Raw genomic sequence first — 84,951 nt, forward strand, 5'->3', positions numbered from 1 at the left:
GCGGGGTGGAGCAGCCCGGTAGCTCGTCAGGCTCATAACCTGAAGGTCACAGGTTCAAATCCTGTCCCCGCAACCAATATTCAAACCCGCAACTCGAACGAGTTAGCGGGTTTTTCGTGTTCGCGGCTTAACCCCGGTTTAGGTATGCGCGTCCGGCGTAGGACGTTGATCGTCAGCGACTAGATGGAGCGGGCATCAAGTGTCCGTATGTCAGCTGCGCAGCATTGTCGGCCAGTGCCACAGCCTGTGCTTCTAAATCGGCGAGTTTTTCTGGCCGGAACCCGAGGTTGAGAGAGATTGGTAGGCCAGCGCCTTCCCATTGCATGTCGCCGAACAGGAAGGCTCCATCTTCGTGATCAACCACGTTTCGCGCGAAAGCCACGGCGCTCAAGAGTGCGCCTAGCGGATCTTCTCCCGGCATTGCGGAGATATGTGGCAGAGTCACGTCGGTGATGTGAACGGCGGATACCCAACCACCGTTGTCCAACTGTACAGGCAGCCAGATCTGGAGTTCGCATTCCTGATCACCGTCCGGGCGGCGCCTGATGAGCTTACGGGTGAAATAGGGTTTCGCGCGATCGATCTTTTCAAGGACGGGGTGCGGCAACTGCGTTGCTCCAATTCCAAGGCAAGAGTTCTGAGCTGCCGCCGGTTTCGTGGACACGAGGTTAAGCTACCTGCGCCTGCCGTTCGAAGTCCATGGGGCTGAGATAGCCCAGGGTCGAGTGTCGTCGCGTTGGATCGTAGAAGCGCTCGATGTAATCGAACAGGTCTGCCTTCGCGTGATTGCGCGTGCGGTAGGTTTTGCGCCCGATCCGCTCGGTGTTTAGCGAGGAGAAAAAGCTCTCCATCGCCGCATTGTCCCAGACGTTGCCCGACCGGCTCATCGAGCAGGTCACACCATTGTCCGTCATCAGCCGCTGGAACTTCTCGCTCGTGTATTGGCTGCCCTGATCCGAGTGGTGCAGCAGGGCATCCGGACAGATAAGCGCGGCCTGAGCCGTTACGGTCCGGTCAGCCCCATCGGCGATCGTGAGACGAGCCGAGCGTCTCGACGAGGGAGGCCACCGTGCGGCCTTGCGACAGCGCGTGGCCGTCCACGTGCGGGGCGTAGACGAGGCCGATGGTGCGGGTGAAGTCGAAGCCTTCCAACCGGACCCGGGCGATACCCGTATCCTGGAAGCCGTCCGGCATTACCGTGACGCCAAGTCCCGCGCGTACGTAACTGAGCGCCTTGTCGTCGCTCGTCGTACGGGCCGGAAAAAAAGGCCGGATGCCGTGCGCCGTGAAGAAACGGCTCGTCTCGGGCAGCAATTCGCAGTGCCGACGCACGATCATGGGATCGTTCGCGAGTTCTTCGATGCGTACGATGTCCCGCGCCGCGAGCGGGTGAGATACGTCGAGCGCCAGCGAATATCCCTCGGTCAGGAGATGCTGTCCCCCATCGACGGCGTCCCCGTCACGAAGACTGGTCAGCGCGACATCGATGCGGCCCCTCGCGAGCCTGCTGCGCAGATCCCGGTCCTTTCCTTCGACGATCTCGATGCGATCGCCATCGGGAAAGGATCGGTGGACCGCGAGGAACGCTTCGATCCAGCGACGCGGGATCGTTGCCAATACCCCCAGGCGAAACGTCGTGAGCGACACGGAACCGACAACCTCGCGCTCGGCCGTGGCAAACCCCGTTTCGATCATCCTGGCATGCGACACGAGCCGGCTGCCGGCGTCGGTCAACGCGACCCGGCGGTTCGTCCGGTTGAACAGGATCTTGCCGAGCGACTTTTCCAGCTTCGCGATGCCCACGGACAGGGTGGGCTGCGATACGTTGCAGGCGGTCGCGGCCCTCGAAAAATTGCCGGTATCCACCACGGCCAGAAAATAGCGGAGATGATAGCGATCGATCATAGACGATCTCTATGCCGTTCATCCGCTTCTTTCAATTTTGACACGATCGGGTGACGATCTAAGGTCGTCGGCAACGATAATCGGAGAGAGTTATGGCGGACCTGAACTTTGGTCTCGGCGAGATGGCAGATACGATCCGCGATTCCACGCGGCGTTTCGCGCTGGACCGGATCGAGCCGATCGCCGGGCGCGTCGATGCAGAAGACAGCTTCCCGCGCGAGTTGTGGCCGGAGATGGGAGCGCTCGGCCTCCACGGGATCACCGTGGATGAGGCCGACGGTGGCCTCGGCCTCGGCTATCTGGAGCATCTGATCGCCGTCGAGGAGATCAGCCGCTCCTCCGCGTCCGTCGGCCTGAGCTACGGCGCGCATTCTAACCTGTGCGTGAACCAGATCCGGCGTTGGGCCAATCCCGAGCAAAAGGCCAGGTATCTTCCCGGGCTGATCTCGGGCGAGCACGTCGGCAGCCTGGCGATGTCGGAGGCAGGGGCGGGATCGGACGTCGTCTCCATGAAGCTGCGCGCGGACAAGGTCGATGGCGGCTATCGTCTGAACGGCACCAAGTTCTGGATCACCAACGCCACCTACGCTGACACGCTGGTGGTTTATGCCAAGACGATCCCCGATGGCGGGTCGAAGGGCATCACGGCCTTCCTGATCGAAAAGGGCATGTCCGGCTTTTCGATCGGGCAGAAGATCGACAAGGTCGGCATGCGCGGGTCGCCCACCGCGGAGCTGGTTTTCGATGACTGCTTCGTCGCCGACGAACAGGTCATGGGGCCGCTGAACGGTGGTGTGAAGGTGCTGATGTCGGGCCTCGATTACGAGCGGGTCGTGCTGTCGGGCCTGCAACTCGGCATCATGCAGGCGTGCCTTGATGTCGTCCTGCCCTATGTTCGCGAACGCAAGCAGTTCGGCCGCCCGATCGGCGACTTCCAGCTGATGCAGGCGAAGGTCGCGGACATGTACGTCGCACTCAATTCTTCGCGTGCCTATGTCTACGCCGTGGCGAAGGCCTGCGATGCCGGGCAGACGACGCGCTTCGATGCGGCGGCCTGTATCCTGCTCGCTTCCGAGAACGCGGTAAAGGTCGCCGGCGAGGCGATCCAGGCGCTGGGCGGCGCGGGCTATACGAAGGACTGGCCGGTCGAGCGCTACTGGCGCGACGCCAAGCTGCTCGACATCGGCGCGGGCACCAACGAGGTGCGCCGTATGTTGATCGGCCGCGAGTTGATCGCCCATGACGCACCCCGGGCGCAGTAGGCCGTCATGACCACGCTCCGATCGACGACCGACACCGGATCCGAGGCGTTCACGGCGAACGCCGCCCACAATCGGGCGCTGGTCGAGACGCTGCACGAGGTGACCGCCCGGACCGCCTTGGGCGGTTCGGAGCAGCACCGCGCGCGCCATGTCGCCCGCGGCAAATTGCTGCCCCGCGACCGCGTCGAGCGCCTGCTCGATCCGGCGTCCCCCTTCTTGGAGGTCGGGGCGCTGGCCGCGAACGGCATGTATGACGACGGCGCTCCGGGCGCCGGAATGATCGCCGGCATCGGCCGCGTCCGGGGACGCGAGTGCATGATCGTCGCCAACGACCCGACGGTGAAGGGCGGCGCCTATTACCCGATGACGGTGAAGAAACATCTGCGCGCGCAGGAGATCGCGCAGCAAAACCGGTTGCCGTGCATCTATCTGGTCGACAGCGGCGGTGCCAATCTGCCGCATCAGGCCGAGGTGTTTCCCGATCGCGAGCATTTCGGCCGCATCTTCTTCAATCAGGCGCAGATGTCGGCGCAGGGCATCCCGCAGATCGCATGCGTGATGGGCAGTTGCACCGCAGGCGGCGCCTATGTGCCGGCCATGTCGGACGAGAGCGTGATCGTGCGCAACCAGGGCACCATCTTCCTCGCGGGCCCCCCGCTCGTGAAGGCGGCGACGGGAGAGGTCATTTCGGCCGAGGAGCTGGGCGGTGCCGAGACGCATGGTCGCAAGTCGGGCGTCGTCGACCATGTCGCCGAGAACGACGAACATGCGCTGCTGATCGTCCGGGACATCGTCGCGACATTCAATCGGCCAAAGGCGGTCGATATCGAGATCGCGACGCCGCGTCCGCCACGGTTCGATCCGCAGGAGCTTTACGGTATCGTGCCGCAGGACGTGCGTGCGCCCTACGACGTGCACGAGGTAATCGCCCGGATCGTCGACGGGTCCGAATTTCATGAGTTCAAGGCGCTTTACGGCACGACGCTGGTCTGTGGCTTTGCGCATATCTGGGGCATGCCGGTCGCGATCCTCGCCAATAACGGTGTCCTGTTCTCGGAAGCCGCATTGAAGGGCGCGCACTTCATCGAACTGGCGTGCCAGCGCCGGGTGCCGCTCCTGTTCCTCCAGAATATCTCGGGTTTCATGGTCGGCGGGAAATACGAAGCGGAGGGAATCGCGAAGAACGGCGCCAAGCTGGTGACCGCGGTCGCGACCGCCTCGGTCCCGAAGATCACCGTGCTGATCGGCGGAAGCTTCGGTGCCGGCAATTACGGCATGTGCGGACGCGCCTACTCCCCACGTTTCCTGTTCACCTGGCCAAACGCCCGTATCTCGGTGATGGGCGGGGAGCAGGCGGCGAGCGTGCTGGCGACGGTTCACCGCGACGCCGAGACCTGGACGCCCGAAGAGGCGGACCGGTTCAAGGCGCCGATCCGGCAGAAATACGAGGACGAGGGCAATCCCTACTACGCCACGGCCCGCATGTGGGACGATGGCGTCATCGATCCCGCGCAGACCCGCGACGTGCTGGGCCTTGCCTTTTCCGCCACGCTGAACGCGCCGATTCCCGAGCGTGCGCAGTTTGGCCTGTTCCGGATGTGACGGCCATGATCCAGAGCCTCCTTATCGCCAATCGCGGCGAAATCGCCCGGCGCATCATCCGTACGGCGCGGCGTCTCGGCATCCGGACGATCGCGGTCCATTCCGACGTCGACGCCGACATGCCCTTCGTACGGGAGGCCGACGAAGCCGTCTGCATCGGCACCGCGCCAGCGGCCGACAGCTATCTGCGTCAGGATCGCCTCCTCGCCGCCGCGCGCGAAACCGGTGCGGAGGCAATCCATCCCGGCTACGGCTTCCTGTCGGAGAATGCCGAATTCGCGCAAGCGGTGATCGCCGCGGGGCTTGTCTGGGTCGGTGCGCCGCCCGCCAGTATCCTGGCGATGGGTCTGAAAGACGCCGCCAAGGAGCGGATGATCGCCGCGGGCGTGCCGGTCACCCCCGGTTATCTCGGTGCGGACCAGTCGCCCCGACGCTTGCAGGCGGAGGCGGATGCGATCGGCTATCCCGTCCTCATCAAAGCCGTGGCGGGCGGCGGTGGAAAAGGCATGCGCAAGGTCGATGCAGCCGGCGACTTTGCTGAGCTGCTCGAAAGCTGCAAGCGCGAGGCTGCTGCCTCGTTCGGCAACACGCAGGTGCTGATCGAGAAGTACATCCTCAGCCCTCGCCATATCGAGGTACAGGTCTTCGGCGATACGCACGGCAATGTCGTGCATCTGTTCGAGCGCGACTGTTCGCTGCAGCGCCGCCATCAAAAGGTGATCGAGGAGGCCCCGGCGCCCGGCATGGACGATGCGACGCGTGCCGCGGTGTGCGACGCGGCGGTGCGTGCTGCCAAAGCGGTCGACTATGTCGGCGCGGGGACGATCGAATTCATCGCCGACGGGTCCGAAGGCCTGCGCGCCGACCGTGTGTGGTTCATGGAGATGAACACCCGCCTTCAGGTCGAGCACCCTGTAACCGAGGCGATCACGGGACAGGACCTGGTAGAGTGGCAGCTGCGGGTCGCGTCCGGCGAGCCGCTGCCCAGGCGTCAGGACGAGCTTTCCATCACCGGTTGGGCCATGGAAGCACGCCTGTACGCCGAGAATCCGGGCACGGGATTCCTCCCATCCACCGGCCCGCTCGATCGGCTGCGCTTCCCGGCGGGCGTTCGGATCGACAGCGGCGTCGAGGAGGGAGGCGCGGTCACACCCTATTACGATCCGATGATCGCCAAGCTGATCGTCCACGGTGGCACCCGGCGTGAAGCTGCGGCCAGCCTTGCCGACGCAGCACGCGGCACACAGGTTTGGCCCGTCCGGACCAACGCCGCGTTTCTCGCCCGCGCGGCCGCTCACCCCGATTTTGTCGCCGGCCGGGTCGATACGGGATTCATCGAACGACATACGGAAGGGCTGATCCCGCCGGCGGAACCGTCGCCCGCAGTCCTTGCTGCGGCAGCGGCGGCGATCCTGCCGCCCGTGACGGCCGATCCGTGGAGCAGCCTGCGCGGATTCCGGGGCAATGCCGTTTCCTCCCCGACGGTGGAGGTGGAAGTCGCCGGCAAGCCATATCTGGTCAGTCCCGGGATCGTACCGGGCGCCGCCACGGCCGATGGTGTCCTCTTTCTCGATGGAGAGGCGTGGCCATTTGGTGTTCGTCGCGCCGATCACATCGGTGGGGCGGGTGAGGGGGACGGCGCGGTGCTGTCACCGATGCCGGGGCGCGTCATCGCCGTCCTCGTCGAAGCCGGACAAACGGTCGTCAGGGGCGAGCGGATGCTGGTGCTGGAGGCCATGAAAATGGAGCAGGCGCTGATGGCGCCCTTCGATGGCGTCGTCGCCGAACTGCGGGCCGTCGAGGGCGCCCAGGTTCCCGAGGGCACGCTGCTGGTGCGTATCGACAAGGGAGAAGGTTGATGGCGGGACGGTTTTATGACGACTGGAAGGTCGGCGACCGCATCGTCCACGATATCCGGCGCACGGTGACGGAGACGGACAATCTTCTGTTCACGACAATGACGCACAATCCGCAGCCGTTGCATCTCGATGCGGAGGCAGCGAAGGCCAGCGAGTTCGGCCGGATCCTCGTCAATGGCACTTTCACGTTCGCGCTGATGATCGGCCTGTCGGTCGGCGACACGACGCTGGGCACCCTGGTCGCCAATCTGGGCTACGACGAACTGGTCATGCCCAAGCCTGTATTTCTCGGCGACACGCTACGCGCCGAGACGGAGGTGAACGGGCTGAAGGATAGCAGGTCGCGGCCGGAAGCCGGCATCGTCACCTTCGCCCATCGAATGCTGAACCAGCGCGACGAGATCGTCTGCCGGTGCCTCAGGACCGCACTTCTGAAAAAATCGGGTGCATGAGGCTACGCTCGATACCGTCGGGCTGCCGAAGGCCGAAGATGCCGTCAGCGTTCGCCTGTTCGCCGGGCGGCTGGCGGATGCGTCCATCGCCGCTCCATGTCGCCGATCGTGACTGAGACGCTCGCAAGGGTCTTTCAGCTCGGTGACATACGCGAAAACGGATGTTCGCCTCGCAGGACGGACCTGCGGCGCCGGGTATCTGCCAGCCGCGATCGGTGCGTCGAGAGGGCAACGGGCGCTTCGGTTTGATCCGGCGCGATCCATTTGCCGGGCGTCCATGTCCAGCGGCTGGTGCTCGGTGCGCCCAAGATGAAGAGGTGGCGGCTTGTCCGACGACCTCGTCATGAAACGGCTGGGACGGGATCGGCGCCAACGCCGATCCGCAATCCCATCGTTGCGAAAGCCCCTGCATGGCCTTTACCCCGGCATCGGGATGACCTGTCCCCTGTCGACCGCGGCGTGGATACAATTGCGACCGGCCCGTTTTGCGGCATAGAGCGCTGCATCTGCACGACGCAACGCAGGAGCCAGGGCATCCGTCTTGGCAAGCGCGGTCAGGCCGGCGGAAAAGGTGACGGGTCCGATCGGGAGTTTCGTCTCCCTGTCTATCAGGCATCGCGCACCGAGCGACTCCCGGATCAGGTTCACTTCGCGGGCTGCCTGATCGAGCGTCCGATCCGGCATGAGGATCACAAATTCCTCACCCCTGAGTCTGGCAACCTCGTGCTTCATCTCGGCCAAGGCGTGTAGCGCATCCGCGACATACCTCAGCACCCGGTCGCCCGTATCGTGCCCGAACCGGTCGTTGACCAGCTTGAAATGGTCGATGTCGCATATCGCCAGTACGCCCCCGACACCGCCTTGCGAACCTTGCCATGTCTCGACGATCCGCTCGAAACCGCGCCGGTTCTGCAATCCCGTCAGGTAATCTTGCTTGGAAGCCTGCCGTGCCGATCGCAGGGTGATCCGCAGCTCGCTGACCCGCCTGTGGCTCAGGCGCATTTCGATTTCCGCCAGCTTGTTCTGCTCGACCATCTGCCTCGTCAGGTCGCGCAGTTGTGTAAACAGAACGTCCGGTGAGGCGGTGCGGACGGTTTTGTCCAGCGCCGTTCCATACCTCTTCTGCCGTTCGGTGGATCGTCCGAGCTGATCGAGGCACCTGTCCAGTTCCTCCGCAAGTTGCGCGGTCGCGTCGTGCAACGCATCGGGCATGACGACATGGCTGTCCTGCCCGGCGAGATACTGCTCGATCCAACCGTTCGACAGCCGTCGCTCCCGAATGGCACGATTGACTTCGTCGACGATACGTCGGTCGCTGCCAGCCACATAATCGTGGGCGCAACCGAAATTCAGCGGCGTAAGGTCGAGGCGATGGGAGAAGAGAAACAGGCCGATATCGTCGTACAACTTCCGCAGGTTCCACCGCGGCGGTGCACTGTCGGGATCGTGCGCAGCCTCCGCCGCCTTCATGTCGGTCCGTCCGAACATGGACAGGACCAGCCTCCCCAGTATTTCCCGTAGCCGTCCCTTACATCCGGATCGAAGATCGCGGTTATCTGTCATGATGATGAGTCGTCACGCTACCCGCGCACCTTGATCGACGATACCTTCCGGCATCCGGCATGCCGGCTCGAAGAACCCGACATCGAGCAATCAGGTGTGCCGCGAAAGATCGTCGAGGAATTGCTTCTTCTCACGGGTGAACCTCTAAATTGTCGGAAACAGCGGCAGCAGGCCACTTAGGTATATGTCTGGCGTACCGGACATGCAGGTCTGTCTGCGCAGTCTTCGGGCAATCATGGCCCGGTATCCTTTCCCCGATACCGGGAGTTTCGTGTTCGATGATGGATCAGAGCCGTTGGGTCGCATCCGGATCGTGGCGTACGGCGATCGCCATCTCCATTTCAGATGAAAAGGATTCGACGACGCGCTCTCACTATCGCGTCCGCCGCGTAACGCTTCGGCTAGGCTATCAAACGCCGATGACAGTCCGTCACCGACCGGAAGAGATGCATGCCATTCTCATGAAATTCGTCACGCCGTCTGCATCAATCCGGGCTGTCTCGATGCAGCCGGTGCGCCATTCATGATCGTGGAAAGGTAAGCGCTGGTTTCAGAACGAATTCCAGGTGGCGCCGTCGGCCCCGGTCAGGGCGGGAACGATACCGGCAGGCAAAGGCGTGATCGGCGAGATGTAGGATGACGGACTGGCATAATCGGGCTTGCGCATGGCCGGCGTCGCGCGGTGGCTCCTGCCACCGATCATCTTGAACCGCCCCGCCTGATCGGCGAGGTTGCCCACTTCGCTGGCGAGATTGCGCGCCGCCGCCGAGGTCTCCTCGACCATCGCCGCGTTCTGCTGCGTCGACTGGTCCATCGTCCCGATCGCCGCCGAGATCTGCGTGATCGCCGCCGACTGCGCCTGATTGTCCGCCGCCATCGTCGCCAAGAGCTCGTGCACCTGTGCGACATCGCCCGAGATGTTGGCCAAGGCGCCATCGACCTTCGTCACCGCCTCCACCGCGGTCACGATATCGGTCTGCGTCACCGTCAGCTGGTCGCGCGCTCGTTTGGCTTCCTCCTCGGCGCGCATCGCCAGCGCCGACACCAGATCGGCGACCACCGCAAAGCCGCGACCGGCGTCACCCGCCCGGCCCGCTTCCACCGCCGCGTTCATCGCCAGCACGCGGGTCTGGAACGCGATCTTGTCGAGACCCTCGATGACCGAGTCGATGCCCTTGGCGCTTTCCGACACCCGGCCCATCGCCTGCACCGCCTCGTCCGCCACCGCCCGGCCGCCGCCGACCGTCGCGATCGCCTGATCCGCGCGCTCCACCGTCCGCGCCGCCGCACCCGCCGATGCCCGCAACCGACCGTCCATCTGCGTCACCGATGCCGCCGTCTCCTCCAGACTGGCCGCATTGCTCTCCGTCCGCCGCGCCAGATCCTCCGACGCCTGCGCGATCTCGCCCGATCCCGTCCGGATCGTCGTCGCACTCTCCGACACCGCGCCGATCAGGTCGCGCAGCGCATCGATCGCTTCGTTGAAATTGGTCTTCACCGCGGCATATTCGGGCGGAAAGTCCGCCGTGATCGGCGCGGTCAGGTCGCAGTTGCGCAACTTGTCGAGATGCACGGTCAGGACGGACACGAGTTGCTGTTGCGCGGCGGACTGTTTCTGCGTGGTGATCGCCGTCTCGCGGAACGTGAACATCGCCTTGGTCATCCGACCGACGCAGTCCTTGAAATGTGTAAATTCGAAGGGCGTATCCAGGTCGCCCGCAGCGAGCGCTTCCATGCGGACGACCGTCGACACATATGGACCACAGATCGCCTCCCGGATCCATAAACCCGCCGCAGCCGTGACCAGGGTCAGCAAAAGACCGGTAGCAAAGCCGATCAATGGATAGCCAGCGGCGGTCGCTACCGAAGCGCCCAGAGCCGAGAGCATGACCATCCCGGCCATGCTTATTACGACAATACTCATTTTATGACGGATCGGTGCTGCTTCCCTGAACCACTTCATGACATAGCTTTCCGAAAGAAGGTTTCAGATATGCAGGCATCGGTGATTTCAGGATACATATCTTCAGCCGGATAGAGGATCATTCCTGTCTATAGCGGCATCCATCACGATCTGGTTCGATGCGACCTGTATTTTTCCATTGTCCTGATTTGCCTGGAATCATGGGAGCAGAGTTTGGTCGGTCAAACAATGACGGTGATGGCCTATACTACAGGGTATGTTACAGACATGAAGGTCTGGCGTCATGAAGGGCGGATCGCACTTCGCGCTGTACGGCAATCCGGAGTATCTTGATAAAGCAATCAACAAATATGTGAAAGCTACCTACCGAAATACTCGATTTTGTCTTATTGATGTAGAAATAATCTCGATAGTCTGCGCGGAGCCGACGGAGGAACATCGTTCCGCCGTTCTCTTATTTGATGGCTCGTGGTCCATCACCGCAATAGCGTGCGATCGCCAACGAAGCCGCTCGTTTGAAGATATTTGCTGTCGGTCTCGGCCGCCGTCTGCGCGTGGTTGGACGTCGCCAGAGCGGAAGCAGCAAGGTCGACGGCAAGTTTATACGACGCCTTCCGGTCTTGTGTTCAGGAGGCGATACTACCCACACTCACGTGAAGGGGCCGCGCTGCGCCAGCGGATCGGGCAAACCGATTGTGCTTCGCTGTTTCTTTACTTTTATTCACCCGGAAGGACGAAGGCATCGTGAAGCTCTTCGATTCCCCCCGTGCCCGATGCTTCGATATCCACCGTGCGAATCGATCAACCTCGATTGGTTTCGCAAACAGAAACCCCTGGGCTTCCTCACAGCCGATCTGTGCCAGAATGGCTGCGGCCTCACTGGTTTCAACACCCTCGGCAACGCAGCGATATCCCAATTTCTGCGCGAGGCCGATCATTGTTTCGAGAAGTACAAAGTCGGGACCTGTTACTTCGGTGAGATTGCGAACGAACGTCTGGTCGATCTTTACGACATGCGCCGGCAGGCGCTGAAGATAGGCCAGACTGCTATGGCCCGTGCCAAAGTCATCAATGGCAACACAGATGCCTGCCGCCGCCATATCACGCAGTATCGACAGCGCGTGATATGGATGATCCATGATCGCGCTTTCCGTTATTTCGATTTCCAGTTGGCTCGGCAGTAGCTTTCTTTCCAGAAGTCCCGTCTCGATGCGCTCGATCAGATCGGCCTCGCCGAGATTGGCGGCAGAGATATTGACGGCAACGGTGATGTTGATCCCGGCATGTCGCCAGTCGACGAGCTGATCCATCGCGGCATCCAGTACCCACTGCGTGGTTGGCCGTGCGAGAGATGTTTGCTCTATGATCGGGATGAATTCGGCGGGCGATATGTCACCGAGGCGTGGATGTCGCCAGCGCAACAACGCCTCGGCGCCGATGCAAAATCCGGTCAGCAGATCGATGCGGGGCTGGTAAACCAGCCTTAACTGACTGCCCTCCTCAAGCGCGACACCGAAATCCCTCATCAAGCCGTATTGACGCTGATGCGCAGTGTCGCTCGAAGGGGAATACACGGCGATCGAACCATCTGCTCTTCTGGCGTCCTGTGCGGCGCTGGCGGCACCGCGCAGGACGTCATCGGTGGCTATCTGACCGAGGACGAACGGCCGGATGCCAATCGCGATACTGGTGACGAAACGGACCGAAGATGCTGCCTGCAGCGATATGAAAGCGGACTGGAGCAGTTGCAGATAAGTCGCTTCGTCGACGTTGGGGGGTGATAAAAAGGCAAATTGGGTAGGGCCAACGTGATACGCTGTGCGGTCTGGGCCCAGTGCGGCGCCCAGTGATCTGGAGGCTTCGATGATGAGATCGTCGATCCGCGCCGCTCCTATTGCGCGGGCGATCTTGCTGATCTGATCGTCCCGGGCGAGGTCGATCATGACCGCCAACCGTCGCTCGCCAGGATAGTCCCTCGCCATATCAGCGAGATCGTCGCGGAACTGGCTTCTCGTCGGCATGCCGCTGACAGGATCAATGCGGCCAAACGCGTGCTGCAACTCGATCTGTGCCATGACCATGGCAGCCAGATCGATCAATGCGGACATCTCCGATGGCAGCACCTGCCTTGGCTCGGTCCCCAGCACACATAGCGTGCCCAGCCCGTAACCGTCACTGGTGATCAGGGGCACACCGGCATAAAAACGAGTGGCGGCCTGGCCTAGCGGGCTATCGGCGTAGCAAGGGCTGGCAAGAAAACCCTCGATCACCAACGGCTGCATGGTTTCGACAACCTCGGAACAAGGTGCGCTGTCCCTGGGAATGCTGCAGCGATCGATGCCGACCCGTGACTTGAACCATTGCCGGTCGCGATCGGTCAGCGAGATTGCCGCTGCTGGCAGTCCGAAGATTTGGCTGGCCAGGCGTGTGATGCGATCGAAACTCTCGCTTGCCGGGGTATCCAGCAGATCCAAACGATACAGGGCGTCGAGCCTGGCCTGCTCCCTGAAATAGATCATGCCTCCCTTCCTAACGCCCTGCTGGTCATGGACATCTCGACAAATTATCCCGACAGTAATTAGCTGGTTTCCGCTTCATAAAGCGACAACATAAAATAACTTTATGCCAGCCTCTTGCATATCGAATGTAATTTAGATTTAATATTTTGACGATTTTAAATCGGCTTTCAGAGACGTTGTCACTGTTGCAGTAAATTCGCAATTAATCGGTGATATAAATTATACCTAAGGTTACCGGTAGCATCCCATAGTATAACAAGTTTTTCATTTGGTCCGACGTTTCGCTGGACGGGTTGCGGACCCTGTCGACACAGGAGCAAGGTGTTTGTGCGGCAAACGTATTTCACATCCTGAATGTGAGATGCGACCTCCGGCAAAATGGCCAGTGGGTACCGATAAGGACCTGCGTGTCTGTATCACGGGGACGCGTCCTGATGCGCCCAAGTCGCCAGCGGCCAGGCAGCGATGCCTGCGACTACGAAACCCGTACGACGCACGAACTGCCCATGTCATCCAGTTCTACAGCGGTGGCTTCCGCGACAAGGCGGAGGCGGGTCCGATCAGGGAAACAGGGGCGAACCGATCATTCTTTACCGGCGCCGACGATCGAGAACGACATCCGCTCCGTTCTATGGTCGATACGGAGGAACGACCTGCGCATGGCGGGTGGCACTGACCAAAGCGACGATCCGCGACTGCCGCCGCATGGCGCTTCACGCTGGCGTCGGTCGCCTCCGACGGCACCCCCCCTTATGCGGCGCTGACGGTGGTGGAGGGGACCGGGGCCGCGAGAATGACGGTAACACCCGTCGCGGGCGAGCGGACGGCGGTCCGCTCACATCACGGCAAATGACGATGCCGTTCCATGGTTCCAGGAACGTTTGATACTTATCCCTCATCGCGCCGCGATCGCCACCTTGTCGCATTCCGACAAGGTGGCGAACTGGTTCCGTTACATCCGGTATGAGACGCGCAGGTAGCCGAACTGACCCGGGACATCGTAGGTCGTCGGATCATAGTTCGGCCCGGTGCAGGTGGTGCAGGCAGGTGGGTCCTGATCGAACACGTTGCGCACGCCGATCGTGAAATCGACCTTTCTGTCCAGAAAGCCGGGCGCGAAGATCAGTTGCACGTCACCATAGAACGTATTGCCCAGACGATTGCCCGTGTTCTCCGTGACGTGGTTGATGTAACGGCCCGTGAACGACGCCTCGAAATCGGCGAGGCTCCAGCTGACGACGCCGGTCCCCTTGAACTTGGGATAGGATTGATCCGGCGAACCACGGGTGGTGCCGCGATAGCTGATCGCACTGAACCCGGTCGAGGTCGGCGTCGTTTCGGTATACTTCATCAGGTGGTTGCCGTTCAGCGACAGACCGAAAATGCCCGCGCCGGTCTGTGGCGACCGATAGTTGAGTGTCAGATCGATGCCGCGGGTGCGGATCTGCCCGATATTCTGCAACAGGCCGATGATGCTGGAAATCCGGCCGCTGCTGCTGCGTACCACGTTCGTGCAGCTGAGCGCATCGCCTGCCTCGGCGCAGCGTGCCAGCGTCACCTGCGGGTTGGTCGAGGCGATCGCGCCGGACACCTTGATGTCGTAGTAATTCGCTTCCAGCGCGAACTGGCTGGCGAAGCCGCTTTCGCGGACGAAGGCCGGGCTGATGACGCCGCCGAACAGCCATGTCTTGGAGGTTTCCGGCGCCAGCGCGCGGTTGCCGCCCGTGGTCACGCCGAGCTGGCCGATCGGCTCCTGATAGCTGCCGTTGGCGGGTACGCCGTTCGCCGTGCAGTTCGCGCGCACCGTTGCCGATGCCTGATAACGGGAGCCGGCGATGTTGCTGCACGGATCGGGCACGCCGATGTCGGACCGCGACTGTGCGCCGAACAGCTCGCCGATGCTGGGGGCCCGGAAGCCCTCCGCGAAGGAACCGCGCAACAGCAGGTCAGGGACCGGTTTCCACAGTCCCGTGGCGGTGAAGGTGGTATTGCTGCCGCTCGTCGAATAATTGACATGGCGAACCGCGCCCGATGCCTCCAGCGAACTGAAGAACGGTACGTCCTTCAGCAACGGAATGCGGATTTCTCCGTAAACTTCGTCCGAGTTGAAGGCACCACGCGCGGCCTGCGCGGGAATGTCGGCGCCGAAGCCCGCCTGGATCAGGGGATCCGGCGTGAATGATCCCTTCTGATAGCGATGCTCGTAACCGACGGCGATTCCGACCGGGCCGCCGGGCAGGTCGAACAATTCGCCGCTCAGGTTGGCGGTATAGTCCCGCAACTCCTGATTGCTTTTAGCGCGCTCGGTGAAGCCGACAAACGCGAGCATCTGCGGCGTGATCGAACCCGCACCGCCAAAAATGTTGAACGGCACGCATTCGCCCGTGCATTGGGCAAGCGGGCCGAGCGCCTGGGCCAGGCGCTGCGTGTTGATGTTGCCGGTGAATACCTGCTTGGCGTCGTTCAGGCCCTGGATGGCGTTCACGTCCCAATAGAACCGCTTGTTGCCGATCTGGAATTTGCCGTCCAGCGTGGCGCTCAAGGTCATCGTATCGACCTGCTGATCGTAGGTGCGCTGACCCGCCTCGACGAGGCGGCGGCCGATCAGGGCGTAATTCGCGGGCGGCTGGCCGGCCCCGCCGGCTGACAGCGTGACACCGAAGGGATTGAACGGGTTGGTCGCATCGATCGAAATCCGGTCGGTGAGCGTGCCCGTGCCTGCATCGGGACCGACGTTCAGCGGCAGGAAGGCGGCCTGGTTCTGGGAGTTCCGGCGATTGTAAACGGCCTTGAGGCGCAGGTTGATATCCGAGCCGAGTTCCTGCTTGAAGCTGCCGAACACGCCATAGCGTTCGGACGGCGTCAGAAAATAGTTGAACGGCGCGAAGTTGAAGCGGTCCGCGGCCGTGAAGGCGCGAAAATCGCCACCGACCAGCGTGGGATCATAGACACCGCGCGTGGTCAGTCCGTTCTGGCGGACGGTGATGGTCCCACCCTGGGGGCGGATGGCATTGCCCGCATTGAAGACGATCCGACCGCCGAGCGCTGCGCCCGAACAACCACCGCGCGGATCGGTGCAAGACGTTTGCCCCGGATTCGGAAATTGTGAAATCTCGCGATCCCGCGTGCGAACGCTTCCTTCCTTCACATAACTGGCGCCGATGACCATCGACGTGGACGGGCCCTTCACGCCGTAGCTGATGTCGCCGTTATAGGAATGTCCGTCACCGGCGCGGAACGTGCCGAACTGACCGGACATGCGCAGTCCTTGCTGGCTGCTCTTCGTGATGATGTTGACGACGCCGGCGATGGCGTCCGAACCGTAAAGCGGCGACTGGCCGGATTGCAGCACCTCGATCCGCTCGATCGAACTGTTGGGGATGGAATTCAGATCGACCGTGCCGGGGATACCGCTGGCCGAGGCGCCGTTGACGTAGCGAAGTCCGTCGACGAGCACGAGCGTGCGTTTCGCCAGGAGATAGCGCAGGTCGATTTCGGCCGAGCCGGCGCCGACACCGCCGCCATCCTGCGGGTTGCCGATATTACCCGAATTGTTGGCCTTGGTATTCAAACCGCCGGCCGCACTGGGCAAACGCTGCAGGATGTCCGCCACCGAGGTGAGACCGGTTTGCGCCAGAGCGGCGGAATCGAGCGAGACGACGGGCGAACGTTGCTCCAGGGGGCTTTGACGAATGCGCGAGCCGGTGACGATGATGTCGTCGGGCTCAGCCGTATCCGCTGCCTGGTCGGTCGACGCGTTGGCTGCAACCGCAGGGCCGACATCGACGGCCTGGGCGTACGCGGTGGCGGAGCTGAGCAGCAAGGCTGCGAAGCATACGCCAGAGCGCAGAAAGGTTCGGTTCATCATCATAGGCCCCCCTGAATTGGTCTGATCAGATGTTCGGAAAGGCAGCAATACTGCAATAGAAAGTCCGGGTTATGCCAAGATATGGTAACGAAATTTCAACCACTGTAACCATGGTGCAACATGATTTGTCGGTAAGGCGGCTGGGTCAAAGCCTGCCCCTGAGCAACACCACCCCGAAAGCCCGCTCTCGGCGGAGATGGGATTTCGTGCGTTCAGAGGGCTGGCAGCTAGCGTGAATGCCAGCCGCGCGTGATCCGTAAGCGCAGCGAAGATAATGTTCCGACACCGCACCAGCAGCCTCGGGGTAGCCCGAAAACATGTTGCATGGCTCATCGGGGTGACGTGGCCTCCCGGGTTTCGTAGAGAGGCGTATGGCTGGCATATACAAGCGCCTCATGCCGGCAAAGCGCTGGACGCCTTCCCGGTATCGGGCCTTGTTGCGCGCCCGTGGTCCGCGCTCGGTGCAGTTTCGTACGCGGGCCGCCATCCTTGCCGGGGCCATTCTGGTCGGGATCGTCGCCACGCTGTTCGCCGAAGCCGCCGATTGGGCAGGCGCCGTTTTCGATCGCTATGCCCGGAGCTGGCACTGGTTGCCGCTGGTCACCACACCGCCGACCTTCATGGCGCTCGTCTGGATGACGCGGCGCTATGCCCCGTTGGCGCGCGGGTCCGGCATCCCGCAGGTGATCGCCGCCCAGGCGAGTCCGAACGAGGCGACCGGGACGCTGATCTCGATCCGGACCGTGGCGGCAAAGGCGGTGCTGACGATCGGGGCGGTGCTGGGCGGTGCGTCTGTCGGGCGCGAGGGGCCGACGGTTCAACTGGCGGCGGCCGTGATGGGCTTCACGCACCGGCTGGTCCGCGTACCGTTGCGGGGAGGGGTGGTGATCGCCGGCGGTGCGGCGGGCGTGGCGGCGGCCTTCAATACGCCGCTGGCGGGGCTGTTGTTCGCGATCGAGGAGCTGGCATCCGCCTATGAGCAGCGGGTGACGCTGCTGGTGCTCGCCGCGATCGTCATCGCCGGGATGGTCGCGCAGTCGGTGCAGGGCGATTACATCTACTTCGGCGCGATCGGGGCGCACATGCCGCTGTTGTCGGCGCTTCTCGTGGCGCCGGTCGCCGGCGTGGTCGGCGGTATGGCAGGGGGCCTGTTTTCCAGAATCGCGCTGGCCATGGCGCTCGGGGGTAATCGCCTGACGTGCTGGGCGCGGGCCAATCCGATCAAGTTTGCCGGTATCTGCGGCGGCGTCGTCGCGTTGCTCGGTGTCTTCACCGGGCTCACCTGGGGGACCGGCTACTCCTCCGCCCGCGCGATGATCGTCGGTGTCGATGCGCCGCTGTGGTTCGGTCCTGCCAAGCTGGTCGCGACCGCGGCGACGGCGATCGCCGGGTTGCCGGGTGGCATCTTCGCCCCGTCGCTCGCGGTCGGGGCCGGCGTCGGCAACCTGTTGCGCGAGGTGTTTCCGGGCGAGCCGGCCAGCGCGGTCGTCATCCTCGGCATGGTCGCGTATTTCGCGGGCGTGGTGCGGGCGCCGCTGACGGCGGTCATCATTCTGTCGGAGACGACCGCCAGCCGCGGTCTGATGCTGCCGATGTTCGCGACCGCGTTCATCGCCGATGCCGCGAGCCAATGGGTGTGCCGCGAGAAACTGTATCACGGCTTGTCCAGGACGTTCGCCATGAAGGAGACACCCCCATCCCACCAGCACTGACGAAGATCGCCGCGTTGCCGCGCACGTGGTTCGCGATGGCGACGGAGGGCGTCGATCATGACGGCGTCGTGCGGCAGATCGCCGAGGAATCCGGATGGTCGGGTCGTTACGCCTTCCTGATCGTGATCTCTGCCGCCATTTCGCTACTCGGCCTGTTGATGCCATCGGTCGCGGTCCTGATCGGCGCCATGCTGCTGTCGCCGTTGATGATGCCGATCATCGGTCTGGGTTTCGGCATCGCGACACTGGATTTCCATGAGATACGCCGGGCGGCGACCGCGCTGATCCTTGGCGCGGTAATCGCGGTGACCCTGTCGGTCGTGCTGATCCGGCTGTCACCGGTCCAGACGATCACCAGCGAGATCGCCGGGCGGACGCAGCCGACCCTGTTCGATCTGCTCGTGGCGTTGCTGTCGGCCATCGCCGGTGGCTATGCGCTGATCCGGGGCCGGGGCGGTACGGTGGTGGGGGTCGCCATCGCGATCGCGCTGATGCCGCCGCTGGTCGTCGTGGGCTTTGGCATTGCGACGTGGAACTGGGTCGTCTTCTCGGGCGCGTTGCTGTTGTTCCTGACCAACGCGATCACCATCGCGCTGACCGCGGCGCTGGTTGCGCGCTGTTATGGGTTCGGCAGCCATCTGTCGCCGCATCATACCGGCTGGCAGCTCGTGCTGTTCGCGGTCGCGATCGGCGTGCTGTCGATCCCGCTCGGGGCCGGGCTGCGCAGGATCGCGTTCGAGGCGGTCGCCCAGCGGCAGGTCCGCGACGCGCTGGGCGCCGACTTTCCTGCGGGTGCGCGGCTCAGTCAGGTCGAGATCGACCATGGTGTCGATCCGGTCCGGGTCCGAGCAGTGATGCTGACGCCGAGCATCGAACCCGATGCGGATCGGAAACTGGCCGCTGATCTACGCCAGCGGCTGGCGCGCGCGGTTGACGTCCATATCGATCAGGTGCGGATTTCGCCGGAGACCGGGGCGGTCGAGGCGGCGCAGATCGCACGCGCGGGCGGTGGCGAGGCGTTGATGGCGATCCGCGCGCGCGATCGGGCGGTCGCGGATGTCGCGTTGATCGCGGGTGTTTCATCCGCGTCGGTCGCCGTCGATCAATCGGGGCGGACGATCCGTGCCATGGCGGCGCCGCTGCCGGGATTGGCGATCGCCGGTTATCGCGATCTGGAGCGGCGCGCGGACGCGGCTGTTGCGGACTGGAATGTGATTTTCAGCCCGCCGGGCGATGTCGCGCTGCCGGACATCACGATCAGGTCGGGGGTGATCGATGATGCGGCGCTCGACGAGGCGGCGTGGGTATCCGCAAGGCTCGGTCGCTCGCTGGCGGTGAACGGTGGCACGCTTCGCCAAAGGAGCGCTGTTGCCGAAGGTCTGTCGGCGCGGGGCGGTCAGGCCGCTACCGGTCGCGCCGGCGGTCGCCTCCGCCTCGGATGGATGCCGCCCGAAGCTGCCGGTTCCAGCACGCCGTGATCGACCCGCGTCAGCGGACATCTGGGTTGATCTGCCCTGTCACCCGACATTCCGTCACACGGGCTTGCGCTATTCGATCGGGTATATGCCGTACATCACCGTGTCGTAATGGTTTTCGATCATCGCGGTGCAGCCGCATGATGCGTCTCGCAGGACCTGTTCGTCCTTGACGATGAACACGCCCCGGCGCGTGGCGATGGTGCCTTCCGCCCGCAGCCGGCTGATGACGCGCGTGACGAAGGTCCGTCCCACGCCCAGCACTTGCGCCAGTTGTTCATGGGTCATCGCGAATTCGGTAGACTGCGTCCGGCTGACGGCGGCCAGCAGCCATTTGGCCGTTCGCTGCGAGATCGAGTGGGTGGCATTGCAGGCGGCCGTCTGGAACACCTGGGCCAGCAGGCAGTCCGAATATCGCGAGAACCAGTGGCGCAGCGTCAGGGAATCGAGCTTCGCCTGTTCCAGCGCCGAGGTCTTCACCCGCAGGAAGCGACCGCCATACCGGACCTGCGCCGTGGAATAGGCGGGCAGGTGGCCGTTGGAGACGATCCCGCCGATGGCACCCTCGCACCCGACCAGCGCTACCTCCACCGTGCTGGAGCCGTCGTTGGTGCTGATGCAGAACGCCGCCATCGCCGATCCGCACGGGAACCACGTATGGATGACCTCCTCGCCGGCGGATTGCAGAACGTCGTGTGCCTTGAGATCGAGGACCATCATATGCGGCGCCAATCGCCGGCGGTCGGCCTCGTTCAGTGTCCCGAGCAGGATATTGCCCGACAGGTCATCGGGGGAAGGCCCTAACATTATAACTCCTGACGACGAGGGGCACATTTCCTGACGTATGTGCACAAATGGACTGACGCCGCTTTGTTCCTGCGTTACTGGTGAACATAACTCAGCCTTCCAGGCGGTCGACACAGCCGCGGGATGCGTATCCGGCGGGTAGCGCGAGCGCCTGGCATAGTCCTGGATCGTACCATTGCGTTCACCAACACATGATCGTTGCGGCCGGTTTATCGGCAACGCGTCCGGCCAGCCCCTGTTTCTGATTTCAACGGGATTTCCGGCATCGTCGCCGGGATCAGCGGAGCCGTCCGTTGATTAACGAGCAGGAACAGTCCCGCATCGAACACGAACTGGTGCGCAAGGATCGGGGGACCGACCCCTTTTCCGCGGCCGTTCGGGCGACGCGGATGCCGATGGTCATCACCGATCCCAATCAGGACGATAACCCGATCGTCTTCGTCAACGGTGCCTTCTCGAAACTGACCGGGTTCGCCGAGAACGAAATCCTGGGCCGCAACTGCCGGTTTCTGCAAGGGCCGGACACGGATCGGGAAGACGTGGCAAGGTTGCGTGATGCCATCACCCGGCGTCGATCGATCGAACTCGAACTACTCAATTATCGCAAGGACGGCACCACGTTCTGGAACCGGGTGCTGGTGTCGCCGGTCTTCGATGAAGAAGGGCATGTGACCTATTTCTTCGCGTCCCAGTTCGACGTGACGATGGAACGCGAACGTCTGGTGAACCTGCAGCGTGATCGCGACGATCTCGAGGCCGAGATCGGCCAGCGGACCAGCGATCTGGTCCAGGCGGAAAGCCGCCTCCGCTTTGCGCTCGAAGCCGCGCAGTTGGGATCGTGGAGCATCGATCTGGCGACCGAGCGCATGACGGTCACCGATGGATGCAAGGAGAATTGGGGGCGGTCGCTGGCCGAGCCGTTTCTCTACAGCGACATCAAGTCCGCGGTGCACCCGGACGATCGGGCGCATCGTGACGAGGCGCTGCGGATCGCGCTGGAGGAAACCGGCGACTATGACGTCGAGTACCGCATCCACACCCCGACCGGCGAGGAGCGGTGGCTGGCGGTCCGTGGACAGGTGTTCCGTCGTGCCGATGGCTCGCCGTTGCTGCTCGTCGGCGTTTCGCAGAACATCACCGGGCGAAAGCGGGCCGAGGAGCATCGGTCGATGCTGGCGCACGAGCTGAACCACCGGGTCAAGAACATGCTGGCGACGCTGCAGGCGATCGTCGGGCAGACGCTGCGCAATGCCACCTCGCTGGAAAGCGCGGCCGACACGCTGGCGGGGCGTATCCAGGCGATGGACGCGGCGAACGACCTTCTGGTCAATGATCGTTGGGAACGGGCGGCCATGGCCACGCTGGTGGACCGTTCGCTGGCGCCGTTTCGCACCGACGATGGCGATCGGATCAGGGCAGAGGGCCCCGATGTCCACATTCCGCCCCGGATCGCCGTGGGGCTGTCGCTGGCCCTGCACGAACTGGGCACCAATGCCGCAAAATACGGGGCTCTCTCCACACCCCAGGGGCATGTCGCGGTGTGCTGGCGGATCGAGGACGGCGTCGAGCCGGTCCGGTTGCATATCTCGTGGGAGGAGACGGGCGGACCGGCGGTCACCACGCCGACCCGGACCGGCTTTGGGTCGAAGCTGATCCAACGGGTGCTCGCGAGCGAGATCGGGGGAACCGCGCATATCGAGTATCGCCCGACCGGCGTGGTCTTCACCGCCGTCGCACCGTTGCCGGAGCCGGAGGACAGCGACGCGGGGTGAAACCTGCCCCGCGACCGATATTGACGGCAACATATGCGGCCCGAGGCCGTTAGCGCGTCATGACCATGTCAACCGTGCCCTATGCGCTGATCGTCGATGACGATCCGATCATCCTGATGGACGCGTGTGCGATCATCGAGGATGCCGGCTTTCGGTCGCTCGACGCCGTCACCGGCGACGAGGCCAAGGCGATCCTGGCCGAGCAGGCGGCCAAGATCATCCTGCTGTTCTCCGATGTCGAGATGCCGGGTGAGACGAACGGTTTCGCCCTGGCCCACCATGTCGCGGAGCATTACCCATGGATCGAGATCGTCATCGCCAGCGGGCGAATCCAGCCGGCGGACGGCGATATGCCGGCCAAGGCGAGTTTTATCCGCAAGCCGTTCAACGATCGGATGATCCACGCCCATCTTCGCGAGATGCTGCCCGACGGCAAGCAGCCGGAGCCGCTGAAGCACGCGGTCTGAACGACCGGCCGGGCACGCTGGTCGCCGGCATTCATTCGTAGCGCAGCGCGATGGCGGGTTCGGCTCGGGCGACGCGCCATGCCTGCACGAAGATCGTGGCCGTCGCGATCACGATCGCCGCCATGGTCGCGGCAAGGAAGAACCAGGGCGACAGTGCGATCCGGTCGTCGAACCCGCTCAGCCAGCGCCGCATCGCGACCCAGGCGATCGGCCAGGCCACGATGCTGGCGATCAGCACCGGGCGCAGGAACGTGGTCAGCAACAGGCGCAGCACGTCGGCGGTGGATGCGCCGATCGTCTTGCGTATCCCGATCTCCTTCACCCGGCGCGATGTGTCGAACGCAGCGAGGCCGTAGAGGCCGATGCACCCGATCAGGATCGCCAGCACCGCACCGATCGTGAACAGCCGCGCGCGCTGGGCATCGGCCTTGTAGTATTCCTCGTAGAGATTTTGCGCGACCGTCCGACCCTCGAACGGCACCGCCGGTGCGATCCGCTTCCACGCCGCCTCGGCCGCGTCGCGGAACCGCGCGGGATCGCCGCTGTAGCGGATCGTCGCCAACGCGCTGGCGAAGGGCTTGCTCGAATAGCGATACTCGACCCCGCCGATCGCCTGCCGTGGACCACGGAAACGCAGGTCGTCGACGACGCCGACGATCGTCATCGTGCCGTTGCCCTCCAGCGTCCCGCCGATCGCGGCGGCAGGGCTTGCGAAGCCCAGGTCGGCGGCGGCGGTGCGATTGACCACCACGTTGTACGGTGCCTTGCTACCGGCCTGACGCAGGGCGGTATCGTCGCCCGGATGCGCGGTATCGAACAGGCGTCCGGCGATCAGGCGTGCACCGAAGGTCGCGAAATAGTCGTCGCCGACCACGACATCCATCGTCGATCGCCCGCGGCTTTCGTCGAGGCCCGCGCGATAGATGGTCGACGTGTTGGTCGTGCTCTGGCTACCGGGAGCGTTCTGCGCCGATGTGATCGCGGAGACGCCCGGCAGCGCGGCCAGTACCCGCAGGACGCCGGCGCGATCCGCGGGTTCGACATTGGCAAACGCATGGACGATGAACAGGCCGTCGCGCCTGAAGCCGAGATCGGCGTCGCGCACATGTGCGGTCTGCGCCAGCATCACGCCGGTCCCGATCGCGAAGGCGACCGCGATCCCGAACTGGAAGACGACCAGCGCACCGCGCAGCCGCGCGCCCGCCCGTCCGCCGCCCGGCGCGCGCGCCGATGCGAGCACCGCCGCAGGCTGGAACCGGGTCAGCACCAGTGCCGGATATATCCCCGCGACCAGCCCGACCGCGACTACCAGCGCGATCAGCGGGGGCAGGATCGACGCCGATCCCAGATAATGCAGCGCCAGCTTCGTGCCGCCCGCGGCATTGATGAGCGGCAGCGCGAGTTCGGCGAGCGCGAGGCCGATCAGCGCAGCGAGCGCGACGGTTGCCAACGCCTCGCCGGTGAATTGCCGGATCAGCGTGGCGCGGGTGCCGCCGAGCACCTTGCGCATCGCAACCTCGCGCGCCCGCAGCCCCGATCGTGCGGTGGCGAGGTTCACGTAATTGACGATCGCGATCAACAGCGTGAGTATGCCGACGATCCCCAGTGTCGTCACCGCATTGCGGTCTGCGGGATCGTACAGGTGGTTATCGACCAGCGGGCGCAGCGACTGCTCCCACGTGCCCTTCTTGACGTTGCCGTCGGGGAAGACATGCCGCTCTGCGAAACGTGGCAGTTCGCCGTCGAACGAGCGGGCAGCGGCGGCGTCGGGGAAGCGAAGGAACGTGTGCAGCGTCGTGCTGCCCCAATGGTCGAACCATTCGTTGGCGAAGCGCGCGCGGACGAGCGGCACGAACAGGTCGCTGCGGAAGCTGACGTCGTTTGGCATGTCGGCGATCACCGCACCGACGCGATAGGGGAAGGTCTGGCCGTCGATCGTGATCGTCATCGCCCGACCGATGGCGGGCTGGCTGCCGAAATATTTCCGCGCGATCTGTTCGGTCACGACGACCGAACCGGGATCGGCGAGCGCGCGAACCGGATCACCCGAGACTGCGGGATAGCGTATCAGCGCGAAGAAATTGGGGTCAACGATCCGCAGCGACTCGGCTGTCACGGTGTTGCCCTGACGGACGGTGGCGTTCTGATCCCAGTACCGGGTGCCCTGCAATCCGGGATAGTCGGCGCGCAGCACGTCGAGCTGGCCCCCCATCGTATAGGGGTTCGGATCTTCGGGATATCCCGGCATGTGATAGCGTTCCTGAATCACATACAGCTTGTCCGCACCCGGGATCGCGCGGTCGAACCCGGTCTCGAACCGGACGAACAGGAGCAGCACGAGGAAGGTCGCGATGCCGAGCGCCAGTCCGCCGATGTTGAGCGCGGCGAACAGCTTGTGGCGGGTGAGCGAGCGATAGAGGCTGGTGAGCGCACTCATGGATACGGTCCTTCTAGAGCTGGCGCAGCGCGCGGGCGGGTTCGGCGCGCGCGACGCGCCACGCCTGACCCGCGACGGTCGCGGCGGCGATGGCGAGCGCGAGTGCGCTGGCGACGATGAAATAGAGCGGCGACAAATTGATCCGATCGTCGAACCCGCCCAGCCAGCGCGACATCGCGACCCACGCGATCGGCCACGCGATCAGGTTAGCGAGCGCGACCGGCCGCAGGAATTGCCCGAGCAGCAATCGCAGCACATCGCCGGTGGAGGCGCCCAGCACCTTGCGGATGCCGATTTCCTGCACGCGGCGCGCGGTGTCGAACGCGGCGAGGCCGTAGAGCCCGATGCACCCGATCAGCGCGGCCAGTATCGCACCGATCGTGAAGAGGCGGGAACGCTGGACGTCCTGTCGATAGAAGGAGTCATAGAGTTTCTGATCGACCGTCAGGGCGGCGAACGGGACGTTGGGCACGATGCGGCGCCACACCATCTCCATCCGGGCGAGTACCGTCGCCGTATCGGCGGCCCTGACGACCAGCACCGGGCTGAAACCGCCGTCGTCCCGATAGCTGTACGACACCGCATTTAGCGGTTCGCGCGGGGTGGCGAACCGCATGTCCGCGACGACGCCCACGATCCGCGCGGAACGCTCCCCTTCCGATACCGACTGGCCGACCGCGGCGGCCGGCGTGGCGAAGCCCAGACGTCGGGCGGTGGTGCGATTGACGACGACCATGTGCTCGCGTTTGTCGGCATCCGTACCGGTGCGGGTTTCGTCGGTCGGAAAGCGCTGCGGATCGAACAGCCGACCGGCGAGCAGCTTCACGCCATAGGTTTCGAAGAACCGGTCGCCGATCGTTGCCTGCAGGATCATGGGTGGTTCGCCGGTCGCGCCGGCGCGGTGCATCGCGCTGATCGAATAGCTGCCGCCGGTCGGCGCGATCCCGCTGGTCGTGACGGCCGTTACGCCGGGCAACGTGCGGATCGCGGCGAACAGTTCGCGCCGCTGCGACGCATCCACCGCCGCGACGCCATAGCTGGGCGCCATGATGAGGCCGTTGCGGGCAAAGCCGAGATCGGCATTCTGGACGTGGCGTATCTGCGCGACGAGGACGGCGGTGCAGATCATCAGCGCGATCGCGATGCCGAACTGAAGCACGACCAGCACCTTGCGCAGGCGTGCGCCAGCGCGGTCGCCGCCAGACGTCCGCGCTGCGGCCAGCACACCGGCGGGCTGAAAGCGGGATAGGACGAAGGCAGGATGGAAGCCGGCCAGCAACGACACCAGCGCGACCAGCAGCGCGAGCGGCGGCAGGATCGAGTTCGCGCCCAGATAGGCGATCGTCAGGTCGGTGCCGCCGATCGCACTGATGAAGGGCAGCGCGATCTCGGCGAGCGCCAGCCCCGTCAGCGACGCCAGCGTCACCGCGACCAGCGCTTCACCGAGCAGTTGCAGGACCAGTGCCCGGCGGGTCGCGCCGACGACCTTGCGCATCGCGATCTCCCGCGCGCGAAGTCCGGCGCGGGCGGTCGCGAGGTTGACGTAGTTGACCACCGCCAGCAGCAGCGCGACGGCACCCACCGCGCCGAGCACCGTCACGCCGGTCCGGACATTGTCGGCGGCGAGATGCACGCTCGCCAGCGGTACGATGCGCGTCTGCGCCAGATCGACCATGCCGACGGGGAAATCGGGATCGGGGTGGCGTTTGACGAACGCCGGCAGATCGCGCGTCACGCGGGCGGCGGCGATCGCATCGGGAAACGACAGGAAGGTCCGGAACCCCTTGCCGCGCTGTCCGGTCGCGTCCGGCGCCAGGGCGGTGAACAGGTCGCTGGTGTAGGAAATATTGCCGGGCAGCGGCCGTAACACCGCGCCGATCCGGTAGATTTGGGCCTTGCCGTCGATCACCACGGTCAGCGTCCGCCCGATCGACGATGCCTTGCCGAAATAACTCCGCGCGACGGGTGCGGTGATGACGATGCCATCGGGACGCGCCAGCGCCGTGGCGGGATCGCCTTCGAGGACGGGAAATTGAAAGAGCCGGAAATAGGCTGGATCGACCTGCGCCATCGTCTGGGCGACCAGCGTCGTGCCGTTCTGCACGGCAGCATCGAACTGGAGAAAGCGCGCGCCGGTGGTGCCGGGATAATCGGCCTTCATCTGGCCGAGCATGGTCGGCAGCGAGGGTATCTCCACCCTCGGGTTGCCGGGGAACTGCAGCGACCGATCGACCATCCACACCCGCTGCCACCCCGGCAGCACCCGGTCGTACCCCGTCTCGAACCGGACGAAGAGATACAGCACCAGGAATACCGCGATGCCGAGCGCCAGCCCGCCGATGTTGAGCGCGGCGAACAGCTTGTGGCGGGTCAGCGAGCGATAGAGGCTGGTCGCGATCGACATCAGGCGGCTTTTTTCCTGGCGTCGAGATAGCGGGTGATGACGATCACCAGAATGACGACCAGGGCGATGTCGAACAGGCGACGCATCAGGCGGCCCGCCGCGCGGACGACAGGATGCGCCCGTCGAGCATGTTGACGGTGCGTTTGGCGATGTCGGCATGCGCGGGGCTGTGGGTGACCATCACGATCGTGGCGCCGCCCGCGTTCAGTTCGGACAGGATGTCCATCACCTGCGCGCCGTTTTCGGTATCCAGATTGCCGGTCGGCTCGTCCGCCAGAATCAGCTTCGGCTCGCCGACGATGGCGCGCGCGATCGCGGCGCGTTGCTGCTGGCCGCCCGACAGCTGATGCGGATAATGGTCGCGGCGGTGGCCGATCGCGACCCGGTCCATCGCCGCGGCGACGCGGTCGCGCTTCTCCTTCGCGGGGATCGATCGATAGGCGAGGCCGAGCGCGACATTCTCCGCGATCGTCAGTTCGTCGATCAGGTTGAAGCTCTGGAACACGAAGCCGAGGCGATCGCGGCGAAGCTTCGCGAGTTCCGCTTCGGGCGCCTTCGCGATGTCGGCCCCCTCGAACAGATAACGCCCGCCGGATACGCGGTCGATCGTGCCGAGCACGTTGAGCAGCGTCGATTTGCCGCATCCCGACGGTCCCATGATCGCGACGAATTCACCCGCGTCGACGGTCAGGTCGATATCGGCGAGCGCGGTCGTCTCGACCTCATCGGAGGCGTAGCGGCGGCTGACGTCATGGAGTGCGATCATGGATTGGGGTCCTTACTGGAGGAGCAGGGTCTGGTAGGCGGCGTAGGTGCCGAGCGCGGACGTGACGATGCGGTCGCCGGGCGCGAGGCCGGCGGTGATCTCGACCTGATCGGGATTGCGCCGCCCGGTGGTGATCGCGCGACGCACCGCCTTGTTCTCACCATCGAGGACGAAGGCGGTGGTGCCGCCCGCATCGAGCCAGCCGCCCGACGGCGCCACGATCGCGGGCCGGTCGGCGCCGAGGACGAGGCGAAGATCGACCGTCTGGCCGCGGTTGAGCCCGGCGGGGGCGGCGCCGACGAAGCCCAGCTCGACCCGGAACCGCCCTTCGGTCACCTGCGGCAGGACGCGTAGCACCGTCATCCTGACGCCATGGGCGTCGATGTCGGCGGTCGCAGGCTGGCCGGCACGGACGCGGCCGAGATAGAATTGATCGACGTCGGCGGTCAGTTTCCACCGTCCCTCGGAATCGATCTGGCCGACCGCATCGCCGGGCTTCAGCGTCTGCCCCGGCTGGAGCGTGAAGGCGGTCAACCGGCCCGCAACCGGCGCGCGGACGGTGAGGGCGGACAGGCTGCCGCGAACCATCGCCAGACTTTCGCGCAGTTCGCGCGCGGTCGCGGCGATCCCGGTCGACTGGTCGGCGAGCGTCGCATCCGCCTGCGCCCGTCCTGCGCCGAGCGCGGCGACGCGGGCGCGCTGGTACACAACATCCTCGCGCAGCGGATCGATCGCGGGTTTGGTGATATAGCCCTTGTCGAACAGCGGCTGCCGTTGTGCCAGCAGCGCCTCTGCCTTGGTCAGCGCGTTGCGCGCATTGGCGACCTCCTGATCGCCGTCGAGCCGGTTGCGCTGGATCGCCAGTCGCTGCCCGTCGATCCCCGATAATTGCCCGACGATCCCGGCGGATCGGGTCGCAACGTCGAGTTCGAGTTGCGGGTTGGCCAGCCGGGCGAGTGGTGCGCCCGCGCCGACCATCTGTCCATCGACCACCGCCAGCGCCGCGACCTGCCCGCCCGACACCGCGGTGACATAGACGGTGTTCAGCGGGACGACCTCGGCGCGGAGCGGCACATAGTCGCGGAACGGCGCGCGCTCGACCACGCCGGTCCGCACGCTTGCGGTGTCGACCGACAGCGCCCCCGATCCGGGAAGCAGCAACCAGCCCACGACTGCCGCGGCCAGGCACATGAGCGCGATGGCGGCGCGAACGACCAGCTTGCGACGCCGCGCGTGCGGTCGTGCGATCCGCCGGTCCATCGCCGCGCCGGTAGTCTGGGGTGTTGCGTTCATGCGGACACTGTGCCGGACAAAGCAAGATTATGCTAAAGCACTGCAAAGGCTATATAAATCGATCAGGTTGGCGATGCGACTGTCCGCTGGCATAAGCAACTGTCCGATTCCGAACAGGTGTGCCCCCTTGTCAACCAAATCACCCCAGGTGCTGGTGATCGACGACGATCCCGACATCGTAAAGGCGGCGGCATTGCTGTTGAGCCGTCATGGCATCGACGTGACCGGTGCCGGCGATCCCGATGCGGCGTGGGTGAAGCTGGCCGAGCGGCGTTTCGATGCGATCCTGCTCGACCTGAATTTCGCGCGCGGGCAGACCAGCGGCGACGAAGGCTTCGCGATGCTCGAACGGCTGATCGCGGCGGATAGTGACGCGGTCGTCGTCGTCGTCACCGGCCATAGCGGTATCAGCGTGGCGGTGCGCGCGATGCGGGAGGGGGCGAGCGACTTCGTCATCAAGCCGTGGAGCAACGAGCGCCTGCTCGCGACGACACAGCGCGCGATCGATCTGGCGCGCGCCAAACGCGCGGTCGCACCGGCGCCGGTCGGGGGCGATGGCGCCTTCCTGCTGGGCGAGGACGCGAGCATCGTGCGGGTCCGCGATCTCGTCGCGCAGGTTGCGCCGACCGATGCCGCGGTGTTGGTCCGCGGCCCCGCCGGATCGGGCAAGAGTCTGGTCGCGCGGGCGCTGCTCGCCGGCGCGCGGCGCGGTGGTACGGTGGTGACGGTGGATGGCGGCGGCACCGTCCCCGATCTGCCCGCAGACGGCACGCTGGTGATCGAGGACGTCGATGCGATCCCGCGCGCGGCACAGGCCGAATGGGTGCGCAGGTGCGGTACGACGCGGATCGTCGCGACCAGTCGGCTCGATCGTGCTGCCTTGCGCGCCGCGCTGATCGACGATCTGCTGTACCGGATCAACACGATCGAGATCGACTTGCCACCGTTGCGCGATCGTGGCGGCGATGCGGTGCGGCTGGCGCGGCATTTCCTCGATCTGTTCGCCGCCCGCTATGCCCGACCGGCAAAACCGATCGGTGACGAGGCGGCCCGCGCGATTGCCGCCGATCGCTGGCCCGATGACGTCCGCGGCCTGCGCCAGGCGTGCGAGCGCGCGGTGCTGCTTGGGACCGGGGCGGTCCATGACGTCGCCGATTTCGCCCTGTCGGTTGACATCGACGATCCGGTCCCGCGCGCCATCGCCGACCTGAACCTGGCGCGGGGCGAAAAGGCCATGGTAGCCGCCGCGCTCCAGCGCCACGCCTTCAACGTCAGCCGTGCCGCGGCCGAACTGGGATTGACCCGTGCCGCGCTGTACCGGCGGATGGACAAGCATGGGTTCTGACGCGCGTGCCATCGTCCGCGCGATCGCGTTGTTCGCGGCGGGGATCGTCGCGGCTATCGGCTGGGTCCATGGCCTTTATGCGACCGCTGCGCTGGCGGTGATCGCCGCGCTGTGGATCGGGGCGGCGGCGCATCACGTCGCGCGACGCCGGGCCTCGCCGCCGCCACCGCCGTCTCCGCTGCCGGTCGGCGACGACGCGCGTGAGCGGCGGCGGCTGGCGGCCTATCTCGACCTGTCACCCGCGCCGCTCGTCGCACTCGATGCGCGCGACCGGCTGCACGCGGTCAATCGGGCCGCGCGACGGCTGCTCGTCGCCGACGATCTCGTCGCGCTTCCACCGGCGGCGCTGGTCGAGGCGATCGGCGCCGCCGTGCCGGGCCGTGCCGCCTCGGTGCGGATCGATACGGAAAAGGGCGTCCACACCTTCGCCATCCTCACGACCGATCTCACCGGCAGCGGGATGGCGACGCGCGTGGCGGCGCTGATCGACATCGACAGCGAGATGAAGGCGGTCGAGGCGCAGGCGTTGCGCGACCTGTTGCAGGTGCTGAGCCACGAGATCACCAACACGCTGACGCCGATCGCATCGCTTGCGCGGACGGCGGCGCAGATACTGGAGGACGGCGATGCCGAACGCGATACGGTCCACGACGCCGTCGAAACGGTGGCGCGGCGGGCAGAGGCATTGCAACGCTTCGTCGAGGCGTATCGGGCGATGGCGCGGTTGCCCGTGCCTGCGCTCGCGCCTGTTCATCTCGCCCCCCTAGTCGCCGACATCTCGCGGTTGTTCGATACGCGGTGGCCCGCGGCGTCCCTGACGCTCGACCTTCGCGCGGCACCCGCGACCGTTCGTGTTGACGCCGACCAGTTGATCGCCGCGCTCTGGGCGCTGTTGCAGAATGCCGCCGAGGTGGCCGTCGCCGTCACGCTCGACATCCGGACGACGGTCGGTGCCGTCGAGTTTATGGTCGGCGACGACGGACCCGGTATTCCCGCCGCGAATGGGGACGCGATTTTTCAGCCGTTCTTCACCACCAAGCCCCAGGGGAGCGGCGTAGGTCTCGCGCTGGCCCGCCAGATATTCCGCGCGCACGGTGGTGATCTGGTGCTGTTCGCTGTTCAGCCGGCAAGGTTTCTGGCGACGTTGCCGATCTGAATGGTGCGGATCGCGTCGGCCTTTCGACCGTTTGGCCAACAGATCGAAGGAGTTGCCGATGTTGCGTTCGTTTCTGATGGGTCTGGTCGCTGGCCAACGTGCGATGACGCCACTGGCCGCATTGGCGGGGGCTGCGCGACGCGGGACGCTGCCGGAAGACAATCCGCCGGCGCGACTGATGGCTCTTCCCCTGATCTCGGCAGGCGGCGTGGCGATGGGCGCGGCCGAGATGGCGGGCGACAAGATGACGACCGCGCCGGACCGCACGGTTTTCCTGGGGCTGCTCGCCCGCACCATCACCAGCGGCTTCGCCGGCGCGACGCTTGCCCCGCCGAAGCGGCAGCTGGCGGGTGCGGCGATCGGTATCGGCGCGGCGATCGCTTCGTCTTACGCAGGTCTTGCCGCGCGGAAATGGGCGATGCGGCGGTGGGGACAGACGGCGACCGGATTCGTCGAGGATGCGATCGTGTTCACCGCCGCCAACATGATCGCCAACGCGAAACCGGCAAAGTCCTGAGACGACTGTCGCTAGCCGGCAGCGGCCTCAAGCGGAAAGACCAGCAGGGTCGATGTCGCGGAGGCGCATAGCCGCCCCTGAGCATCGACCAGTCGCGCTTCCGAAAAGCCGACCCGGCGGCCCAGCGAGACGATCTTCCCCTCGGCGCGCACCGGTCCACTCTGGTCGCTCAGCGCCCGGTGGTACGATATCTTGAGTTCCAGCGTCGTATAGCCTTGTCCTGCCGGCAGGCTGGAATGGACGGCACAGCCGCAGGCGCTGTCGAGCAGCGTCGCGGCATAGCCGCCATGTACCGACCCGATCGGATTGAAGAACTTGCGCGAAGGCGAACCCTCGAACACCACCCGACCGCGTTCCAGTTCGACCAGGGCGAAATCCAGCGTTTCGCCGATCGGGGGATGAAGATTGGCCGCCATCAGGGCCGCCAGCTGGTCGTGACCGTCAAGGCCGGCATGGTCGATCAACACGTTCATGGGCGGACATCCTTGTCTTGATGGGTTTGCGGGTCGGGCTGCGTTGCCGGTAGCAGGCATGTTTGTTGACAACTAATCAGGTGTGCGTTGAATCAGTGATCTGGCGAATGTGCCGCTTTGGTGCCCGACCCGCCGATCCCGCGAGTATCTGTGCCCACGCATAGTTATGCTTGCGCCTTGAGTCGGGGTTGGGCAGGACCGCCGGCCAACCCGGAGATGATTATCATGGCCAGCCATGTTCAGATTGACCATGCCAGTGTCACCGACAACGACGTCGCGCGGCAGATCGAGTTTACGGCCGAGATCGACGGCGAAGAGGTCGAGTTTGCGGTCAAATATGCCGTGCTGAAGGAACTCAGCGGCGACGAACCCGAAGACGATGCCGTCGAGATGTTCGAGCGGTTCAGCGACGAGATCCTCGATGTCTGCGAGGAGGTGGCGGCCAAGCGCCCAGCCGCGACCGTCGTGATCGACGAGAGCGATCTGGAGTAGAGCGGCCGCCTGACCGGCCAGCCCATCGCACGATCGTAACATTGCGCCGACAAGGGGCGATGGGATCATGGATGGGATAGCGATGGTTGTACGTTTCAGAACGGCGCAGGGGATTCTGCTGTTATGGCTGGCGGCGTTCGCCGCGCCGGTTTTCGCGGCGGCGGAGCGGCCGGCGGACGTGACGCTGCAAGGCGTCATCCACGACGCCGATCGCGCCACCACGCGCGACCTGCCTTTCGTGGTGCCGGCCGGCACCGCGCTGGTGCGGGTCGATTTCACGTATGAGGGGCGCGATCGCGGCGTCACGATCACGCTGGGCGTAGCCGATCCGCAGCGATTCCGCGGCTGGGGCGGGGGCACCAAATATGCCTTTGCGATCGGCGACGCCTTCGCCACGCCGTCGTTCCTGCCGGGGCCGATCCCGGCGGGACGGTGGCGGCTGATGATGACGGTGCCGGCCATCCGCACCGGCGACAGCGCCAGATGGTCGGCGCGCATCCGGTTCTCGACGGCATCGAATCTGGACGAGGTCGCCTTCGCCCCCGCACCGATCCGCGCCGGCCCCGGCTGGTATCGCGGCGACCTGCACAGCCATAGCGGCCAGAGCGATGCCCGGTGCCGCAGCTATGCGGGGCGCGAGGCCGGGTGCCCGCCCTTCTACACCTTTCAGGAAGCGGCGGCGCACGGCCTCGATTTCGTGGCGCTGACCGATCACAACGTCACCTCGCACTTCATCGACATGGGCTATCTGCAGCCGCATTTCGATACGCTGCTGCTGATGCCGGGGCGCGAGCTGACGACGCGGGACGGCCATGCCAACCTGCTCGGCTATATGGGCGCGCTCGAAACCGATATCGGCCGACCGGGGGCGGAGACGGTGAACGCGATGCTCGCCAGCGCCCGTGCCACGGGCGGGTTCCTGACGATCAACCATCCGTCGCGACCGACCGGCGAGGATTGCCTGGGCTGTGGCTGGGCGCCGCGCGACACCGATTACGCGAACGTCGATGCGATAGAGGTCGTCAACGGCGGCAGCACGATCGAGACGCCCGGCGACCGCGAGGCGGCGATCGTGAAACAGGTGCGCTACTGGGAGGCGCTGCTCGACCGCGGTTATCGACTGGTCGGGGTGGCCGGGTCGGACAATCACGACGCGATCCAGTATCGCGGCCACTCGCCGATCGGCCTGCAGGCGGCGATCGGCAGCATCGCCACCGTGGTCCATGCCGATGACCTGTCGCAGGGCGCCATTCTGAGGGGATTGCGATCGGGGCGGGCGTTCGTCGATCTCGACGAAGGGCGCGGGCGCGTGCTGGATATGACTGCGCGGCGCGGCAACGCGACGGTGGCGATGGGCGGAACCCTGCCGACCGGTAAAGAGCCGATCACGGCGATGGCGCATGTCGAGGGCGTGGTGGGCGGGCAAGTTGCGCTGACCGTGGATGGCGAGCGGCGAGCGATGACTGCCATCGCGAGCGGGACGGCGGACCTGCCGCTCGATCTACATCGCGGCGTGCGGCAATGGTTCCGGGTCGATGTCCTCCGCCCGGATGGTCGTTTCTGGCTGATCGGCAATCCCGTCTACGTTCGCTGAGCCATGGAACGATGCCGCACCGCCCTCGCATGAACGGCAAGACACGTCGCTGACAGCCACGCGTCATCTGTGTTGATCCAAAGCCGATGGACGACATCAACATTCCAGGGAGGCCGATCATGGCCGACGGCGCAGTCGCAATCGTCACGGGCGGGGAATCGGGCATCGGGGCGGCCTGCGCCATCGCGCTTGCGGCGGCCGGCGCCAGGGTCGCCATCACCTATTTTCACGATGCCGCCGCCGCCGCGAAGATATGCGCGTCGATCGGTGATGAACGGGCGATCGCGGTGCAGACCGACGTTGCCGACGAGACGGCGGTCGGCCGGCTGTTCGACACGGTCGAGGCGCGGTTCGGCACCGTGACATGGCTGGTCAATTCGGCCGGGCTGAACATGAGCGGCGTCCACATCGTCGACATGGAACTGACCCAGTTCGACCGGGTGATCCGGTCCGATCTGTACGGACCGTTCCTGACCTGTCGCCGGTTCGTCCGCGCACTGGCGGACAAGGAGATGAAGGGGCGGATCGTCAACATCTCCTCGATCCATGAACGGGCGCCGCGCGCTGGCGGTGTCGATTACGATTCGGCGAAGGGTGGCCTGTCGCAACTGACCGCGACGCTGGCGCTCGAACTCGCGCCGAAGGGCATCGCGGTGAACGGCGTCGCGCCCGGCATGATCCTGACGCCGATGAACGAACAGGCGGTCGACGATCCCGCCTATCGCGCCCGGCTGGAGGCGAACATTCCGGCGGGCCGCGCCGGTCGTCCGGACGAGGTCGCGACGCTGGTCGCGTTCCTGCTGTCGCCCGGCGCCGATTACATCACCGGCACCACCGTCACGATCGACGGCGCATTGTCGCTCACTGTCGCGCAAGGGGCCTGAGCGATGACGACCTTCGCGGTGGAACAGCTCGACACCGTTCAGCTCGCGGCCGGCTCAGCAATCGACGGCATGGACCTGATGAGCCCGTTCGTGTGGCAGGAGGATGGCCGTTACCGGATGATGGTGCGCGCCGTGCCCAATCCGCTGACGCCGCACGATCCGACCGGCCTCATCGCGCTTGGCGCAAGTGACGACGGGCTGACCTTTGCCGTCGATCCGCGACTGGCGATCACGCCGGGGCCGGGGGCCGACGATGTCGGTGGCTGCGAAGACCCCACGGTCGTCATGATCGAACCCGGTGACGGGGCGGGCGGGCACCGATATCTGGTCTATTATACCGGCGTCGACGCCACCCGGTCTCAAGGCGCGATGATCCTCGCCAGCGGACCGGACTTGGGCGACCTGACCAAGTGCGAGGTCGTGCTGAAGGCGCCACCCGGCGAAGGCAATATCAAGGAAGCGACGCTGGCGCGGACACCGGCGGGCGGCTGGCGGTTGTTCTACGAATATGCCGCCGATGGCGCATCGCGGATCGGCATGGCGGCCGGCCCCACCGCGCAGGGACCGTGGACCGTACAGCCCGACCCGTTCGGCATCCGCGACGACAGCTGGGACAACTGGCATCTGTCGACCGGCCCGATCGTCTCCGTCGCCGGGCGGGACCCGGTGATGTTCTACAACGGCGCCACCCACGACGCGCGTTGGCGGATCGGCTGGGTCAGCTTCGACCCACAATTCACGCGGGTCACGGGGCGCGGGCTGGAGCCGATGCTGGTGCCGCCACCGGCGGTCGACCGGGCCGCGACCGACATCGCCTTCGCTGCCTCCATGGTGATGGAGGGGGACATGATCGCGCTGTATTTCTCGATCGAGGACCGCATCCTGCGTCGCGCCCTGATCCGCCGTTACGACCGGTAAGCCAGCCATGCCCGAAGACGAATATGACGTCCGCGGCCGGCATGACGACGCGATCGAGGAACGGTCGGCGCACGGCGAACCGCTCGGCCAAAAGATCGCGCTGTTCTCCGCCATCCTCGCCACGATCGGCGCGATCATCAGTTTTCTGGGCGGGCATACCCAGAACGACGCGCTCTATTACAAGAACGAAGCGGTGCTGATGAAGGCGCGCGCGTCGGATAGCTGGTCCTATTATCAGGCGGAGGACATGAAGCGTCATCTGGCTGAAGCGGTCGCGCGACTGTCACCCGTCGCGACGGGTGACGATGCGGTGGCTGCGACGACCTATGCGACACGGGCGCGGGCGCTTCGGGCGAAGGCGGAGGATTATGATCGCCGTTCCGAACAGGCGGACAATGAATCACGCCATGCGCTGCGCCCCCATGTCAAACTCTCCATCGCGATGACGTTCGTACAGGTCGGCATCGCCCTCGCCTCGATCAGCGCACTGACGCGGCGGCGCTGGTTGCTATGGGGCGCCGGCGGCTGCGCGGCGATCGGTGTCGGCTTGAGCGTGATCGCCTGGTTCTAGGAACCGATCAGACGAGCGGCTCGCCCGACAGGTATAGGGCCGTCGGCAGGCCATCCGGCACCACCAGCGTCTGTCGCGGGCGCGTCGCGGCGGCGGCCAGCCACGCCGGTCCACCGGGCCGATGGCGGGTCGATCCGTCCGACCGGGTCGGTACCTTGCCATAGATCGCCGGCCCCTCCCGCCCCGGCGAACCGCCGCCGAACGAGGCGGCGATATTGCCATAGGTCGATGGATCGCGGCCATCGAGGCTCAGCCGGTCGTTGAGGTAACAGGCGGTCGCCCACGCGATTTCCGGATCGGGCGTCATCGCGATGATCCGCTTGCCCCAGTACATGCGCAGATTGTTGTGCATCCAGCCGTCGATCAGGAACTGGCGCTGGCACGCGTTCCACGTCTCGTCGCGGGTCTCGCCGTGGAGCAGGGCATCCAGCGTCTCGACCTCCGGGCGCGGATCGCCGGCATGGGCGGCCAGCGTCTCACGCGCCCATTCGCTGATGCGGTCATATCGCTCGGGGGCGGGCAGGGTGAGCGCCTGATAATGGAACCATTCGCGCCACGTCAGCAGTTCGTCGGCGAATTTCTCCTTGCTGGCAGCCGGAGCGATCGCGGCCTCGACCGCCGCCATCACTTCGCGCGGGCCGATCACGCCGAAATGCAGATAGGGCGACAACATGCTGGCGCCGACGGCCTGCGTCGCATCGTTGCGGGTGGTGGCATAGGTCGGCAACACCTCGTCCATCATCCGCTCCAGCATCACCAGCGCGCCGTCACGACCGGCGGGGAACATCGGGCTCAACGGTAGTGCATGGTCGATCGCCGCCGCCGCGACGAAGCGATCGAGATCGGCATCGGTACAGACGTCGAGACGATCGGACGTGAAGGGTAGCGGCCCGTCATACGCGGCGACCTTGGCCGTCCAATCCGCCGCGACAAGCCAATCGCCGCGCAGCGGCTGATGCCGCCGCCGGAACGCGGTGGTCGATCCGATATCGTCGCCCAATATGGCGGGCGGCACCAGACAGGCGGCATTGACCGCCAGCATCGCGCGATCGATCCGCGCCGCCACCCGCTCCGACTGCCAGCGCGCGACGAAGGTCGGCTGGTCCTCGACCATCACCGCGGCGCTGTCCGCCGCCAGACGATAGACGAGGCCCTTCTCGCGCCGATCCGCCCGGTCGACATGCTGGACGCACGCGATGCCCCGCTCCCGGCATTCGCGCGCCAGATCACGGCTCGCTCCCAGAATGAAGCGATGAAGCCGGTCGGAGGCGTAGGGGTAATCCTCGCGCAGGCCATGATAGACCAGCACCGGCAGGCCCAGATCGTTGCCCAGCCGGACGCCCGCATCGATCACCGGATTGTCGCGCGCCCGGAGCGCCTGTTGCAGCCAGCACAGCACATATCGGCCCTCCGGCCGAATGGCGCGCTCGTTCATCCGTCGAACGCGCGGTGCTTCGGACCAGGATGACAGTGCATCGGGAAGGGGATGGGGCATGGACGCTCAACCACCCGGTCGTCCCGCCGATCCACCGGGTTCGCATCGGCGGCGCGGCGGTAAAGGTTCCGGCGATGGCATTGCGGAAACGGATTGGTTATCGAATGGTCCGTCATCGTCCGGTCATCGATGGCGACACCTGGTACAGGATGCTTGGCATGATGAAACATTGGATGGCCCCGCTGGCCTTGGTCGCCGGCAGCGCGACGGGGCAACAGCCAGCCTCGCCGGCGATGACGCAGGCCCGGCTCGACCATCTGGCCGCGACGATCGGCTACCGGTTCACGATCGTCACCAACCGTCCGGCCGCCTGCCCGGCCGGCGCCGCGCGGTGCTTCGAGTCCGAGATCGCCATCACGGTGCCGGCCGATGGCCCGATCACCGCGCCGGTCGAAATCCGCTACGGCTTCGTCAATCGCGTTCTCGCCGTGTCGAGCGACGTATTCGAGGGCCGTCAGGTCAAAGGCGACGTCAATGCGCTGGCGCTGAAGCCCGGCCAGACGCTGCGACCGGGGCAGGTCTATCACGTCAGGGTGACGGGCGTAGGCGCGTATTTCTCGCGCAATCATGCGATGCCGAACGCGATGCTGGTCGCGCCCGGCCTTACCCCGCGCGTCATCGCCGCGACGCGACCGGGCACCGATCCCGATACCGGCCGCGAGACGCTGCCCTTCGTCGCGCCGATGACCGACGAAGCCGCGCTGGCCGGCGGCACGGCCAAAGACAGAACCATGTGGCGGACGCCGGAACGGGCTTTCGCGCTCTATGCCGCGCGCGGTGCCGCGACGCCGGTCGATGTCGCCATCCTACCGACGCCGGTGCGCGCCTCGCGCCCGGCGGGGCGGCCGGTCGATCTGGCGGGCGGTCTGCGCGTCACCACCACGGGCATCGCCCGCGACGATATCGCCGCCGCGCTCGCCTCCCTGCCGCCGGGGCAGGGGCGGGTGCCGCTCACGATCCGGCAACAGTCGGGGCTGGCGGCGGAAGGATATCGCCTGACCATCGGCGACGGCGCGATCCGGATCGATGCGGCGGATGCGGCGGGCGCATCGCACGCGCTGCGATCGCTGGCGCAACAGATCGCGGCGGAGGGGACGACGCTGCGCCCCCTTACCGTGGAGGACGCTCCCCGCTTCGGCTTTCGCGGGCTGCTGGTCGATGTCGCGCGCAATTTCCACAGCAAGCCGGAGCTGCTGAAGCTGATCGACCGGATGGCGGCCTATAAACTCAACCGGCTGCATCTGCATCTGGGTGACGACGAGGGCTGGCGGCTGGAGATCGCCGGCCTGCCCGAACTGACCGAAATCGGCGGCTATCGCTGCGCCGACCTGACCGAGGCGACGTGCCTGTCGCCGCAATTGGGCGCCGATCCCGCCCGCACCGCGCCGACCAACGGCTATCTGACCGCGCGTGATTACATCGATATCCTGCGGGCGGCGAAGGCGCGGCAGATCGTGGTGATCCCGTCGTTCGACATGCCCGGCCATTCGCGCGCGGCCATCCGGTCGATGGAGGTCCGCTACGATCGCCTGATGAAGGCGGGCGATCGGGCCGGGGCGGAACGCTACCGGCTGGTCGATCCGGCGGATACGACGCGCTATCTCAGTATCCAGAATTACGACGACAACACGCTGAACGTCTGCCTCGACAGCACCTATAGCTTCATCGACACGGTCATCGACGGGGTGACGACATTGCACCGCGAGGCTGGCGCGCCGCTGACGACCTATCACATCGGCGCCGACGAGACCGCCGGGGCGTGGACCGGATCGCCGGTGTGCAGGGCGATGCTGGCGCAGAAGAACATCCCCGTCGGCAAGCTCGGCGCGTTCTTCATCGAACGGGTCGCCGGCGATCTGGCAAAGCGGGGCATCCGCGTGGCCGGATGGAGCGACGGCATGGGCCACACCGATCCCGCGCTGATGCCCGCCGATGTCCAGACCAACATCTGGGGCGGCCTGCACACCGGTGGCGTTGCCGAGGCGCATGCGCAGGCCAATCGCGGGTGGCAGGTCGTGTTGTCGATCCCCGATGCCGGTTATTTCGACATGCCCTATGCCGCCGACCCGAACGAGACGGGGTATGACTGGGCGACGCGCGGGATCGATGCGTTTCAGGCGTTCGGCTTCATGCCCGGCAACCTGCCCGCCAACGGCGCGCTGATCCCCGACAATTTCGCGCGGCCGACGCCGGTCCCCGATACGGTGCCGATCGATCCCACACGGTCGATCATCGGCGTGCAGGCGCAGTTATGGAGCGAGACGGTGCGCCGCGACGATCAGGTGGATTACATGTTGTTCCCCCGCTTGCTGGCGCTCGCCGAACGCGGCTGGGCGCGCGAGGCGTGGGAGCCACCCTATGTCGCGGGCCAGTCCTATGCGCTGGGCGATCCGCGCGTCGATCGGGCGGCCTTGCTGGCGGAATGGCGCGACTTCGCCGGCCGGGTCGGCGTACAACTGCGCACGCTCGACAAGGCTGGCGTGGCCTATCGTCTGGCACCACCCGGCGCCCGCATCACGGCCGGACGGCTGGAGGCGAACAGCGAGTTTCCCGGCACGCCGATCGAATATCGTAAGGTCGGCGGCGCGTGGCGGCGTTATGCCGGGCCGATCGCGGCGACGGGAGCAGTGGACCTGCGCACCCGCACCGCCGATGGTCGCCGCGCCAGCCGGATCGTCACGGTGCGGGCGTCGGAGCCGTCGTCGGTGCGCTAACCGCGATCAGCGTCGGCGCATCCGCGACGAACCGGTCGAGCACGCCGTCGGCGATCTTGATCGGCCCATCGAAGCGCGTTGCGCCGGGGATCGACTTGATCGCCGCGGCCTCGGCGGCGAGCTTCGACGCATCCGCAAAGAAGCGCGGGGCAGCGCCACTGCCCTGATCGGCGGCGGCAAGCCCGGCGGCGGTCTGCTGCAATGCCCGCCCCCAGCGCTGCATTGCAGCCAGCCACGGGCGGGACTGTTCGGCGAACCCCGCATCCGCCACCCCCGCCTGGATGATATCGGGCGCCGCCGTGAACGCGTCGGCGGTGCGGGCCAGCTCGGCGATCGCCTCGCCCCGTGCCCTGTCATCCCCCCCGGCGATCGCCTCGCGGGCCCGGTCCAGCGTCGCCTTCAGCCGGGGCGCCTGTTCCTGCCATGGCTGGCTGCCGAAGGTGGGCGCCAGATGCTGCGTATCGAAGAACGTCAGCAGCGCCGCCGTCACCCGCTCGTCGCCAGACGCCAGATCGCGCGCGGCGGCGTGCCAGGTCAGGTCGGCGTCGTAATCCTTGTCGTTCCACGCGAACGCCGTCACCCCCATCACCGCGACACGGCTCGGCGCTTCCTGGTTCATCGGGTTCGACACGATGCCGGCCAGTTCGGTCGACAGCCCGGCCTCCCGCCGCGCATAGGGCGCCATCAACAGCCGCCCGGTCGAGGTCGCATAATCGTTGACCGGATAATTGTCCCACAGCAACGTCTTGCGACCGAACGCCTTGGTCGCCGCGTGGGCATCGGGCACCGAGATGGCCGGCGGCACGACATCGGTGCCGGTCCATTGCACGACGATCCGTGGGTCGAGTTGCTTGCGCAACGCCGCCTTGTAGGGGCTTTCCTTCGCGTCGTAATATTCGGTCGGCACCATGATGAGCGCGGACGACGCATCGTGCCGGGCGACCAGATCGGCCTGCACGATGTTCAACAGATGCGACTGCGCGATCCCGGCGGCCTCCGCGCCGGACGCGCCGAAGGTCGTCCTGTCGCGCTCGCAATTCCACTTGGTGTATTCGATATCGTCGAGCGCGACGTAGAAGCTGCGAATGCCCAGCGCGCGCATCGCGTCGAACTTGCGCATCAGCGCCTGTGCATCGGCCGGATCGGAAAAGCAGACCGACGGCCCCGGCGAGATCGCATAGACGAAATCGACATGGTTCCGCTTGGCCGTCGCCGCCAGTGTCCCCAGCGCGGTCAGCGTCGCGGCGGGATAGGCCTCGCGCCAGCGATCGCGCGCATAGGGATCGTCCTTGGGGCTGTAGATATATGTGTTGGCCTTGGTCCGGGCGAGGAAACCCAGATGCTTTGCGCGATCCGCCATCGACCATGGTGCGCCATAGAATCCCTCGATCGTGCCGCGCATCGCCATCGCGGGATGATCCTGAACGACCAGCGTCGGGATCGCGGGGCGCTCGGCCAACTGGCGCAGCGTCTGCACGGCATGGAACAGGCCATCGGCATCATGCCCGGCCAGCGTGACGAGGCTACCCGCGCCCGCCGCCCTGGTGGCGAGCGTGTAACCCTCCCGGTGCGTATCCTGCGTCGTCTTGCTGCGGGCCAGCGCATCGCGGACGACCGGTGCGTCGCCGGTGCCGATGACGATATGCGGCCGGTCGAGCTTTGCAGGCAGGCGCGAAGCCAGATCGATCCGCTCGACCCCGGCAGTGCCGAGGATGCGGCGAACCTGGGCCAGCGTCTCCGCATCCGTCCCCGGCGCCGCGATCAGCACGACGGACCGACCAAGCGTGATCGTATCGCCGTCGAGAACGACCGATACCGGCGCCGGAAAGATCGCCGGTCGCGTGATCGGCTCGGCCACGGCCGGGATCGACACCATCGCGGCCAGGCCCCTCACCGTCATCGAAAACAGGTCGGCCCCCGACAGGGAATGGCGTCGCTTCATGGCCGATCTCCGGTATCAGAATGGTATTACCGAGAGGGGTAGGGATATCGCCACGAAACGACAAGTCGCGCCGTCATTTCATATGCTGGTGGCAAAAAGCGATCGGTGCGCGCGCCTGAGCCTATTTCTTCTCCACCTGCTCCACCGGCCCGGCGTCATCCGCGACCGGGGCGTCGCGCGATGCACGGGCGGTCATGCCGGTGGCGGAGGCGTCGTCCATCATCTGTTCGTCGGGCGCCGGGGCGGCTTCCGGTGGCACCTCGGCCATCATGTTGGTATCCGCGGTGTTGGCCGGCGCCGGCTCCGGGGCCTCCGACACCACCGCCGTCGGCTGCTCCGCCGGTAGATCGGTCACACCGCTATAATTCTCGACCGGTGCGACGTCGTCGTCCGACGATCGCGAACAGGCCGTGGTCGTTACAACCAACAGAGCGGCGGCGATCGTAAGGGTGGTCTTGTGGTTCATCATCGTCTTGTCCTCAGCGGGCGGCCAGCGCTTCATGCGCGGATCGCGCCTCGATCTTGTTCGCGAGCGTTCCGTCCCAGCGATAGGGATCGTCGCGAAAGCTGACCTGTCCCCCCGCATTCGCGAACGCGGTCCAGTATAGCAGATATACCGCGACCGGTTCGGCGAGTTGCGCACGCACGGTCTTTCCCTCGGCGACGGTCGCATCGATCGTCGCCGCCGGCCACGCGGGTGTCGTGCTCATCAACTGTCGCGCCAGTTCGGCGGGCTTTTCCAGCCGGACACAGCCATGGCTCGCCAGCCGGTCGAACCGCGCGAACCCGGCCTGTGCGGGCGTGTCATGGAGATACACCGCGAACGGATTGGCGAAATCGAACTTGAACCGGCCCAGCGCGCTGCGTTCCGAGGATTGCTGCAACCGCTTGCTGCCGTCACCATTGTCGATGACGCGAAAGCCGTTGCGCGACAGATAGCCCGGACTGGCCTTTTCCTTCGGCCACAACTCGCGCGTCGCGATCGACGACGGCACATTCCAGGGCGGGTTTAGCACGATGCTGTGGATCTGCGACACCAGCATCGGCGTCTCGTCACCGGGGCGGCCGGTCACCGCCTTCATCGACATGATCGGCGAATCGCCATCGAACAGCGTCAGCACCGCCGCGGCGATGTTCACCTGCACGCGGTTCTTCTCCAGCTCGGTCGGCAACCAGCGCCAACGCTCCATGTTCGCCTTGATCTGGCGGATGCGCGCATCGACCGGCGTGTTGAGCGCGGCGACGGTCAACGCGCCGACCGTCCCCGTCGGGTTCAGGCCATACCGACGTTGCGCCCGGCGCACCGCCTCCAGCAACGCGGTATCGAACCGGTCGCCGGTTGCCGTCAGTTGCGGGTCCTCGATCGCGATCCGCTTGCGCAGCGCCGCCACGCGCGCACCGCTGGCGCCGAACACCAGCCCCGGATCGGCCGCGATCGGCGCCCAGCCGCCCTCCGCCGCGATCGACCGGTAACGGGCAAGGCCCGTCACCAGCGTGTCGTACCCGGCATAGGGCGGCGGCAGCGACGCGATCCAGGCAGACAGGCGGTCGCGCTCCACCGCATCGCGGAACGCCGGCAACGGATCATAGGCCACCGGCCGCATCGCCCAGTCGCGCTGGAAATCGGCCTCCGCCAGCCGTCCGGCATGAACCGCATGCGCGTGATCGAGCGCGGCGCGGACCAGCCGGTCGTTATCCAGCTCCGCGACGGGCGCCACGTCCACCAGCCCTTGGGCCACCGCGTCCTTGGCGATCAGGCCGGCGAGCCGGGTCGCCTGCGCGGCACTCAACTGCGGCAGGACGACCGGCGGCGGGATCACCGCCTGCACCATGGGGGCGGGGGGCGTGGTGACCGGCGGCGCGATGACGGGCGGGGCGATGACCGGCGGTGCGACCACCGGCGGCGCGACCTGCGCCTGCACGGCGGCCGGGTACGCGCATGCGGTGAAGGCAGCGCACTGGGCCAGCCTCCATCCGGTCAGCATGGGGGAAAGTGTTCGGCGACGCGTCATTGTCATGGTGACTGAACGTACCACGGTATCAAGGCGATCCGCATCGTCTATCTGATGCGGATGTTGCCGACATGGATCATGCTCCCCATGCCGGTCCGTCCTCGTCGGGATAGAAGCCGTCCGCCTCGTCCCGCGTCGAGCGATGCGATGGCGCGGCGGCGGGTGGCAGGGTCGGCAGGCCACCACCGAAGCGGACGCGGATATAGGCGCCGCCGCCATGGATACCCTGAAAGATCGCCGCCACCTGCTCACCGCGGTTGATCCGGCTGCCGATATACGGCGCGCGTTCGGCGCTGACATATCCCAGCTTCATCCCGCTGGGTGAGATGATCGCGACGGCATTGCGGTCATGGCGGTTGCGGGGTTCCGGCATCAGCGTGACGGGATCGCCGGGCAGCGTCATCATTGCCTCCGACCGCCGATTGCCGCCATCGGCATTCGGGAAATCTATGCCGGCGATGGCGAGGGTCAATTCCTGCATCGCGCCGGATTACGGTCATCCGCGTCATCCGCCAATGTCCGGCTGCCATGACGCAAGATTGCTGTTCGATCCGTCGCACAAGCGGATTAAGGGAGCCACGACGGCCGTGCGCAGGATCGCGGCGGCGACAGGCAGGGACAGGAACGATGCTGGTCAGGATCTATGTCGGCGCAAGCTGGGAAGCAGCGATCGAGAAGGGCGATTATGATTTCGACGTCCTGCCGTCGCCCACCCACAAGCTGGCATTCGCGACCGATGCCGGGTGGGAAGTCGGCCTCGTCCGCGATGTCGCCCACCGCGTCACGCGGTCGTCGGAGGCGGCGGATATCGCGCTGCTGTTGTCGCGGGTGACCGATGAGGAGGGTAGCGACGACCCGCTCCCCTTCGCCGCGTTCGACCGCCTCGACGGCAAGGGTACGACCGGCGTCGCGTCCGTCCCCAGGACCGGCAGCCCCTGGCGCGGACGCTAACCCACCGCCAGTACCTCCGCCTGCGACCGGAAGTTCAGCGCGCAGCCGTGCAGGAACGTGGCGATCCGGCGTTCCGCGAAGAAGTCGACATCGTCGCGAGCGGCTTCGCTGACCGGCGGGAAGGCGCCGTATCCGGCCAGCAGGCAATGCCATGACAGATTGCCGAACTGGCTGACCTGTCCCTGCCGGGCCAGCTCGGCACCCAGATCGCCCTTGCGGAACCATATGTCGAGCAGGTGCAACAGCGAATCCGGCAGCGCCATGTTGGCCGCATTGCGCCGCCAATACTCCGTGTCGGCCCGCGTGTTCAGCTTGTAATGCGCGACGATGTAATCGCGCACGCCATCGATCCGGGCGGTGATCGCCTCGTTGAAGGCGGGCCGGTGGCGATCGGTGAAGTCGCCCTGCGCGTAGTGGTTGATGAACAGCTCGACCGTGTTCAGCACCACATGCAGCGCGGTCGCCTCCAGCGGCTCGATGAAGCCCTGCGACAGGCCGACCGCCAAACAATTGCGCTCCCAATGCCGCGCCAGTTGCCCGACCCGAAAGGTCAGATGCCGCGCCTCGCCCGCATCGCCGACGCCCAGATGACCCCGCAATTCGGCCTCCGCCGCATCGGCGGACAGGCAGTCGCGGCTATAGACATATCCGTTGCCGAACCGGTGGCGCAGCGGGATCGTCCAGCACCAGCCATTCGACATTGCGGTCGACACGGTTTCGACCGGCGGCGGCCGGTCCATCGCGGTCGGCATCACCACGGCGGCATCGTTGAACAGCATCGACGCATAGCTGTAGAACGGCACACCCAACGCCCGCTCCATCAGCAACCCGGCCAAACCGCTGCAATCGACGAAGATATCCGCCGCGATCTCCTCGCCCGTATCGGTGACGAGCGCGGCGATGTCGCCGTTTTCGCTTCGCCGCGCGCCAACTACCCGCGCCGGTCGGTGGACCACGCCGCGCCCGACCGCCACCTCGCGCAGGAAATCGCCGAGCAGACCGGCATCGAAGTGATAGCCATATTCCATGCGGAACGGGAAATGGGGCGGGGTGATCGGCGCCTTGTCTTCCGCCGCCAGCACACCACCCAGCAGGAAATCGTCAGGGCGCACCGGCACGTCGTATCCCAGCCGCCGGTTGCGGCAATTGAGGATGAACGCCTCTTCGGTGTGGACGTCCACCTGCGTGATGAACGGATGGCTGTAACCCCGCCACGGCGCCTGCGGGCTCCAGCCGTCGAAGCGGATGCCGACCTTGTACGTCGCCTGACACCGCGGCATCCAGTCCCGCTCGGCGATCCCGATGACCTCGAAGAACCGTTTCAGCGAGGGCGTCGATCCCTCGCCGACGCCGATCGTCGCGATGTCCGGCGCCTCGACCAGCGTGATGGTGCAGCCCGATCCGGGTGCCAGCCACGCCTTCGCCATCAAATTGGCGGTGATCCAGCCTGCGGAGCCGCCGCCTAGTATGACAATGCGCCGCGGCGGCATCACCCGGCCTGACCGCCGAACGCCTTCAGGAAAGTATCTTGGAGCGGCATATTGGCCACCGGCTCCCGCTTCATCGCGGCAAGCTGGCGCAACTGCGCCGCCAATTCGTCGTCGCCGGGTCCATCGGCCAGCGGATGATGAGCGGCGGGGACGATGCCCTGTCCCATCAGCACCTGCACCCAGGACGGCTCCATGAAGATGTCGAGCGGGTCCTGCGTCAGGATGCCGCTGCGGCGGAACAGATCGATCTTCGCGGCCAGCCGGTCCGGCACCGGCATCGCACGCAGATCGCGCCAGAACGCGGAATCGTCGCGCCGGGTGGCATGGTAGTGCAGGATGATGAAGTCGCGCACCGTCTCATATTCGATCTGCGACTGGCGGTTATATTCGGCCACCACCCGGTCATCGATGCCGCCCTGCGGAAACAGGTGCAGCAACCGGACGATCGCCGACTGAATCAGATAGATGCTGGTCGATTCCAGCGGCTCCAGAAAGCCGCTTGACAGCCCGACCGCGACGACGTTGCGGTCCCATTGCCGCCGCGCGCGGCCGGTGCGGAAAGGGATGATCCGCGGCTCGTCCAGCGCCTCGCCATCGAGATTGCCGAGCAGGATCGCCGCCGCCCGGTCGTCGCTGCAATGACGGCTGCTATAGACCAGACCGTTGCCGTTGCGGTGTTGCAGGGGGATGCGCCATTGCCACCCCGCCTCGTGCGCGATCGACCTTGTATAGGGCGCGGTCTGTTCGAACCGCGCGGACGGCACCGCCATCGCCCGGTCGCACGGCAGCCAATGGCCCCAATCCTCGTAGCCGACGTTCAGATGCCGCTGGATCAGCAACCCGCGCGATCCCGAGCAGTCGATGAACAGATCGCCCGCTACCTGACGGCCATCCCGCAGCGTCAGCGACGTGATGTCGCCCGTTTCGGGATCGCGCTGGGCATTATCGATCAGCCCCTCGGTCCGGACCACGCCCAGCCGCTCGCTGTACCGCCGCAGATACCGGCCATAGAGCGAGGAATCGAAATGATAGGCATAGGGCAGGGACCACGTCGGATCGTCGCCCTGGATCTTGGCGAACTTCCCCTCGCGCGCGCACAGATAGTTGAGGTCGAAGTCCCAATAATCGACATCCATCCCCGCCCGCCGCGCCCGCGTCCAGAAATGGTGGAACGAACAGAAGGCAAGGTTACGGCCCGCGCTGCCGAATGTGTGGTAATAGGATTCGCCGATTGCGCCCCAGTTATCGAACCGGATCGCCAGTTTGATCGTGGCCTTCGTCTCCCGCAGGAACTCGGCCTCGTCGATGCCCAGCACGGCGTTGACGTGCTGGATCGGCGGGATGGTCGCCTCGCCGACGCCGATGATGCCGATCTCGTCCGATTCGATCAGCTCGATCGACACCTGTTCACCGATCACGCGGGCAATAAGCGCCGCCGCCATCCACCCGGCCGTGCCGCCACCGACGATGACGACCTTCTTGATCGCAGCCGCCATCCTTGCCTCTCCCGACGTTCGTTACCCGAATACCCCCGCCGGCGATGACCGGCGAGGGTGTTTCGGGCGAGGCTTCAGAAGATCGCGTAGGTCAGGTTGAGCAGGAAGTTCCGGCCAAACGTCTCGTTGCGGGTCGTCAGGCCGCTGGCCGTGTCGGTATAGGTGTCCTTCTCGTTGGTGATGTTCTGCGCCTGGATCGAGATGCGCAGGCGGTCGAGGTAATTCACGCCGATCCCGGCGAAGTCATAACCGATCTGCGCATCGACCAGCGTCTGGCCGGAGCGGTTGACGGCGGCGATGCTGTTGCTGCCACCGCGATCCTCCGACTGCCACTTCGACCGCTTGTTGGCCGACAGCCGTGCGGAGAAGCCGTACTTCTCGAAATACGCCGTTCCCTGGAAGACGCGCGCGGATAGACCGGGAATGCGCGATCCATCGTCCAGCTTGCCCTTGGTGAAGGCGGCGCCACCGGTCACGCCGAAACCGTCGAGCGCACCGATGAAGCGGCGGAACGGCAACGACGCCTGCAACTCGATACCCTTCACGCTGCCCTTCAGCCCGCCGACATAGGTGGTGTTGACGCCCTGGAACGTCGCCGGGGTGTACACGGTCAGACCGTCACTGCTGACCGCCTGATGGTATCCGGGGATGTAGAACGGCGTGAAATCACGCAGCGTCGTGGTCTGCACGTTCCAGTTGCGCAGATCCTTGTAGAATGCCGACGCCGAGATGAAGCCGTCGCTGGCGAAGTAATATTCGTAACTCAGATCGGCCTGATTCGCCTCGTACGGCCGCAGCTCGGCATTGCCCGACCGCGACGTCCACGGCCCCAGCGTGGGGTTGGAATTGGTGACGTTCGCCACGTTGTTGGAGAACTTCACCGACGAACCCGGATTCAGGAAGTCGATGCGCGGCCGGCTGACCACCTTCGCCAGGGCGAAGCGCACCGTATGACCATCGCCCATGTCGAAGTTCAGGTTCATGCTCGGCAGGACGCGGGTGTATTTGGCGCCGTCGGATACCGGCGTCGCCTGCACCCGCAGATTCGAGACGACCAGGGCATTGAAGCCCGACGCCTGCTGATCGGTGAACAGGCCCTGCACGCCGATATTGCCGAACATGCGGATGCTGCCCAGCTCCGATTCGAAGTCCGCCTTGATCGACGGCTGCCACACCTTCTCGTGGATCGAATAGGTGTCACCCAGACGATCCGGTTCCAGCGAGCCGGCATCCCAGCGGCGATAGAAATCGCTGTTGATGAGGCCGAGCGCATCATAGGCGACCACGTTGCCCAGCCCCACCCAACCGAGATCGGCGACGCCGCGCCGCGCATCCTCCGGCACCGGACCGTCCGACGGATAGGTCTGGGCGGTCAGGAAAAAGCCCTGGTTGACCTTGGACTTCTTGTGGTTCGAGTAGCGGACGGCGACGTTGATCGACTTCAGGAAACTGTCCTCGAACCGGTAGTTCGCGTCCAGCCGTACCGAGTTCAGATATTCGTCGAACCGGGCGGTGTTGACGAAGCCGTCCTGCGCCTGCGCAAAGCCGATGCCTGCGGCCCGTGCCGCCGGCGTGTTCAGTTCGGTGATCGGCGCCAGACTGCCACCCCATGACTGCGGACCGGCCAGCTTCACGATCGCATAATCGTCGAACGTCTGGCTGTTGTTCGAGAACATCAGCCCCTTGTCGGTATAGGTCCACGTCCGGAGGTTGTTCGGTCCCTGCGTCGCGAGGCCGGCGCGGCCCAGGCCGGCATAACTCTCGGCGCGAGTGTCGCGCTTGGTGCTTTCCGACCGCGAGACGTCGAGCGTCAGGTCGAGGTTCGACGTCGCCTTGTACACGATATTGCCGCCGAAAACCTTCAGGTCGCCCTTCTTGTCGAGCGGATCGGTGCGGATCACCGAGTTGAAGCCGGTGGTCCGGGCCGAGGTGACCGTGGTGTCGTTGGCGCTGAGGACGGTGCTGCCATTCGACGCGATCGGCAGCGCCTCGATGAACCCGCGCGAGATGCCCTGATCCTTGAAATTGATGTACAGTGCATCGAACGTCGCGGTGAACTGATCGGTCGGCTGATACTGGATGACGCCGGCCAGCGTGTCACGCTTCAGCACGCGCGACCGCGACGAGATGTCGATGCCCTGCGGCACGTACTTACCCGCATTCGGACCCGACGTGATCGCGCCCTGATCGTAGCCCCAGACGCTGAAATAATTGTCCTGCACCGGTGACGATGTCGTCGCGGCGGTTAGCGCGATGCCGATCGTGTCGTCGGCGAACTTGTCGGTATACGACAGCGCGAAGCGATAGCCGGTGTCCTTGAAGTCGGGGTTCTTCGACTTCATGCCGTTCTGTTCGAGCGTGGCGTTGGCGATCAGCGCGGGCTTGCGTTCCAGCGGACGCACCGTGCGGATATCGACGGTGCCACCGATGCCCATCGCGGTCAGCGCGGCGTCGGGCGTTTTGTAGACAACGGCGGCGCCGACGATCTCGGCGGGGTACAGATCGTATTCGACGCCGCGGTTATCACCGATGCCGATCAGTTCGCGCCCGTTCAGCGTAGTGCCGACAAAGTCTTCGCGGAAGCCGCGAACCGAAATGCCGCTGATCCGGCCGGAACGACGCTCGCCGGCCAGACCGGCCAGACGACCCAGCGAATCGGCAACGCTCGATTGCGGCAATTTGCCGATATCTTCTGCCGAGATCGCCTCGACGACCGAACTGTTGTTCCGCTTCAAGGATTGCGCGCGTTCAAGACTGGCGCGCAGGCCGGTGACGACGATGTCCTGGTCCGCGCCCGGGTCCTGTTCGCCCACCGGCGTCTGCGTTGCTTCGGCGGTGGGATCTACGGGCGGTACGACCGTCCCCGTCTGGACTTCCTGCGCGAACACCGGCGTCGCGGCCATCAAGGCCAGTACCGCCGTCGAACATGCAAGTTTGTTTACCGTATCCTTCATGGAAATCCCCTCCCCAGAATTGTCTACCGCGGCCCTGATTCCGGCGGTGCATCCTGTCTCTTGTGTCATATGAAAACCGGCAATCGATTGCAATTATGCATACGAATACGTGCCTATTGCGATCCTTGTCCGGGCGATCGATCGATCTTCGGCCCAACGGTTATCCGTCGTTTTGGTTGAAGATGCGGGCGGCGCACCCGGCGCCCGCAGCAACTATTGATATTTGTTATCTCTGTTCCTGAACATAAACCACCGACGTGCGGCACATGCTGCCGAATAGGTTGCTTTCCTGCAAGTACCGTCTGTCCAAAAGTCAGGTGAAGTTAACCGTCCGAAAAGGACTCGGCGATATTCTCCAATTATCAGTTGGTTGGAGTTTCAGATGGTTCGCCCCCGCAACGATGTGTCGGTCACACATCCGGTCCGCAAACGCCGGCAGTTCGCGTTGATGACCAGTGCGCTGTCGGGAATGTTGCTGCTCAGTGCTTGCGGTGGAGCAAGCGGCGGTGCCGTCGAATCCGCGCCGGTCACCGTCGTGCCGGCCGGAACATCGACACCGGTCCCCGCCGCCACCCCGACACCGACGGCAACGCCGACCGCCACACCCACGTCCGTCGCCACCCAGCCGGTCGGCGCCCCATCGGCCCGCGACCGGCTGGGCATCAATGTCGTCGGCGTCAGCTATTATGGCGGGGAACCGACCTTCGCCAACCAGTTGTTCGGCCTTCGCTGGCTGGTGCCATCGGCCGGCTGGGGCGGGATCAGCTACGATCGGCTGCGTGCCGACGGCTTCCCCAAGGTGGTCGACGGTTCGGCGGCCGCGCCGGGTGTCGTCTCGATCCTCAATCCCCCGGCCGAAGCCAAGACGACGGCCACGGCCGTCACGCGCTGCACCTGGCAGGGGACGGGCAGCGTCGGCGTCGGCGGCTATCCCAAGGATCAGCGGTCGGGCGACCATTTGCTCGAATTCCGGTGGGTGCAGGCGATCAACGACGACAACCGCGTCTGGTTCGAAATCAGCAAGTCGGATGCGTCAGATCCGATCCGCGCGGTCGATTGCCGCCTGACCACCGAATCCACGAACGCCTATTTTTCGCCGTCCCTGCTGGCGCATCTGAAGCCGTTCGGCCTGTTGCGCTTCCTCGACATGTCGGCCGCCAATAGCAACCCCGGTTCGGTGACATGGTCGGCGCGCAGCCTGCCGGGTGATCTGGTCCAGCGCGGCACCGATGGCATGGCGATCGAAAACATGCTGGCGCTGGCCAACGCCAACGGTTCCAGCCCATGGTTCACCGTGCCATGGAACGCCGATGCGGACTACCATCGCCGCATGGCGCAACTGGTCCATGATACGTTGCCCGCGGGTCGCCCGGTCTATGTCGAAATCTCGAACGAGGTCTGGAACTATTCGTTCGGGCAGGCGGGTCAGGCTGAACGCGAAGGTCTGGATCGCAAGCTGTCCGACAATCGCTTTCAGGCGAACATCTATCGCTATGCGCAGAAGATCACCGAGGTGATGCCGATCTGGACGGAAGTCTTCAAGGATCGCCCCGGGGATCTGGTCCGCGTCGCGGCGACGCAGGCGGACAATGCATGGGTGGGGGCGAACATCTTCGAATGGAACAACGGTGCCGCGGTCTCGCAGGTCGATGCCATCGCCATCGCACCCTATTTCAAGATCGATACGGGCCAGCTGACCGGTGACAACGATGCCAATATGACGGCGCTCGCCGCCGAAGCGAAGCGCCAGGTCGCGGTCAAGTCGGCCGAATACAAGGCGCTGGCGAACAAATGGGGCAAGCGTCTGGTGGCGTATGAGGGCGGGCAGCATCAGATCGATCCCGACAATCAGGCCCGGCTGACGACGATGAACCGCGATCCCCGGATGCAGTACATCTACAAACAATATCTGACCGACTGGAACGCGCTGACCGGCGATGTCTTCACGCTGTATAACGCGACCGGGCCGATCAGCCGCTATGGTGCCTGGGGCCTGCGTGAATATTCCGGCCAGCCGCTCAGTGCCACGCCGAAGCTGCGCGGCGTACTGGAATTCGCAGGCTATTGAAGACTTGCCCATGATCCCGATCCATAGGCGGATCGGGATCGGGATCGACGATGGGCGACCGATCGACGGCGGGGCCATCCCCGCCGCGCCGTCGGGCCGGCAGGAAATTTCGATCGTACGACGACGCCAAGGCCGCCGAATCACGCAGGCGGCCCCAAGTCCTTGTCTTGCGCATCGCGCGATCCTCGGAACTCCATGCGGTCGACCGAACCGCGGGCAGAGCGATCCGAACGGATGGCTACCTAATAAAAGATAAGAACTCTTGTCCCATCAACATGGGATCGAGCGGAAAAGACGCGTTCCATCACAATTCCGTCACACCCGGCGTGGCCGAAACTTGGAGGAATTTATCGATGACACTTAATATCAAAGCCAAACTGTGCCGTTGGTGCGTCCAGTTGCCTTCCCCAGGGAGTTTCATATCCAAATATTGTGATACGAGGCCAATCAGGGCTGAAACGGTCCAATCATCAAATGGAGCAGGATTTTTACTCGATGTAGGAAAATCCGCGTCCAGTTAACAAAAATAAACTATTTATGAGAACAGATAGTTCAATCTGCTCATATAGAAACATTATTCAGTGAAGAGCGATGAGAGAACGAAATAAAGAGTTAGTAATGTAACTTTACAATGACAAGCGATACCAAATCGCGCCGTTTATTCTTATCGTTTAGATCCATAAATATTCCTTTTGGAGTTCATAGTACATGGGCAGCGTCACCGCGAGCAGTGTTGTTTATGCTGTGCGATCATCCACAACGTTGAAAGTTGGCGCGTCCGTCGGTGCCGTGCTGGGCATGGGGGCGGTCATCGTTCCGAACAACACGGTCGCCAAAAGCGCGCCGAGCGTTTTCGTGACGAAATCGATGCCGGCCGCAATAGCGACGCCTACACCAACGCCAACCCCGACTGCACAGCCAGCCGCACCTTCGGCGCGCGACAAGCTGGGCGTGAACGTCGTCGGCATCACCTATTATGGTGGCGAGCCGATTTTCTCCAATCAGCTGTTCGGCCTGCGCTGGCTGGTCCCGGCTGCGGGCTGGGGCGGCATCAGCAACGATCGCCTGCGGCCCGACGGCTTCCCCAAGGTGGTCGACGGTTCGGCGGCCGCGCCGGGTGTCGTCTCGATCCTCAATCCCCCGGCCGAAGCCAAGACGACGGCCACGGCCGTCACGCGCTGCACGTGGCAGGGTACGGGCAGCGTCGGCGTCGGCGGCTATCCCCGCGAACAGCGTTCGGGCGACCACTTCCTCGAATTCAAATGGGTTCAGGCGACCAATGATTCGAACCGCGTCTGGTTCCAGATCGACAAATCCGACGCATCGGACCCGATCCGCGCCGTCGATTGCCGCCTGACCACCGAGGCTTCCGACACCTATTTCGCCCCGTCGCTGATGTCGCATCTCCAGCCCTTCGGCGTGCTGCGCTTCCTCGACATGTCGGCGGCCAACAGCAACCCCGGCTCGGTGACATGGTCGGCGCGCAGCCTGCCGGGCGATCTGGTCCAGCGCGGCACCGATGGCACCGCGATCGAGACGATGGTGAAGCTGGCCAATGCCAACGGCTCCAGCCCATGGTTCACCGTGCCGTGGAACGCCGATGCCGATTATCACCGCCGCATGGCGCAACTGGTTCACGACACCGTGCCGGCGGGCAAGCCGGTCTATGTCGAAATCTCGAACGAAGTCTGGAACTACTCGTTCGGCCAGGCGGGTCAGGCCGAACGCGAAGGTACGGAGCGCAAGCTGTCCGACAATCGCTTCCAGGCGAACATCTATCGCTATGCGCAGAAGATCACCGAGACGATGCCGATCTGGGCGGACGTCTTCAAGGATCGTCCCAAGGATCTGGTCCGCGTTGCCGCGACGCAGGCGGACAATGCGTGGGTAGGTGGCAACATCTTCGAATGGAACAACGGCGCCGCCGCTGCCCAGATCGACGCCATCGCCATCGCGCCGTATTTCAAGATCGATACCGATCAGCTGACGAACGACAACAACGTCAACATGATCGCACTGGCGGCCGAAGCGAAGCGGCAGGTGGCTTTCCAGTCCGCCGCCTACAAGGTGCTGGCCGACAAGTGGGGCAAGCGTCTGCTCGCCTATGAGGGCGGCCAGCATCAGATCGATACGAACAATCAGGCCCGCCTGGAGACGATGAACCGCGATCCCCGGATGGAGACGATTTACAAGCAGTATCTGACCGACTGGAATGCACTGACCGGCGATGTCTTCAACCTGTACTCCACGACCAGCCCGATGAGCCGCTACGGTGCCTGGGGCCTGCGCGAATATGCCGGGCAGTCGTTGAGCGAGACGCCGAAGCTGCGCGGGGTGCTGGCCTACGCGAAGAGCAAGTAATATCGATCGAACCATCGCGTTCGACAGGAATGACGGGCTGCCAGCATCGCGCTGGCAGCCCTTTTTTTTGCGCGGGCGATGACGATCCGCCGAAGGATCGACCGATCCCTACCCGCAAATGAAATGTTGTATCATAATGCAGGCCTTGGCTATGGAGCCCACCGACACCGGGGGACTGTTGACCAATGACCTATTCATACCGGGCACTCGCGCGCCGCGTTGCCGCCTGCCTGCCGCTGATCGCGATCGGCCTGTCCGTGCAGGCCACCGCCCAGACCGCGACGGTGGTGGAAACCGAGACATCGGCCGACGATCACGGCGATATCGTGGTGCTCGGCACGAAATCGTCGCGCAACGACACGCTGGGATCGGATCTCATTACGCGGCGCATGTCGCAATCCAGCCGCTCGCTGGAACGCGATCTGCTGGTCGCCGCCGGCACCTATCGCCTGTCCGATGCGCTCGAACTGTTCAGCGGGATCAGCCAGCAGAATAACCGCGGCGGCTTCCTCGACAACTTCGCGATCCGCGGTTTCCTCGGCACGCCCGATGGCGGCGCGGAATATTATGTCGACGGCTTTCTCGCCAATCGCGGTCTGGCGCCACCCCGTGATCCGGCCACGACCGAGCGGATCGAGGTGCTGAAGGGGCCGGCGGGCGCCGTCTTCGGCGACATCGATCCCGCCGGTCGCGTCAACATCGTGTCGAAGACGCCGCGCTTCACCCCGCATGCAGAGGTGACGCTGCTCTATGGATCGTTCGACAATCGACGGGCGGAGGTCGATGTCACCGGGCCGCTGTCGGCGACACTGGCTGGGCGCATCGTCGTCGCGGCGGAGGACAGCGACGGCTATCGCGACTTCGTCGGCCTGTCGCGCCGCGTCGTATCGCCCTCGCTGACCTGGGAGCCGCAAAAGGGCACCCGGCTGACCGCGCTGGCGGAATATACCCGTTTCGACTCTGCCTTCGATCGCGGCGTGCCGGCGCTGAACAACGATGCGCTCGCCCTGCCGCGCACCCGCTTCTACGGCGAACCGTCCGATGGCGATCATCGTGCTCGCAACACCCGCCTGCAACTCACCGGCGAACAGGCGCTGGGCGGCGAATGGTCGCTGAACGGCGGCATCATCTGGCGGCGCAGCACCCTGCGCGGTTTCTCCAGCGACCAGTCGCGACTGGTCGGCACGCGGACGTTGTGGCGCCAACGTCGCGAGCGCGGCTATGAATCTGAGGACCTGTCGGCCCGGCTGGAACTCGCCGGCCGCTTCGACGCGCTCGGCGTCCACCACCCCAGCCTGGGCGTGAAGGGCTATACGCTCGATTATCTGGAACTGCTGCGCCGGCGTAACCCGACGGCGGCCTTCCCCTATGCGATCGACGTGTTCGATCCGGTCTATGGCGGCGTGGCCCAGCCGCTGCTCCCCTCGATCGACCAGCGCGAGACGCGGCGCGCCGCCACGGTCTATCTGCAGGATATGTGGGACGTGACCGATCGGCTGACGCTGACCGGCGGTATCCGGTACGACGCCTATCGCCAGCGCCTGCGCCGCAACCTGACCGGCATCGTCAGCCAGACCAGCGACGAGCCCGTGCGATTCCGCGCGGGCGCCCGGTATCGCGTCACCGATACGGTCGCGGTCCATGCGAACTGGGGCGAATCCTTCCTGCTGAACTCCGGCACCGGCCGTCCGCCCGCCGCCGACCAGCCAGGCCAGCCATTCGGGCCGGAGCAGGCCAAGGGATATGAATTGGGCATCGCCGGCCGTTGGCCGGGGATCGACATCGCCGCGACCTTCTTCGATATCGAAAAGCGCGGCATCCTGACCAACGATCCCATCGATGCGGGTTTCCTCGCGCCGGTCGGATCGCTCACCAGTCGCGGGGTCGAGTTGGACGCGTCGATGAAGCTGCTGCGCCGGTGGCAGCTCGTCGCCAACTACGCCTATATCGATGCGCGCGCCGACGACGCGAGTTTCGCGACGCCGGCGGTGCTGAACGTGGCCAAGCATTCGGGCACGTTGCTCGTCGTCGGCCGCTATCCGACCGGCTGGGGCACGGAATGGTCGGTAACGGGCGGCGTCGCGCATGTCGGCGACCGCGCCGGCGCCATCGACACCAGCGGCTTGCGCCTGCCGGCGTATACCAAGGTAAAGCTGTCCGGCGAGATCGGCGTCACGCCCGCACTGACACTGCGCGCAGAGGCCGACAATCTGTTCGACACGCATTACGCGATGAGCTCGTACAGCCCCGTCTGGGTATTCCCCGGCGCGCCGCGCACGGTGCGCGTGTCGGCGCGGATGACGTGGTGATGATGCGTCGATTGCGGATAATGACAGTGTTGGCGCTGGCCGGCGCACTGCCCGCTGCACTACCCGCCGCCGCCACGGCGCAGGAACGCGCGCCGTTGCCGCCGACGCTGCCATGGTCGGGCCCCAGCGAGCGCCTGATCGCCCGCGCGACCGACCCATGGATCACGCCGGTCGAGCGCAGCGGTTTCCGCACCACCCCCAGCTATGCGGAAACGAGCGCATGGCTCGACCGGCTGGTCGCCGCCTCGCCATTGCTGACGCGTGAGACGTTCGGCACCACGGCAGAGGGCAGGGCGCTCTACCTGATCCGGGCCAGCAAGGGCGGCGACAAGCCCGTCGTCCTGATCCAGGCCGGCATCCATTCGGGCGAGATCGACGGCAAGGATGCCGGGCTGATGCTGCTCCGCGACATCGCGCTGCACGGCAAGGACGACCTGCTCGACCGCGTCGATCTGGTCTTCGTGCCGATCCTGAATGCCGATGGCCACGAACGGACCAGCCCGTTCAACCGCCCCAACCAGCGCGGGCCGGAGAACCCCGGCCAGCGATCGACCGCGCAGAACATCAACCTGAACCGCGACTATGCCAAGGCGGACGCGCCGGAGACGCAGGCGATGATCCGCCTGCTGCGCCGGCTCGATCCCATGCTCTACATCGACATGCACGTGTCGGACGGGTTCGATCACGGCTATGACGTGACCTACACCTTTGCCGGATGGGGCGTGTACACCCGGTCACGGCACATCACCGATTGGCTGAACGGACCGTTCCGCGCCAGCATCGATCCGTTCGTCCGCCGCATGGGCCACCACCCGCATTTCTATCCCAGCGCGATCGACGAACGCGATCTGTCGCGCGGCCTGCGCTTCGCGGCGGAGGGGCCGCGCTATTCGACCGGGTATGGCGATTACGCCCGCATCCCGACCGTGCTGGTCGAGATGCATTCGCTCAAACCCTATCGCCAGCGCGTGCTGGGGGCCTATGCGATGATGGAGGCGGCGTTGCGCCACGTCGGTCGCGACGCACCGGCCCTGCGCAGCGCGATCGCCGGCGACCGCGCCGACCGGCCCACCGAATTGCCGGTACGCTGGCAACGGCGCGATACCCCTATCGACACGGTGCCGTTCACCGGCATGGCGCTCGAACGCTACCGCTCGCCGGCGTCGGGTGAGGAAGAGGTGCGGTATCTCGCCCGCCCGCAGGCGTTGCGCCTGCCGCTGATCGGGCAGACGCCGGTCGCCACCGTCCGTCTGCCGCGCGCATGGTGGGTGCCGGTCAGCGCGACCGACGTCATCGCCCGGCTCGACCTGCACGGCATCGCCTATACGCGGATCGACGCGGCGCAAACGCTGGATCTCGACATGGCACGGATCATCGATCCGGTGCTGGGACCGGCCAGCGAGGGACGGATCATGCTGTCTGGCCAGTTCCGTCACCAACGCCGCCGGGAAACGATGCCCGCCGGATCGGTGCGCATACCGTACGATCAGGACCGCGGATTGCTGGCCGCCGCCCTGCTCGAACCGGAATCAGTCGATTCGTTGCTGGCATGGGGGCTGTTCCCGGCGATGCTGCAGAAGAATGGCGGCATCGAACGGTTCGCGAGCGCGCCGATGGCCGATGCGATGCTGGCCCGCGATCCGGCGCTGCGCGCCGCGTTCGAGGCAAAACTGGCAGCCGATCCCGCCTTCGCCGCCGATGGCGAGGCGCGGCTCGCCTGGTTCGTCGATCGTTCGCCCTATCGCGACGACCGGTATCTGCTCTACCCGGTCGGCCGCGAGGTGCCGCGCGACTAGGGCATGATGACGTTGTTTTAACCGATCATTGCGAGCGCAGCGAAGCAACCCGGAGCAGCACGTAATGCCCTGGGTTGCATCACTCCGCTCGCCATGAGGACCGGGTCCGTCTTACGTCGTCAGGCTCTGGGCTATTGCATAGTCCCCGACATACCGGGCACGGCCAGCGCCATCATGATCCGCGTCGAACAGATCGCGCAATCCAGTCCCATCGCCGCGCCCGCCGGACAATTCAGGCAGGCACGGCGAACCAGCGACCCGTCGATCAGGCCGAGCAACTGCTGCTCGTCCTCGGTCGTCGTCCCCGCGTGTCCGACCGTCACCGGCCGCCCGAGCGCATCTTCGTAGAAGCGGAGCAGGCTGTCGAACACCGGCGCCAGCATCGCGCATTGATGGCCGGTTAGGGTCCGCGACAGGCAAGGCTGCACAGCCACCCCCGCATCGCGCGCATCGCGCCAGCACCGGGTGGCATCGATCAGGATCGCGCCCGTAACGGGCAACGCGAGAGAAGACATCATCCTGTTCGATCAATCATTGTTGCGAGTCGTTCGCAATTCATACCCGCGTGATATGACAGAGGCAAGACGCGCGGCGGTTATATCATCGCGTGTGGGCGCTCACGCCGTCGCCATCAAAGCACCACCGTCACCGGCTGGCCGCCCTTGATTCCCGCCAGCACCATGCGTTCCCACACCGCGACGTCGCCGACCGCGGCCATCGCCTGATCGGGCTCGCGCAGCGTCTTCAGGACGGCGATCGCATCGGGAAGGTAGTCGCGCCATGCCGCATCCACCTGCGCGCTGGCCGAGGCATGGGCGCCGTCGGCGTTGGCGCTCAGCCGCTCGGCGGCGATCACCCGCGCGATGCGCTCGGTGATCGGGGTGGTGGACACGTCCATGGTATCTCTCCTCGCGGGTTCACCATAGCAAACCCGCGAAGAGTGTTCAGTATCCGTCCAGACGTATGCGATCAGCGCGAGGCGGACGGGCCGCTGCGCGCACCGCCACCGCTGCGACCACGGCCACCACCGCCACCACCGCCGCCGGCAGGACGACCACCGCCACCGGCCGGACGACCGCCGCCGCCATTGCCACCACCGGCGGGGCGACCACCGCCCCGGCTGGCATTGGCATAGCTGCGACCGTTGCCCGTGGGCGACGCGGCATGCGTCGCGCGGGGGCGGGCGGGGTCACGCTGCTGACGCGGGCGATCCTCACGCGGCGAGGGATCGGCGCCGATCGCGTTCACGCGCTGCGACTTGATCTTGTTCGCCTGGTTCATGAAGTCGTCGGGCAGTGCCTGCACCGGCACCTTCTGGCGCGTCGTCTTCTCGATGTCGCGCATATACGCCTTCTCGTCATCCGCGCAGAACGAGATCGCGACGCCCGATGCGCCGGCGCGCGCGGTGCGGCCGATGCGGTGGACATATTGCTCGGGCACGTTCGGCAGTTCGAAGTTGATGACGTGGCTCACGCCCGACACGTCGATGCCGCGCGCGGCGATGTCGGTGGCGACCAGGATCTTGGTCTTGCCGTCCTTGAACTCGCCCAGCGCCCGCTCGCGCTGGCCCTGGCTCTTGTTGCCGTGGATCGCGTTCGACGCGATGCCGTTGCCGGCCAGCAGCTTCACGACGCGGTCGGCGCCGTGCTTGGTACGGGTGAACACCAGCGCGCGGTCGATCGACGGATCGTTCAACGTGATCGTCAGCAGAGCCTGCTTCTCCGACTGGTTCACGAACGTCACGAACTGGTCGACGCGCTCGGCGGTGGTGGCGGCCGGCTTGACCGACACGGTGGCCGGCTCATGCAGGAACTGGCTGGCCAGCTCGCGGATCGACACCGGCATGGTGGCCGAGAAGAACAGCGTCTGGCGCTTCTTCGGGACCATCCGCACGATCTTCTTCAACGCGTGGATGAAGCCCAGGTCGAGCATCTGGTCGGCTTCGTCGAGGACGAGGATCTCGATCATCGACAGGTTCACGAAGCCCTGCTCGACCAGATCGATCAGGCGGCCCGGCGTGGCGACGAGGATGTCGACGCCGCGGCTCATGTCCTGACGGTTCTTGTTGATGCTGGTGCCGCCGAAGACCGTGGTCACCGACATCTTCGAGAACTTGCCGTATTCACGCGCCGAATCGGCGATCTGGCTGGCCAGCTCGCGGGTCGGGGCGAGCACGAGCATGCGGCAATGCGTCGGCAGCACGCGCTTCTGCACGGCGACCATGCGCTGGATCGATGGCAGGACGAACGCGGCGGTCTTGCCGGTGCCGGTCTGGGCGATGCCGAGCAGGTCGCCGCCTTCCAGCAGCTGCGGAATGGCCTGTGCCTGGATCGGAGTGGGAGTAGTATAGCCCTTCGCTTCGAGCGCACGGACCAGAGGCTCGGCAAGGCCGAGATCGGAAAAAGACATGGAGAAACCTTGTACTACGGTGCCATGCACCGTGACGCGAAAAGGCGCACGGGGGTGGCGGGGGGAGAATGACGCCCCGCGTGATTAGGGAAGCCTTAGCTCGACCGAGGCGGAGCACGAACAATCCGGTTTTTCCGGATGAAGTCCGCTCACGCTGCATGACGCCTCGATGCCGTGCCAGATACGCCGATCCGCCCATAAGTCAAGGTCGGCGGTATCATACCACGTCATGACAAAGGGTCGGGGACCAGACCGATTGCGGCGTCTGCGGGCTTGTCGGCACCGGGGTGATCGCTCTACGCCTGTACCCATAACAATATCGAGAGGATGGCGATGAAACTGGCAAGCATGAAGCAGGGGCGTGACGGCCGGCTGGTCGTCGTGTCGTCCGATCTCGCATGGTGCGCCGATGCCGCGCATATCGCACCGACGTTGCAGGCCGCGCTCGATGACTGGGACCGGCTGGCGCCGCTGCTCGAAAACCTGTCGACCGATCTCGACCATGGCGTGATCCCGCGCGAACGTTTTCACGAGCATGACGCGGCGGCACCCTTGCCGCGCGCGTACCAATGGGCCGACGGCTCCGCCTATGTGAACCACGTCGCGCTGGTGCGTCAGGCGCGCGGGGCGGACATGCCCGACACCTTCTGGCACGATCCGTTGATGTATCAGGGTGGCTCCGACGGCTTTCTCGGCCCGCGCGATCCCATCCCCCTCGCCGACGAGGCATGGGGTTGCGATCTGGAGGCGGAGATCGTCGTCGTCACCGGCGACGTGCCGCCGGGGGCAAGCCGGGACGAGGCGCTCGCCGCGATCCGGCTGGTCGGCCTGACCAACGACGTATCGTTGCGCAACCTGATCCCCGGCGAACTCGCCAAGGGCTTCGGTTTCTTCCAGTCGAAACCGGCCAGCGCCTTCTCGCCCGTCTTCGTCACCCCTGATACGCTGGGCGACTGGTGGCGGGACGGCAAGCTGCACCGGGTGCTGATGGTCGACCTGAACGGCCAGCCCTTCGGCCGCGCGCAGGCGGGCGAGGACATGACCTTCGATTTCGGCACGCTCGTGGCGCACGCCGCGAAGACGCGCGCGCTGGGGGCGGGGACGATCATCGGTTCGGGCACGGTATCGAATCGCGATGCCGATGGCGGCCCCGGCAAACCGATCGCGGCGGGCGGCGTCGGCTATTCCTGCCTGGCCGAGGTGCGGACGGTCGAGACGATCACCGGCGGCACCGCGACGACGCCGTTCCTGAAGCAGGGCGACACCGTCCGCATCTGGGCGGAGGACGATCGCCACCACCCGATCTTCGGCGTCATCGAACAGGTGGTGGGCGGGTAGGGCCTAAACCTTCGGCTCAATCCGTCATTGCGAGCGTAGCGAAGCGACCCAGGGCGTCACGTGCTGCTCCGGGTTGTTTCGCTGCGCTCTCAGCGACCGAGCGCGACGGTGCCGGCATAATCGATCGCTGCCATCAGCGCACGGGGCGCACCGGGCAGGGCACGCAGGCCAAGCATCAGGCCCGCCGCCATCGCATTGGCGGCCAGCCACGGCAGCAACAGCATCGCCGCCAGCATCAGCGTCGGGATGCCCACCAGCACGCGCGCCAGCGGCGAGGAGGATGATTTCGCGGCGACGATCGGACCCATGTACATGGCGAGGCGTTTCCCTGTTTCGGTCATGGGTTTTTCGCAGAAGGCGGTTAACGCGACGTTACGACCGGCCGACAACCGACCAAAACAGCGCTTGAAATTTTATAACAAGCGCGCGAAAGAAAATCCGTGCGGTATCGCCCGTGCCAATGATGATCTGGAGAGAAGGATGGCCGAGCACACTCGTGCCAATTTGCCGCCGCTGGCGCTGCATGTTCCGGAACCGAAGTTCCGGCCCGGCGACGCCGTGGATTTCGCCGCGGTCGATGTGCCGCCGGCCGGGGCCACCCGCCGTCCCGACACGGCCGATGCCGCGCGCTCCTTCACCGATATCGCTTATGGTCTGGTCCGCGTCCTCGATGACGAGAACAACGCGGTCGGCCCCTGGGACCCCCGCCTGTCGCCGGATATGCTGCGGCGAATGCTGCGCAGCATGGCGTTGCTCCGCGCGTTCGACGAACGCATGTTCCGGGCGCAGCGACAGGGCAAGACCAGCTTCTACATGAAGGCGACGGGCGAGGAGGCGGTGTCGGTCGCCGCTGCCCATGCGCTGGATTACGAGGACATGTGCTTCCCCTCCTATCGCCAGCAGGGGCTGTTGATCGCGCGGGGCTGGAGCCTCGTCGATATGATGAACCAGATCTATTCGAACAGTGCCGACCGGTTGCAGGGCAAGCAGCTGCCGATCATGTATTCGGCGCGCGAGGCCGGGTTCTTCTCGATCTCCGGCAACCTCACGACGCAATATCCTCAGGCCGTGGGTTGGGCGATGGCGTCCGCCGCCAAGGGCGATACGCGTATCGCCGCGGTGTGGTGCGGCGAGGGTTCGACCGCGGAGGGCGACTTCCATTCCGCCTGCACCTTCGCCGCCGTATACCGCGCGCCGGTCATCATGAACGTCGTCAACAACCAGTGGGCGATCAGCAGCTTCTCCGGGTTCGCCGGTGCCGAATCGACCACCTTCGCGGCGCGCGCGGTCGGTTACGGCATCGCCGGCCTGCGCGTGGACGGCAACGACGCGCTGGCGGTCTATGCGGCGACGCAATGGGCGGCGGAGCGGGCGCGGACCAATCAGGGACCGACGCTGATCGAACATTTTACCTATCGTGCCGAGGGTCATTCGACCTCCGACGATCCCGGCCAGTATCGCTCAGCCGGCGAGCCGACCGCATGGCCGCTGGGCGATCCGGTCAAGCGGCTGAAGGACCACCTGATCGCCATCGGCGAATGGGACGAGGATCGCCACGCCGCGCAGGACCGCGAACTCGCCGAAGAGGTGAAGGCCGCCCAGAAGGAAGCCGAAAAGAACGGCATCCTCGGCCACGGCCTCCACCAACCGCTCGACACGCTGTTCGACGGCGTGTTCGAAGAGATGCCGTGGCACCTGCGCGAACAACAGGCACAGATGATCGCGGAAGAGACGGCGAGCGGCCGCCCATGGGATCGCAAGTGATGATTTCGACTTCAATCCTCCCCGGCACGGGGAGGGGGACCATGCAAAGCATGGTGGAGGGGGCTATCCACCAGCGACACGTTTGGGGAGTCCCCCCTCCACCACCGGCTTCGCCGTCGGTCCCCCTCCCCGTGCCGGGGAGGATCTAGGCATGACGATGACCGAAGAACCAACCACCCGCATGAACATGATCCAGGCGATCAACTCCGCGCTCGACGTCGTCATGGCGCGCGATCCGGACGTGGTCGTGATGGGCGAGGATGTCGGCTATTTCGGCGGCGTGTTCCGCGCCACCGCCGGCCTGCAGGCGAAATACGGCAAGACGCGCGTGTTCGACACGCCGATCACCGAATGCGGCATCATCGGCGTCGCGGTCGGCATGGGCGCCTATGGCCTGCGTCCCGTCCCCGAAATCCAGTTTGCCGATTACATCTATCCCGCGCTGGACCAGCTCGTGTCGGAGGCCGCGCGCCTGCGTTACCGCTCGGCCGGCGAATTCATCTCGCCGATGACGGTGCGCTCGCCGTTCGGCGGCGGCATCTTCGGCGGCCAGACGCATTCGCAAAGCCCAGAAGGCATCTTCACCCATGTCTCCGGCGTGAAGACGGTGATCCCCTCCACCCCCTATGACGCCAAGGGCCTGCTGATTGCCGCGATCGAGGACAACGACCCGACGATCTTCTTCGAGCCCAAGCGCATCTATAACGGCCCGTTCAACGGATACTGGGATCGCCCCGCCGAAAACTGGTCGAAGCATCCCGCCGGCGACGTGCCGACCGGTTACTACAAGATCGAACTCGGCAAGGCGAAGGTCGTCCGCGACGGCGAAGCGCTGACGATCCTCGCCTATGGCACGATGGTCCATGTCTGCACCGCCGTCGTCGCCGAGGCCGGCGTCGATGCCGAAATCATCGACCTGCGCACGCTGGTGCCCCTCGACATCGAGACGATCGAGGCATCGGTGAAGAAAACCGGCCGCTGCATGATCGTGCACGAGGCGACGCGCACGTCCGGCTTCGGCGCCGAACTGTCGGCCTTGGTGCAGGAACGCTGCTTCTATCACCTCGAAGCCCCGATCGAGCGCGTGACCGGCTTCGACACGCCATACCCGCACAGCCTGGAATGGGCATATTTCCCCGGCCCCGTCCGCATCGGCGAGGCGCTCAAGAAGATCATGAAGGACGGTTGAGAGATGGCCCGCTTCACCTTCAAGCTCCCCGATATCGGCGAAGGCATCGCCGAGGCCGAGATCGTCGCCTGGCACGTCGCCGTCGGCGACCGGGTTCAGGAAGACCAGAACATCGCCGACATGATGACCGACAAGGCCACGGTCGAAATGGAATCGCCCGTGTCCGGCACCGTGGTCGAACTAGCCGGCGAGGTCGGCGATCAGGTCGCGATCGGTGCCGCGCTGGTGGTGATCGAAACGGAGGCCGATGTCGCCGCCGAAGAAGCCCCCGCGCTTGGCCCCATCACCAACGAACTGAACGCCGCCGCCCTGTCGGCCGATCAAGAGGAAGTCGCGCAACAATACGAAGCCGAAAACCCCGGCGTCGAAGAGGTTGTCGAGCAAAAGCCCTCTCCCCTTCAGGGGAGAGGGTTGGGAGAGGGGGAGTCCCCCATCCTGTCGGATGTCGCGAATGTCCCCCTCTCCCCGACCTTCTCCCCTGAAGGGGAGAGGGAGAAGGCCCACATCCTCGCCTCCCCCGCCGTCCGCGCCCGCGCCCGCGACCTCGGCATCGACCTCGCCACCGTCAAGACCGATGGCGACCGCGTCCGCCACGCCGATCTCGACGCCTATCTCCGCTACGGAGCCGGGCAGGGCTACACCGCCCCCGGCACCAGCCGCGCCCGCCCCGACGAGGCGATCCGCGTCATCGGCATGCGTCGCCGCATCGCCGAGAACATGGCCGCGTCGAAGCGCGCGATCCCGCACTTTACCTATGTCGACGAGATCGACGTGACCGCGCTGGAGGCGATGCGCGCCGACCTGAACGCCAACCGTGGCCAGCGCCCCAAGCTGACCATGCTGCCGCTGATGATCGTCGCGATCTGTCGCACGCTGCCCGACTTCCCGATGCTCAACGCGCGCTACGATGACGAGGCGGGGGTGGTCACCCGCGCCGGCCGCGTCCATCTGGGCATGGCGACGCAGACCGACGCGGGCCTCACCGTCCCCGTCATCCGCGACGCGCAGGACCGCAACGTCTGGCAACTGGCGACCGAGATCACGCACCTGGCCGAGGCCGCCCGCGCCAACCGGCTGAAGCCCGACGAGATGGGCGGCGGCACGATCACGATCACCTCGCTGGGGCCGCTCGGCGGCATCGCGACGACGCCCGTCATCAACCGGCCCGAAGTCGCGATCATCGGCCCCAACCGCATCGTCGAACGCCCCGTCTTCCGGGGCGACGACGTGGTCCGCGCCAAGCTGATGAACCTGTCGATCAGCTGCGACCACCGCGTCGTCGATGGCTGGGACGCGGCCAGTTACGTGCAGGCGGTGAAACTATTCCTCGAAACGCCGGTTCTGCTGTTCGCGGACTGAGGAGACGGGCGATGCGCGGCATGGATAACGGCACGGTGACGATCGAGGGCCGGTTCCGCGGCATGGTGAACGGCACCGCGATCGTCCCCGCCGGGGCCGATGCCGAGATCGCCGGCATGATAAACGGCACGCTGATCGCCGAGCGCGGATCGCGCGTCCACATCTCCGGCATGGTCAATGGCGGGATCGTCGATCGCGGCGCCGCGATCACGGTGTCGGGCATGGTCGGCTGACGAACCACCCGTAAAGCGATCCTTTGTTGCACTGCGGCGTCCGCCCGGCGATGGCGCGCCCATGATCGAGCGCAAGGGATTATGGCTGGGCGTCGGCGCCTATGTGCTGTGGGGGCTGCTGCCGCTGTATCTGAAGCTGCTGGCCGGCGTGCCGGCGTTGCAGGTGTTGAGCCACCGCGTCGTCTGGTCGCTGCTGCTGCTTGCCATCGCCGTGGTCGTGCTGCGCAAGGTGCCGGCGATCCGCGCGGCGGCGCGCGGGCGGACATTGCTCCTGCTGATGGCCAGCGCCGCGCTGATCGCGATCAACTGGCTGGTCTATATCTGGTCGGTCCAGCACGCGCATGTGCTGGAGGCCAGCCTCGGCTATTTCATCAACCCGCTGGTCAACGTCGCGCTGGGCGTCGCGGTGCTGGGCGAGCGGGTGTCACGGGTGCAGAAGATCGCGGTCGGCATCGCCGCGGCGGGCGTGCTCGCGCTGGCGGTGGTCGGTGGTGGCGCCATCTGGATATCGCTGGCGCTGGCGGCCAGTTTCGGCCTGTACGGCCTGATCCGGAAGGTCGCGAAGATCGACGCGCTCGGCGGCCTGACGGTGGAAACTATGCTGCTCGCCCCCGCCTCGCTCGCCGTCATCCTCTATGCCGGCGCGACCGGGCAGGGGGCGTTCGGCGAGACGCGCTCGCTCGACTGGCTGCTGATCCTCGCCGGCCCGGCGACCGCTGCGCCGCTACTGCTGTTCGCGGCGGCGGCGCGGCGGCTGCGCTACGCGACGCTGGGGCTGCTCCAGTACATCGCGCCGACGCTGCAATTCGCAGAGGCCGTGTTGCTGTTCGGTGAGCCGTTGCGCGCGATCCATATCGTCACGTTCGTCGCGATCTGGACCGGATGTGCGCTGTATGCGTGGGATTCGTGGGCGAGCAGCCGGGCGGTATAGCCCCCATCCGTCATTGCGAGCGGAGCGAAGCAACCCAGAGCCACGCGTGCCGCCCTCGATTGCCTTGCTCCGCTCGCCATGACGCAACAACCGAACACCCGCCGCGGCAAAGCCGTGTCGTCGGACGGGTCGGCCCTTGGCCACCCGCCGGCCGGGTCGGGCGCTCATGCTCTCGCACGACCGGCGCGGGCGTGGCCGCGCCTGCGCCCTACCGCATCAGCACCAGTTCTTCCGCCATCGACGGATGCAGCGCCACCGTGGCGTCGAAATCGGCCTTGGTCAGCCCCGCCTTCACCGCCACCGCGCACGCCTGGATGATTTCCGGCACGTCCGGCCCGATCATGTGAATGCCCACCACCCGATCGGTGTCACCATCGCACACCATCTTGTAGAGCGCCCGCTCGTTGCGCCCCGCCAGCACGTTCTTCATCGGCCGGAAGTCGGACGAATAGACCTTTACCGATCCCAGTTTCTGCCTGGCCTCCGCCTCCGTCATCCCCACCCCGGCGAGCGGCGGGTGGCTGAACACGGCGGCCGGCACGCAACCATAATCCACCGTCGTCGGCTTGTTGCCGTATACGGTGTCGGCGAACGCCTGCCCCTCGCGGATCGCCACGGGGGTCAACTGGATACGGTTCGTCACGTCGCCGATCGCGTAGATCGACGGGCAGGTCGACCGGTTCTCGCCATCCACCTTCACCGCGCCGAGTTCGTCCAGCTCGACGCCGGCATCGGCCAGTCCCAGACCCTCGGTATTGGGGCGACGGCCAGTGGCGAACAGCACGCAATCGACCACGACCGGCTCGTGATTGGCGAGATGGACGGTCAGGCAGCCATCCTCCCCCTTATCGATCCCCCGGAACGCCGCGTCGAAGCGGAATTCGATGCCCTTCATCGTCGAAATCTGGAGCAGCCGGTCGCGGATCTGCGCATCATAGCCGCGCAGCAATTCCTGGCTGCGGTTCGCCAGGATCACATGGCTGCCGAACTGATGGAAGATGCCCGCAAACTCGTTGGCGATGTACCCGCCACCCGCGATCAGGATGCGCCGGGGCAATTCGGGCAGGTCGAACACCTCGTTGGAGGTGATGCCATGTTCGTGACCGGGGCATTCCGGGATCGCCGGATGCGCGCCGACCGCGACCAGAATGCGCTCGGCGGTCTTTTCGGTCCCGTCGGCGAGGCGAACCGTGTTCGGCCCCGTCACCACCGCGCGCTGCGGGATGATGTCGACATGGTTGTTGTTCAACGTCTGCGTGTAGGCGCCGTTGATCCGGTCGACCTCCGCCATCACGTTGTCGCGCAGCGTGCTCCACGAAAAGCTGCACGGGGAGGGGACGTCCCAGCCGAAATGCTTCGCGTCGCGCAGGTCCTCCGCGAAGTGCGCGCCGTACACGAGCAGCTTCTTGGGTACGCAACCGCGGATCACGCACGTGCCGCCGACCCGATACTCCTCCGCCACCGCCACGCGCGCGCCGTGCGCGGCGGCGACGCGGCTGGCGCGGGTGCCGCCGGAACCGGCGCCGAGGACGAAGAGGTCGTAATCATATTGGGGCATGTAGGTCCTTCCGTTCCCCGGCATGTGGCGCGGTCGCGGGGCATCGGCAAGACTTGGCGCCCCGAGCGATCGACCATGCGATGGTCGATTCGATCGCCGGCGCGCGAAATGCCGGAATAAATCGGCATCAATCATGACATACTTGCCACCGTGCCCCGATCGGCCCTATTTCGGGGGTGCAACAGGGAAATGACATGTCAGTACTGGTTGGCCATTCGGTCTCCGATGCCGATGGCAGGATTCTGACGATGGATCAGTCGCTATGCGATCTGCTTCAACGCTCTGCCGCAGAGTTGGTGGGGATGAGCTATGCCGATCTGACCCACCCCGACGATGTCGTCCGCAACGTCGCCGACGTCGAATCGCTGCGGGTGTGCGGCGGTCCGGTGCTCGTCCGCAAACGCTATGTCCGCGCCGACTCGTCGACCGTCTGGTGCGACGTCCATGTCTCGCGGTTCGCCAGTCCCGATGGCGGGCGCCTGATCGGGACGATCCATCTCGTCAATCCGGGTGCCGTCGACCGGGGACCGGAAAGCCTGTGGCGCGCGGCCCGGCGGGTCGGCGATCTGATGATCCAGCGGCGCATCGAATTCGGCAGCGACCTGTTCGCCGATCAGGCATGGTCGATCCTGCTCGACACCTATCTGGCGGAGGCGGAGGGTCGCCTGATCAGCATCGCCGAGATCGGCCATAGTCTGGAATCAACCGGTCCCCTGACCGAACGCTGGATCAAGGCGCTGGAATCGCGCGGATGGATCGAACGGACGATCTGGGATCTCGGCGCCATCCAGTTGACGGCGGACGGCCTGACCAGGATCGAACGGCTGCTGGCATCGCAGGTCGTCTAGACGCCGGTATCCCGCTCCTCGATCATGCCGATCGCATGGGCGACATAGGCGGCGGGCGCACTCAACTGTGCGGCGTCGAGCAGATCCAGCGCTTCGGCAAGCAGTGTTCTGGCGCGCTCGATCTCGAATCTGCTCTGCTCGTCCGTCATCCTGGGATTTTCCGTTGAAGGTGGCGGGCACTACCACCAATACGCTTGGCCTAGCAATGAGTTGACTGACACCGGCATTGCCCCGGACCGGGATTCCACCGCGTCAATTCCTCGATCATCGCGGTTCATCTTCCCGATTGAGTCAGATGTTCCGCGCCACCGATGCGAATGGACTGAAGGCGATCATCGCCCGCCTGCACGCCGCATCGGCATCGCGTCGATCGTCCCCTGCAACCGGTCGGGCAGCACCGGATCGGTCGCGCGGAACGCGACCGTGCCGTCCTTGCCGACCAGCGCCACGGCAAAGCGATCCGCCGGCAGGCGATACGTCCGGCGCAACGCGGCGGCGGTATCGCGTGCGCCGGTGACCCGGTCGCCGATCATCTCGACGACCGTGACATCCCGGTCGACGGCACCCTTCCGCCAGCCGGCCAGCGCCCGGCGTTGCGCGATCAGCATCGGATCGGTGGCGGTCGCGGCGTTGACGATCAGGACGCGACGCTGCCAGCGCATGTCACCCACGCCCATGCCCGCACTTTGGGCCGCGATCGCCAGCGCCACCAGCCCCGCCACCGGCAGCATCAATCCAGCCCGGCCCGCGCGATCAGGTCGGTGGTGGAGGGGTCGAACGCCTGCCCACCCTGATCCGCCGCCTTCGCCATTTCCTTGCCCAGCTCGACCCCGAACTGGTCAAAGCTGTTGATGCCCAGCAGCACGCCGTTCACGAACACCCGGTGCTCGTAGAACGCGATCAGCGCCCCCAGCGTCCGCGCATCCAGCACGTCCAGCAGCAGCGTCGATGACGGCCGGTCGCCCGAATAGCTGCGCGCCGGGTCCTCGACCTGCTTGCCCTTCATCAGCGCAGCACCCTGTGCAAAGGCGTTCAGCAGCAACTGGCGGTGATGATCCTCGGCCAGCGTATCGCCCGCCTCGATCACCGCGATGAATTCCACCGGCACCAGATGTGTGCCCTGATGCAGCAACTGGAACACCGCGTGCTGCGCATCGGTGCCGACCCCGCCCCAGGTGATCGCCGCGCTCGGCCGCCCCAGCGGCTGGCCGTCGACCGTCACCGACTTGCCGTTCGATTCCATCTCCAGCTGCTGGAGGTACGATGGCAACAACCGCAGCCGCTGGTCATAGGCGAAGGGTGCGCGCGTCTCCGCATGGCGCACCTGCGTGTAATACAGATCGGCAAAGGCGGCGATCGCCGGCGCGTTCTCGTGCAGCGCCGCCAGCCGGAAATGGCGGTCCATCTCGGCCGCCCCTTCCAACAGTTCCTCGAACTGGTCCCAGCCCAGCGCCAGCGCGGCGGGGAAGCCGATCGAGGACCACAGCGAATACCGCCCGCCGACCCCTTCGGAAAACGGCAGGATGCGCGTCTCGTCCACGCCCCATTCGATCGCCTTGTCCGGCGACGCGGTCAGCGCGATGACCCGGCCATAGGGGTCCTCGACGCCGTTCTCGGTCATCCAGGCGATGGCGGAACCGGCGTTCAGCATCGTCTCGGTCGTGGTGAACGTCTTCGATGCGATCACCAGCAACGTCGTGGCCGGATCGAACCGCGCGAACGCATCCTCCAGCGCGACACCATCCACGTTCGACACGATCGCGACCTCGTACCGCGCATCCTCACGGTGCAGCGCATCGACGATCAGGTCGGGGCCCAGCGCCGATCCACCGATGCCGACATGCAGGATCGACCGGATCGGCCCCAGCGCATCCGCCTCGATCGCATCGATCAGTGCGCGCATCCGGGCGTGATACTGCCGCGCCCGCGCAACGCTTTCCGCGTTGCCCTCACCACGTTCGGCGGTGTGTTCGACCGGGCGATCCTCGGTCACGTTGACATGCTCGCCACCGAACATCGCCTCGCGCTTGCCGGCCAGATCCTTCGCCTTCGCCAGCGCCGCGAACGCCTCCATGGCCTCCTTCGTCAGATGCGTCTTCGACCAGTCGAAATGGATGCCCGCCACATCCAGGCTGAACGTCGCCAGCCGATCCGGATCGGCATCGAACAATTCGGTCAGCTTGGGGGAGGAAAGCGCGTCGATCGCGGACCAGTCGCTCATGTTCACATCCTGACAGGAGGGTGGTATTGTTTCGGTATTATCCAATTCGTGGATAGCTCTACCGCGAACCAGCATGGGGGCAAGTCCCCCATCCGTACAATTCGCCGCCGCCGATGGCTACTCAGGACGCACGAGGACGGTTATGGGTCCGTTCCATGCCAGAATCCGTCCCTGCATCCGCAACCGCATCCGCACCCGCCCGCTCGGAGGCGAGCGAGACGCTCCGTTTCCTGCTGAAGCTCGCGCTCGTCGTGCTGATCTTTCGCAGTTTCATTCTGGCGCCGTTCTCGATCCCGTCGGAATCGATGCTGCCCCGGTTGCTGATCGGTGACTATCTGTTCGTGTCGAAATGGAACTATGGCTATTCGCGCTGGTCGCTGCCCTGGGGCATTCCGATCATCCCCGGTCGCATCTTCGGATCGGTGCCGGCGCGCGGTGACGTCGTGGTGTTCCGCAGCCCGGAAGCCGCCCCCGGCGACACCGACCCCGCGCACGGCGACCACGACGTCATCAAACGCGTCATCGGCCTGCCCGGCGATACCGTGCAGATGGTCGGCGGCCAGCTCGTCCTGAACGGCAAGCCGATCCCCAAACAGCGGATCGCCGATTTCACCCTTCCGCTCTCCCCCAATTTCGATACCCGCCACTGCGACACGCAGTTTCAGGACGTGCTGAACGGTCAGCCGATCTGCCGCTATCGCCGCTACCGCGAAACCCTGCCCGGCGGCCGCACCTATTCGGTTCTCGACCAGCGCGATATTCCGGAGGCGGACGACACCGGCACCTATACCGTGCCCGCCGGCAACGTGTTCCTGATGGGCGACAACCGCGACGATTCCGCCGACAGCCGCTTCGCGCCGCCGATCGGCATGGGCTATATCCCGCTGGACCGGATCGAGGGCCGCGCGATGGTCGGCTTCTTCTCCACCGACGGTTCGGCCGAATGGCTGAAGCCATGGACCTGGGTGTCCGCCGCCCGCTGGAACCGGATCGGAGAGGGTTTCTGAGCGCGACCTTCCCCGACTGGCTCGCCGCCACCTTCGGCCGGATGCCCGCCGATATCGCCCCGTTCGAACGGGCGATGACGCATGGCAGCCAGGCGGCGGCCAATTACGAACGGCTCGAATTTCTCGGCGACCGCGTTCTCGGCCTGCTCGTCGCGGAATGGCTGTGGGAACTGTTCCCGAACGAGCCGGAAGGGCAATTGTCCAAACGCTTCAACGCGCTGGTCACCGGCGCGGTCTGCGCACAGGTCGCCCGCACGATCGGCGTCCGCGACCATCTGCGTCTCGGCAAGCAGGCGCGCGACGACGGCGCGATCGACAGCGACAATGTGCTGGGCGACGTGATGGAGGCGCTGATCGGCGCGTGGTATCGCGAAGCCGGCCTCGACGCCGCCCGCATTTTCGTCCGCCGCGCATGGGCCGGTCGCGTACAGAGCCATGACAAGGCGCCGCAGCACCCCAAATCGGCGCTGCAGGAATGGGCGGCGGCATCCGGCCGGCGCCCGCCCGAATACACGATCATCGATCGCTCCGGCCCCGGCCACGCGCCGCGCTTCACCGTCAGCGTCGCGATCGGCACCTTCGCCTCCGCCGAGGCGACGGGCGGCAACAAACAGGAAGCGGAGACCGCCGCCGCGCGGGCACTGCTGGAAAAGGTAAGTACATGACCGATCAACCCGTCCCCGATCAGCGGCCCGATCACGCGACTCCGCCACAACGCTGCGGCCTCGTCGCCGTCGTCGGCGCGCCCAATGCCGGCAAATCAACGTTGGTGAACGCGCTGGTCGGCCAGAAGGTCGCGATCGTCAGCCCCAAGGCGCAGACCACCCGCGCCCGCCTGCTCGGCGTCGCGATGGAGGGCGATGCGCAGCTGCTGCTGGTCGACACCCCCGGCATTTTCGAACCGCGCCGCCGCTTCGACCGGGCGATGGTGTCGGCGGCATGGGGCGGGACCGAGGGCGCCGACCTGCTGGCGCTGGTCGTCGATGCCAAGGGCGGGCTGGGCGCGAAGGTCACCGATATCGCCGAGGCGCTGAAGGACCGGCCCGAACCGAAACACCTGATCCTCAACAAGGTCGATCTCGCCGACAAGGCCAAGCTGCTGATCCACGCCGAGCGCCTGAACGCGCAGGTCGATTTCGCCGAAACCTGGTTCGTCAGCGCCCAGACCGGCGACGGCCTGCCCGAACTGAAGACCGCACTGGCAAAGGCGATGCCCCCCGGCCCGTGGCACTATCCGGAGGATCAGGTCTCCGACGCCACCGAACGCGCACTCGCCGCCGAGGTGACGCGCGAGCAGATCTACCTCCAGCTTCACGCCGAGCTACCCTATGCCAGCGCCGTCGAAACCGAGAAGTTCGAGGAGCGCGCGGACGGATCGGTCGAAATCCACCAGCAGGTGCTGGTCGAACGCCCCACCCAGCGCGCGATCGTGCTGGGCAAGGGCGGCGCCCGTATCAAGGAAATCGGCGCCCGCGCCCGCGCCGAACTCGCCACCGTCCTCGACCGCCCGGTGCACCTGTACCTGCACGTCAAGGTGAAACCCGGCTGGGACGAAGACCGCCAGCTATACCGCGACATAGGCCTCGACTGGGTGGAATGACCTGTTCCCCGGCGAAGGCCGGGGTCCAGTCGGGAAGGCTGTTGTAATAGTGCGCAGCGATCTTTCAGCGAGGTCCCCCAACTGGACCCCGGCCTCCGCCGGGGAACAGCAAGGCGCAGATCGATAAGCGCCCTTCCCCGTCGCTTTCTCCCGTTCGTGCTGAGTAGAGACCGAGTAGCCGCCGTCAGGCGGCGTATCGAGGGCTCGTATCGAAGCACAGGCCACCCGATAGACCTCTCTCACCCCTACCACGAACGAACGGACAAAATCCCCTCCACCCACGCCGGCACCAGCACCCCCGCCAGCCCCAGCCGCGTCTCGTCGAACGACGAACTCCCCGCCGACCGCTCCAGATTCAATTCCAGCGTCGCCGCGCCACAATGCGCCGCCATCTGCACGAAGCCCGCCGCCGGATAGACCGCCCCGGATGTCCCGATCGACACGAACAGATCGGCCTCCGCCACCGCCGCCTCGATCCGCGCCATCCGGTACGGCATCTCGCCGAAGAACACGATGTCCGGCCGCAATGCCGACGCACCGCAGGCCGGGCAAACGCTCCCCGGCGGCAGGTCCCCCGCATGCGGCCGCCGCGCCCCGCACGCCGCACACAGCGCCGACCGCAGTTCGCCATGCATATGCACCAGCCGCCGCGCGCCCGCCCGCTCATGCAGGTCGTCGACATTCTGCGTGACGATCAGCAGTTCGCCCGGCCATTCCGCATCCAGCCGCGCCAGTGCCAGATGCGCCGCGTTCGGCTCGACCCCCGCCAGCGCCGCCCGCCGCGCGTCATAGAACCGGTGCACCAGTACCGGATCGCCCGCCAGCGCTTCGGGCGTACACACATCCTCGACCCGGTGTCTTTGTCTAACGCCTTCTGGATTGTCATACTCCCAGTAAGAGACAGCGCCGTGCGTGCGAAATGTGGGAATGCCCGATTTGGCGGAGACGCCCGCGCCGGTCAGGACAACGATGTTTCGGATGTCCGTCATGCAGACGCTGGCTCTGTGCCGTCTCCGAGGTGAAGCTGCCCCTCACGCACGGTGAACCAACGTGCCGATTTCTCTCGGCGGTCGACCATATGCCATTGAGGCTGACCGTCAGTGGTAGCGAAAGAAAGGAATCTTATGCCGGTTTCGGTTGTGACGACGACCTCGGGCAAGGCGCCGAACAGTTCGCACCGAGTGATCTGCGCGCCTCGCAACGTTTCGAATGCAGGCTCCCAAAGTTCTTCCTTGCTCCAGCTTCCACAGCGAATGGCGATCTGATCCTCAATGCGCCAACTCCATTTGATACCAAGAGAGACAACGCCCTCGGGATTGCCCGGTGAACCGTCCCGCCGGGATCGGGGGGTCAGGTCGCCGATCTCGACGAACATGGCAGACCCATAGCCGCCCCAAACGTGGCTTATGGGTAAGCCAACCAGCGTGCTGGCCAACGAGTCAAATGCTTCGGTTGGGTTCATCGAGCCGACTTTACCCCTGCTTCGCAGTGTCCGCCAACCGCGCGATAATCGATTACCGGTGTGCTCTCCTGCTAGATCCGGTGCTCTCTTACAGCCCGCCCGGCCCGCGAAAAGGTGGCGATGCCGGATCCGGCGGACACGCCTGCGCCGATCAGGATGACGATGTTTCGGATGTCACGCATCGGGGCACGGTACGCGGCCACTGGCATGGCGGGACGTGGTCGGGCGAGTCTTGATCGGATGTGACTAGGCTTTTAACACTGGCTTCACCCTTCCGGTCTAGTATCGAAGGCGTGGGAGAGAATGATGGCTGGTTCGATCTTCATGCGCGCGTCGAATGCATTCATATCGCAGATTGAACTGGGTGCCGGATCGGTTGAGCGAGCAAACCGTCGGAGTCTGTCCCGCCAGAGCATTCGCGAAGTGGAAGCCGCCATCGACAATGTGCGTGACCAGCGCTTCGCGTCTGAACGCGAACGAGACGACGCCGCTCGGGAGATGACGCGTCAGGTCGCACTTGCGGCGGATTGGGGCGAGAAGGCGGCTTATGCTCTCAGCAAGGAGCGCGCCGATCTCGCCGAGCGGGCGATTGAGCGCCAGCTCGATGCCGAGCGTGATGCGCAGGCGTCATCGGCGCGCGAGCGGGCGGCATCAATCGAGGTTAAACGGCTGGCGGTGCTGACTGTGGATCTGACGGCCGAGCGGAAAGCCATGTTGGGAAAATTGGCTGCACTTGAGCAGGAACGATCGAGCATTACGGGTAATCTGTCCCCGGAAACGATCACGGAGCAGCGCGTAGAGCGTGCACGGGCGCGCTTCGATCAACTGATGGACGACGAACGCGAGGCAAATCTCGTTGTGTCCACCGATACCAGTGGACAAGAGATCGACGCGCTGCGTCGCGCGGATCAAGTCGCCGAGCGGCTAAGCGCACTACGGACGAATGCGGGTGAGAAGAGCACGGCCAAACGGCGTTCGTCCAAGCAAGGCTGAAGCCTTGACGCCTGTTACCTGAGGGCGGGTTCCGCAGCAGGTGAATAGGGCAAGGCTCTTCGTCTTCGCATCAATGTAACGAGTACGGTTCCCGCCACGATGATCGTTATAGGAGAAAGGGCGTTTCCTCCGCTCGTTTCTTCCCTGTCCTACTACCCTGATTTTATGCGAGAGGGCAGGTCATGATCCGCCCGACCGCCTCTTCCCGACCGACCATTCTCCGCGCCCGTCCGCAACCCTCGCGCGATCGCGCGCGCGTAGGAGGGTGTGACTTTAGTGACTTTCCGGCCCGCCACCTCGGGGGCCAAGGCGCATGACCGCGATTGGCATCTACGGCAGCGCGGGGCGGATGGGCCGGGCGATCGCCGGCGCGATCGTCGATCAGGGCGCGGTGCTGGCCGGTGGGTGCGAGGCGGGGGGCGATCCGCTGGCGCTTGCCCGGATCGCGGACGTGCTGGTCGATTTCTCCACCGCCTCCGCGCTCGACGCGCACCTCGTTGCCGCGCGAACCGCCGGGACGCCGCTGGTCATCGGCACCACCGGGCTGTCGGCGGCACAGCACGCCGCGATCGATGAGGTCGCGCGCGACGTGGCGATCCTCCAGACCGGCAACACTTCGCTCGGCGTCACGCTGCTCGGCATGCTGGTGCGCGAGGCGGCGGCGAAGCTCGGCGCCGACTGGGATATCGAGGTGGTCGAGATGCACCACCGGCACAAGGTCGATGCCCCCTCCGGCACCGCGCTGCTGCTCGGCGAGGCGGCGGCGGCGGGGCGGGGGGCGCCGCTGTCGGAACTGCGCGTCGACGGGCGCGGCGGGCTGACCGGCGCGCGCTCGGACGGCACGATCGGTCTGGCGTCGCTGCGCGGCGGGTCGGTGATCGGCGACCACAGCGTGATCTTCGCCGGCGAGGGCGAGCGGATTGAACTGAACCACCGCGCCGACGACCGCTCGATCTTCGCGCGTGGCGCGGTGAAGGCGGCGCTGTGGCTCGCGGATCGGCCGGCGGGCCGGTATCGCATGGGCGATGTGCTCGGCCTGTGAGGGCGGGACGGTGAAGCGCGCCGACGTGATCGAGTTCTACGCCCGGCTGGCGGCGGCGGACCCGCATCCGGAAACGGAACTGGCCTGGCGCAATCCCTTCACCCTCGTCGTCGCGGTCGCCCTGTCGGCGCAGGCGACCGACGTATCGGTCAACAAGGCGACGCGGCTGTTGTTTCAGGATGTCGACACGCCGGAAAAGATGGTGGCGCTGGGCGAGGACGGGCTGAAGGAACATATCCGCACGATCGGTCTGTTCAACAGCAAGGCGAAGAACGTCATCGCCCTCTCGCAGATGCTGATCGACGATTTCGACAGCGAGGTGCCGGCCGATCGCGACGCGCTGGAACGCTTGCCCGGAGTCGGCCGCAAGACTGCCAACGTGGTTATGAACGTGGCGTTCGGGGCGGAGACCTTCGCGGTCGACACGCACATCTTCCGCGTCGGCAACCGCACCGGGCTGGCCCGCGGCAAGACGCCGCTGGCGGTCGAGCTGAAGCTGGACAAGGCGACGCCGCAGCCTTTCCGCCTCCACGCCCATCACTGGCTGATCCTGCACGGCCGTTATGTCTGCAAGGCGCGTCGCCCCGAATGCTGGCGCTGCATCGTCGCCGATCTGTGCGCCTTCAAGCCCAAGACCCCGGCCCCGATCACGATACCGATCGCCCCCGATGCGTGAAAACCCTCTGGCGCCCGCCGCATCGCTTTGCTACGCGGACCTCCACGCATCCGTAGCTCAGCTGGATAGAGCGCTGCCCTCCGAAGGCAGAGGTCGCAGATTCGAATTCTGCCGGGTGCACCATTCTCCTCATCATCGATCTCGCGCAGTGTCGTCGTCTCGCGTTCGGTGGACGGCGTGAGCGGCCGGCTCCTGTCGCGACGTGCGATCACCGGCGGTTTCCGGCGCTTCATCCATGAAGAGGCGTCGGGCGGGATCGTCCTGATGATGGCGGCACTGGCGGCGATCCTCGTCGCTAATTCGCCGCTGGCGGCGGGTTACGACCATCTGCTGCACGTCCCCGTCGGCGGGATGAGCATCCTGCACTGGATCAACGACGGCCTGATGGCGCTGTTCTTCCTGATGATCGGGCTGGAGGTGAAGCGCGAGATGATCGCGGGGCATCTGGCATCGTGGGATCGCCGCGTGCTGCCGGGGGTGGCGGCGGTCGCCGGCATGGTGGTGCCGGCGCTGGTGTATCTCGGCATCAACGGCGGCGATCCGGCGAACTGGCGCGGCTGGGCGATCCCGGCGGCGACCGACATCGCCTTCGCGCTCGGCATCCTTGCGCTGCTCGGTTCGCGCATTCCCGTCTCGCTGAAGATCCTGCTGACCGCGATCGCGGTGATCGACGATCTGCTCGCCATCGTCGTCATCGCTCTGTTCTACACCGGACAGATCGCGCCGGTGCCGTTGCTGGCCGCCGGGGCGGGTGTGGTGTTGCTGGTGTGCCTCAACCGCGCCGGGGTGCGGACGCTATGGCCATACATGTTGATCGGCGTGGGTATCTGGTACGGCGTGCTGTTGTCGGGCGTCCATGCGACGCTGGCCGGCGTGGCGGTGGCGCTGACGATCCCGCTGAAGGATGTCGCAGGGGCGGAGCCACCGCTCGATCGCCTTGCCCGGCGGTTGCATCCGGGGATCACCTTCCTGATCGTGCCCATATTCGGCTTCGCCAATGCCGGGGTATCCTTCGCCGGCATGACGATCGGCGATGCGGTCGCGCCCTTGCCGCTGGGGATCGCGGCGGGTCTGTTGGTCGGCAAGCAACTGGGCATCTTCACCGCGATCGTCGCGATGGTGCGGCTGGGCTGGGCGGATATGCCGATGGGGGCGAACTGGCGTCAGGTCCATGGCATGGCGGTGCTGTGCGGGATCGGCTTCACCATGAGCCTGTTCATCGGCGGCCTGGCGTTCGGCGATGCCGGCGACGCGATGGGGGCGGTGAAGCAGGGCGTCTTCGCCGGGTCGCTGCTGGCGGGGGCTGCGGGGTTCCTGCTGCTGCGTCAGGCACCGATGGCGAACACGAAACCCCGGCGATCCACCTGATGGATCGCCGGGGTTCGCTGGCCCTCCCTCGGGAGAGGTGGGGAGGGCCGGCGCCGGCACCCTCACGTTCGGGGGCCGGTGCCGACGCCGGAGGCTGGATTACTGAAGCAGCTTCAGCACCGACTGCTGCGACTGGTTCGCCTGGGCGAGCATCGCGGTCGATGCCTGGCTCAGGATCTGTGCCTTGGCGAGGTTGGTCGTCTCGGCCGAGAAGTCGGCGTCCTCGATCCGGCTGCGCGCGTCGGACAGGTTGGTGACGTTGCTGGTCAGGTTGTTGACCACCGACTGCAGGCGGCTCTGGCCGGCGCCCAGCTTGGCGCGGGCCGTGGCGACCGAGTCGAGCATCGTATCGACGTTACCCAGCGCTGCCGTGGCGTTGGTGTCGGTATCCACCGCGGTCGCTGCGGCCAGATCGGCTGGCGAACCGATGTTCAGGTCGACCTTGTCCGTGCTTTCCGAACCGACCTGGATGCTGATCGCGGCGGTCCGGGCGGTGTAGCCGGTCGTGCCCGAATTGAAGATCTTGGTGCCGTTGAACTCGGTGTTCGACAGGACGCTGGTGATCTGTGCCTTCAGTTCGGTGACTTCGGCGTTCATGTTCGTGCGGTCGCCGGTGGCATAGGTGCCCGACGCCGACTGGACCGCCAGTTCGCGAACGCGCTGGAGCATGTTGGTCACTTCGCCCAGTGCGCCTTCGGCGGTCTGGGCCAGCGAGATGCCGTCATTGGCGTTGCGGACGGCCTGGTTCATGCCGCGTATCGACGAGGTCATCGACTGGGCGATGGCGAGGCCGGCGGCGTCGTCCTTGGCGGAATTGATGCGCTTGCCCGTCGACAGCCGCTCCATGGCGGTGGACAGCGAGGCGCTGGCGCTCATCGTGGCATTGGCGGCGCGCAGGGCCGAGGTGTTGGTCGCGATAACGGTCATGGTCGATCTCCACAGGTTCACGGCTTCCCCGCCGCCCCCGAGAGCGGAGGGCCGAGCCGTCACAGCAAGGAACGGCCGCCCGGCACCGGGCTTAAGGGAAAAAATTGCCGACCCTTCCGATGGCCGTCGATCGCGTGGTGGGTGCTCAGAACGCTTCACGCGCGCGTATGACGCGCGGCGAGCACGCCGTACGCGCAGCCGGAAAATATTCGCTGGGGTTTACCCGGCGTTTACCCTGCACCCGGCAATAAGTGCCCAGTGTCCAAGGGGCTTTGCATGCGTACGATTTTTCCTTCCGCGATGATGATGGAGCAGCGATACGCGCTGGTATCGTCCCTGCGCGCCCAGGGTTTCGCGATCGGATCGGCCGCGACCGCCGCGCCGAAGCCGGGCGACCTGTT

General features: G+C 65.6%; 68 protein-coding genes, 1 tRNA gene and 1 pseudogene. 38 read left to right on the forward strand and 32 right to left on the reverse strand.

Going from position 1 to position 84,951, the window contains the following annotated elements; genetic code table 11:
- Positions 1-172 precede the first annotated feature (172 nt).
- The 3 genes and pseudogenes from JAO74_RS16310 to JAO74_RS16320 form a co-directional block, all read right to left on the reverse strand.
- Positions 173-607, reverse strand: a complete 435-nt coding sequence (locus tag JAO74_RS16310; RefSeq protein WP_233151107.1) for a hypothetical protein — start codon at positions 605-607, stop codon at positions 173-175.
- Positions 608-668: 61 nt separating this feature from the next.
- Positions 669-980 (reverse strand): annotated as a pseudogene (locus tag JAO74_RS16315) (IS3 family transposase); the annotation flags it as partial.
- A gap of 34 nt (positions 981-1,014) precedes the next feature.
- Complete coding sequence (locus JAO74_RS16320; RefSeq protein ID WP_199040613.1) at positions 1,015-1,905, reverse strand: LysR family transcriptional regulator; 891 nt, start codon at positions 1,903-1,905, stop codon at positions 1,015-1,017.
- A gap of 92 nt (positions 1,906-1,997) precedes the next feature.
- Here JAO74_RS16320 and JAO74_RS16325 point away from each other — a divergent pair, with 92 nt between their 5' ends.
- From JAO74_RS16325 to JAO74_RS16340, 4 genes are read left to right on the forward strand one after another with little or no spacing between them, the layout of a single operon-like run.
- Positions 1,998-3,167, forward strand: coding sequence for an isovaleryl-CoA dehydrogenase (locus tag JAO74_RS16325; RefSeq protein WP_199040616.1), 1,170 nt, complete (start codon positions 1,998-2,000; stop codon positions 3,165-3,167).
- A 6-nt stretch (positions 3,168-3,173) separates the two neighbouring features.
- Positions 3,174-4,769, forward strand: coding sequence for a carboxyl transferase domain-containing protein (locus JAO74_RS16330; RefSeq protein WP_199040619.1), 1,596 nt, complete (start codon positions 3,174-3,176; stop codon positions 4,767-4,769).
- A 5-nt stretch (positions 4,770-4,774) separates the two neighbouring features.
- Positions 4,775-6,628, forward strand: a complete 1,854-nt coding sequence (locus JAO74_RS16335) for an acetyl/propionyl/methylcrotonyl-CoA carboxylase subunit alpha (RefSeq protein WP_199040769.1) — start codon at positions 4,775-4,777, stop codon at positions 6,626-6,628.
- Complete coding sequence (locus JAO74_RS16340; protein ID WP_199040622.1) at positions 6,628-7,080, forward strand: MaoC family dehydratase; 453 nt, start codon at positions 6,628-6,630, stop codon at positions 7,078-7,080. Before JAO74_RS16335 ends, JAO74_RS16340 begins: the two co-directional genes overlap by 1 nt.
- Positions 7,081-7,497: 417 nt before the next feature.
- Here the strand turns inward: JAO74_RS16340 and JAO74_RS16345 are convergent, their stop codons facing one another.
- Positions 7,498-8,550, reverse strand: coding sequence for a GGDEF domain-containing protein (locus JAO74_RS16345; RefSeq protein WP_199040625.1), 1,053 nt, complete (start codon positions 8,548-8,550; stop codon positions 7,498-7,500).
- Between the two features lie 371 nt (positions 8,551-8,921).
- Here JAO74_RS16345 and JAO74_RS16350 point away from each other — a divergent pair, with 371 nt between their 5' ends.
- Positions 8,922-9,170, forward strand: a complete 249-nt coding sequence (locus JAO74_RS16350; protein ID WP_199040628.1) for a hypothetical protein — start codon at positions 8,922-8,924, stop codon at positions 9,168-9,170.
- Positions 9,171-9,193: 23 nt separating this feature from the next.
- Here JAO74_RS16350 and JAO74_RS16355 read toward each other — a convergent pair whose 3' ends face one another.
- The 3 genes from JAO74_RS16355 to JAO74_RS16365 all read right to left on the reverse strand — a co-directional run bounded on the left by JAO74_RS16355 (position 9,194) and on the right by JAO74_RS16365 (position 16,951).
- The gene (locus tag JAO74_RS16355; RefSeq protein ID WP_332908834.1) at positions 9,194-10,378 is read right to left on the reverse strand and encodes a methyl-accepting chemotaxis protein; all 1,185 of its coding nucleotides are present in this window, start codon (positions 10,376-10,378) and stop codon (positions 9,194-9,196) included.
- A gap of 815 nt (positions 10,379-11,193) precedes the next feature.
- Positions 11,194-13,086 (reverse strand): putative bifunctional diguanylate cyclase/phosphodiesterase, encoded by a 1,893-nt coding sequence (locus tag JAO74_RS16360; RefSeq protein WP_199040634.1) that lies wholly within the window; start codon positions 13,084-13,086, stop codon positions 11,194-11,196.
- Positions 13,087-14,038: 952 nt separating this feature from the next.
- Positions 14,039-16,951, reverse strand: a complete 2,913-nt coding sequence (locus tag JAO74_RS16365; protein ID WP_199040637.1) for a TonB-dependent receptor domain-containing protein — start codon at positions 16,949-16,951, stop codon at positions 14,039-14,041.
- 374 nt (positions 16,952-17,325) lie between these two features.
- Between JAO74_RS16365 and JAO74_RS16370 the strand changes: the two genes are divergently transcribed.
- Positions 17,326-18,666 (forward strand): chloride channel protein, encoded by a 1,341-nt coding sequence (locus JAO74_RS16370; RefSeq protein WP_199040638.1) that lies wholly within the window; start codon positions 17,326-17,328, stop codon positions 18,664-18,666.
- A 35-nt stretch (positions 18,667-18,701) separates the two neighbouring features.
- The gene (locus JAO74_RS16375) at positions 18,702-20,144 is read left to right on the forward strand and encodes a DUF389 domain-containing protein (protein WP_199040640.1); all 1,443 of its coding nucleotides are present in this window, start codon (positions 18,702-18,704) and stop codon (positions 20,142-20,144) included.
- A 69-nt stretch (positions 20,145-20,213) separates the two neighbouring features.
- On the opposite strand, the gene JAO74_RS16380 is transcribed toward JAO74_RS16375, so the two are convergent.
- Positions 20,214-20,948, reverse strand: a complete 735-nt coding sequence (locus tag JAO74_RS16380; protein ID WP_199040643.1) for a Crp/Fnr family transcriptional regulator — start codon at positions 20,946-20,948, stop codon at positions 20,214-20,216.
- 293 nt (positions 20,949-21,241) lie between these two features.
- On the opposite strand from JAO74_RS16380, the gene JAO74_RS16385 reads away from it, so the two are divergent.
- Both JAO74_RS16385 and JAO74_RS16390 read left to right on the forward strand, forming a co-directional pair.
- Positions 21,242-22,720: a PAS domain-containing protein gene (locus JAO74_RS16385; RefSeq protein ID WP_199040646.1), complete on the forward strand. Its 1,479-nt coding sequence runs from the start codon at positions 21,242-21,244 to the stop codon at positions 22,718-22,720.
- 59 nt (positions 22,721-22,779) lie between these two features.
- Positions 22,780-23,187, forward strand: a complete 408-nt coding sequence (locus JAO74_RS16390) for a response regulator (RefSeq protein WP_199040649.1) — start codon at positions 22,780-22,782, stop codon at positions 23,185-23,187.
- Between the two features lie 31 nt (positions 23,188-23,218).
- Here the strand turns inward: JAO74_RS16390 and JAO74_RS16395 are convergent, their stop codons facing one another.
- The 4 genes from JAO74_RS16395 to JAO74_RS16410 all read right to left on the reverse strand — a co-directional run bounded on the left by JAO74_RS16395 (position 23,219) and on the right by JAO74_RS16410 (position 30,087).
- Positions 23,219-25,624 carry an ABC transporter permease gene (locus JAO74_RS16395; RefSeq protein ID WP_199040652.1) on the reverse strand — a complete coding sequence of 802 codons (2,406 nt, stop codon included), beginning with the start codon at positions 25,622-25,624 and terminating at the stop codon, positions 23,219-23,221.
- Positions 25,625-25,637: 13 nt separating this feature from the next.
- Complete coding sequence (locus JAO74_RS16400; protein WP_233151108.1) at positions 25,638-28,028, reverse strand: ABC transporter permease; 2,391 nt, start codon at positions 28,026-28,028, stop codon at positions 25,638-25,640.
- A gap of 85 nt (positions 28,029-28,113) precedes the next feature.
- Positions 28,114-28,794 carry an ABC transporter ATP-binding protein gene (locus JAO74_RS16405; protein WP_199040655.1) on the reverse strand — a complete coding sequence of 227 codons (681 nt, stop codon included), beginning with the start codon at positions 28,792-28,794 and terminating at the stop codon, positions 28,114-28,116.
- 12 nt (positions 28,795-28,806) lie between these two features.
- The gene (locus JAO74_RS16410; protein WP_233151109.1) at positions 28,807-30,087 is read right to left on the reverse strand and encodes an efflux RND transporter periplasmic adaptor subunit; all 1,281 of its coding nucleotides are present in this window, start codon (positions 30,085-30,087) and stop codon (positions 28,807-28,809) included.
- Positions 30,088-30,214: 127 nt separating this feature from the next.
- On the opposite strand from JAO74_RS16410, the gene JAO74_RS16415 reads away from it, so the two are divergent.
- From JAO74_RS16415 to JAO74_RS16425, 3 genes are read left to right on the forward strand one after another with little or no spacing between them, the layout of a single operon-like run.
- On the forward strand, positions 30,215-31,432 hold the full coding sequence (locus JAO74_RS16415) for a sigma-54-dependent transcriptional regulator (protein WP_199040658.1): 1,218 nt from the start codon (positions 30,215-30,217) through the stop codon (positions 31,430-31,432).
- On the forward strand, positions 31,422-32,588 hold the full coding sequence (locus JAO74_RS16420) for a sensor histidine kinase (RefSeq protein WP_199040661.1): 1,167 nt from the start codon (positions 31,422-31,424) through the stop codon (positions 32,586-32,588). The genes JAO74_RS16415 and JAO74_RS16420 overlap by 11 nt, the downstream gene beginning before the upstream one ends.
- Before the next feature lie 58 nt (positions 32,589-32,646).
- Positions 32,647-33,105 carry a DUF4126 domain-containing protein gene (locus JAO74_RS16425; RefSeq protein ID WP_199040663.1) on the forward strand — a complete coding sequence of 153 codons (459 nt, stop codon included), beginning with the start codon at positions 32,647-32,649 and terminating at the stop codon, positions 33,103-33,105.
- An 11-nt stretch (positions 33,106-33,116) separates the two neighbouring features.
- On the opposite strand, the gene JAO74_RS16430 is transcribed toward JAO74_RS16425, so the two are convergent.
- A complete protein-coding gene (locus tag JAO74_RS16430; RefSeq protein ID WP_199040667.1) occupies positions 33,117-33,578 on the reverse strand; it encodes a PaaI family thioesterase in 462 nt (153 codons plus the stop codon).
- A 225-nt stretch (positions 33,579-33,803) separates the two neighbouring features.
- Between JAO74_RS16430 and JAO74_RS16435 the strand changes: the two genes are divergently transcribed.
- The 5 genes from JAO74_RS16435 to JAO74_RS16455 all read left to right on the forward strand — a co-directional run bounded on the left by JAO74_RS16435 (position 33,804) and on the right by JAO74_RS16455 (position 38,037).
- The gene (locus tag JAO74_RS16435; RefSeq protein ID WP_233151110.1) at positions 33,804-34,070 is read left to right on the forward strand and encodes a DUF1488 family protein; all 267 of its coding nucleotides are present in this window, start codon (positions 33,804-33,806) and stop codon (positions 34,068-34,070) included.
- A gap of 82 nt (positions 34,071-34,152) precedes the next feature.
- Entirely contained in the window at positions 34,153-35,664 is a 1,512-nt protein-coding gene (locus tag JAO74_RS16440) for a CehA/McbA family metallohydrolase (RefSeq protein WP_199040669.1), read from the forward strand.
- A gap of 119 nt (positions 35,665-35,783) precedes the next feature.
- Positions 35,784-36,548, forward strand: coding sequence for an SDR family oxidoreductase (locus JAO74_RS16445; protein WP_199040671.1), 765 nt, complete (start codon positions 35,784-35,786; stop codon positions 36,546-36,548).
- A 3-nt stretch (positions 36,549-36,551) separates the two neighbouring features.
- Entirely contained in the window at positions 36,552-37,466 is a 915-nt protein-coding gene (locus JAO74_RS16450) for a glycoside hydrolase family protein (protein WP_199040674.1), read from the forward strand.
- A 7-nt stretch (positions 37,467-37,473) separates the two neighbouring features.
- On the forward strand, positions 37,474-38,037 hold the full coding sequence (locus JAO74_RS16455; RefSeq protein ID WP_199040677.1) for a DUF4337 domain-containing protein: 564 nt from the start codon (positions 37,474-37,476) through the stop codon (positions 38,035-38,037).
- A 7-nt stretch (positions 38,038-38,044) separates the two neighbouring features.
- Here the strand turns inward: JAO74_RS16455 and JAO74_RS16460 are convergent, their stop codons facing one another.
- Positions 38,045-39,532: a deoxyribodipyrimidine photo-lyase gene (locus JAO74_RS16460; protein WP_199040680.1), complete on the reverse strand. Its 1,488-nt coding sequence runs from the start codon at positions 39,530-39,532 to the stop codon at positions 38,045-38,047.
- A 158-nt stretch (positions 39,533-39,690) separates the two neighbouring features.
- On the opposite strand from JAO74_RS16460, the gene JAO74_RS16465 reads away from it, so the two are divergent.
- On the forward strand, positions 39,691-42,246 hold the full coding sequence (locus JAO74_RS16465; protein ID WP_233151111.1) for a family 20 glycosylhydrolase: 2,556 nt from the start codon (positions 39,691-39,693) through the stop codon (positions 42,244-42,246).
- On the opposite strand, the gene JAO74_RS16470 is transcribed toward JAO74_RS16465, so the two are convergent.
- From JAO74_RS16470 to JAO74_RS16485, 4 genes are all read right to left on the reverse strand, one after another.
- Positions 42,209-44,188, reverse strand: a complete 1,980-nt coding sequence (locus JAO74_RS16470; protein WP_199040683.1) for a beta-N-acetylhexosaminidase family protein — start codon at positions 44,186-44,188, stop codon at positions 42,209-42,211. The genes JAO74_RS16465 and JAO74_RS16470 overlap by 38 nt on opposite strands.
- A gap of 121 nt (positions 44,189-44,309) precedes the next feature.
- Positions 44,310-44,690, reverse strand: a complete 381-nt coding sequence (locus tag JAO74_RS16475) for a hypothetical protein (RefSeq protein WP_199040686.1) — start codon at positions 44,688-44,690, stop codon at positions 44,310-44,312.
- Positions 44,668-46,173, reverse strand: coding sequence for a L,D-transpeptidase family protein (locus JAO74_RS16480; protein ID WP_199040781.1), 1,506 nt, complete (start codon positions 46,171-46,173; stop codon positions 44,668-44,670). Before JAO74_RS16480 ends, JAO74_RS16475 begins: the two co-directional genes overlap by 23 nt.
- Positions 46,174-46,276: 103 nt before the next feature.
- Complete coding sequence (locus JAO74_RS16485) at positions 46,277-46,681, reverse strand: HIRAN domain-containing protein (RefSeq protein ID WP_199040689.1); 405 nt, start codon at positions 46,679-46,681, stop codon at positions 46,277-46,279.
- A gap of 146 nt (positions 46,682-46,827) precedes the next feature.
- Here JAO74_RS16485 and JAO74_RS16490 point away from each other — a divergent pair, with 146 nt between their 5' ends.
- Positions 46,828-47,151, forward strand: a complete 324-nt coding sequence (locus JAO74_RS16490; RefSeq protein WP_199040691.1) for a hypothetical protein — start codon at positions 46,828-46,830, stop codon at positions 47,149-47,151.
- Here the strand turns inward: JAO74_RS16490 and JAO74_RS16495 are convergent.
- From JAO74_RS16495 to JAO74_RS16505, 3 genes are all read right to left on the reverse strand, one after another.
- Complete coding sequence (locus tag JAO74_RS16495; protein ID WP_199040693.1) at positions 47,148-48,641, reverse strand: tryptophan halogenase family protein; 1,494 nt, start codon at positions 48,639-48,641, stop codon at positions 47,148-47,150. The genes JAO74_RS16490 and JAO74_RS16495 overlap by 4 nt on opposite strands.
- Positions 48,641-50,137 (reverse strand): tryptophan halogenase family protein, encoded by a 1,497-nt coding sequence (locus JAO74_RS16500; protein ID WP_199040695.1) that lies wholly within the window; start codon positions 50,135-50,137, stop codon positions 48,641-48,643. The genes JAO74_RS16495 and JAO74_RS16500 overlap by 1 nt, the downstream gene beginning before the upstream one ends.
- A 74-nt stretch (positions 50,138-50,211) precedes the next feature.
- Positions 50,212-53,091 (reverse strand): TonB-dependent receptor, encoded by a 2,880-nt coding sequence (locus tag JAO74_RS16505; RefSeq protein ID WP_199040697.1) that lies wholly within the window; start codon positions 53,089-53,091, stop codon positions 50,212-50,214.
- A gap of 382 nt (positions 53,092-53,473) precedes the next feature.
- On the opposite strand from JAO74_RS16505, the gene JAO74_RS16510 reads away from it, so the two are divergent.
- The 4 genes from JAO74_RS16510 (at position 53,474) to JAO74_RS16525 (ending at position 61,625) form a co-directional block, all read left to right on the forward strand.
- Positions 53,474-55,159 (forward strand): hypothetical protein, encoded by a 1,686-nt coding sequence (locus JAO74_RS16510; protein WP_199040698.1) that lies wholly within the window; start codon positions 53,474-53,476, stop codon positions 55,157-55,159.
- 762 nt (positions 55,160-55,921) lie between these two features.
- Positions 55,922-57,520, forward strand: coding sequence for a hypothetical protein (locus JAO74_RS16515; RefSeq protein ID WP_233151113.1), 1,599 nt, complete (start codon positions 55,922-55,924; stop codon positions 57,518-57,520).
- Between the two features lie 185 nt (positions 57,521-57,705).
- Complete coding sequence (locus JAO74_RS16520) at positions 57,706-59,829, forward strand: TonB-dependent siderophore receptor (protein ID WP_199040702.1); 2,124 nt, start codon at positions 57,706-57,708, stop codon at positions 59,827-59,829.
- A gap of 20 nt (positions 59,830-59,849) precedes the next feature.
- On the forward strand, positions 59,850-61,625 hold the full coding sequence (locus tag JAO74_RS16525; protein ID WP_233151114.1) for a M14 family metallopeptidase: 1,776 nt from the start codon (positions 59,850-59,852) through the stop codon (positions 61,623-61,625).
- A 131-nt stretch (positions 61,626-61,756) separates the two neighbouring features.
- On the opposite strand, the gene JAO74_RS16530 is transcribed toward JAO74_RS16525, so the two are convergent.
- The 3 genes from JAO74_RS16530 to JAO74_RS16540 all read right to left on the reverse strand — a co-directional run bounded on the left by JAO74_RS16530 (position 61,757) and on the right by JAO74_RS16540 (position 64,034).
- Positions 61,757-62,143 (reverse strand): hypothetical protein, encoded by a 387-nt coding sequence (locus JAO74_RS16530; RefSeq protein WP_199040705.1) that lies wholly within the window; start codon positions 62,141-62,143, stop codon positions 61,757-61,759.
- A 113-nt stretch (positions 62,144-62,256) separates the two neighbouring features.
- Positions 62,257-62,523: a hypothetical protein gene (locus JAO74_RS16535; protein WP_199040708.1), complete on the reverse strand. Its 267-nt coding sequence runs from the start codon at positions 62,521-62,523 to the stop codon at positions 62,257-62,259.
- Between the two features lie 71 nt (positions 62,524-62,594).
- Positions 62,595-64,034, reverse strand: coding sequence for a DEAD/DEAH box helicase (locus JAO74_RS16540; protein WP_199040711.1), 1,440 nt, complete (start codon positions 64,032-64,034; stop codon positions 62,595-62,597).
- Positions 64,035-64,367: 333 nt separating this feature from the next.
- On the opposite strand from JAO74_RS16540, the gene JAO74_RS16545 reads away from it, so the two are divergent.
- Positions 64,368-65,372: a fumarylacetoacetate hydrolase family protein gene (locus JAO74_RS16545; protein WP_199040787.1), complete on the forward strand. Its 1,005-nt coding sequence runs from the start codon at positions 64,368-64,370 to the stop codon at positions 65,370-65,372.
- An 89-nt stretch (positions 65,373-65,461) separates the two neighbouring features.
- On the opposite strand, the gene JAO74_RS16550 is transcribed toward JAO74_RS16545, so the two are convergent.
- Positions 65,462-65,713: a hypothetical protein gene (locus tag JAO74_RS16550; RefSeq protein WP_199040714.1), complete on the reverse strand. Its 252-nt coding sequence runs from the start codon at positions 65,711-65,713 to the stop codon at positions 65,462-65,464.
- A 139-nt stretch (positions 65,714-65,852) separates the two neighbouring features.
- Here JAO74_RS16550 and JAO74_RS16555 point away from each other — a divergent pair, with 139 nt between their 5' ends.
- The 5 genes from JAO74_RS16555 (at position 65,853) to rarD (ending at position 70,848) form a co-directional block, all read left to right on the forward strand.
- Entirely contained in the window at positions 65,853-67,136 is a 1,284-nt protein-coding gene (locus tag JAO74_RS16555) for a 3-methyl-2-oxobutanoate dehydrogenase (2-methylpropanoyl-transferring) subunit alpha (protein ID WP_199040717.1), read from the forward strand.
- Between the two features lie 151 nt (positions 67,137-67,287).
- Complete coding sequence (locus tag JAO74_RS16560) at positions 67,288-68,325, forward strand: alpha-ketoacid dehydrogenase subunit beta (protein ID WP_233151115.1); 1,038 nt, start codon at positions 67,288-67,290, stop codon at positions 68,323-68,325.
- Between the two features lie 3 nt (positions 68,326-68,328).
- Positions 68,329-69,684 carry a dihydrolipoamide acetyltransferase family protein gene (locus JAO74_RS16565; protein WP_199040720.1) on the forward strand — a complete coding sequence of 452 codons (1,356 nt, stop codon included), beginning with the start codon at positions 68,329-68,331 and terminating at the stop codon, positions 69,682-69,684.
- A gap of 11 nt (positions 69,685-69,695) precedes the next feature.
- Entirely contained in the window at positions 69,696-69,917 is a 222-nt protein-coding gene (locus JAO74_RS16570; protein WP_199040723.1) for a hypothetical protein, read from the forward strand.
- A 61-nt stretch (positions 69,918-69,978) separates the two neighbouring features.
- On the forward strand, positions 69,979-70,848 hold the full coding sequence (gene rarD, locus JAO74_RS16575; protein WP_199040725.1) for an EamA family transporter RarD: 870 nt from the start codon (positions 69,979-69,981) through the stop codon (positions 70,846-70,848).
- Positions 70,849-71,056: 208 nt separating this feature from the next.
- On the opposite strand, the gene gorA is transcribed toward rarD, so the two are convergent.
- Complete coding sequence (gorA, locus tag JAO74_RS16580; protein ID WP_199040728.1) at positions 71,057-72,406, reverse strand: glutathione-disulfide reductase; 1,350 nt, start codon at positions 72,404-72,406, stop codon at positions 71,057-71,059.
- A gap of 194 nt (positions 72,407-72,600) precedes the next feature.
- Here gorA and JAO74_RS16585 point away from each other — a divergent pair, with 194 nt between their 5' ends.
- On the forward strand, positions 72,601-73,254 hold the full coding sequence (locus JAO74_RS16585; RefSeq protein ID WP_199040731.1) for a PAS domain-containing protein: 654 nt from the start codon (positions 72,601-72,603) through the stop codon (positions 73,252-73,254).
- On the opposite strand, the gene JAO74_RS16590 is transcribed toward JAO74_RS16585, so the two are convergent.
- The 3 genes from JAO74_RS16590 to pgi form a co-directional block, all read right to left on the reverse strand.
- Positions 73,251-73,403 (reverse strand): hypothetical protein, encoded by a 153-nt coding sequence (locus tag JAO74_RS16590; RefSeq protein ID WP_199040734.1) that lies wholly within the window; start codon positions 73,401-73,403, stop codon positions 73,251-73,253. The genes JAO74_RS16585 and JAO74_RS16590 overlap by 4 nt on opposite strands.
- Before the next feature lie 183 nt (positions 73,404-73,586).
- Positions 73,587-73,985, reverse strand: a complete 399-nt coding sequence (locus tag JAO74_RS16595) for a DUF4174 domain-containing protein (RefSeq protein ID WP_199040737.1) — start codon at positions 73,983-73,985, stop codon at positions 73,587-73,589.
- Positions 73,985-75,475, reverse strand: a complete 1,491-nt coding sequence (gene pgi, locus JAO74_RS16600) for a glucose-6-phosphate isomerase (protein WP_199040740.1) — start codon at positions 75,473-75,475, stop codon at positions 73,985-73,987. The genes JAO74_RS16595 and pgi overlap by 1 nt, the downstream gene beginning before the upstream one ends.
- Positions 75,476-75,630: 155 nt before the next feature.
- Here pgi and lepB point away from each other — a divergent pair, with 155 nt between their 5' ends.
- Genes lepB through era form a run of 3 tightly spaced genes read left to right on the forward strand, consistent with a single transcriptional unit; the run spans position 75,631 to position 78,082 of the window.
- Complete coding sequence (lepB, locus tag JAO74_RS16605; protein ID WP_199040744.1) at positions 75,631-76,482, forward strand: signal peptidase I; 852 nt, start codon at positions 75,631-75,633, stop codon at positions 76,480-76,482.
- Between the two features lie 41 nt (positions 76,483-76,523).
- Positions 76,524-77,147 carry a ribonuclease III gene (gene rnc / locus JAO74_RS16610; protein WP_233151118.1) on the forward strand — a complete coding sequence of 208 codons (624 nt, stop codon included), beginning with the start codon at positions 76,524-76,526 and terminating at the stop codon, positions 77,145-77,147.
- Positions 77,144-78,082, forward strand: coding sequence for a GTPase Era (gene era, locus JAO74_RS16615; RefSeq protein WP_199040751.1), 939 nt, complete (start codon positions 77,144-77,146; stop codon positions 78,080-78,082). Before rnc ends, era begins: the two co-directional genes overlap by 4 nt.
- Positions 78,083-78,327: 245 nt before the next feature.
- On the opposite strand, the gene JAO74_RS16620 is transcribed toward era, so the two are convergent.
- Positions 78,328-79,071, reverse strand: a complete 744-nt coding sequence (locus JAO74_RS16620) for an NAD-dependent deacylase (protein WP_199040754.1) — start codon at positions 79,069-79,071, stop codon at positions 78,328-78,330.
- Positions 79,068-79,544 (reverse strand): hypothetical protein, encoded by a 477-nt coding sequence (locus tag JAO74_RS16625; protein ID WP_233151116.1) that lies wholly within the window; start codon positions 79,542-79,544, stop codon positions 79,068-79,070. Before JAO74_RS16625 ends, JAO74_RS16620 begins: the two co-directional genes overlap by 4 nt.
- Positions 79,545-79,850: 306 nt before the next feature.
- Between JAO74_RS16625 and JAO74_RS16630 the strand changes: the two genes are divergently transcribed.
- The 5 genes from JAO74_RS16630 to nhaA all read left to right on the forward strand — a co-directional run bounded on the left by JAO74_RS16630 (position 79,851) and on the right by nhaA (position 83,623).
- Positions 79,851-80,537 carry a PspA/IM30 family protein gene (locus JAO74_RS16630; RefSeq protein ID WP_199040758.1) on the forward strand — a complete coding sequence of 229 codons (687 nt, stop codon included), beginning with the start codon at positions 79,851-79,853 and terminating at the stop codon, positions 80,535-80,537.
- 313 nt (positions 80,538-80,850) lie between these two features.
- Positions 80,851-81,579, forward strand: coding sequence for a 4-hydroxy-tetrahydrodipicolinate reductase (dapB, locus tag JAO74_RS16635; protein WP_199040760.1), 729 nt, complete (start codon positions 80,851-80,853; stop codon positions 81,577-81,579).
- Between the two features lie 10 nt (positions 81,580-81,589).
- Entirely contained in the window at positions 81,590-82,255 is a 666-nt protein-coding gene (nth, locus tag JAO74_RS16640) for an endonuclease III (protein ID WP_199040763.1), read from the forward strand.
- A 46-nt stretch (positions 82,256-82,301) separates the two neighbouring features.
- Positions 82,302-82,378: transfer RNA gene (locus tag JAO74_RS16645), tRNA-Arg, on the forward strand.
- A 54-nt stretch (positions 82,379-82,432) separates the two neighbouring features.
- A complete protein-coding gene (gene nhaA, locus JAO74_RS16650; RefSeq protein ID WP_332908835.1) occupies positions 82,433-83,623 on the forward strand; it encodes a Na+/H+ antiporter NhaA in 1,191 nt (396 codons plus the stop codon).
- Positions 83,624-83,722: 99 nt separating this feature from the next.
- Here the strand turns inward: nhaA and JAO74_RS16655 are convergent, their stop codons facing one another.
- Positions 83,723-84,550, reverse strand: a complete 828-nt coding sequence (locus tag JAO74_RS16655; RefSeq protein ID WP_199040767.1) for a flagellin N-terminal helical domain-containing protein — start codon at positions 84,548-84,550, stop codon at positions 83,723-83,725.
- Positions 84,551-84,951 lie beyond the last annotated feature (401 nt).

The sequence above is a fragment of the Sphingomonas mollis genome (assembly GCF_016427505.1).
In the GTDB taxonomy this organism is placed as follows: Bacteria; Pseudomonadota; Alphaproteobacteria; order Sphingomonadales; family Sphingomonadaceae; genus Sphingomonas; species Sphingomonas mollis.

Bases quoted from the DNA above. Each gene is read 5' to 3' on its own strand.
- JAO74_RS16320 (WP_199040613.1), bottom strand. From the start codon at position 1,905: ATGATCGATCGCTATCATCTCCGCTATTTTCTGGCCGTGGTGGATACC.
- JAO74_RS16325 (WP_199040616.1), top strand. From the start codon at position 1,998: ATGGCGGACCTGAACTTTGGTCTCGGCGAGATGGCAGATACGATCCGC.
- JAO74_RS16330 (WP_199040619.1), top strand. From the start codon at position 3,174: ATGACCACGCTCCGATCGACGACCGACACCGGATCCGAGGCGTTCACG.
- JAO74_RS16335 (WP_199040769.1), top strand. From the start codon at position 4,775: ATGATCCAGAGCCTCCTTATCGCCAATCGCGGCGAAATCGCCCGGCGC.
- JAO74_RS16340 (WP_199040622.1), top strand. From the start codon at position 6,628: ATGGCGGGACGGTTTTATGACGACTGGAAGGTCGGCGACCGCATCGTC.
- JAO74_RS16345 (WP_199040625.1), bottom strand. From the start codon at position 8,550: ATGAAGGCGGCGGAGGCTGCGCACGATCCCGACAGTGCACCGCCGCGG.
- JAO74_RS16350 (WP_199040628.1), top strand. From the start codon at position 8,922: ATGATGGATCAGAGCCGTTGGGTCGCATCCGGATCGTGGCGTACGGCG.
- JAO74_RS16355 (WP_332908834.1), bottom strand. From the start codon at position 10,378: ATGGAAGCGCTCGCTGCGGGCGACCTGGATACGCCCTTCGAATTTACA.
- JAO74_RS16360 (WP_199040634.1), bottom strand. From the start codon at position 13,086: ATGATCTATTTCAGGGAGCAGGCCAGGCTCGACGCCCTGTATCGTTTG.
- JAO74_RS16365 (WP_199040637.1), bottom strand. From the start codon at position 16,951: ATGAACCGAACCTTTCTGCGCTCTGGCGTATGCTTCGCAGCCTTGCTG.
- JAO74_RS16370 (WP_199040638.1), top strand. From the start codon at position 17,326: ATGGCTGGCATATACAAGCGCCTCATGCCGGCAAAGCGCTGGACGCCT.
- JAO74_RS16375 (WP_199040640.1), top strand. From the start codon at position 18,702: ATGGCGACGGAGGGCGTCGATCATGACGGCGTCGTGCGGCAGATCGCC.
- JAO74_RS16380 (WP_199040643.1), bottom strand. From the start codon at position 20,948: ATGTTAGGGCCTTCCCCCGATGACCTGTCGGGCAATATCCTGCTCGGG.
- JAO74_RS16390 (WP_199040649.1), top strand. From the start codon at position 22,780: ATGACCATGTCAACCGTGCCCTATGCGCTGATCGTCGATGACGATCCG.
- JAO74_RS16395 (WP_199040652.1), bottom strand. From the start codon at position 25,624: ATGAGTGCGCTCACCAGCCTCTATCGCTCGCTCACCCGCCACAAGCTG.
- JAO74_RS16400 (WP_233151108.1), bottom strand. From the start codon at position 28,028: ATGTCGATCGCGACCAGCCTCTATCGCTCGCTGACCCGCCACAAGCTG.
- JAO74_RS16405 (WP_199040655.1), bottom strand. From the start codon at position 28,794: ATGATCGCACTCCATGACGTCAGCCGCCGCTACGCCTCCGATGAGGTC.
- JAO74_RS16410 (WP_233151109.1), bottom strand. From the start codon at position 30,087: ATGAACGCAACACCCCAGACTACCGGCGCGGCGATGGACCGGCGGATC.
- JAO74_RS16420 (WP_199040661.1), top strand. From the start codon at position 31,422: ATGGGTTCTGACGCGCGTGCCATCGTCCGCGCGATCGCGTTGTTCGCG.
- JAO74_RS16425 (WP_199040663.1), top strand. From the start codon at position 32,647: ATGTTGCGTTCGTTTCTGATGGGTCTGGTCGCTGGCCAACGTGCGATG.
- JAO74_RS16430 (WP_199040667.1), bottom strand. From the start codon at position 33,578: ATGAACGTGTTGATCGACCATGCCGGCCTTGACGGTCACGACCAGCTG.
- JAO74_RS16435 (WP_233151110.1), top strand. From the start codon at position 33,804: ATGGCCAGCCATGTTCAGATTGACCATGCCAGTGTCACCGACAACGAC.
- JAO74_RS16440 (WP_199040669.1), top strand. From the start codon at position 34,153: ATGGTTGTACGTTTCAGAACGGCGCAGGGGATTCTGCTGTTATGGCTG.
- JAO74_RS16445 (WP_199040671.1), top strand. From the start codon at position 35,784: ATGGCCGACGGCGCAGTCGCAATCGTCACGGGCGGGGAATCGGGCATC.
- JAO74_RS16450 (WP_199040674.1), top strand. From the start codon at position 36,552: ATGACGACCTTCGCGGTGGAACAGCTCGACACCGTTCAGCTCGCGGCC.
- JAO74_RS16455 (WP_199040677.1), top strand. From the start codon at position 37,474: ATGCCCGAAGACGAATATGACGTCCGCGGCCGGCATGACGACGCGATC.
- JAO74_RS16460 (WP_199040680.1), bottom strand. From the start codon at position 39,532: ATGCCCCATCCCCTTCCCGATGCACTGTCATCCTGGTCCGAAGCACCG.
- JAO74_RS16465 (WP_233151111.1), top strand. From the start codon at position 39,691: ATGATGAAACATTGGATGGCCCCGCTGGCCTTGGTCGCCGGCAGCGCG.
- JAO74_RS16470 (WP_199040683.1), bottom strand. From the start codon at position 44,188: ATGAAGCGACGCCATTCCCTGTCGGGGGCCGACCTGTTTTCGATGACG.
- JAO74_RS16475 (WP_199040686.1), bottom strand. From the start codon at position 44,690: ATGAAGCGCTGGCCGCCCGCTGAGGACAAGACGATGATGAACCACAAG.
- JAO74_RS16480 (WP_199040781.1), bottom strand. From the start codon at position 46,173: ATGCTGACCGGATGGAGGCTGGCCCAGTGCGCTGCCTTCACCGCATGC.
- JAO74_RS16485 (WP_199040689.1), bottom strand. From the start codon at position 46,681: ATGCAGGAATTGACCCTCGCCATCGCCGGCATAGATTTCCCGAATGCC.
- JAO74_RS16490 (WP_199040691.1), top strand. From the start codon at position 46,828: ATGCTGGTCAGGATCTATGTCGGCGCAAGCTGGGAAGCAGCGATCGAG.
- JAO74_RS16495 (WP_199040693.1), bottom strand. From the start codon at position 48,641: ATGCCGCCGCGGCGCATTGTCATACTAGGCGGCGGCTCCGCAGGCTGG.
- JAO74_RS16500 (WP_199040695.1), bottom strand. From the start codon at position 50,137: ATGGCGGCTGCGATCAAGAAGGTCGTCATCGTCGGTGGCGGCACGGCC.
- JAO74_RS16505 (WP_199040697.1), bottom strand. From the start codon at position 53,091: ATGAAGGATACGGTAAACAAACTTGCATGTTCGACGGCGGTACTGGCC.
- JAO74_RS16510 (WP_199040698.1), top strand. From the start codon at position 53,474: ATGGTTCGCCCCCGCAACGATGTGTCGGTCACACATCCGGTCCGCAAA.
- JAO74_RS16520 (WP_199040702.1), top strand. From the start codon at position 57,706: ATGACCTATTCATACCGGGCACTCGCGCGCCGCGTTGCCGCCTGCCTG.
- JAO74_RS16525 (WP_233151114.1), top strand. From the start codon at position 59,850: ATGACAGTGTTGGCGCTGGCCGGCGCACTGCCCGCTGCACTACCCGCC.
- JAO74_RS16530 (WP_199040705.1), bottom strand. From the start codon at position 62,143: ATGATGTCTTCTCTCGCGTTGCCCGTTACGGGCGCGATCCTGATCGAT.
- JAO74_RS16535 (WP_199040708.1), bottom strand. From the start codon at position 62,523: ATGGACGTGTCCACCACCCCGATCACCGAGCGCATCGCGCGGGTGATC.
- JAO74_RS16540 (WP_199040711.1), bottom strand. From the start codon at position 64,034: ATGTCTTTTTCCGATCTCGGCCTTGCCGAGCCTCTGGTCCGTGCGCTC.
- JAO74_RS16545 (WP_199040787.1), top strand. From the start codon at position 64,368: ATGAAACTGGCAAGCATGAAGCAGGGGCGTGACGGCCGGCTGGTCGTC.
- JAO74_RS16550 (WP_199040714.1), bottom strand. From the start codon at position 65,713: ATGACCGAAACAGGGAAACGCCTCGCCATGTACATGGGTCCGATCGTC.
- JAO74_RS16555 (WP_199040717.1), top strand. From the start codon at position 65,853: ATGGCCGAGCACACTCGTGCCAATTTGCCGCCGCTGGCGCTGCATGTT.
- JAO74_RS16560 (WP_233151115.1), top strand. From the start codon at position 67,288: ATGACGATGACCGAAGAACCAACCACCCGCATGAACATGATCCAGGCG.
- JAO74_RS16565 (WP_199040720.1), top strand. From the start codon at position 68,329: ATGGCCCGCTTCACCTTCAAGCTCCCCGATATCGGCGAAGGCATCGCC.
- JAO74_RS16570 (WP_199040723.1), top strand. From the start codon at position 69,696: ATGCGCGGCATGGATAACGGCACGGTGACGATCGAGGGCCGGTTCCGC.
- rarD (WP_199040725.1), top strand. From the start codon at position 69,979: ATGATCGAGCGCAAGGGATTATGGCTGGGCGTCGGCGCCTATGTGCTG.
- gorA (WP_199040728.1), bottom strand. From the start codon at position 72,406: ATGCCCCAATATGATTACGACCTCTTCGTCCTCGGCGCCGGTTCCGGC.
- JAO74_RS16585 (WP_199040731.1), top strand. From the start codon at position 72,601: ATGTCAGTACTGGTTGGCCATTCGGTCTCCGATGCCGATGGCAGGATT.
- JAO74_RS16590 (WP_199040734.1), bottom strand. From the start codon at position 73,403: ATGACGGACGAGCAGAGCAGATTCGAGATCGAGCGCGCCAGAACACTG.
- JAO74_RS16595 (WP_199040737.1), bottom strand. From the start codon at position 73,985: ATGCTGCCGGTGGCGGGGCTGGTGGCGCTGGCGATCGCGGCCCAAAGT.
- pgi (WP_199040740.1), bottom strand. From the start codon at position 75,475: ATGAGCGACTGGTCCGCGATCGACGCGCTTTCCTCCCCCAAGCTGACC.
- lepB (WP_199040744.1), top strand. From the start codon at position 75,631: ATGCCAGAATCCGTCCCTGCATCCGCAACCGCATCCGCACCCGCCCGC.
- rnc (WP_233151118.1), top strand. From the start codon at position 76,524: ATGCCCGCCGATATCGCCCCGTTCGAACGGGCGATGACGCATGGCAGC.
- era (WP_199040751.1), top strand. From the start codon at position 77,144: ATGACCGATCAACCCGTCCCCGATCAGCGGCCCGATCACGCGACTCCG.
- JAO74_RS16620 (WP_199040754.1), bottom strand. From the start codon at position 79,071: ATGACGGACATCCGAAACATCGTTGTCCTGACCGGCGCGGGCGTCTCC.
- JAO74_RS16625 (WP_233151116.1), bottom strand. From the start codon at position 79,544: ATGAACCCAACCGAAGCATTTGACTCGTTGGCCAGCACGCTGGTTGGC.
- JAO74_RS16630 (WP_199040758.1), top strand. From the start codon at position 79,851: ATGGCTGGTTCGATCTTCATGCGCGCGTCGAATGCATTCATATCGCAG.
- dapB (WP_199040760.1), top strand. From the start codon at position 80,851: ATGACCGCGATTGGCATCTACGGCAGCGCGGGGCGGATGGGCCGGGCG.
- JAO74_RS16655 (WP_199040767.1), bottom strand. From the start codon at position 84,550: ATGACCGTTATCGCGACCAACACCTCGGCCCTGCGCGCCGCCAATGCC.